This is a genomic window from Streptomyces sp. CA-249302, assembly GCF_050936785.1.
In the GTDB taxonomy this organism is placed as follows: Bacteria; Actinomycetota; Actinomycetes; order Streptomycetales; family Streptomycetaceae; genus Streptomyces.
This window is the reverse complement of the sequence record NZ_JBNJMG010000001.1, coordinates 5914046-6024209: the sequence shown is the minus strand read 5'-3', so window position 1 is coordinate 6024209 and position 110164 is coordinate 5914046. Positions and strand designations below refer to the sequence as shown.

Sequence of the window (110164 nt, the reverse complement as noted above, 5' to 3'; positions counted from 1 at the left end):
GGCGCCTCGGAGCGGGCCGAGTTGCAGGACCTCCTGCTGGGCGAGTTCGTCACCCGGCGAGTGGCGGCGAAGGACCCGGAGATCGAGGTCCGCGTGGTGCACGAGTCGATGGTGACGACCGACCCTCGCCGCCTGGAACGCGTCCTGTTCAACCTGCTCGCCAACGCCGCCCGGCACGGCAGCCCGCCGATCCAGGTCACGGTCGAGGGCCGCGTCATCCGCGTCCGCGACCACGGCCCCGGCTTCCCGTCCGACCTCCTCGCCGAGGGCCCCAGCCGCTTCCGCACGGGCAGCGCGGACCGCGCCGGCCACGGCCACGGCCTGGGCCTGACGATCGCGGCCGGCCAGGCCCGCATCCTGGGCGCCCGCCTGACCTTCCGCAACGTCCGCCCGGCAGGCGCCCCGGACCACGTACGGGCGGAGGGCGCGGTGGCGGTCCTGTGGCTCCCGGAACACGCGCCGACGAACACGGGCAGCTATCCGATGATGCCGTAGGGCTTGGAGATGTCGGTCGCTCCAGAGCCCCGCCCCCTCACACCCCCGCGACCAGCAGCTCCTCCCCTCTCGACGGCCTGAACCCGTCCGTCCGCCCCGCGAAGTACCGCTGCTCCAGCTCAGCCGCCGCCACATGCCGGGCCTCGCGGAATCCCGTCTCCCGGGCGAGGGCGAGCATCTGCTCCGGCCGGTGGAAGCTGAGGAAGGGTGTCCCGGCCGCCCGGGCCCCGTTCATCGCGGCCCGCAGCTGCTCCCGCTGCTCAGGCTCGACGTCCTCGATCGGCCGCATGAAGGTCGTGACCAGCGTCGAGCCCGGAGCCAGCGTGGCGACCAGCCGGAAGGTGGCGGTGATCGCCTCCTCCGTGAGGTACATCGTGACGCCGGTGGAGGCCACGACCGCGGGCCGCCCGGGGTCGAGTCCGGCCGCGAGCAGCTGCCCCCACCAGTCGCCCTCGAAGTCGACCGGCACGAGCCGCAGCCACTCGGGAACACCGAGCCCGAGCTCCACCAGCCGCTGCCGCTTCCAGGCCTGCGGACCCGGCTGGTCGACCTCGAAGACCCGCAGCCCGCGCGCGCCGACGTCCGCCCGGCGCTGCGCGAAGGTGTCAAGCCCGGCACCGAGAACGACGTACTGCTCCACCCCTTCCCCCACCCGCTCCACGACCAGGTCCTCGACGAACCGGGCCCGCGCCACGATGGACGCCCGGGTCCGCCGCGTGGCCTCGACGTCCATGTCGGGCCGCTCACGCCAGCCCTCCCCCGGGTCCGCGATCCGCAGCCCGACCTCGTCCGCCACGACATACGGCGGCGCGTCGGCCAGCAGGTGCAGCGCCCGCCACAACGCGACCCGCACGGCGGTGTGTTCAGCCGCGACCGTCATCCGAAGTCCTTCGAGAAGTCCAGTTCCTCGCTGCGCTCGGTCAGCGAGTACCAGTTGCCGTTGTCGTCGCGGAAGATCGCCTCGATGCCGTACGGCCGCTCCTGCGGCGACTGCAGGAACTCGACCCCGCGCGCCCGGAAGGTCTCGTAGTCACCGCGGCAGTCGTCCGTACGGAACGCCCCCGCCCCCAACACCCCTTTGCCGACCAGCTTCTTCAGCGCCTCCGCGGACTCGGGGTCGAGCCCGGGCCCGTCGAGACTCATCAGCGCCAGCTCGACGCCGACCTGCCCTTTGGCGCCGACGGTGATCCACTTCATGTCCCCCATGGCGACCTCGTCCCGCACCTCGAAGTCCAGCTTCTCGGTGAAGAAGGCCTTGGTGCGCTGCTGGTCGAAGGTCCATACGGTGGTGATGCCCAGCCCGAGGATCATGGCTCCGCTCTCCCTGACTCGTCGGTGGTGTCCTGTTCGTCACCGTAGGCAGGGCGGGACTCCGGGCGCTTCTTCAAAGTTGCGGTGGGGAAGCCGCCGGCCCAGAGCATCGCGTAACACCCGGGTATGAGGGAGGCGCCGCTGCCGACATGCTTGGTCCGGTACTCGCTCGGCGTGAGCCCGGTCCGCGCCTTGAACCGTGCCGAGAAGGTGCCGAGGCTGCTGAAGCCGACCAGGTTGCAGATCTCGGTGACGCTGAGGTCGGCGCTCCGGAGCATCTCCTCGGCGCGCTCGATCCGGCGATGCGTCAGATACTGCCCGGGCGTCTCGCCGTAAGCCTCCTTGAAGGCCCGCAGAAAGTGAAACCGCGAGTACCCGGCATGCGCGGCAACGGCGTCAAGGTCCAGCTCAGGATCGGCCCAGTCCCGATCCATGGCGTCCTTGGCGAGCCGCAACTGCCGCATTTTGTCCATGTGCCGATGGTGGCACGGGGGTCTGACAATGGCGTCGGGCGGCAACTCCGGCCTGGGCTGGCAAATCCAGCCGGGGCCGGCAAATCCAGCCCGTCCGGCGTTTGAGGACGAGGCCCTTCGGGCCGAAGGGGGGTCTGGGGGCGCAGCCCCCAGCAGCGGCCCGCACCCGAACACGACGAAGACCCCCGGGGCGGACACCTTCCGGGAGCCTTCAGCTCATCGACGGATCAGACGGCCTCGACGACCGGCGCCGGCACCGACTCCTCCTGGCCATGCTCAGGCGCAGCCGGCCCCGCCCCTCGCAGCGCGACCTCCTTCACGAACACCGCCGCCACCAGCGAGGCGACAGCCACCACCGCGCCCAGCAGGAAGGCCGAGTGCGTGCCCGCGGACACCGCGTGCTGGTACGCCTCCCGCGCCGCCGCCGGCAGCTTCGCCAGGCTCGCCGCGTCCAGCTGCGCCGACTTCTCGGTGATCTTCGAGCCCAGCGCCCCGGCCCGCTCGGACATGACGTCCTGGACCCGGTTGTTGAACAGCGCACCCATGATGGCGACACCGAAGGACGAGCCGAGCGTACGGAACAGGGTGGTCGAGGAGGACGCGACGCCCATGTCCTTCATCTCGACGCTGTTCTGCGCGACCAGCATCGTGATCTGCATCAGGCAGCCCATGCCCAGACCGACGACCGCCATGAACACCCCGGACATGAACCGCGAGGTCCCCGTGTCCATGGTCGACATCAGGTACAGACCGACGATCATCAGGACGCTGCCGGCGATCGGGAACACCTTGTACTTGCCGGTGTTGGTGGTCACCCGCCCGGCCACCATCGAGGTGACCAGCATCGCGCCGAGCATCGGCAGGAGCAGCAGCCCGGAGTTGGTCGCGGACGCGCCCTGCACCGACTGCTGGTACAGCGGCAGGAACAGCGTGGCGCCGAACATCACGAATCCGGTGATGAAGCCGATGATCGACATCAGCGTGAAGTTGCGGCTGCGGAAGATGTGCAGCGGTACGACCGGCTCCGCGGCCTTGGTCTGCCAGAACACGAACCCGATCAGCGCGGCCACGCCGATGCCGATCAGCTCCATGATCCGCGCGGACGTCCAGGCGTACTCCGAACCGCCCCAGGTGGTGACCAGCACGATCGAGGTGATGCCGACGGTCAGCAGCACGACGCCGAGGTAGTCGATGCCGGCCTTGGACCGCTTCTTCGGCAGGTGCAGTACGGCGCTGATCAGACCGAGCGCCACGACGCCGAGCGGCAGGTTGATGTAGAAGGCCCAGCGCCAGCCCCAGTTGTCGGTGATGGTGCCGCCGACCAGCGGTCCGCCGATCATCGCGATGGCCATGACGCCGGCCATCATGCCCTGGTACTTGCCCCGCTCACGCGGCGGGATCAGGTCACCGATGATCGCCATGACGCCGACCATCAGACCGCCGGCACCGAGGCCCTGGACGGCCCGGAAGCCGATCAGTTCGCCCATGTTCTGGGCCATGCCGCTGAGCGCGGAGCCGATCAGGAAGATCACGATCGAGGTCATGAACGTGGTCTTGCGCCCGAACATGTCGCCGAGCTTGCCCCAGACCGGCGTTGCCGCCGCGGTGGCCAGCGTGTACGCCGTCACCACCCAGGACAGGTGCTCGAGGCCGCCGAGGTCGCCGACGATCGTCGGCATCGCCGTACCCACGATCATGTTGTCGAGCATCGCGAGCATCATGGTGATCATGAGCGCGAGCAGCACGACCCGTACGCTCTTCGGCTGCTTCTCCGGCTTCCCGTCCGGTAGTTCGTCCGGCTTGGTCTCGACCGTCTGTGTGTCCGCCATCGTTTCCACTCCCCAAGGAACTTCCTGGAACTGCTGGGAACTGCCTGGTACTTCCCCCCGGCCGACCACTTACTTGCCGCCCGGCTAGTTGACTACACTGAGGAAGGTAGACCCGTAACTAGCCGGGCGTCAAGTAAGTTTTCTAGTCGGGCGGCAAGTAAGTTCGCAGGGGGCGTGAGGAGCGCGAGAATGGGCGGCACGATGGACGGCACCAAGCGGCAGCGCCGCGGAAACACTCGCCAGCGCATCCAGGACGTGGCGCTCGAGCTCTTCGCCGAGCAGGGTTACGAGAAGACCTCGCTGCGGGAGATCGCCGAGAGCCTGGACGTCACCAAGGCTGCGCTCTACTACCACTTCAAGACCAAGGAAGAGATCCTCGTCAGCATCTTCGAGGACCTCTCCCAGCCGATCGAGGAACTGATCGAGTGGGGCAAGGGCCAGCCGCACACCCTGGAGACCAAGCAGGAGATCATCCGCCGCTACAACGAGGTGCTCCGCGAGGCGCTCCCGCTCTTCCGCTTCATGCAGGAGAACCAGGGGACGGTGAAGGAACTGCGCATCGGCGAGATGTTCCGCAACCGCATGATGGGCATGCGCGACATCCTCATCGACCCGAAGGCCCCCCTGGTCGACCAGGTCCGCTGTGTCAGCGCGGTCTTCACGATGCACGCCGGGATGTTCGCGCTCAACGACCTGCCGGGCACCGACGAGGAGAAGCGGGAGGCGGTCCTGGAGGTCGCGACGGCCCTCGTGACACAGGCGCACGAGGGCATGACGGCGTCGTAACTCCGCAGTACCTCTTAGAGGCTGAGGCCCTTGGCGCGCAGGAAGGAGACGGGGTCGATCGCCGAACCGTAGTTGGCGGTCGTACGGATCTCGAAGTGCAGGTGCGGGCCGCTGGAGTTGCCGGTGTTGCCGGACAGCGCGATGTGCTGTCCGGTGGTGACGACCTGGCCGACCTTGACGTCGATGCGGGACAGGTGCGCGTACTGCGAGTACGTCCCGTTGGCGTGCTTGATGACGATCGCGTTGCCGTACGCGGACCCGTCGCCGGCGCCGTTGCCGCCGGCCTTGACGACGGTCCCGCCGTGCGCGGCCACGACCTCGGTGCCGCTGGCGACGGCGAAGTCCTGCCCGCTGTGGGTGGACTGCCACATGCTGCCGGCCTGCGCGAAGCTCGCGGAGAGCGTGTACTTCGCCACCGGGTGGACCCAGGAGGCGGCCTTCTTGGCAGCGGCCTTCTTGGCGGCCGCCTTCTTCGCGCTCGCGGCCTTCGCCTTGGCGGCCGCGGCGCTCTTGGCGGCCTGTGCGGCCTTGGCCTGTGCGGCGGCCTGCGCCTGGACCGCGCTCGCGGCGCTGGAGGCGGCGGTGGCATCGGCGGCGACCGCGACTCCGGCTCCCAGCACGACCGACACGCCGAGTCCGGCGGCCAGGACGGCCGCGCGGGTGCGGAGCGGGGACGTACGGGAAGAGCGGGGCGTGACACGCGAAGACATCGGAACCTCGGGGGGACGGGGACAGAAAAACCACCCGGCGCACGGACGGCGGCCGGATGGGGCATCCCTTGGTAACCCCGAGACCCGTAAACCCCCAAAACCCCCATCTACGACTACAACTAGTACTTCACCACAAAACTTCCCACCAAAAGCCCCTGCCCCTTCGGCCCGAACGGCCCACTACCCGGCCTAGTAGGGCCGGATCCCGCTGTGCGGCATGTCACCGGCGACCCCGGCGAATCCCGCACCCCATGTGACGCACATCTCTGGCCACTTACCCGCCAGTAACCCTACGGTTCCCCTCGCGCCACCCTCGCCCCTGAACATGCACCAGACAACGACATACGGACGTGAGAGGACCCCCACCCATGAGAAGCCGACGCCCCTGGGCGCGCCGCACCGCCGTCATCGCAGTCTCGGCCGCCTCCCTGGCAGCCCTGGCGGCCCCCGCCGAAGCGGCGACGACCGCCTCCGGGGACGTCGACTACGCGACCTGGCAGCAGGACTGCCAGACGGTGATGGACCAGGCGCTGCCGTACCTGAAGCAGCGGATCGCCTCCGCCCAGCCGGGCAGGAAGCAGGCGATCGTCTTCGACATCGACAACACCACGCTGGAGACCGACTTCGGCTTCAGCTTCCCGCAGCCGGCCAACAAGCCGGTCCTGAACGTCGCCAGATACGCCCAGGAACACGGCGTCTCCCTCTTCTTCGTCACGGCCCGCCCCGGGATCATCTACCTCCCCACCGAGTACAACCTCGAGCACGACGGCTACCAGGTCTCCGGCCTCTACGTCCGCGGCCTCTTCGACCTCTTCAAGGACGTCGCCGCCTACAAGACCGCCCAGCGCGTCGACATCGAGAACAAGGGTTACGACATCATCGCGAACATCGGCAACAGCGCGACGGACCTGTCGGGCGGCCACGCCGACAAGACGTTCAAACTCCCGGACTACGACGGTCAGTTGTCGTAGGCACCGGTTAGGCTCCATCCGACGGCGTGAGTCACGGGGGTGGCGGATGGAGCCTGCGGTACTGGGCGGCAAACTGGCGTCGAGCCTGGTCGGCCCGCTGGTGAGGAAGCTGTTCGTGGCGGACGGGCCGGGGGCGGGGCTGGTCGACAAGCCGGTCCGGCTGAAGGACCTGGTCTCTTTCCGGGGCGAGAAGCGCGTCCTGGGCGAACAGGAGGTCCGCAAGCTCGCCGAGCACCTGGTCTCCCAGGCCGTCGACTCCCCCGGCGAGCCGCCCTTCCCCGCCGACGAGCAGACCGCCGTCACCGACGCCCTCGCCCGCCGCCTGCTCGCCCTCGGCGACCTCGACATGGACGACGTCCAGGCCGTACGCCTGGGCCACCGCGAGCTGGCCCGGCAGTTGCAGTACCTCTCCCCCGCGGCCGACGGCCTGTCCGGCGACGCCCTCTACTTCCTCGGGAGCGCCACCGAGTGGGCCTGCCTCCAGATCCTGGAGTTCTTCACCCGCCGCTCCACCTTCGTGGCCCGCACGCTCGTGGAACAGTCCCGGGCACAGGCCGAACTCATCACCAAGGTCGACGAGTTGCTGGCCCGCACACCACGCCCGGACGCCCGGGACACCGCCTTCGAGCGCGGCTATCTCTCCTACGTCGCCCAGAAGCACGGCAAGCTCACGATCTACGGCATCGACCTCGGCAACTCCCCGGACCGCTGGCCTCTGGACGCGGCCTACCTCAGCCTGGACGTGATCGGCCGCGGCGAGGACCCGGCCTTCGGCCCACCGTCCGCCGCGCCCGTCTCCACCCCCGCGGACCAGGCCCTGGTCGGCCACGACCGCGTACTCCTCCGCGGAACGGCAGGCTCCGGCAAAACCACCCTCATCCAATGGCTCGCGGTCTCGGCGGCGACCGGCCCCACCGACCGCATGGCCTACCTCACCGGCCGCGTCCCCTTCGTCCTCCCCCTCCGCACCCTCACCCGCCACGGCGAACGCCTCCCGGCCCCGGCGCACTTCCTCACGGCCGTCGGCTGCCCCCTGTCCGGCACCCAGCCGGACGGCTGGGAGAACCGCGTCCTGGCGGGCGGCCGGGCGCTCGTCCTGGTCGACGGCCTGGACGAGGTCCCCGAACCGGAGCGCGAACGCGCCCGCACCTGGTTGCGCGACCTGATCGAGGCGTACCCCGGCAACCGCTGGCTGGTCACGTCCCGCCCCTCCGCGGTCCGCGAGGACTGGCTCGCCGCGGACGGCTTCACCGAGCTGGGCCTGTCCTCGATGAGCCCGGCGGACGTGGCGTCCTTCATCCGCCGCTGGCACGGGGCGGCCACCACGGGCACGCAGGAGGAGGACGAACAGCTGAAGGTGTACGAGTCCCAACTCCTCGACGCCGTCCGCACCAAGCCCGACCTGGGCCGCCTCGCCACCAACCCCCTGATGTGCGGCCTGATCTGCGCGCTGCACCGCGACCGGCGGGGGTATCTCCCATACGGCCGCAAGGAGCTGTACGACTCCGCCCTGTCGATGCTGCTGGTCCGCCGGGACCGGGAGCGGGACATGACGGGCCCGGAGCTGAGCGAGGAGCCTCAACTGCAGCTGTTGCAGCGCCTGGCTTACTGGCTGATCCGCAACGGCCGTACCGAGCTGGACCGTTCGCGGGCGGAGAGCATCATCAGGGAGGTGCTGCCGGCGGTGCCGGCGGCGCAGGTCCTCGGGGATGCGGAAGCGGTGCTACGCCATTTCCTGATCCGCACAGGCCTGCTGCTCTCACCCGCCCCGGAGACGATCCACTTCGTACACCGAACGTTCCAGGACTACCTGGGCGCGCGGGCCGCGGTAGAGTCCGGCGACTTCGGCCTGCTGGTGGCGCAGGCGTGGGACGACCAGTGGGCGGACGTGATCCGGATGGCGGTGGCACAGGCCCGGCCGCGGGAACGGGCGGAGCTGCTGGACCTGTTGACGGACACCTCGAACAAGCGCGCCCGCTTGATGGCTTTGGCTTGCCTGGAGCACGCGACGGAACTGGATCCGGCGGTACGACGGCGGGTGGAGGAGTCGGCCACGCCCCTGCTGCCGCCCCGGACGGCGAAGGAGGCCACGGAGCTGGCGGAGGAGGTCGGGCCTCTGCTCCTGGAGCTGTTGCCGGGCCCGGAGGGACTCTCGGACGAAGAGGCGGAGGCGGTTACGGCGACGGCGGCGCTGGTGGGGACGGATGCGGCGGTGCCGGTGCTGGCGCGGTTTCGGGGGCATGCGGCGGAGCGGGTCCGCATCAATCTGGCGCGAGCCTGGGAGCGTTTCGACGCGAAGACGTACGCCGACGAGGTGCTGGCCCATGTCGACACCAGCGACTTCTTCGTCTTCCTCACCTCGGCCGAGCACCTGTCCGCCCTGCCACGACTCGGCCAACAGGAGCGTCTCGGCATCACAGGCGACCACACGCTCGCGGATCTTCTGAGAGCGGTCCCCGATAACGTGAAGCAGCTGGGCATCTACGAGAACAACCTGGTGAGCGACCTGCGTCCGCTGACCGCCCTGCGCTCACTCCAGCATCTGGTCCTGGGTCGCGGCTCGCGCGTGCGCGATATCGCTCCCTTGGCCGATACGGGCGTGGTTGATCTGAACTTGCACGACCTGCGCGAGGTGTCCGGCCTGGACCGCCTGGACACACTGGAGAGCCTCACCCTCGCGACCCCGCTGCCGGGAGGCGGACTGGCCGCACTTCCCCAAGGCGCGCCGCTGATCCATATCAGTCTGGGCAGAGAAGCCGTCCGGGACACAGGACTGCGCGGCCTGAGCCATTGGCCGACGCTGCGCAGCTTCCATCTCTGGGAGGACATCGACACCCCGCTTGGCACCAAGGACTGGTCGGAGGTCGCCAAGCTCCCTCACCTTTCGCGACTGGGCATGGGAGCGGTCCTCATTCCCAGCCTTGAGCAAGCGCCGCAACTACCCACAGTCGAGTCCTTGGAAATCATGAGCTTCCGGGAGAACGTGGATCTCACGCCGCTCGCCCGCTGCTGTCCGCAGGTGCGCACGGTCAGCATTCACCTGACCCAGCCGTCTGTGCCTGCGAGCACGGCCCCTTTCGCAGCCCTCTTCCCCGACGCCGAAGTCACCCTCAAGCCTTTCCGCCCCTACTTTTTCTGACCAAGCGAAAGGGACCGGCGCCCAAAGGCACCGGCCCCTCTCATCGGCTAACCCCGAAGGGCTACGCCTCCTTGCTCAGGTTGGGCCCAGCCCCACCCGCGGCCTGCTCGATCGGCGGGACGTCGGGCAGCGCCGACTTCTCCTCGCCCCGGAAGGTGAAGGTCTGTGTCTCGCCCTCGCCCTCCGTGTCGACGACCACGATGTGACCGGGACGCAGCTCGCCGAAGAGGATCTTCTCCGACAGGGTGTCCTCGATCTCCCGCTGGATCGTGCGGCGCAGCGGCCGCGCGCCCAGGACGGGGTCGTAACCCTTCTTGGACAGCAGCTCCTTGGCGGACTGGGAGAGCTCGATGCCCATGTCCCGGTCCTTGAGGCGCTCGTCCACCTTGCCGACCATGAGGTCGACGATCGCGAGGATGTCGTCCTGGGTCAGCTGCGGGAAGACGACGACGTCGTCGACGCGGTTGAGGAACTCGGGGCGGAAGTGCTGCTTGAGCTCGTCCGAGACCTTGTTCTTCATCCGCTCGTAGTTGGACTTCGTGTCACCCGAGGCCGCGAAGCCGAGGTTGAAGCCCTTGGAGATGTCCCGGGTGCCGAGGTTGGTCGTCATGATGATGACCGTGTTCTTGAAGTCCACGACCCGGCCCTGGGAGTCGGTCAGGCGACCGTCCTCCAGGATCTGCAGCAGCGAGTTGAAGATGTCCGGGTGGGCCTTCTCGACCTCGTCGAAGAGGACCACGGAGAACGGCTTGCGCCGCACCTTCTCGGTCAGCTGGCCGCCCTCTTCGTAGCCCACGTAGCCGGGGGGCGAACCGAAGAGACGCGAGACGGTGTGCTTCTCGCTGAACTCCGACATGTCGAGGGAGATCAGCGCGTCCTCGTCGCCGAAGAGGAACTCGGCGAGCGCCTTGGAGAGTTCCGTCTTACCGACGCCGGACGGGCCGGCGAAGATGAACGAACCACCGGGGCGCTTCGGGTCCTTGAGGCCCGCACGCGTACGACGGATCGCCTTCGAGAGCGCCTTGACGGCGTCCTTCTGACCGATGACCCGCTTATGGAGCTCGTCCTCCATGCGGAGCAGGCGGGAGGACTCCTCCTCCGTGAGCTTGAAGACCGGGATGCCGGTGGCGGTCGCGAGGACCTCGGCGATCAGCTCGCCGTCGACCTCGGCGACGACGTCCATGTCGCCGGCCTTCCACTCCTTCTCCCGCTTGGCCTTGGCGGCCAGGAGCTGCTTCTCCTTGTCGCGGAGGGAGGCGGCCTTCTCGAAGTCCTGCGAGTCGATCGCGGACTCCTTGTCGCGGCGCACGCCCGCGATCTTCTCGTCGAACTCGCGGAGGTCCGGCGGAGCCGTCATCCGGCGGATGCGCATCCGGGAACCGGCCTCGTCGATCAGGTCGATCGCCTTGTCCGGGAGGAAGCGGTCCGAGATGTAACGGTCGGCCAGGGTCGCGGCCTGGACGAGGGCCTCGTCCGTGATCGAGACGCGGTGGTGGGCCTCGTACCGGTCGCGCAGACCCTTGAGGATCTCGATGGTGTGCGGGAGCGAGGGCTCGGCGACCTGGATGGGCTGGAAGCGGCGCTCGAGGGCCGCGTCCTTCTCCAGGTGCTTGCGGTACTCGTCCAGCGTGGTCGCACCGATGGTCTGGAGCTCACCGCGGGCCAGCATCGGCTTCAGGATCGAAGCGGCGTCGATGGCGCCCTCGGCGGCACCCGCACCGACCAGCGTGTGCAGCTCGTCGATGAACAGGATGATGTCGCCGCGGGTGCGGATCTCCTTGAGGACCTTCTTCAGGCGCTCCTCGAAGTCACCGCGGTAGCGGGAGCCGGCGACCAGAGCGCCGAGGTCGAGGGTGTAGAGGTGCTTGTCCTTGAGGGTCTCGGGCACCTCGCCCTTGACGATGGCCTGGGCGAGGCCCTCGACGACGGCGGTCTTGCCGACGCCGGGCTCACCGATCAGGACCGGGTTGTTCTTGGTACGGCGGGACAGCACCTGCATGACCCGCTCGATCTCCTTCTCGCGCCCGATGACCGGGTCGAGCTTGGACTCACGAGCGGCCTGGGTGAGGTTCCGGCCGAACTGGTCGAGGACCAGGGACGTCGAGGGGGTGCCCTCGGCAGGGCCGCCGGCGGTGGCGGTCTCCTTGCCCTGGTAGCCGGAGAGCAGCTGGATGACCTGCTGCCGCACCCGGTTGAGATCGGCGCCCAGCTTCACGAGGACCTGGGCGGCGACGCCCTCGCCCTCGCGGATCAGGCCGAGCAGGATGTGCTCGGTGCCGATGTAGTTGTGGCCGAGCTGAAGGGCCTCGCGGAGCGACAGCTCCAGGACCTTCTTGGCACGGGGGGTGAAGGGGATGTGCCCGGACGGGGCCTGCTGGCCCTGGCCGATGATCTCCTCCACCTGCTGGCGGACCGCCTCGAGCGAAATCCCGAGGCTCTCAAGGGCCTTGGCGGCGACACCCTCACCCTCGTGGATCAGGCCCAGGAGGATGTGCTCGGTGCCGATGTAGTTGTGGTTGAGCATCCGGGCTTCTTCCTGAGCCAGGACGACAACCCGCCGCGCGCGGTCGGTGAACCTCTCGAACATCGTTAATCGCTCCTCAGAGCGGTCAGGCAGTGGGGGAACTTCCCCTCCCTGTCCTTCCGCAGCTTAGTCCCGCAAGCGGGGACCGCTCATTCCAACTGCCGACACCGTCCTTGGCCTCCTGACCCCGAACGCCGACATCTGCTCCAACCCGATGGTGCGAGACGATGTTCCCGCAGGCCAGACAGTTACCCCCACCATCAGTACGCCGATGGCGAACGTGAGACCCACTGTCCTGCGTGTCGCCCCCTCCCACTAGGGATGTCTTACCCGCTGGGACTGACACTCCATGCCGCGCGCACCGGTTCGCTCCGCTATGGGCGAACAACCTTGCGCCTCCCCGCACCCCCGCACGCCCCCTCGTTCGACACTCTGCGCATTCGCCAGAACACCCAGCGTAACTCGCAGGCGCTTCTGACGGTTGCACTTGGCATGGTTGGCAGCCACCCCCCGGTCACCCCCGTACTCCCGGCGGACCGCACCATGGTCCCGCTCCCCCGCCGGCCGCTCGATGCGGGCGTCCGGCCCGACGATCACGTCCGCCGGTGGTACGAGAACGAACTGGGCTGGGCGACGGTGCCCGCGGCACGGGAAAACCCCGGCGAGAAGCGGGGAAACCCCGGGGAGGACACGGGATTTCCGGTACGACTGCGGATCGGCGACCGTTTCGACGTCCTGGACGTCCCGGCCGAGGCGGGCCGTGCGGGCCTGCGCCATCTCCTGCCGGGCTCTCCGGTGGCCCTCCAGGGCGAGCGGATGCGGCTGCTGGTGGCCGCGGGCAGCGCGGAGGAGCTGCCGGGGCTGCTGGACTGGCTGGAGTGGGGGGTGCCGGCGCTCGATCTGACGGCGCTCGGCGAGGGCACGCTCATGGACGCGCCGCCGCCCCCGGGGCGCCCGGACGCCGCGCAGGGGGCCGCCGTATGGCTGCGGCCCCCCGAGCCGGGGTGCGAGGTCGAGGCCTCGCTGCCGACGATGTCGGCCGTGGGGGGCGTCGGTGGCGCCCCCGATCTCGTACGACTCGTGGACACGGTGGCAACGCAGTGCCACCGGTTGCGGCTGCGGCGCAAAGGCGCGCAGCCGCCGGCCTTTCCACTGGCCAGCGATCAGGCGTTGGCCTTCTCGTAAGCCTCGCGAATGGACGCGGGGACACGGCCGCGGTCGTTGACCTCGAAACCGTTCTCCTTCGCCCACGCGCGGATCTGCGCGGTGTCCTGGCTGCCACCGGAAGCGGCACGCGCCTTTCCGCGACCGCCCGAAGCGCGGCCTCCGGTACGACGGCCACCCTTCACGTAAGCATCGAGAAGGCCGCGAAGCTTGTCCGCATTGGCGGTCGTGAGATCGATCTCGTACGTCTTGCCGTCCAACGCGAACGTAACCGTCTCGTCCGCCTCGCCGCCGTCGAGGTCGTCGACAAGAAGGACCTGAACCTTCTGTGCCACCGGATTTCCTTTCATCGATAACTTGCGGGCCTGGGGTCTGCGGCGTCCGCCGTTTCGCCGTCCCCTGTTATATGCAGTACTGCAGTACGTCGGAAAGCAAACCGCTTTTGCCGGAAAAACACAAACCCCCGGCAGAGACCGACTGCCCGCCTCCGGTCCGGAAACATGCGCGTTTCGGACATAGGGAGCCTGGGCATGGGTCGCGGAATACGCTGCGATGATCGGCGATCACAGATGCAGAAGCATCCGGCTGTTGCCCAAGGTGTTCGGTTTCACCCGTTCGAGACCGAGGAACTCCGCGACGCCCTCGTCATAGGAACGCAGTAGCTCCGCGTAGACATCTGTGTCGACGGGCGTCTCACCGATCTCGACGAAGCCGTGCTTGCCGAAGAAGTCCACTTCGAAGGTCAGGCAGAAAACGCGACGAACTCCCAGCCAGCGCGCGGTGTGCAGCAACTTCTCCAGAACCTGATGGCCGACACCGGCGCCCTTCAGGCCGGGCTTCACCGCGAGAGTGCGGACTTCCGCCAGGTCTTCCCACATCACGTGCAGGGCGCCGCAGCCGACGACCTCGGCGTTGTCGTCGCGTTCGGCGACCCAGAACTCCTGGATGTCCTCGTAAAGCGTGACCGTCGCTTTGTCGAGCAGGATGCGCTCGCGGACGTAGGTGTCAAGGAGTCGGCGCACCGCCGGGACATCGCCGGTACGGGCCCGCCGGACGGTGATGGCTTTAGCGCTGACTTCGGGGCCTTCGGGGCTCTGCACTGACATGAGCGGACGCTATCGCCCGCCGCCGTCCGGTGCGGAGCCGGGGTTCTCCTCGCCATCCGCGGGCGCGGATGTTTCCGCCGTCTCTTCCGGTCCTTGGACGATCCGTACGGCGTCCCGCAGGGCGTGTCGCTGTTCCTCGCTCATCATCCCGAAGAACGCGACGAGAGCGGCCGCCGGGTTGTCACTCTGGGACCAGGCGTCGTTCATCAGGGCGGCGGCGTAGGCGGCCCTGGTGGAGACCGCCTCATATCGATAGGCCCGGCCTTCCGCCTCACGGCGCACCCAGCCCTTCTGATGGAGATTGTCCAAAACGGTCATCACCGTGGTGTACGCGATGGACCGTTCCTGCTGAAGGTCTTCCAGGACTTCTCGAACGGTCACCGGGCGGTTCCACTTCCACACCCGCGTCATGACCGCGTCTTCGAGTTCTCCCAATGGGCGAGGCACAGCTCAGCACAATAGTGGGAGAACTCGCCATTGGCGTGCCGGACGTGCACTTTCACCGGCAAACGACAACAAAAAGGGCGTACGGCCCGGAAAACGGGAGCCGTACGCCGGTGTCGGCGGCGGGCGCGGTCAGGCGTCGGTCTTGGCGGGGCCCTGCCGGGCGCCCTCCACGCGCGCGAGGGCGGCGTCGACGGCCGCGTCCTCCTTGGCCTTGTTGGCCCCGCCCTGGGTCTTCACGATCACCCTGATCACGCCGATGAAGAACACGGCCATGACGACCGGGGGCACGAGCGCGGAGACGTAGTCCATGGATCCAGGTTAGCCACGCCCCGAAAGGGGGCCGATGGCGGGGTTGGGCGTGTTCGGCCCCCATGGCATCCCGGTTCAGCCCGCGGCGAGTTCCTGGGGCGGGTTCGGCGCCGGCGGCGGGGCCGGCTTGCGGCGCGGGAAGACCTCGCCGGGGGTGGGGATGGGGCGGCTCGGCTTGGGAGCGTCGGGGGCCGGCTTGGGGGCCGCCGGCTTCTCGGCGGGCTTCCGCTCGGGCTTGTCGGCGGGATCCGCGTTCGCTGCGGCGGCGGGGCCCGCGCCGGGACGGCCCGAGAGGCCGCCGGGGAGGGCCGTGAGGCGCGTGCGGGAGGCGGGGACGGCCGGGGCGTCCCGGCGGGCCGTTCCGCGCGCGAGACGGGCGCGTACGTCCTGTTCGGCCAGGATCTGGCAGCGGTCCAGGAGTGCCGCGGCGACCGGGTTGCCGCGCAGCGCCCGAAGGGCGGCGAGGTCGTCGGGGCCGGGGCGGTAGGCGGCGCCCAGCGCCTCCTCCAGGAGCGTGAGGTAGCCGGCGGCGGTGCCGGGCAGGGCGGCGCGGTAGCGGGCGAGGTCGGCCACCAGGAAGGCACGCAGCCTCGCGCCCTCGCGCATCGCCTCGTCGAGGGAGTCTGCGAGGCGGAGGCAGTCCTGGACGTCCTCGGCGGAGGCGGGGCTCGGGTGCAGGGCGAGGGCGAGAGCGCGGCGGAGCACACGCAGCTCCTCCGCACCGAACGCCATGCCGCCGCGGGATCCGTATGGCGTGGGCATGCGGCGACGGTACGCGCTAATCAGACAAACTCGACATAGGAGGGCGGTGTGGCGCAACCGAGCCACCCGGTTGCGCCCCCACGGTCACCCGGGCGGTCACATGCGGGACACGTTCCGCTCGTACACCAGGCGCAGTCCGACCAGCGTCAGCCACGGCTCGTGCTCGTCGATGACCGAGGACTCGCCCAGGACCATCGGCGCGAGGCCACCGGTCGCGATCACCGTGACGTCGTCGGGGTCCTCCGCGAGCTCCCGCGCCATCCGGCTCACGACCCCGTCGACCTGGCCGGCGAAGCCGTAGATGATGCCGGACTGCATCGCCTCGACGGTGTTCTTGCCGATCACGCTCCGGGGCCGCGCCACCTCGATCTTCCGCAGCTGGGCGCCCCGGACGCCGAGCGCCTCGACGGAGATCTCGATACCGGGGGCGATGACGCCGCCGATGTACTCCCCACGCGCGGAGACGGCGTCGAAGGTGGTCGCCGTACCGAAGTCCACGACGATCGCCGGTCCCCCGTAGAGCTCGACGGCCGCCACCGCGTTGATGATGCGGTCGGCGCCGACCTCCTTGGGGTTGTCGGTCAGGATCGGCACACCGGTCTTCACGCCGGGCTCCACGAGCACCGCGGGCACGTCGCCGTAGTAGCGCCGGGTCACCTCGCGCAGCTCGTGCAGCACGGAGGGGACGGTGGCGCAGATGGCGATGCCGTCGATGCCGTCGCCCAGTTCGTCGCCGAGCAGCGGGTGCATGCCCATCAGGCCCTGCAGCAGCACGGCCAGCTCGTCGGCGGTGCGGCGCGCGTCCGTGGAGATGCGCCAGTGCTCGACGATGTCCTCCCCGTCGAAGAGGCCAAGGACGGTGTGCGTGTTCCCTACGTCGATCGTCAGCAGCATGGGGGTTACCTACTCCGCCGCTCGCAGGTCGAGACCGATGTCGAGGATCGGCGCGGAGTGGGTGAGGGCGCCCACGGCCAGGTAGTCGACGCCGGTGTCGGCGTACACGCGCGCGTTGTCGAGCGTGAGCCGGCCCGAGGCCTCCAGGGCGGCCCGGCCGTGCACCACCGCGACGGCCTCTTCGCACTCGCCGGGCGTGAAGTTGTCGAGCAGGATCAGGTCGGCACCTGCGTCCACGACCTCGCGCAGCTGGTGCAGGGTGTCGACCTCGACCTCGATCGGTACGTCCGGGAATGCCTCCCGTACGGCCTTGAAGGCCTGCGCGACGCCGCCCGCGGCCACCACGTGGTTGTCCTTGACGAGGGCCGCGTCGGAGAGCGACATGCGGTGGTTGACGCCGCCGCCGCAGCGCACCGCGTACTTCTCCATGGAGCGCAGCCCCGGGGTCGTCTTGCGGGTGTCCCGCACCTTGGCCTTGGTGCCGTCCAGTGCGTCCGCCCACGCGCGCGTGGCGGTCGCGATGCCGGACAGGCGGCACAGGAGGTTGAGCGCGCTGCGCTCGGCGGTGAGCAGGTCACGCGTGCGCGTGGTGACCGACAGGAGCTTCTGTCCGGCCTCGACCCGGTCGCCGTCCTCGACGTGCCGCTCGACCTCGAACTCGTCCTCGCAGACCACGGAGATCACTGCTTCGGCGACCCTGAGGCCGGCCACCACGCCCGCCTCGCGCGCGGTGAAGTCGGCGGTGGCGACGGCCTCTTCGGGGATGGTCGCGACCGTGGTCACGTCCACGCCGTGGTCGAGGTCCTCCTGGATGGCGACATTGGCGATGTCCTCGACCTCAAGGGGGTCGAGTCCGGCGTCGGCCAGGAGTTGCGCGAGCGCGGGGTCGAGCCCGCACTCCAGGTATTCGGCGTCGGTTTCCGCGCCGCAGGCGCAGCCGTCGCCGCAGCCGCCGTTCGACGCGAGGGGGAGGTCGGGGGTGCTCACTTCTGTCACTGCTCCTGGAGGGGCTGCCGGGTCGGGGGGAAGTCTGCGGTATCGGTGGTGTGTACGGCGAGGGTGCGGTCCGGATTCAGCCGTACGACGATGTGGCGGCGCCATGCCGCGTCGTCGCGGTCGGCATGGTCCTCGCGCCAGTGGCAGCCCCGGGTCTCCTCGCGCAGCCGGGCGGCGGCGACCAGGACGCGGGCCACGCACAGGAGGTTGGTGGACTCCCAGGTGTCGACGCCGGGCTCGGCGGTCTTGCCGTTCTCGGCGAGGGCGTCGCGGGCCTCGGCGTGCAGCTGCTGGAGCTGGTCGGCGGCCTGGGAGAGCGATTCGGCGGAGCGCAGGACGCCCGCGCCGTTCGTCATGATCCGCTGGATCGCGAACCGGGCCTCGGGCGCCAGCAGCGGGTGCGCGGGCGTCTCGGGGTGCTCGACGGGGGCGGGCACGCGCGCGTGGAGGCCGTTCGCCTGCCGGACCGCCGCGATGTCGGCGGAGATGCGCTCGGCGTAGACCAGGCCCTCGAGGAGGGAGTTGGAGGCCAACCGGTTCGCGCCGTGCACGCCGGTGCAGGCCACCTCACCGCACGCGTACAGGCCCGGGACGGTCGTACGGCCCCGGGAGTCCGTGCGCACGCCCCCGGAGGCGAAGTGGGCGGCCGGCGCGATCGGGATGGGCTCGGTGACCGGGTCGATGCCGTTGGCGCGGCAGGCGGCGAGGATCGTCGGGAAGCGGTGCTCCCACATGTCGGCGCCGAAGTGCCGGCCGTCGAGGAACATGTGCTCGGCGTCCTGCTCCTGCATGCGGCGCACGATGCCCTTGGCGACGATGTCCCGGGGCGCGAGCTCGGCCAGTTCGTGCCGGCCGACCATGAAGCGCACGCCGTCGGCGTCGACGAGGTGGGCGCCCTCGCCGCGGACCGCCTCGGAGACGAGGGGCTGCTGGCCCTCGGCGTCGGCGCCGAGGAACAGCACGGTCGGGTGGAACTGCACGAACTCCAGGTCGCTCACCTCGGCGCCCGCTCGCAGGGCGAGTGCCACGCCGTCGCCGGTCGACACCGACGGGTTGGTGGTCGCGGAGAACACCTGGCCCATGCCACCGGTCGCGAGGACGACCGCGGGGGCGTGCACGGCGCCCACGCCGTCGTGCTGGCCCTCGCCCATGACGTGCAGCGAGACGCCCGCCGTACGGCCGTCGGCGTCGGTCAGCAGGTCGAGGACGAGCGCGTTCTCGATCGTACGGAGGCCACGCGCGCGTACGGCTTCCACAAGTGCCCGGGAGACCTCCGCGCCGGTCGCGTCACCGCCCGCGTGCACGATCCGGCGGCGGTGGTGGCCGCCCTCGCGGGTGAGCTCCAGGCCGCCTTCCTCGGACTCGTCGAAGTGCGTGCCGGTCTCGATGAGGCGGCGTACGGCGTCCGGGCCCTCGGTGACGAGGATCCGTACGGCCTCCTCGTCGCACAGGCCCACGCCGGCCACCAGGGTGTCGTCCAGGTGCTGTTCGGGGGTGTCGCCGTCGCCGAGGGCCGCGGCGATACCGCCCTGCGCCCAGCGGGTGGAGCCGTCGTCGAGGCGGGCCTTGGTGACGACGACCGTCCTCAGGCCGGCGGCCTCGCAGCGCAGGGCCGCGGTGAGGCCGGCGACGCCGGAGCCGACGACCACCACGTCCGCGGCGATGGACCACCCGGGGGCGGGCGCGTGCAGTCGTATGCCTGTGCTGGTCACGAGGCGGCTCCGAGGTTTCCGAAGGTGAGTGGAAGGTTGTCGATCAGCCGGGTCGTCCCGACCCGGGCGGCGACGGCGAGGACGGCCTCGCCGGTGAAGTCGTCCTCGATCTCGGTGAAGTCGGACGGGTCGACGAGCGCGAGGTAGTCCAGTTCGAGCGGCGGGGACAGCCGCGCGGCCTCGTCGAGGACCATGCGGGACGCGGCGCGTACGGCCGAGGGGGCGCCGTAGGAGGTGCGTCGCGAGGTGTCCGCGTCGGCGGAGGCGGTGGACGACGGGAGGGACTTGGCGACGGCGTGCGCGTCGGCCGCGGCGCGCGACTCCCCCAGGGCGCTGAGCGCCTCGGCACGCGCGTGCGTGGCGGGCACCTCGCGCGCCCGCGCGCGCAACGCCTCCTGCGCCGCGTGCCGGTCGCGGCCCGCGAACAGCGCGTGCGAGAGGGAGAGCGCCGTGCGCCGCTCCTCGGGCGAGAGGTAGCGGTTGCGGCTGGAGAGGGCGAGGCCGTCCTCCTCGCGCACGGTGGGCACGCCGACGATCTCCACGCCGAAGTTCAGGTCGCGCACCATGCGGCGGATCAGGGCGAGCTGCTGGGCGTCCTTCTGGCCGTACAGGGCGACATCGGGGCGGGTGAGGTGCAGCAGCTTGGCGACGACGGTGAGCATGCCGTCGAAGTGCCCGGGGCGCGCGGCGCCCTCCAGGCGCTCCCCCATCGGGCCCGCGCCGATGCGCACCTGGGGTTCGCCGCCCGGGTAGACCTCGTCGACGGAGGGCGCGAACACGGCGTCGGCGCCGGCCTCTTCGGCGATCTTGAGGTCGGCGTCCAGGGTGCGCGGGTAGCGGTCGAGGTCCTCGCCCTTGCCGAACTGGAGGGGGTTCACGAAGACGGTGACGACGACCTCGCCGTCCGGTCCGGCGATCTCGCGGGCGGTGCGGACCAGGGTGGCGTGGCCCTCGTGCAGGGCGCCCATGGTCATCACGACGGCGCGGCGGCCGGTACGCGTGCGTGCGTGGAGTTCGTCGGCGGTGCGCAGCAGGGTGGTGGTCATCGGGCGTCTCCCTCGGCGCCGTTGGTCCCGGTGGCGAGGACCCCGAGGAGGTCCTCGGCGAGTTCCGGCTTGAGCAGCCCGTGGGCGAGCGCGCGGTCGGCGGTGGCGCGGGCCATCGCCAGGTACCCGGCGACGGTCTGCGGGGCGTGCTTGCGCAGCTCCGCGACGTGCGCGGCGACCGTGCCCGCGTCCCCGCGCGCGACCGGGCCGGTCAGGGCCGCGTCACCGGAGCGCAGGGCGTTGTCGAGGGCGGCGCCGAGGAGCGGGCCGAGCATCCGGTCGGGCGCCTCCACGCCGGCCTCGCGCAGCAGCTCCATGGACTGCGCGACCAGCGTGACCAGGTGGTTCGCACCCAGCGCGAGCGCCGCGTGGTAGAGCGGGCGCCGCTCCTCGGCGATCCATTCCGGTTCGCCGCCCATCTCGATGACGAGGGCCTCGGCGGCCATCCGCAGTTCGTCGGGGGCGGTGACCCCGAAGGAGCAGCCGGCGAGGCGCTGGACGTCCACGGGCGTGCCCGTGAAAGTCATCGCCGGGTGCAGGGCCAGCGGCAGCGCGCCCGCGCGCAGGGCGGGGTCCAGGACCTTCGCGCCGTACCGCCCGGAGGTGTGCACGAGCAGCTGGCCCGGTCGCACGGCCCCGGTCTCGGCGAGGCCCTCGACCAGGCCGGGCAGGGTGTCGTCCGGGACGGTCAGCAGGACCAGGTCGGCGCGCTGGAGGACTTCGGCGGGCGGGACGAGGGGGACATCGGGGAGAAGCTGCGCGGCGCGCTTCCGGGAGGCGTCGGAGACCCCGGAGACGGCCACCGGGCGATGTCCGGCGAGCTGGAGGGACGCGGCGAGTGCGGGGCCCACGCGACCGGCGCCGACGACACCGACGGTGAGCCGCGCGGGGCGGTCCTTGGGGTCTGGCAGTTGGCTTGTACTCACGCGACGGCGGCCTTCCCGTTCCAGTCCGCTCCGGGTACCGGACGATTTCTCGTCATGTTAACGCGATCCATCCTGAGGGCGTCCGGTTGTCCACAGGCTGTGGGTTATCGCACGCCGTCCGCACACCGACCGCAGGCAGGGAAACCGGCGGGAAAGCCTGTGGAAATCCGGGTGCCCGCCCGGACCCGCGCCAGGCATGATCCGGGCCATGGGCGATACGGCGGAGCAGGGCGAACGGACAGTCGAACACGTACCGGACGAGGAGCGGCGCAAGCGACGCCGTGAACGGCGCATCCGCGCGCACCGGAGCGCGGAGCGCGTGTTCGAGCGCCCCGGGTTCCTGGAAACGCTCCGGGAGCGCCTGGCACTGCTGGACGGCGTCGGCGACGTGTACGACCTCGACGAGACGTCGGACATCTATGGCAACGGCGTGGTGGAGGCCCTGGAGACGAAGGTCGCCGGGCTGCTCGGCCACGAGGCCGCCGCGTTCTTCCCGAGCGGCACCATGGCCCAGCAGGTCGCACTGCGCTGCTGGGCCGGCCGCACCGGCAACCCGGTCGTTGCCCTGCACCCGCTGGCCCACCCCGTGCTGCATGAGCGGGATGCGTTCAGCCAGGTCAGCGGGCTGCGCCCGGTAAGGGTCACCGGCGCGCCGCGGCAGCCGACCGCCGACGAGGTGCGCGGCCTCGACGAACCTTTCGGGGCGCTCATGCTCGAACTGCCGCTCAGGGACGCCGGTTTCGTGCTGCCGTCCTGGGAGGAGCTCACCGAGGTCGTGGAGGCGGCGCACGAGCGCGACGCGGTGGTGCACTTCGACGGCGCGCGCCTGTGGGAGTCCACCGTCCACTTCGGCCGCCCCCTGGACGAGATCGCGGGCCTCGCGGACAGCGTGTACGTGTCGTTCTACAAGTCCGTCGGCGGCTACGGCGGCGCCGCGCTCGCCGGCCCGCAGACGCTGATCGACGAGGCGAAGGCCTGGCGGCACCGGTACGGCGGCCAGATCTTCCAGCAGTTCCCGACGGTGCTGTCGGCCCTCGCCGGCCTGGAGCGCGAGCTGCCGCGGCTTCCCGAGTACGTGACCCACGCGCGCGTGATCGCCGAAGCGATGCGCGAGGGGTTCGCCGCGGCCGGGGTGCCGTGGGCGCGCATCCATCCGGAGCGGCCGCACACGCACGACTTCCAGGTCTGGCTGCCGTACGACGTCGACGTCGTCTCGGAGGCGGCGATCCGGCAGGGCGAGGAGACCGGGACACTCGTGTTCGGTCACGCCTGGGAGGAGAAGGGCCCGGGCCTCGCGTACACCGAGGTGTACGTCCGGGCCCAGGCCCTGGAGTGGACCGCCGACGACGTGAAGGCGGCGGTCGCGGAGTTCGTGGCCCGCCTCAGCCCCTGAAGGGCCGTCGCGCCCTGAAGGGCCCTCGCGTCAGTCGGCGGAGCGCGGCCGCAGGTGCAGCCGGCGGCTGAGCGCCAGCCGTATCCGCCCGTGGGCCGGGTGTCCGGCGACGACCGCGCGGAACTGCCGGTGGTCGCGCCACTCGCGCGCCACCTGCCAGTCGTGCGCGCCGGGCGCGGGCGGGGCGGGCTCGCCCAGTTGCCGGGCACGGTAGGTGTCGAGGAGGTACTGCTGCGTGATGCTCATGGCGGTTCGCCTTCTCGCGACGTATCGGGACGTGGAGACAAGGGTTCGTGGGCTCCGCGGCTGCCCCGGTGATCCCAGGTTGCGCCGGTACGGCGGGGAAGTCGCGTCGATTGACGGGCGCCGTCAATCGAGGGGGGCGTTGTCAGTGGCGGGGTGCACCATGAGGTCATGAGCGTGCGCATCGACATCGCGGGGCTGCGGCCGGAGGGAGTGGCCGTCGTCCCCTCACCCCTGGGCGAGCTCGGCATGGCGCTGCACGCGCTGTCCGAGCCGGGACACCACCCCGGGCTGCAGGCCTGGGTGACGGGTGTCACCGCCCGGCTCGACCCCCACCTGGCGGACCGCATGTGCGAGGCGGACTTCCTGTGGCGGACGACGTTCTCGGACCTCTTCCTGCCGTACGCGGGCATCCCGGGCGGCGCCACCCTCCCCGGGGCCACGCTGGGCGAGGAGCTGGACCTGCTGGACAAGCTGACGGACGAACAGTTCGTGGACGCGGCACTGGAGTTCACCTGCGCCATGCCGTCCTACGGCGTGGGTCCCGGCACGCTCGCCGACCCCGAGCAGCGCCGCCGCGCTCTGGAACTGGCCGCCGCGCGCGGCCCGCAGCAGGAGCGGTTCAGTGGGCTGCTGCTGACGGATCCGCCGCGGATCCGGGCCTGGCTGCGGCAGTTCCTCCAGGACTGCGACGAGGCGTTCTTCGCGGAGACCTGGTCCCGGCTGCGCCACCAGCTCACGGCGGACGCCCGCCACAAGACCGACCTCCTGCGCCACAAGGGCCTGGCCGAGGCGCTGGCCGCGGTGTCCCCGGCGATCACGCTCGACGAGACCGCCGGGCGGATCACGGTCGACAAGCTGACCTCGGGCCGTACGGCCACCGCGGACGGCACCCTCCTGCTCGTACCCACCAGCCTGGGCTGGCCGCACCTGTCCGTCCTGGCCGGTGCTGCACTACCCGGTCGGCTCCCCGGAGCTCGCGGCGCCGCCCTCCGTCGACCAGCTCGCGCTGCGGATGACCGCCCTGTCCCACCCGGTGCGCATGCGGATCTGCCGCTATCTGGCCCGCAGCGCCTACACCACGAGCGAGCTGGCGCAGGCGCACGGCATGACGGCCCCGGAGATATCCCGGCACCTGGGCGTCCTGAAGAAGGCGGGCCTGATCACCACGCGCCGCCGCGGCCGGTACGTCCAGCACCAGCTGGACATAGCCGTGGTGGCCCGGCTGGGCAGCGACTTCCTGGAGGGCATCCTGCGCTGAGCGGGGGCCTGTTCCGAGCCGATCTGCAGTGGCCTCAGTCGAAGCGGATGTGCTTGACGCCCACCCGCGCCTGCCTCAGTCGCGTCCGCAGCGCGCCCTCGTTGTTCGGCCGCAGCGTGAGGCCGGCCAGGACGGCGATGCGGTCCGCCGTCTTCGGCACGGTCGAGTGGTCGGTCCACAGGTGCTCGGCGAACTCCGGCTCCTGCAGCCGCTCCAGGCAGTGGTCGAGCTGCTGCACGGCCCAGGTCTCGCGCCCCAGACCGGCGTTCTTCCCGGCGACGTACTGGAGGAGGTGTCCGAAGCCGCGCTCGCGCAGCCGCCGGAGGACGGTCTCGCGCTGGGCGAGGAGCGTGAAGTGCCGTACGTCGTGGCCCAGTTCGCGCAGCCGTCCGACGGTCTCCTCGAAGTAGCCGGAGTCCGTGACCGTCATGGGCACGATCACGGCTCCTTCGCGCTTGGTGAGGGCCAGGTCGAGCACCTCGACCACGCCCTGCCGCCACGCGGTCAGGTCCTGGAAGTCCCCGCGCAGTTCGGGCGGGAGCGTCCGGCGCAGACCGAAGCCGGCGTGCTCGGGGTCGCAGATGACACTGCCCCGCAGGCGCCGCTGGATCTCGTGTGCGGTCTGTGTCTTGCCGCCCCCGAAAGGGCCGTTGATCCACAGGAGCATGCGCAGACCCTAGTGGTCACCGGTTACACGGGGGTCACGCCCCCGTGGATCAGCCGTGCCCGCCCGCGCGGACCAGCCCGGTCTCGTACGCCAGGACCACCACCTGCACCCGGTCCCGCAGCCCCAACTTGGTGAGGATGCGGCCGACATGGGTCTTCACCGTCGCCTCGGACAGCACGAGACGGGCCGCGATCTCGCCGTTGGACAGACCCTGCGCGACGAGGATCATGACCTCGCGCTCGCGTTCGGTGAGCCGCTCCAGCTCCTTGTGCTGGGGCTCCTTGCCGGCGCTGGGCAGCATCGGCGCGAACCGGTCGAGGAGGCGGCGCGTGGTCGACGGGGCCACCACCGCGTCGCCGCTGTGCACCGAGCGGATGGCGGTCAGGAGTTCACCGGGTGGCACGTCCTTGAGCATGAAACCGGAGGCGCCCGCCTTCAGCCCGGAGAAGGCGTACTCGTCGAGGTCGAAGGTGGTCAGGATCAGCACCTTCGGCGGGTTCGGCTCCTGGCAGATGCGGCGGGTGGTCTCCACGCCGTCCAGCTTGGGCATGCGCACATCCATCAGGACGACGTCGACGGCCGTCGCACGCAGCACCTGAAGGGCCTCGACACCGTCCCCCGCCTCCGCGACGACCTCCATGTCCGGCTGCGCGGCGAGCACCATCCGGAACCCGGTGCGCAGCAGCACCTGATCGTCGACGAGCATCACGCGGATCGTCATCGGGCCTCTTCCATCTCCGTCTACAAGGTGTCTGTCAAGGGTTGTCGCAGGTGCCGAGGTTGTTACAGGTGTCAACAGGGGGCGTGCGTCGGCGTCAATGCGCCGGTTTGAGCGGGAGCAGCGCACTGATGCGGAATCCTCCGCCGGGGCGCGGACCCGCGTCCAGGGTGCCGCCGACCATACCGACCCGCTCGCGCATCCCGATCAGGCCGTGCCCCTGGCCGTCGATGCCGCCCTCCTCGTACAGCTCGTGCGGCGCGCCCTTGCCGTCGTCCTCGACCAGCAGGCCGAGCCCGTCGTCGAAGTACACCAGCCGCACGCTCGCGCCCGTGTTGGGTCCGCCGTGCTTGCGGGTGTTGGTGAGCGCCTCCTGCACGATCCGGTACGCGGTGAGCTCGACGCCGCTGGGCAGCGGGCGCGGGGTGCCCTCCACCTTGAAGTCGACGGGCAGGCCGGAGGTGCGGCACTGCTCGATCAGGTCGTCGATCTGCTCGACGTCCGGCTGCGGGACGTACTCGCCGACCTCCTTGTGCTCGCCGGTGCGCAGCACGCCCAGCAGGCGGCGCATCTCGGCGAGGGCCTGACGGCCGGTCGAGGAGATCGTCTCCAGGGCCTTCTTCGCCTGGTCGGGGGCGGTGTCGAGGACATAGGCGGCACCGTCGGCCTGCACCACCATCACCGACACGTTGTGCGCGACCACGTCGTGCAACTCGCGTGCGATCCGGGCGCGTTCGGCCGCGACCGCGACCTTCGCCTGCGCCTCGCGCTCCTTCTCGAGGCGGGCGTTGCGCTCCTCCAGCTGCGCGAAGTAGGCGCGGCGGGTGCGGATGGAGTCGCCGAGCACCCAGGCGAGCGCGAACGGGACCGTCAGGAAGATCACCTGTGCGACGTTGCCCGGCGTACTGGTGTCCGCGCTCCACCAGCGCAGCTGCGCCACCGGCGCCGCGCACAGGCCGACGCCCAGCGCCAGCCTGGACGCCCAGCGGGCGCCGGTCGCGGCCACCGTGTAGACGATCACCAGCATCGCGAAGTCGGCAGCCGTCGTCTTGACGTCCAGCACCACCTGCGCCAGGCCGAGCGCCATCGCCAGGAGGAGCATCTTCTCCGGCATACGGCGGCGCAGCGCGATCACCAGGCTCAGCAGAAGGGCGATCGGAACGATCAGGGCCGGCGAGTCGGTGCCCTGGGCCTCCTGGCTGCGGACGGACATCCCGCCCGCGAGCGAGATCCCGAACAGGAAGACGGCCCAGAAGGAGTCGACCCCTGTCGGGTGTCTGCGGAGGAAGTCATAGAGGCGCTGCACGTAACCCAGAGTAGGGAAGCGGGATGCGTGCAGGGGTCAACCGGAGGGCCGATCCGCACCCCGCGCGCATACTCCGCAAGGTGGAGGCTGCGTTCCTCTGTGCGCTTAGCCTGGGCCGGTGACGGGTGAGACGACGGGCGGGTGGCAGGGCCGGTGACAAGAGACACAGGACGCGAGCGGCGGAGCCGGTGACAGGGGACACAGGTCGCGAGTGGCAGGGCTGGCGGACGGCGACGGAGGCCGCGCTGTACGGGCCGGACGGCTTCTACCGCCGTCCCGAGGGACCGGCCGGGCACTTCCGTACGTCCGTACACGCCTCCCCGCTCTTCGCCGAGGCCGTGGCCCGGCTGCTGTGCCGGGTCGACGAAGCCCTGGACCGACCCGCCCGCCTCGACTTCGTCGACATGGCGGCGGGCCGCGGCGAGCTGGTCACCGGCGTACTGGCCGCTCTGCCCGCGGAAGTCACCGCACGCGTGCGTGCGTACGCCGTCGACCTCGCCGACTGCCCCGAGGGCCTCGACCCCGACATCGACTGGCTCACCGAGCCGCCGCCCGGCATCACCGGTCTGCTGTTCGCCAACGAATGGCTCGACAACGTCCCCGTCGACATCGCCGAGGTGGACTCCGAGGGCGTACCGCGCCTGGTACTCGTACGCAGCGACGGAACCGAACGACTCGGGGACCCCGTCGGCGGCGCGGAGTCGGACTGGCTGGCACGGTGGTGGCCACTGCCGGACGAGGAGGGACTGCGGGCCGAGATCGGATTCCCGCGGGACGAGGCCTGGGCGAACGCGGTCTCCACCGTCGAGCGCGGACTCGCGGTCGCCGTGGACTACGCGCACGCCATGGACTCACGCCCCCTGTTCGGCACGCTCACGGGATTCCGCGCGGGGCTCGAGACGACGCCTGTGCCGGACGGGTCGTGCGACATCACGGCACATGTGGCGCTGGATGCTTGCGGGGCACGAGGGGGCGCGCAAGCAGAGGCGGGCGCGGGCGCAAGTGTGGGGGCGTGCGCGGCGCGCTCTGCGGCGCATACGGAATCTTGTGGGCGCGTTCTGAGACAGCGCGACGCTCTGCGCGCCTTGGGCGTCGCAGGCGCACGCCCCCCGCTCACGCTCGCGACCACACACCCCGCCGCCTACGTACGCGCCCTCGCCGACGCCGGCGAAGCCGCCGAACTCACCGCACCCGGCGGCCTGGGCGACTTCGGCTGGCTCCTCCAGCCGGTTGGAATTCCGGACCCACTGGAGACCTGAGGACGCCGCGCCGCTCCCCGCGGCGCCGGCTCCGGCCGCCCCGCGCCCTAATACTTGTCCATCGCCCTACTTGTCGATGTCCCCGACCACGAAGAACAGCGACCCCAGGATCGCCACCATGTCGGCGACCAGCGTCCCCGGCAGCAGTTCCACGAGGGCCTGGATGTTGTTGTACGAGGCAGAGCGCAGCTTCAGGCGGTACGGGGTCTTCTCGCCCTTGCTGACGAGGTAGTAGCCGTTGATGCCGAGCGGGTTCTCGGTCCAGGCGTAGGTGTGGCCCTCGGGTGCCTTGAGGACCTTGGGGAGGCGCTGGTTGATCGGCCCGGGCGGCAGGTCGGCGAGCCGGTCGAGGCAGGCGTCGGCGAGGTCGAGGGAGTTGTGCGTCTGCTCCAGGAGGCACTCGAAGCGGGCGAGACAGTCGCCCTCCTGCCGGGTGACGACCTTGAGGGTGTCCTGGAGCTCCCCGTAGGCGAGGTACGGCTCGTCCCGGCGCAGGTCGAAGTCGACGCCCGAGGCGCGCGCGATGGGCCCGCTCACGCCGTAGGCGTGCACCGTCTCCGGCGCGAGCGCGCCCACGCCCCGGGTGCGCCCCCGGAAGATCTCGTTGCCGAGCACCAGGTCGTCGAAGCGGTCCATACGGGAGCGCAGGGCCGCGACGGAGGCACGCGCGCGTGAGGTCCAGCCGGCGGGGAGGTCCTCCTTGAGGCCGCCGACGCGGTTGAACATGTAGTGCATGCGCCCGCCGGAGATCTCCTCCATGACGTGCTGGAGTTCCTCGCGCTCCGTGAAGGCGTAGAAGATCGGCGTGATCCCGCCCAGCTCCAGCGGGTACGAGCCGAGGAACATCAGGTGGTTGAGCACCCGGTTCAGCTCAGCGAGCAGCGTCCGCGTCCAGACCGCGCGGGTGGGGACCTCCATGCCGAGCATGCGCTCGACGGCGAGGACCACGCCCAGTTCGTTCGAGAAGGCCGACAGCCAGTCGTGGCGGTTGGCGAGCATGATGATCTGGCGGTAGTCGCGCGCCTCGAAGAGCTTCTCCGCGCCGCGGTGCATGTACCCGATCACCGGCTCCGCGTGCACGATGCGCTCGCCGTCCAGCACCAGGCGCAGCCTGAGTACGCCGTGCGTGGACGGATGCTGCGGCCCGATGTTGAGCACCATGTCGGTGCTCTCCGCGGCGCCGCCGATACCGACCATGGTCTCCGTCGTGGGACTCATGGACACAGTCTCTCCTACGTACGCTGGCCGTATGGAAACGGGGAGCGCGCGGGACACGGGCACGACGGGGGACGAGGCGGCGGAACCGGTGTGGACCGGGCTGCCGCCGGGGCTGCTGCGGATGCGGCGGCTGTTGCTGGTGGTGTGGCTGGGGCTGATCGCCCTCGCCCTGGCGTTGCTGCTCACTCTGCTCGCCGGGCCCGGCTGGGCGGCGTTCGCGCTGCTGCCGCTCGCGGTCATGGCGTGGGGCTGGGTGGTGCTGGGCCGCAACTGGCGGTCCTGGCGGTACGCCGAGCGCGCCGACGACCTGCTGATCAGCCGGGGCGTGCTGTGGCGCGAGGAGACCGTGGTGCCGTACGGGCGCATGCAGCTGGTCGAGGTGACCTCCGGGCCCGTCGAGCGGCACTTCGGGCTGGCCAGTGTGCAGCTGCACACCGCGGCCGCGGCGACCGACGCCACCATTCCGGGCCTCGACCCGGCCGAGGCGGAACGGCTGCGCGACCGGCTCACCGAGCTCGGCGAGGCCCGATCGGCGGGCCTGTGACGGCGCCGGGCGTCGACGACGCCGTACGCGCGAAGGAACCCGTCACCGAGCGCCGGCTGCACCCCGTGACGCCGCTGCGGCGGGCGTGGGCGCCGGTCGCGGTGCTCATCGGGTGGGGGGTGCACGATCCCGACCAGGCGCAGCGGCAGTTGGCGCGGCTGACGGAGACCACGCTGCTGATCGCGCTCGCCGTGCTCGTCCCGGCCGCCGCCCTGTACGGCTTCCTCACCTGGTGGTTCACGCACTTCGCGGTGACGGACTCCGAACTGCGCATCCGTACCGGGCTGTTGTTCCGCCGTACCGCGCACATCCGGCTGGAGCGCATCCAGGCGATCGATGTCACCCAGCCGCTCCTCGCGCGCGTGGCGGGCGTCGCCAAGCTCAAACTCGATGTCGTAGGCACCGACAAGAAGGACGAGCTGGCCTTCCTGGGGGAGCGCGAGGCGCGTGCGCTGCGCGCGGAACTACTCGCGCGCGCCGCCGGGTTCGCGCCCGAGACGGCGCACGAAGTCGGTGAAGCACCGGCGCGCGAGCTGCTGCGCACGCCCCCGCTGCATCTCGCGATCTCCCTCCTGCTGACGGGCGCCACCTGGGCCTCCCTGGTCGCCGCGCTCGTCGTACCGCCCGTCCTCTGGCTCGCCACCCACAGTGTGTGGACGGTCCTCGCGACCGGTGTGCCTTTGCTGGGCGCGGCGGCCACGAGCAGCGTGGGGCGCTTCGTCGGGGAGTACGACTGGACGGTGGGCGAGTCGCCGGACGGGCTGCGCATCGACCACGGGCTGCTGGACCGTACGCACGAGACGGTGCCGCCGGGGCGGGTGCAGACCGTGCGGATCGTGGAGCCGTTGCTGTGGCGGCGGCGCGGGTGGGTGCGGGTGGAGCTGGACGTGGCCGGTTCGTCCAACTCGGTGCTCGTACCGGTCGCTCCGCGCGAGCTCGCGGAGGCCGTCGTCGCGCGCGTGCTGCCCGGGGTGAGCGTGCCGACGGCCGCGGCGCTGTCGCGCCCGCCGCGGCGGGCCGGGCGGTGCGTACCGGTCTGGTGGCGTGGTCACGGGCTCGCGGTCACGGACACCGTGTTCGCGGCGCGGCACGGGCTGCTGAAGCGGAGCCTGGCGCTGGTGCCGCACGCCAAGGTGCAGAGCGTGCGGCTGGCTCAGGGGCCCTGGGAGCGCCTGTGGCGGCTTGCCGACGTCCATGTGGACACGGGGGCCAACAAGACCGTCACGGCCCGTCTGAGGGACGCCGAGGAGGCGGCGGAGCTGCTGCGGGGGCAGGCCGAGCGGTCGCGGACCGGACGGCGGGACGCGCTGCCGGACCGGTGGATGGCGTCGTAGGGCGAGTTGACGGCGTCGTAGAGCCGACAACCGCCCGCTGCCACCCGGAGTCAGGAAACCGCGCTCCGCAGCCCCTGCAGATTGATCTGTTCCGTCTCGTCGTGAGCCGTCAGGTCGATGACCTGGCCCACGCCTCGGGCCTGCTCGTCGGCCGGCTTGAACTCGGACTCCGCCTCCGCCTTGTGCACGGCGAGGGCCTCCTGGCCGACCACGTCGGCGAGGTCCTCGTTCTGGACGGCGTCCAGGGTCGCCGGAGTCGGCTCGTTCTTGTTGCCGAAGAAGTCGAAGCCGCCCTCGACCGCGGGGCGCCGCACGGGAGCGGCCGGTACGACGGCCACCGCGGTCGGCGCGACGAAGTGTCCCGAGGGCTGCTGCACGGGCTGGGCCGAGCGGGCCGGAGTGGAGGCGGCCGCGTGCTCATGCTCGTCGACCGCCTCGGGCTGCCCCTGCGCCTCGTCCTCCTGCACCACGGCCTCCGTGGCACCGTTCGCGGCCGCGGCGGGAGCGGTTCCCGTGGCAGGGGCGGTCGCCTGGCTCGCCGCGGCACCGTTCTGCGCCGTCATGGACACGCCTTTGCGGCCACCGTCACGCTTTGACGGACCGTCACCCTTGCGCGACCCACCGCCCTTCGGGGAGCCGTCGTCCTCGGGGAAAGCGCCGTCCTCAGAAGCGCCCTCGGCCTCGACGCCGGTCTCAACCTCGGCATCGGCGTCGGCGTCGGCGTCGGCGTCGACATCACCCTCAGCCTCAGCCTCGACGTCGACCTCGTCCCCGGCCTCAACCTCAAGCTCGCCGTCGTCCTCAAGCTCGTCGTCGTCCTCGAAGTCACCCTCGGCCCCGAGTTCACCCTCGCCCTCGGCCTCAGGCTCGTCCTCCGCGCCGGTCTCCGCCACAACCCGGTCGGCGTCCTTCGGAGAACCGTCACCGTCCTCGTCGAACTTCTTCAGCGCCGCACTGGCCCGCAGGAACAGCTTCGAGCCCTCGGGCGAGAAGACCGCGGGAGCCTCCGACTGCTCGTCGGTGTCCGTGTCCGCCGCGTCCGCCTTGTCCGCCGCGTCCGCCTCGTCCACCGAGGCAGCCACAGCCTCGGTCTCCTCCGCGGATTCCGTCTCGTCGGCCGGCACGGGCGGCAGCGCCGGCGTCGGGGACGCGGCCTCTATCTCCAGCAGCCGACGGCCCTCCAGGGCGCTCGCGCGCTCGGTCTCCGCGGTGGCGTACCGGCGCAGCAGGGCCGCGTGCTCGTTGCGCAGGCCCGCCAGTTCGGCGCGCTTGGCCCGCAGCCGCTGCTCCAGCTTGGTGCGCAGCTCGCGCGACTCCTCGAGGTCGGTCTCCAGCTCGGCGACCCGCTCCTCGTGCCGCCACTCGTCGCTCGCACGCGCGCGCGTGAGGTCGGCGACCTGCTTGCCGGCCTGCGCGTCCCAGCGGCGCATCACGGCCGCCCCGACGACCGCCGTCGCCGCGGCGAACGCGGCGATGACGCGGAGCGCGGCCGACTGCGTGAACACCCAGGGGCCGAAGGCGCAGACGAGGGAGACGCCAGCGATCGCCGACGGGGGCAGCAGCCTGTGCAAGGGCGGGGAATGGCGGTGACGTCCACGTGGCATGGCCAGAAACTTACCGCGCGTAGGCGACTGTTGGCTCCCCGCCCCGTAAAAACACAGCCATACCGAAACGTTCACAGCGCATCAGGAATTGTTCCGCACCGAATTCGGCAAGATCGTCAACTTCCGGAACACCGGTCACCGGTCGCTCAGCCGCCCGCTGATCCACTGCAGTGTCCCGGGAATCTCCCGCCGCCAGGTGTTGAAGTTGTGGCCGCCGCTATCCAGGATGATCGACGAGATCCGGGTCAGCTTGGTGGCCTCCACACGCCCTATGAACTTCAGCGTGGCCTTGTAGTTGGATTCCCCGATCCTGCTGCTGGTGACGAGCAGTGAAGTGTTCGGCGCGGGCCGGTGCTTGAGGCACCACCACAGGTCCGCGCGATTGCGCAGCCCCTTGTCGCCGCGGAAGAGATCACCCGTGGTGGGGTCGATCGGCGCCTTGTAGTACGGCGAAAGGCCGGCACCGGCGGCGTACACCCCGGGGTGGTGCATGGCGAGCTTCAGCGCGCAGTAGCCGCCCGTCGAGTCACCGATGATCCCCCAACTGCCCGGCTTTCTGCCGACCCTGTAGTGCGCGAGTACGGCGTTGGGCAGGTCCTTGGCGAAGAACGTCTCCGTCTGTGGGCCGCCGGGGATGTCCACGCACTCGGTATCGCGCGGCGGCGCCACCGTGGGCCGCAGCATGACCAGGATCATCGGCTGCATACGGCCGCTCTTGGCGAGGGCCTGGGCCGTGGCCGGGTAGTGCAGTTTGTCCACGAGCGCCTCGGCGGTGCCCGGATATCCGGTGAGGACGACGGCAGCGGGGAACGTACGCGTGCGGTACTGGGGCTGGAAGTACTCCGGCGGCAGGTACACGTACGCGGGTGTGGCGATGTGGGTCGTACGGCCCACGATGTCGACCTTCTGGACCTGCCCGCCGATCTGCGGCGGGGAACCGGGGGAACCGCCCGCTCCACGCACGCGTGCCGTGTCGACGACCTGGAGCGGGCCGCCGGAGCCGCCGAGCGCGGTGTGGTTGACGACCACGCCCTGGTCCTTCTCCCGACCCAAGAGGTCGGCCCAGCTGGCGTAGAACCCGAAGGCCTGGTTGGCGGCGAGGCCCAGCGACGCGAAGAGGGCCAACTGGGTGCCGAGGAGCAGGCCCACGCGGCCGCTGACGGCCCGCCAGTTCCGCCGCGCCAGCCGCGGCCACAGCCAGACCGTGCCGACGAACAGCAGTACGGCGAACACCACTGCCAGCCAGAGCACATTGTTGCTCGTAAGACCCATGACCTGCTTCCTGCCTGCGGATTCACCCGTCTCCCCCGCACCTTCGCGAGGGCTTGTCCGGGACTTTCCCGGGCCTTTGAAACGGCTTTGAGAAGCGGAGTGAACCTCTCCTGCCGTGACACCGTCCTAGAGGGCGCAATGTCGCCGGATGCCCGAATCGGTACCGGATCCAAGGTCTCTCGCAGAACTACGGGATGCGATGTCTGTCAGGACAGATGAGGAAATGTCGGGTGGGGTTCCCTCCCGATCACGCACAGCGCGGAGCGTGCTGCACGGTCCGCGCCCCGAGGCCGTCCCCGTCCTCGTCGCCAGAGCCTGCGCTCTTGTAGGCGTCCTGGACATCGCCGCGGGCGTCTTCCCCCGCTTCAGGCACAGCCGTATGCACACCCTCGCCGAGGTGCTGCCCGGCGCGCTCGGTCCGTTCGCGGCCGCGCTCGCGCTCAGCACCGGCGTGCTGTTGCTGCTGCTCGCGCACGGCCTGAAGCGCGGCAAACGCCGGGCGTGGCGCGCCGCCGTCGCGCTGCTGCCGGCGGGCGCCGTGGCGCAGTTCACGTACCGGCACTCCCTGCTCGGCGTGATCATCTCGCTGGCGCTGCTGGCACCGCTGCTGCGCCACCGCGCGCAGTTCAACGCGCTGCCCGACCCGCGCAGCCGGTGGCGCGCGCTCGCCAACTTCGTCCTCATGGGCGCCGGTTCCCTCGTCCTCGGGCTGATCATCGTCAGCGTCCACCCGAAACGCATGGTCGGCGACCCGAGCCTGGCCGATCGCATTACGCACGTGCTGTACGGCCTGTTCGGCTTCGAGGGCCCGGTCGACTACCAGGGCGACACCTCCTGGACCGTCGGCTTCTCGCTGGGCGCCCTGGGCCTGCTCACGGCCGTGACGACGATCTACCTCGCCTTCCGGCCCGAACACCCGGCGGCGCGGCTGACCGAGGCGGACGAGGCGCACCTGCGGGCCCTCCTTGAGAAGCACGGCGGCCGCGACTCGCTGGGCCACTTCGCGCTGCGCCGCGACAAGGCGGTCGTCTTCTCGCCCAGCGGCAAGGCTGCGGTGACGTACCGCGTCGTCTCCGGCGTGATGCTCGCCAGCGGTGACCCCATCGGTGACGTGGAGGCCTGGCCGGGCGCCATCGAGCGCTTCATGGACGAGGCACGCGCGCACTCCTGGACGCCCGCTGTCATGGGCTGCTCGGAGACTGGCGGCGAGGTGTGGACCCGCGAGACCGGCCTCGACGCCCTCGAACTGGGCGACGAGGCGGTGGTGGACGTAGCGGATTTCTCCCTGGCCGGCCGCGCGATGCGCAACGTGCGCCAGATGGTCAAGCGCATCGAGCGCGCCGGTTACGAAACCCGGGTACGACGTGTACGTGACCTCGGCGACGCCGAGCTGGAGCGGATCCGGCAGGCCGCCGAGGACTGGCGCGGCACCGACACCGAGCGCGGCTTCTCCATGGCGCTCGGCCGGATCGGCGACGTCTCCGACGGCGACTGCCTCATCGCCACCGCCCACAAGGCGGACGAGCACCCGGGCGAGTTCGGCGACCTGAAGGCGATCCTGCACTTCGTCCCCTGGGGCACGGACGGCGCCTCGCTGGACCTGATGCGCCGGGACCGTTCGGCGGATCCGGGGATGAACGAGCTCCTCATCGTCGCCGCCCTCCAGGCGGCCCCGAAGTTCGGCATCACGCGCGTGTCGCTCAACTTCGCGATGTTCCGCTCGGCACTCGCGCGGGGCGAGAAGATCGGCGCGGGCCCGGTGCTGCGCGCCTGGCGCGGCCTGTTGGTCTTCCTCTCCCGCTGGTTCCAGATCGAGTCCCTGTACAAGTTCAACGCGAAGTTCCGCCCGCGCTGGGAGCCCCGCTTCGTGGTCTACCGCGCCTCCGCCGACCTGCCGCGCATCGGCTTCGCCGCCATGCAGGCGGAGGGCTTCGTGAACCTCGCCCTGCCCCTCCCGCGCTTCCTGCGCCGCCGCAGGTCCGCCCCGCGCACCTGCGCCCACGCCGTCGCGGAGCGCGACGTACGAGCGGCCTGACCGACACCCGGCGCATCCCGTGACCGACACCTGAGAGACCGGCTACCACGCAGTACAGGCCCGGACGGAAGCCCCACCCCTCCAGCCCGAGGGGCCTCCGTCCGGGCCGCGGCGGCCTTGGGGCCGGTCCGGGGCCTAGGCTGAACGTATGAGCAAGCAGAGCGGACGTGGGCGCGTCTCGGGCCTTCCGGAATGGGACCGGTGCGCGGTCATGGGAGTCGTGAACGTCACTCCCGATTCCTTCTCCGACGGTGGCCGCTTCTTCGACACCACGGCCGCCGTCAAGCACGGCCTGGAGCTGGTCGCCGAGGGCGCGGACCTGGTCGACGTCGGCGGTGAGTCCACCCGCCCGGGCGCCACCCGCGTGGACGAGGCCGAGGAGCTCAAGCGGGTCGTCCCCGTCGTCCAGGGCCTCGCCTCGGAAGGCGTCGCCGTCTCCGTCGACACCATGCGCGCCTCCGTCGCCGAGCGCGCCCTCGCCGCCGGCGCCGCCCTCGTCAACGACGTCAGCGGCGGCCTCGCCGACCCCGCGATGATCCCGATGGTGGCCGGGACGGGCGCCCCCTTCGTCGTGATGCACTGGCGCGGCTTCCTGGAGGGCGGCAACGTCAAGGGCGTGTACGACGACGTGGTCGCCGAAGTCGTCGACGAACTGCACGCGCGCGTGGAGGCCGTCCTGGCCGGCGGCGTCACCCCGGACCGCATCGTCGTCGACCCCGGCCTCGGCTTCTCCAAGGACGCCGAGCACGACCTCGTCCTGCTGGCCCACCTCGACCGCCTGCTCGGCCTCGGCCACCCCCTCCTCGTCGCCGCCTCCCGCAAGCGGTTCCTGGGGCGCGTCCTCGCCGGCCCGGAGGGCGCGCCACCGCCCGCGCGCGAGCGCGACGCCGCCACGGCCGCCGTCTCCGCACTCGCGGCGCACGCCGGCGCGTGGGCGGTGCGCGTGCACGAGGTGCGCGCGACGGCGGACGCGGTACGGGTCGCCCGCGCCATGGAGGAGGCGCGCGCCGCGGGGAACGCGCCGGGCACTGACGGCAAGCGCGCGGCGCACGACTCCCACCTCACGCCGGGCGCACACGCACCGAGCCCGGCGCACTCCACACCGCACACGCCCGGCTCAGAAGGAGCCCGGTGAGCGCCCCCCACACCGACGTCGAGCAGGTGGAGGCCGCCAACACCGCCTTCTACGAGGCGATGGAGCGCGGCGACTTCGAGGACCTGTCCGCGCTCTGGCTGACCCCGGCCGACCTAGGCGTCGACGAGGAGTACCACGACCCGGCCGACGCCGGCGTGGTCTCCTGCGTGCACCCCGGCTGGCCCGTGCTGACCGGCCGCGGCGAGGTCCTCAGGTCGTACGCCCTGATCATGGCGAACACCGACTACATCCAGTTCTTCCTCACCGACGTGCACGTCTCCGTCACCGGCGACACCGCCCTGGTGACCTGCACCGAGAACATCCTCAGCGGCGGACCCGCCCCCGAGGGCGGCGAGGAACTCGGCCCGCTCGTCGGCCAGCTGGTGGTCGCCACCAACGTGTTCCGCCGTACCCCGGCCGGCTGGAAGCTCTGGTCCCACCACGCCTCCCCGGTTCTGGCCGAAAACGACGAGGCCGAGGACGAGGACACCCCCTCCTGACGGGGTAGGCACCCACCCGGACCAAGAAGTGGTTGGAATCACGACCACCTGGGTAGGGGCGGCTACCAACCCATGAGCCACCGGGTTCCCCAGGGGAAACACGCGATGAAACCTCCCGGCCCCGGTCCGGGCCCGTGCCCCCGTGGCCCGGCCCTGTCAGTGCCCGCAGGTAGATTCGTTCGAGGCCGGTGTGCCGCCCGCACGCGGTACGTACCGGCCGTCACCGACGATTGCAGGAGTGATTCGCGTGGATCGTGTCGCGCTGCGCGGCCTCAAGGCCCGCGGGCACCACGGTGTGTTCCCCAAGGAGCGCGAGGAGGGTCAGACCTTCATCGTGGACCTCGTCCTCGGCCTGGACACCCGACCGGCCGCGGCCGACGACGACCTGGCGAAGACCGTGCACTACGGCATCGTGGCGGAGGAGGTCGTGGCGGTCGTCGAGGGCCGGCCCGTCGACCTCATCGAGACGCTCGCCGAGCGCATCGCCCAGGCCTGTCTCAAGCACGACGGGGTCCAGGAGGTCGAGGTCTGCGTCCACAAACCGGACGCACCGATCACGGTCCCCTTCGACGACGTGACCGTCACCATCACCCGGAGCCGAGTATGACCGCGTCCTTCACGCAGGGTCCCGTCGACCCGACCGTCCAGCCGGTGCCCGCCTCCGTCGTCGAGCAGGTCGACGCCGCCGACACGACCCTCCAGAACCCGAAACGGGCCGTGATCTCCCTCGGCGCCAACCTCGGTAACCGCCTGGAGACCCTCCAGGGCGCCATCGACGCGCTGGAGGACACCCCGGGCGTCCGGATCAAGGCCGTCTCCCCGGTGTACGAGACGGAGCCGTGGGGCGTCGAGCCCGGCAGCCAGCCGTCGTACTTCAACGCGGTGGTGCTGCTGAAGACCACCCTGCCCCCGTCCTCGCTCCTGGAGCGGGCGCACGCGGTCGAGGAGGCGTTCCACCGCGTCCGGGACGAGCGCTGGGGCGCGCGCACCCTGGACGTCGACATCGTCGCGTACGCCGACGTCGTCTCCGACGACCCGCAGCTCACCCTCCCCCACCCGCGCGCGCACGAGCGTGCCTTCGTGCTGGTCCCCTGGCACGACCTGGAGCCCGAGGCCTCGCTGCCCGGCCGCGGCCAGGTCGCCGACCTCCTCGACGCCGTCACCCGCGAGGGCGTGACCTCCCGCAAGGACCTGGAACTCCACCTGCCCGAGTAGTCGTTAAGGTCATGGCGAAAGGCCACGAGGACCGACTGCCCACTGCCCGTGGCACGCGGTCCGCGGAATCCGGGGGAGCTGAAGGGACACCGTGAGAGAGCTGCGTATCAGGGTGCTGGTCGGCGTGTTCGTCGTGGCCGGAGTCCTGTCCTGGGCGGGCGCCCGCCTCTGGAACTCGATCGGGACCCTCCCCAGCGTCCCCCTGGCCGCCCCCATCGTGCTCGCGCTGATCGCCGTGGTGCTGGTGGCGACGGCGCTCTCGCTGCGCGCCCGCTTCAAAGCCCAGCGCGAGCGCCGCCCCGAGGCAAAGGGCGTCGACCCCCTGATGGCGGCCCGCGCGGTCGTCTTCGGCCAGGCCAGCGCCCTGGTCGCCGCCCTGGTCGCCGGCATGTACGGCGGCACGGGCGCCTTCCTGCTGGAGCTCCTGGACATCCCGGCCCGCCGCGACCAGGCCATCTACGCCGGCTTCTCGGTCGTGGCGGGCATCGCCGTCATAGCGGCGGCCATCTTCCTGGAGCGCGTCTGCAAGCTCCCGGAGGACGACGAACACAACAACGGCGCGACGTCCCCGGCGTGAGCGTGAACCCGTGGCCCGTCAGCGCGCCATGATGAGGCTCATCGCCTCATTGCGGGTGGCGGAGTCGCGCAGCTGGCCGCGGACCGCCGACGTTATGGTCTTGGCTCCCGGCTTCCGGACACCCCGCATGGACATGCACATGTGCTCGCACTCGACCACGACGATCACTCCGCGGGGCTCCAGGATCTTCATCAGGGAGTCGGCGATCTGTGTGGTGAGTCGTTCCTGCACCTGGGGCCGGCGGGCGTAGACGTCCACCAGCCGGGCCAGCTTGGACAGGCCGGTGATCTTGCCGTCGACCGACGGGATGTAGCCGACGTGGGCGACTCCGACGAACGGCACGAGGTGGTGCTCGCACGAGCTCAGCACCTCGATGTCCTTCACCAGCACCATCTCGTCGTGCCCCAGGTCGAACGTGGTCGTCAGCACGTCCTCGGGCTTCTGCCACAGCCCCGCGAAGATCTCCTTGTACGCCCGCGCCACCCGCGCCGGCGTCTCCCTGAGGCCCTCCCGGTCCGGGTCCTCGCCGACCGCGATCAGAAGTTCGCGCACGGCGTTCTCGGCGCGCTTCTCGTCGAACTCGCCGATCTGGCCCTCGCCGTCCAGCGTCACGGGGTCGGTCATCTGGTGCCTCGTTCCTGTGCGGGTCACTCATATGAGCCACGCGCCTCTTCTGCGGGCATGGCTGAAAATGCCGTGTCCCCCAGGTTAAAACCTGGGGGACACGGCATTCATTCCGGGCCTGGTGAGTGAGACGCGGGCCGGGAGCGTCAGCTCTCGGGGCGCTCCTCGGGGGCCGTCTCGGTCGCCGGAGCGTGCTCCGTCGCCGTCGCCTTGGCGGTGGTGATGGCCGGCGTCGCGCCGTTCGCCCCGTTCGTCAGTGCGAGCTCCTTCGGGGAGAGCACCGGCGGGCGGGTGGACGGCGTACGGCGGGAGGAGCCGGTCCAGGCGGGCCTGGCCGGGCGCTTGACGATGGCGGAGAAGATCTCGGCGATCTCCTCCTTGCCCAGCGTCTCCTTCTCCAGCAGCTGGAGGACGAGGTTGTCGAGGACGTCGCGGTTCTCGACCAGGATCTCCCAGGCCTCGTTGTGCGCGTTCTCGATGAGCTTCTTGACTTCCTCGTCCACCAGCGCGGCGACCTCTTCCGAGTAGTCGCGCTGGTGAGCCATCTCACGTCCGAGGAACGGCTCGGTGTTGTCGCCGCCGAACTTGATGGCGCCGAGACGCTCGGTCATGCCGTACTGCGTGACCATCGCGCGGGCCGTTGCGGTGGCCTTCTCGATGTCGTTCGCGGCGCCCGTGGTCGGGTCGTGGAAGACCAGTTCCTCGGCCGCCCGGCCGCCCAGCATGTAGGCGAGCTGGTCGAGCATCTCGTTGCGGGTGGTCGAGTACTTGTCCTCGTCCGGGAGCACCATCGTGTAGCCGAGGGCACGGCCGCGCGACAGGATCGTGATCTTGTGGACCGGGTCGGAGTTCGGGGAAGCCGCCGCGACCAGGGCGTGGCCGCCCTCGTGGTACGCGGTGATCTTCTTCTCCTTGTCCGACATGATCCGGGTCCGCTTCTGCGGGCCCGCGACCACGCGGTCGATCGCCTCGTCCAGGCTGAGGTTGTCGATCAGCTTCTTGTCGCTGCGGGCGGTGAGCAGGGCGGCCTCGTTGAGGACGTTGCTCAGGTCCGCGCCGGTGAAGCCGGGCGTACGGCGGGCGACGGCGGCGAGGTCGACGTCCGGGGCGACCGGCTTGCCCTTCTGGTGGACCTTGAGGATCTCCAGACGGCCCTGGAGGTCCGGCGGGTCGACCGCGATCTGGCGGTCGAAACGACCGGGACGCAGCAGCGCCGGGTCGAGGATGTCGGGCCGGTTCGTCGCGGCGATGAGAATCACACCGCCCTTGACGTCGAAGCCGTCCATCTCGACGAGCAGCTGGTTCAGCGTCTGCTCACGCTCGTCGTGACCACCGCCGAGGCCGGCGCCGCGATGGCGGCCGACCGCGTCGATCTCGTCGACGAAGACGATCGCCGGGGCGTTCGCCTTGGCCTGCTCGAACAGGTCACGGACTCGCGAGGCACCGACACCGACGAACATCTCGACGAAGTCGGAACCGGAGATCGAGTAGAAGGGGACCCCCGCCTCGCCGGCCACGGCACGCGCGAGCAGCGTCTTGCCGGTACCGGGGCGGCCGTAGAGCAGCACGCCCTTGGGGATCTTGGCGCCGACCGCCTGGAACTTGGCCGGCTCCTGGAGGAACTCCTTGATCTCGTGGAGTTCCTCGACGGCCTCGTCGCAGCCCGCGACGTCGGAGAAGGTCGTCTTGGGCGTGTCCTTGGTGATGAGCTTCGCCTTGGACTTGCCGAAGTTCATGACCCGGGAGCCGCCACCCTGCATCTGATTCATCAGGAACAGGAAGACGACCACGATCAGGACGAAGGGGAGCAGGGAGAGCAGGATGCCGAGGAACGGGTTCTGCTTCGACGGCGAAACGGTGTAGCCGTCGGGGATCTGCTTGTCCTGGTACTTGGTCTGCAGCGTGTTGGCGATGGTCACGCCCTGGTCGCCGATGTAGCTCGCCTGGATCTTCGAGCTGCCCTCGACCTTTTCGCCGTCCTTGAGCTGGACCTTGATGGTCTGCTCGTCACCGGTGGTCAGCTTGGCTGATTCCACCTTGTTGTCGTTGATCGCTGCCACGACCTGGCCGGTGTCCACCGTCTTGTAGCCGCCGGACGAGCCGACGACCTGCATCAACACGACCACGGCAAGGACGGCCAGCACGATCCACATGACCGGCCCACGGAAGTATCGCTTCACGTCCATCCATACGGAGCGGTGTCGCCCCGTCCCTCCTGCCATAGTGAGTTTGATAAGACAGTTCTTCTGACGGTACCCCAGCATTGTGGCCCGAAGCCGCACGGACCGAGTGCCGGACCCGTCTGCATGCTCCAACGGCGCGAAACCCGCCGGGGTTCCCGATCGTCCTACAAAGACGGCTCTGTTGGCCCTAAGGCCGTCTCAGCCGCCGTAGACATGGGGCGCGAGCGTACCGACGAACGGGAGGTTGCGGTACTTCTCGGCGTAGTCGAGGCCGTAGCCGACGACGAACTCGTTCGGGATGTCGAAGCCGACCCACTCCACGTCGATGGCGACCTTGGCGGCGTCCGGCTTGCGCAGCAGGGTGCAGATCTTCAGGGACTCGGGCTCGCGCGAGCCGAGGTTGTTGATCAGCCACGACAGGGTCAGGCCCGAGTCGATGATGTCCTCGACGATCAGGACGTGCTTGCCCTTGATGTCGGTGTCGAGGTCCTTGAGGATCCGCACCACACCGGAGGACTGGGTGCCCGCGCCGTACGAGGACACGGCCATCCAGTCCATGGTGACGGGGGTGGACAGCGCCCGGGCGAGGTCCGCCATGACCATCACCGCGCCCTTGAGGACGCCGACGATGAGCAGGTCCTTGCCCGCGTACTCCGCGTCGATCTTCGCGGCGAGCTCCACGAGCTTCGCGTCGATCTCTTCCTTGGTGATGAGTACCGACTTGAGGTCGGCACCCATGTCTTTCGCGTCCACCCAGATCACTTTCGGTCGTCCCACCGGCCGCCCAGCACCCCCCAAAGGGGGGCAAGGTTTCAGCCTTGCCGAATCACCAGTCTGCCACCCTGGCGCTGGGCGACGACTTTGCCCGGGAGATTGATGGCCCCCTGGCCGCGCCAGCCGGTGATCAGCCGGTCGACTTCCTCGATGTGGCGGGCGAAGAGCGACCCGGCGGGCGCCCCGGCCTCGATGGCGGCCCGGCGCAGGACGCGGCGGCGCACGGCGGGCGGCAGGGCGTAGAGCTTGGCGCACTCCAGGAGGCCGGTGGCGTCGCGTACGGCGGTCTCGGCCTGGCTGGCCCAGGCGTCGAGGGCGTCGGCGTCGTCCCGGGAGAGCTGGGCGGTGCGGGCGAGTGCTTCCACGACGCCCTTGCCGAGCGCCTTCTCCAGGGCGGGCAGGCCTTCGTGGCGCAGCCGGGACCTGGTGTAGGCCGGGTCGGCGTTGTGCGGGTCGTCCCAGACCGGGAGCGACTGGACCATGCAGGCCTTGCGGGCGGTCTGCCGGTCGAGCTGGAGGAAGGGGCGGCGGTAACGGCCGTCGGCCCCCGAGACCGCGGCCATTCCGGACAGGGAGCGGATGCCGGAGCCACGGGCGAGGCCGAGCAGGACGGTTTCGGCCTGGTCGTCGCGGGTGTGGCCGAGCAGGATCGCGGCGGCGCCGTGGCGGGCGGCGGCGGCGTCCAGGGCGGCGTAGCGGGCGTCCCGGGCGGCGGCCTCGGGGCCGCCCTCGCGGCCGACGGTCACGGCGACGGAGTCCACCGGGTCGAGCCCCAGCTCGCGCAGCCGCAGGGCGACTTCCTCGGCGCGCAGATCGGAGCCGGGCTGAAGGCCGTGGTCGACGGTGATGCCGCCGGCCCGGATGCCCAGTTTGGGGGCCTCGAAGGCGAGGGCGGAGGCGAGGGCCATGGAGTCGGCGCCGCCGGAGCACGCCACGAGCACGAGCGGCGAGGGCGGGCGCTCGTGCGGGGTGCCGGGGGCGGGGACGGTCGGGCGGCCGGCTTCGCCGGTACCGCTGTCGTGTGCCGTGCGGCTCTCGCCGCGCGCGCGGCCGGCCGTGGCGCTGTACGCGGGCGTACGGCCGGTTTCGTTGAGGATGTCGTGCAGGACGCGGCGGACCGCCAGGCGTATCGCCGCGACCGCAGGATGGGGACCCATGTCCGGTTCCCTTCATGAAGTTTTCGGGGGTGAGCCCGAGGTCGGTCACTCAGAGTGTGTAGATGGTGACAGAACCGGGCCGTTCCCCGAGCATCGCACGCCTACCCATGGCTCACGGTCCCTCGGACGGGTGATTGGAGGGGCGTTCGCCTGCCGTCGGCCGGATTCCTTTCACGACGTCCCTACGGCGTTCACGACTCCGTCTTGCGGTGCACCCGCGCGACCCAGTCCGCCGGTTTGGCGATCTCCGACTTGGTCGGGAGGGTGTTCGGGGACGTCCACACACGGTTGAAGCCGTCCATGCCGACCTGGTCGACGACGGCCCGGACGAACCGTTCGCCGTCCCGGTACTGCCTGAGTTTGGCATCCAGACCCAGCAGCTTGCGCAGGGCCATGTCCAGCCGGGAGGCGCCCTTGGCCCGCCGCTGCTGGAACTTCTCGCGGATCTCGGAGACGGACGGCACGACGGCCGGACCCACCCCGTCCATGACGAAGTCGGCGTGGCCCTCCAGGAGGGACATCACGGCGGTGAGGCGGCCGAGGATCTCGCGCTGGGCCGGGGTCTGCACGATCTCGACGAAGGACCGCCCGCCGTCGTCCTCCTCGGCCTCGGGGCGTCCGCCCGCGAGGGACTGGGCCGCCTCGCGGATGCGCTCCAGGACCGTCATGGGGTCGACGTCGGTCTCCCCCAAGAAAGACTGGATTTCGCCCTCGAGGTGGTCACGCAGCCACGGCACGGCGCTGAACTGCGTGCGGTGCGTCTCCTCGTGCAGGCACACCCAGAGGCGGAAGTCGTGGGGCTGTACGTCGAGTTCGCGCTCCACGTGCACGATGTTCGGGGCGACCAGGAGCAGTCGGCCGCCGCCACTCGGTGAATCAGGGGGGCCGCCCGCGGGAAGTTCGCGGGTGGCCGGGGCGAAGGTCTCGTACTGGCCGAGGACGCGGGAGGCCAGGAACGACAGCAGCATGCCCAGTTCGACGCCGGTGACCTTGCCGCCGACCGCGCCCATGACCGCGCCGCCGGGGGTGTTGCCGCGCCGCTCCTGCATCTTGTCGAGGAGCGGCTTGAGGATCTCCCGGAACCCGGCGACGTTGGCCCGGACCCAGCCGGGGCGGTCGACGACCAGAATCGGGGTGTCGTGGGTTTCCTCCGTGCCCATCCGGGTGAAGCCCCGGACGTGCTCCTCGGAGGCCTTGGCATGCCGGCGCAGTTCCGCGACGACCTCCCGGGCCTCGTCGCGGCTCACCTCGGGGCCCGGCCGCACGAGCCGGGTCGCGGTCGCCACCGCGAGATTCCAGTCGACCATCTCGGCACCACCGATGCTCGTCATGCGTCAACGGTACGTGAGCGTTCCCACTTGGGGCAGGCCGCGGAGCCCGGCCGCACCGGGTACGACGTCAACTGCAGCCGCAGGCCGCCAGCGCCGTGGCCGTCCGGTCGAGCGCCGCCTGGGCCGCCTCCGGGCTGCTGGTGTCCGACGCGAGGAAGGCGAACGCCAGCAGGCGCCCGTCCTGGTCCACCACCGTGCCGGCCAGGGTGTTCACGCCGGTCAGGGTGCCCGTCTTCGCTCGTACGACTCCTGCGGCCCCGTCGGCGTAACGGCTGGTCAGCGTGCCCGTGAACCCGGCCACCGGGAGGCCCGTCAGCACGGCGCGCAGCTCGGGGTGGGACGGTGCGCCCGCCTTGACCAGCAGGGCCGTCAGCAGGTCCGCCGTGAGCCTGTCGTCGCGGTTCAGACCGCTGCCGTCGTTGAACCGGGCGCCCTTGAGCGGGAGTTCGAGCTTCTTCAGCTGGGCGGCGATCGCGCTCGCGCCGCCGTCGAAGCTCGCGCGGACGCCGGTCGCCACCGCGGTCTGGCGGGCCAGGGCCTCCGCGATGTCGTTGTCGGAGTTGGTCAGCATGCGCTCGACCAGGGCCGAGAGCGGCGGCGAGGAGACCGAGGCGAGGGGCTCCGCGCGGGCGGTCGCCTTGGAGGGGCCGGGTGACGTGGTCTTGATGCCCTTGGCCGAAAGGAACTCCCTGAACTGACGGGCCGCGTCGGCCGCCGGGTCCGTCACGCGGTAGGCCGTACCGCTCGTGGAGTCGTCCGTACGGCCCTCGTCTGCCGTCAGGGCGCTGACGGGCGCGAGGTTGGTGTTCTTGCCGATGGGGTGCAGTTCGGGGCCGGAGTACAGGGTCGTGTCGTAGGAGAGCGTCACCTCGCTCACCGAGCGCTTCTTGAGGGCGGCCGCGGTGCTGTCGGCCAGGTCCCGCAGGCTCGCCCAGCCCTCCGCGTCCTTGTGGGCCGTGAGGGTCGGATCGCCGCCGCCGACCAGGACGAGCTCCTTGGTGTCGGGCTCCAGGACCGTGCGGGTGGTGAGACGGTGGTCGGCGCCCATGGCGGACAGGGCGGCGACCGCGGTGGCGATCTTCGTCGTCGAGGCCGGGGTGAGCGCGTCGTCGGCTCCGGAGCCGTACAGGCGCTTGCCGGTGGTCAGGTCGACGACCACGCCGGCGTGGTGCGTGCCCAGCGCGGCCTCGCCGAGGAGTGGGCCCAGGACGTCGGCGAGGGCCGGCCCGACCGGCGCCGACTTCACGGTGCTCCCGGCCCCGCCGAGGCCGACCAGGACGGAGGCGGCGCTCGGCGCGGGCCGGGGCGCCCCCGCCGCCGTACCGGACGAACCGGATTTATCAGAATTACGGCCGTGATCTGTGCCACCCGGTCGGCTCAGGGCGACTGCTCGGTCCGACTCGGCCGTACGCTGACCGGTGGAGTCCCAGGGGCCGACGGCGGTGGCCACGGTGGCGGCCAGCGCCAGACCGGCGGTGGCGGCGCCCGCGGTGTACTGCCAGGTCCGGACGGGCTCCGGCCAGGCGATCCGGCTCGGGCGCACGCGCGCGAGCGGCGGTTTCGCCGCGGCCACGGCTCGTGCGAGGCGCGGTCGCGCGGCGTTCGCGGTCCGTTCGAGACGTGGGCGCACGGCGTTCGCGGCCCGTTCGAGCTGCGGGCGTACGGTCCCGGCGGCCTTTGCCAGACGCGGTCGTACGGCGTTCGCGGCCCGCGCCACATGCGGCCTCGCGGCCCGCCAAGGCCTCAGCTCAGGCACGACCACCAGCCCCTTTCGCGATCACACACCTGCGTGAGGGACACTTAACCACCAGAACTATGTGCTGATCATGGAGGAGCCACCGGTGGAGTTCGACGTCACGATCGAGATCCCGAAGGGTTCGCGGAACAAGTACGAGGTGGACCACGAGACCGGTCGGATCCGCCTGGACCGTCGACTCTTCACCTCGACCGCCTACCCGACCGACTACGGCTTCGTCGAGAACACCCTCGGCGAGGACGGTGACCCGCTGGACGCGCTGGTCATCCTGGACGAGCCGACCTTCCCGGGCTGCCTCATCAAGTGCCGTGCGATCGGCATGTTCCGGATGACGGACGAGGCCGGCGGCGACGACAAGCTGCTGTGCGTGCCGGCGACGGACCCGCGGGTGGAGCACCTGCGTGACATCCACCACGTGTCGGAGTTCGACCGCCTGGAGATCCAGCACTTCTTCGAGGTCTACAAGGACCTGGAGCCCGGCAAGTCCGTCGAGGGCGCCAACTGGGTCGGTCGCGTCGACGCCGAGATCGAGATCGAGCGGTCCTACAAGCGCTTCAAGGAGTCCGGCGGCCACTGAGGCCTCCGGCGGGTGAACGGGCCGTACGCGCACGTGTGCGGCCCATTCGCATGCCCGCGCATACTGAGGCTGCTGGAGGCGTCGTAGAGGGAGCGCTGCGCAAGTGATGGAAGCGGAGGACCGCACACCGCAGTCGGACGAGGCCCGGATGGCCTTCACACCGCCGGCCGGCGTCGAGGTCGAGGGCAGCGAGTCCGAGATCACTTCCGAGTTCGCGCTCCCCCGGGGGCTCGACCCGTCACCGGCCCCTCCGGCCGAGACGGAGGGTTCCGCGTTCAGCACGCCGAACACCTACAGCGCCCGGCACGCCCCGGCCGCGTTCACGCCGGCGACCGGCGTACCGGTGGTCAGCCTCACCAAGGACGTGCCCTGGCAGGACCGGATGCGCACGATGCTGCGGATGCCGGTGGCCGACCGGCCCGCGCCGGAAGCGGGGCCGAAGGCGGAGGAGGGCGGTCCGGCCGTCCCGCGCGTGCTCGACCTGACCCTGCGGATCGGCGAGTTGCTGCTCGCGGGCGGTGAGGGCGCGGAGGACGTGGAGGCCGCAATGTTCGCGGTCTGCCGGTCGTACGGCCTGGACCGCTGTGAGCCGAACGTCACCTTCACGCTGCTGTCGATCTCGTACCAGCCGTCCCTCGTGGACGACCCGGTGACGGCGTCCCGGACCGTGCGGCGCCGCGCCACGGACTACACGCGCCTGGCGGCCGTGTACCGGCTGGTGGACGACCTCAGCGACCCGGAGACGCACATCTCGCTGGAGGAGGCCTACGGGCGGCTCGCGGAGATGCGACGGAACCGGCACCCGTACCCCACCTGGGTGCTCACCGGCGCCAGCGGGCTGCTCGCGGGCGCGGCCTCCGTGCTCGTCGGCGGTGACGTGGTCGTGTTCTTCGCGGCCATGCTGGGCGCGATGCTCGGCGACCGGTTGGCGTGGCTGTGCGCGGGGCGGGGGCTGCCGGAGTTCTACCAGTTCACGGTGGCCGCGATGCCGCCGGCCGCGATCGGGGTCGCGCTGACCGTGGCCCACGTGGACGTGAAGGCGGCCGCGGTGATCACCGGTGGGCTGTTCGCGCTGCTGCCGGGGCGGGCGCTGGTGGCGGGCGTGCAGGACGGGCTGACCGGGTTCTACATCACCGCGTCGGCGCGACTGCTCGAGGTCGTGTACCTCTTCGTCGGGATCGTCGTGGGTGTGCTCGTCGTCCTGTACTTCGGGGTGTACCTGGGGGCCAAGCTCAATCCGGACGCGGCGGTGACGATCGCGGACCGGCCGGGGTGGCAGATCGGCGCGTCGATGCTGCTGTCGCTGACCTTCGCGGTGCTGCTCCAGCAGGAACGGTCCACCGTGCTGTGGGTGACGCTCAACGGGGGCGTCGCGTGGTGTGTGTACGGCGCGCTGCACTATCGCGGTGGGCTGTCGCCGGTTGCCTCCACGGCCGTCGCGGCCGGGCTGGTGGGGCTGTTCGGGCAGTTGCTGTCCCGGTACCGGTTCGCTTCCGCGCTGCCTTACACGACCGCGGCGATCGGGCCCCTGCTGCCGGGTTCTTCGACGTACTTCGGGCTGCTGTCGATCGCTCAGAACGACGTCGACAAAGGGCTGGTGTCGCTGGCCACGGCCGCGTCACTGGCCATGGCCATCGCCATCGGGGTCAATCTGGGGTCGGAGATCTCGCGCTTGTTCCTGCGGATCGGCTCCGCGGACAAGCGCCGGGCTGCGAAACGGACCAGGGGGTTCTGAGCGGGCTCAGTAACCCTGGTTATAGGGGTGCCGGCCGTTCGGCTGAGCGCCGCCGTACTGCTGCTGCGGATACTGGGGCTGGGCGTACTGCTGGTTGGGGTCGTACGGCTGCTGCTGCGGCGGGTACTGGGTGTACGGCTGCTCGTCCGTGGACGGGATGCGGCGGAGCTGGGTCGTCGCGTCGTCCATCAGCGGCGGGGTCTGGTGCCGGCCCGGGGTCGGGGGCTGCTGGGCCGCCGCCTTCTTGTTCTTTCCGCGGGCCCTCAGGAACTCGATGATGATCGGGATCACCGAGACGAAGACGATCAGGATCAGGATCGCCTCGATGTTCTTGTTGACGAACTCGATCTTGCCGAGCCAGGAGCCGAGCAGGGTGACGCCGGCGCCCCAGAGGACGCCGCCGACGACGTTGAAGGTCAGGAACGAGCGGTACTTCATGCCGCTGACGCCGGCGATGATCGGCGTGAACGTGCGGACCACCGGCACGAAGCGGGCCAGGACCAGGGACTTCGGGCCGTACTTCTCGAAGAACTCGTGGGCCTTGACCACGTTCTCCTGCTTGAAGAGGCGGGAGTCCGGGCGGTTGAAGAGGGACGGGCCGACCTTCTTGCCGAACATGTAGCCCGCCTGGTCGCCGAGGATCGCGGCGACGCAGATCAGGGCGATCGCGCCCCAGAGGGGGAAGTCCAGCTGGTTCGAGGTGATCAGCAGGCCGCAGGTGAACAGCAGCGAGTCACCCGGCAGGAAGAACCCGATCAGCAGGCCCGACTCCGCGAAGACGATCAGGAGCAGGCCCCAGATGCCGAACGTGTCGAGCAGATGGTTCGGATCCAGCCAGCTCGGGCCTAGGGCAATCGTCGTCACGTTTCCGGGCTCCCTGAGGGGGTGGAGGAAGGCACGGCGTCCTTCTACGGGCGCACAAAGCTATCAACGCAATGTGTCCGCCCCAGGTTCCACCGGTGTCTCCAGGATGCACTGTGCGCCGACTGGGACAAAGCTGTGAGGTCATGGGAATCGATGAGTACGGCGGCGGGCAGGGCCCCCGGCCGGATGTGTTGGTCGTCACCACGAACGACGTTCCCGGGCACCGGGTGCAGGAGGTGCTGGGCGAGGTCTTCGGGCTGACCGTGCGGTCCCGGCATCTGGGCAGCCAGATCGGGGCCGGGCTGAAGTCGATGATCGGCGGTGAGCTCAAGGGGCTCACCAAGACGCTCGTGCAGACCCGGAACCAGGCCATGGAACGCCTCGTCGAGCAGGCACGCGCGCGTGGCGCGAACGCGGTGCTGATGTTCCGCTTCGACGTGACGGAGGCGGCCGACGTCGGCACCGAGGTGTGCGCTTACGGGACCGCGGTGGTCCTGGCCCGGGAGTGAGCCCCCGGGCCGGGAGGGCCAGGAGGGTTACGAGGGTTACGAGGGTTACGAGGTGTGCCGGGCCGCGTTCGCCGTGATCGCGTCCCTGAGGTGCTCGGCCAGACCGGGGTGCATGGAGTCGTAGAACGCCTTGAAGCGTTCGTCGGCGACGTACATCCCGGCGAGGCCCAGGTGCATCTCGTACGAGCACTCGTAGAACCACCTGTGGATGTGCAGGCGGTGTTCCTCGGCCAGGTCCATCGCGGCCTCGCCGGTCGGCGGGTCGCCGGCGGCCACCAGGGCGGCGTACCGCTCGCTCCAGGCGTCGACCTCGGCCTGAAGCCGTTTCCAGTCGTCCTTGGTGTAGCGGGCGGCCCGGCGCTGCGACTCGACGTACTCCGCCGTGCCGCCCCAGCGCGCCTCCGCCTCCTCGGCGTACTGCTCGGGGTCCTTGCCGCCGAAGACCTCGAACCGCTCCTCGGGTGTCAGGTTGATGCCCATGCTGCGTGCCTCCATGGCGTGCTCCACGGCCTCGGCCATCTTCTGCAGCTTCTCGATCCGGGCGGTCAGCAGCTCGTGCTGGCGGCGCAGCTGCGCGCGCGGGTCCGCCTCCGGGTCGTCGAGCAGGGCCGCGACCTCGTCGAGCGGGAAGCCGAGCTCCCGGTAGAACAGGATCTGCTGCAGCCGGTCGAGGTCGGCCTCGCCGTAGCGCCGGTGGCCCGCGTGGCTGCGCTCGCCGGGGACGAGCAGGCCGATGTCGTCGTAGTGGTGCAGCGTGCGCACCGTGACGCCGGCGAAGCCCGCGACCTGTCCCACGGAGTAGCCGACCTGTCCTGCCGAGTGGCTCACGCTTCCGCTCCCTTCTGGTACGCACTCCACGGTGGGTCCTCACGTCACGTGAGGTGCAAGTCCGTATCCCTGGGTGACCGCTCCGGATGTTCGGTCCGTTTTATCCGCTTATCGTGAGCCCGTGGCCCCCGACACCGCGCAGCAGGCGCCGACCGCCCCGGCGGCCCCCGCGCGCGCGTTGCTGCCGTTGATCCTCCCCGCTCTGGTCGTGGGCGTGGTCGCGAGCCTGCTGTTCCTCGGGGTGAGCGAGGCGGCGGAGGCCCTTCAGCACGTGCTGTGGGGGAATCTCCCCGACGCCCTCGGGGTCGGCCGGTACTCCGTCCTGTGGATGCTCGTGATGCTGACCGCGACCGGCGTGGCGGTCGGCCTGGTGGTGTGGAAGGTGCCGGGGCATGCGGGGCCGGATCCGGCGACCCTGGGGCTCGCGGCGGCCCCGATGCCGCCCGTGGTGCTGCCGGGGCTGGTGCTGGCGGCCGCGCTGATGTTGGCCGGCGGGCCGAGTCTGGGCCCGGAGAACCCGATCATCGCGGTGAACGTGGGGCTCGCCTTCTGGCTCGGGAGGCGGCTCACGCCCCGGATGCCGGGCGGGCTGTGGGCGGCGCTGGCGGAGGCGGCGACGATCGGGGCGCTGTTCGGGACGCCGGTGGCGGCCGCGCTGGTGATCTCGGAGGCGCTGGCCGGACGGCGGCTCAAGGGGCTGCTGTGGGACAACGTGTTCGGGCCGCTGGTGGCGGCCGGGGCCGGCGCCCTGACGACCACCCTGGTGGCGCATCCGACCTTCGACCTGGATCTGCCCCCGTTCGGCGGGCACCCCGGCTGGGGCGACCTGCTGGCCGCGCTGGTGATCGCCCCGCTGGCGGCCGCGCTCGGCCTGTGCGCCGTCTACGCCTTCCCGTACGTCCATGGCCTGTTCCGGCGTCTGGGGCACCCCATGGTGGCTCTCCCGGTCGGCGGGCTCGTGCTGGGGCTCCTGGGGGCGCTGGGCGGGCATCTGACGCTCTTCAAGGGGCTCGACGAGGTCGCGGAGCTGGCGCGGGATCCCGAGGGCTGGTCGGCGGGCGAGTTCGTGGGGATGGCGGTGGTGAAGCTGGCCGCGCTGCTGGTGGCCGCGTCCTGCGGCTTCCGGGGTGGCCGGATCTTCCCGGCGGTGTTCGTGGGCGCCGCCTTCGGGCTGGGCGCGCACGCTCTCGTACCGGCCGTCCACCCGGCCCTCGGCGTCGCCACGGGCGTCCTGGGCATGCTCCTCGCCATCACCCGGCAGGCCTGGATCAGCCTGTTCACGGCCGCGGTGCTGGTGTCCTCGCCGACGATCCTGGCGCTGCTGTGCCTCGCCTCGCTGCCCGCCTGGCTGCTGGTGACCGGGCGCCTTCAGATGCAGTTGCGCGAGGACGGAACTCCGCTCCGCTGACATCCGTTCTTCAGACGACACAAGGAGACACGTCCATGCCGCTCCACAAAGGTCCCGAGAAGCCCGACGAGCGCCCGATCTCGGTCAACCCCTTCTTCGGGGAGGCCAATCCGGTCGGCGGCATGACCCAGGCGCCACCCAAGCACCACCTCCCCGACTCTCCCCTGCCCCCGATGACGGCGTATCAGCTGGTGCACGACGAGCTGATGCTGGACGGCAACTCCCGGCTGAACCTGGCCACGTTCGTCACCACCTGGATGGAGCCGCAGGCCGGCGTCCTGATGGCGGAGTGCCGGGACAAGAACATGATCGACAAGGACGAGTACCCGCGCACCGCCGAGCTGGAGCGGCGCTGCGTGGCGATGCTCGCCGATCTGTGGAACGCGCCGGATCCGGCGGCGGCCGTGGGCTGTTCGACGACCGGGTCGAGCGAGGCATGCATGCTCGCCGGGATGGCCCTCAAGCGCCGCTGGAGCAAGCGGAACCAGAAGCCGGGCGCCCGCCCGAACCTCGTGATGGGGGTCAACGTCCAGGTCTGCTGGGACAAGTTCTGCAACTTCTGGGAGGTCGAACCCCGGCTGGTGCCCATGGAGGGCGACCGCTTCCACCTCGACCCGCAGGCCGCCGCCGAGCTGTGCGACGAGAACACCATCGGGGTCGTCGGCATCCTCGGCTCCACCTTCGACGGCTCGTACGAGCCCATCGCCGACCTGTGCGCGGCCCTCGACGCCCTCCAAGCGCGCACCGGCCTGGACATCCCGGTGCACGTCGACGGCGCCTCCGGCGGCATGATCGCGCCCTTCCTCGACCAGGACCTGGTGTGGGACTTCCGCCTCCCGCGCGTGGCGTCGATCAACACCTCGGGGCACAAGTACGGGCTGGTCTACCCGGGCGTCGGCTGGGCCCTGTGGCGCGACAAGGAGGCGCTGCCGGAGGAACTCGTCTTCCGGGTCAACTACCTGGGCGGCGACATGCCGACCTTCGCGCTCAACTTCTCCCGCCCCGGCGCCCAGGTGGTAGCGCAGTACTACACGTTCCTGCGGCTGGGCCGCGAGGGATACCGGGCCGTGCAGCAGACCACCCGGGACGTGGCCCGGAGCATCGCCGGACGCGTCGAGGCGCTCGGCGACTTCAGGCTCCTCACCAAGGGCGACGAACTGCCCGTGTTCGCCTTCACCACGGCGCCGGGCGTCGAGTCGTACGACGTCTTCGACGTGTCCCGGCGGATGCGCGAGAAGGGCTGGCTGGTGCCCGCGTACACCTTCCCGCCCAACCGGGAGGACCTGTCCGTCCTGAGGGTGGTGTGCCGCAACGGCTTCTCGGAGGATCTCGCGGACCTGTTCGTGGAAGACCTGAGCCTGCTGCTCCCGGAGCTGCGCCGACAGCCGCACCCGCTGACCGGGGACAAGGGGGCGGCCACCGGCTTCCATCACTGACGGGTCAGCGGCCCGGGCGGGCGAACCTCCGTACGGCCGGCGGGAAGAACACCGCGAGCAGGCCGAGCCAGTCCGGCATGGAGTCGGGGGTCGCGAAGGCGTTGGACAGAAAGCCGACCGGCCAGACCAGGATCTGCACGGCCTGCACCAGCTCCGGCTTCCCGGCGACCAGGGCCAGCTGGATGCCGATCCACAGCATGGCGAACCGGAACAGCAGCAACAGGCCCATCGCGGCCAGGAATTCGGCCGGGGAGCCGTGCACCGTGCCGCGGGCGACCGTGAGGTCGAGCCCGTCCAGTGCGGGTTTGCCGCCGTAGTTCTTGCGTGCTCCGTCGACCGTGATCGCCGCGTCAGCCACTGCCGCTCCCTCACGATCGGGATACTGATCAAACTTGATTAGCCGACATCCCCGGGTGCCGCTCCCCCGTGGCGTACGGGTTCTCCTGGCCCTCCACGAGGACCCCGACGAACGGCTCGCCCTCCCCGCGAAGGTGTACGCCCCGCCCTCGACCCGGCCGATGAGCCCCTGGGTCCACTCGGCCTCGGCGTCGGCCGTGTGGATCCAGAGGTTCATGATCTCGCCGATGTGGCCCAGCTGTTCGGGGCCGTCCTCGGGGACGTAGTCCGCGAGGACGGCCGCGCGCCACTCCTCGATGCGGCGGATCCGCTCCTTCAGGAGGGAGACCACCTCGGCGCGCGGCAGGTCGACCATGCAGCCGATGGCGGCCGACTTCACGTCCATTTTCTGGTCGTAGGAGGTCAGCGACTCCCTGACCAGCCGGAAGTACTCCTCGGTGCCCGCGCCGGTGATCTCGTACTCCGTGCGCGGCGGGCCGCCGGCCGTGGACGGCGCGATCTCGTGCGCGTGCAGCAGCCCTTGCTTCGCCATCTGCTTGAGCGCGTGGTAGATCGAGCCGGGCTTGGCGTTGGACCACTCGTGCGCGCCCCAGTACTCCAGGTCGTTGCGCACCTGGTAGCCGTGGGCCCGCCCGTGCTGGCGGACCGCGCCGAGCACGAGGAGACGGATCGCTGACATGGGGCCAGCGTATGGCCCTTGACGTCAGCCCCAGGTCGTGCCCTGCTCTTTGGCGACCAGCTCGAAGGCGGTGGCGCCGTCCAGGGACTCCCGGATGATGTCGGCGTGGCCGGCGTGCCGGGCCGTCTCGCGGATCAGGTGCAGACAGACCCAGCGGACGGAGACGCGGCCCTCCGGCGGGAACCAGGGCTGGTCCGGGAGCGGGAAGGTGTCGTCGAGGCTCGGCACCGAGCGGATGTACGCCTCGGTCTCGGCGGCGACCTTCTCCCAGTACGCGAGCTGGGACTCGACGCTCTCGCCGTCGACGAGCTGGAAGGTCTCGTGCCAGTTGGTCTGGTCCCGCTCGATCGCCGGCGGTTCCTGCTTGGCGCGGGCGATCCAGCTCTGCTCGACCTCGGCGACGTGCTTGAGCAGCCCGGAGAGGGACAGCTCACTGGCGCTGGGCCTGCTCGCCGCCTGCTCCTCGGTCAGCCCGAGCAGCGCCCTGCGGATGCCGCCGCGCTGCTCCTCGATGAACGCGAGCAGTGCTCCGCGCTCGTCGCCCTGCGCCTCCGCGGGAACGTGAGTGACCATGACCGCCGCCTTTCATCGGGACCGGGGGCTTTCCCCCGACACCGACGAAGCTACGGGCCATTGAGGTCAGATTCTGTCCTCAATGGCCCGGCTACGACGACGTAATCAAGAAGCTAGAACGGGAAGCCGCTGCGCCCGTGCTGTACCGAGATCCACTTCTGGGTGGTGAAGCACTCGACCGTGCCCTCGCCGTTCAGGCGGCCGATGCCCGAGTTCTTCTCGCCGCCGAAGGGGACGAGGGGCTCGTCGTGGACGGTGCCGTCGTTGACGTGGAACATGCCCGTGTCGATCTGCTTGGCGAAGGCGACGCCGCGCTCGACGTCGCCCGTGTGGACGGCGCCGCTCAGGCCGTACGGCGTGTCGTTGACGATGCGGACCGCCTCGTCCTCGCCGTCGAAGGGGATCAGGAAGGCGACCGGGCCGAAGACCTCCTGGCGCAGCAGGGCGGAGTCGGCGGGGACGTCGGTGAGGACGGACGGCTCGATGAGGTTGTCGTTGGTCGCGCCGCGCAGCAGGGCGGTGGCGCCCTCGGTGACGGCCTGGTCGACGACGCCCGAAATGGCCTCCGCCTGCGAGGAGTTGATGACCGGGCCGATGACCGTGGTCGGGTCGCTCGGATCGCCCACCTTGAGCGTCTTCACCTTGGCGACGAACTTCTCGGTGAACTCGTCGGCGATCGAGCGGTCGACGAGGACGCGGTTGGCGGCCATGCAGACCTGGCCCTGGTGGACGTACCGGCTGAAGACCGCCGCGTCGACCGCGTAGTCGATGTCCGCGTCGTCGAGGACCACGATGGCGCTGTTGCCTCCGAGTTCGAGGACCGAGCGCTTGAAGTTCGCGGCGCAGACCGTGGCGACGTGGCGGCCGACCTTGTCGGAGCCGGTGAAGGAGATGACCTTGGGGACCGGGTGCTCGATGAAGGCGTCGCCGATCTCGGCTATGTCGGTGATGACGACGTTCAGGAGGCCGCCGGGCAGGCCCGCGTCCTCGAAGAGCTTCGCGACCAGGGAGCCGCCGGTGATCGGGGTGTTCTGGTGGGGCTTCAGGACGACGCCGTTGCCGAGCGCGAGGGCCGGGGCGACCGACTTGATCGACAGCAGGAAGGGGAAGTTGAAGGGGCTGATCACGCCGACCACGCCGACCGGGACGCGGTAGAGGCGGTTCTCCTTGCCGTCCACCGGCGAGGGGATGATCTTGCCCTCGGGGCGCAGCGCCCACTGGATCGACTCGCGCAGGAACTCCTTGGCGAGGTGCAGTTCGAAGCCGGCCTTCAGATAGGTGCCGCCGAGCTCGGCGATGATCACCTCGGTGATCTCCTGCTCGCGCTCCTCTATCAGGCGCAGCGCCTTCTCCAGGACGGCGCGGCGGGCGTAGGGGTTCGTCTTCGCCCACTGCTTCTGGGCCTTCGCGGCCGCCTGGTAGGCGTCGTCGACCTCGTCGACCGTGGCTATCGTGATCGACGCCAGCTTCTCGCCGTCGTACGGGTTGAAGTCGATGATGTCCCAGGAGCCTGTGCCCGGGCGCCACTCACCGTCGATGTACTGCTGGGCCAGGTCGGTGAAGTACGACGACATGTGATCCCCAAATCACTAGCAGACACACGATCGACATCGATCGAGTCACGGTCTGATCACACGTCATCGTACTTGCGACGTCTGTGAGTTGGGGACTCTGAGCGAACTTATGGGGAGAACCCTAGGAGAGTTGGAGGAGACCTCGTAGAAGATCGCGGCTCTCGTCCGGACCGGGGCTGTCCTGCTGGAGTTCCTTGAGCGCCTTCTCGTACTGGGTGACGTCCTCGCGCTTGTCCAGGTAGAGGGCGCTGGTGAGCTGCTCCAGGTAGACGACGTCGGTCAGGTCGGACTCGGTGAAGGAGAGGATCGTGAAGGCGCCGCTCTCGCCCGAGTGACCGCCGAAGCCGAACGGCATGATCTGGAGCCGCACGTTCGGATGCGTGGAGACCTCGATCAGGTGCTGGAGCTGACCGCGCATCACCTCGCGGTCGCCGTACGGGCGGCGCAGCGCGGCCTCGTCGAGGACGATGTGGAAGTCGGGGGCGTTCTCGGAGACGAGGTACTTCTGGCGCTCCAGACGGACCGCCACCCTCTTCTCGATCTCGGCGGTGCTCGCGCCCTTCATGCCGCGTTTGACGACCGCACGTGCATACGCCTCGGTCTGCAGCAGCCCGTGCACGAACTGCACCTCGTACGCCCGGATCAGCGACGCCGCGCCCTCCAGGCCCACATAGGTGGGGAACCAGCTCGGCAGGACGTCCGAGTAACTGTGCCACCAACCGGCCACGTTGGCCTCCCGGGCGAGGGAGAGGAGCGAGGTCCGCTCCACCTCGTCGGTGATGCCGTACAGCGTCAACAGGTCCTCGACGTCCCGCGTCTTGAAGCTCACCCGGCCGAGCTCCATCCGGCTGATCTTCGACTCGGACGCGCGGATCGAGTACCCCGCGGCCTCGCGCGTGATGCCACGAGCCTCACGCAGCCGCCTGAGTTGCGAGCCGAGCAGCATCCGCCGCACCACCGATCCGGGCTCTCCCACGCTCACGTTCGTCAGCCTCCCCAACGCCTTCAGGGGCCGAAGTCTGCCACTAAAACACTCCGAGCAGTACTCGTCCGATTACAGAGAAGGAAAGAACCCAAAGATTCTGCACAGGAACCGGGAAGGAGTTGGCAAGTAGGGAGAGGGAAGTTGGCGGAAAAAATGACCAACAAACGGTACGGGAGCCTCCATATCGGTCACGTGCACGTGCATCTGCACCTTGCATCTGCACCCCACATCCGAAACCATGGTCCCGCGCAACCGCTGCATCGCAACGACCGCGAATTCCCGGGAGTGCCTCGCATGGGGACGAATGGATCGACCATGCTCGAGCCGTTACGGCAGGGCCTTCCGCCGCTGGATCCCGCGGCCGTGTCCAACGCCGCGTCGTGTGCTCTGCCCGCCCGCTACGAAGCGGTGCGCGAGGCGAGACTCTTCACCCGCAGAACACTGGACCAGTGGGACATGGGCGACCGCTTCGACGACATATGTCTGGTGGTCTCCGAACTCGTCACCAACGCCCTGCGGCACGCGCTGCCGGCCGGTGCCGTCTGCACGGTCGAGCAGACCCCGTCCGTACGGCTGCACCTGATGCGCTGGACCGAGCGGCTGGTGTGCGCGGTGCGCGACCCCAGCCAGGAGAGCCCGGTCGAGCGCGAGACCGAGGACTTCTCGGCGGAGTCGGGCCGCGGCCTGTTCCTGGTCGACTCCTTCGCCGACGGCTGGGGCTGGCACCCGCTCGCGGGCACCCTCGGCGGCAAGGTGGTCTGGGCGCTGTTCCGGCTGCCGAACCCGCAGGCCGGGGCCGCGGACAGCACCGAGTGAGGCACCGCGGCGTTTTTCCGCGCCGCGTTTCTACGCGCGTTACGTCACCGGCCCCGGAGCGGACCGTCAGCCGCCCACGAGGTGGTCGAACTCGCCGTCCTTGACGCCCGCGAGCATCGCCACGATCTCCGCGCGCGTGTAGACCAGCGCGGGGCCGTCGGGGAAGCGGGAGTTGCGTACGGCCACGTCACCGCCGGGCAGCCGGGCGAACTCCACGCAGGAACCCTGCGAGTTGCTGTGCCGGCTCTTCTGCCAGGCCACCCCGTTCAGCTCCGTGGCTGCCATGCCGTTGTACACGTCGTGGTCCACAGGTCGCTCCCGTGTGGTGCGGTGGCCTTGGGGCCATTGATGCAGTGGTCAACTGATCCGGATCATAGCCCTGTTCACGTGCATCTGCATGAGCAGATGCACGTGCACGGGGGGTGGTCCCTCGGTTACAGCTCCGACGGCCTTGACGACCCCTTTACCGGAGTCGATCCAGCGTCTGCCCCAATGCCCGCAGGACATGCGAGCGCCAGCCGCCGTCCATGATCTTCCGGGCCATCAGCTGTGCCGGGTCATCGGGGTCGAATCCCTCGTGCACTAGGAAGAGACGCGTACCGCGCCCCTCATGTTCCAGCGTCCACGTGATGGTCCAGTCCGCGGGACGGGCCGGATCGGCGTCGGCCCAGCGGACGGAGAGCATCCGCTCGATGTCGTAGGCGAGGACCTGCACGTCCACGGCGCCGGAGAAGTCGGTGTTGGGCCTGGGTACGGAGGTCAGCCGATAGCGGTGACCGACTTCCAGACGGAAGTCCTCGGACCCCTGCATCTGCCACTGCACGAGCAGCTCGGGCTCAGTGAGGGCGCGCCAGACCTTGGCGGGCGAGTGCGGGAGGAACTGGTCGACGCGGATGACGGTGAGGTCGTCGGCGGGCTCGCCGGCCGGTTCACCGGTGGGTTCGGGGCTCGGTTCGGTGCTCATGGCGCGTCATCGCCGGGCATACGGTCGAGCAGCTCGCCGAGGCCCTTCATTCGCTCGCGCCAGAACCGCTCGTACGGATGGAGCCAGTCCTGCACCTCGGCAAGCGGGGCCGCCTCCAGGCGGTAGATGCGCTGTCGGCCGGAGCGCTCCTCGGAGACCAGGCCGGCGTCCCGGAGCACCTTGAGGTGTTCGGAGAGGCTGGGGCGGCGCATGTCGAAGTGGTCGGCCAGGGCCTGCACGGGCTGCGGGCCGCCGTCGCGCAGCAGCCGCAGCACCTCGCGGCGGGTGGTGTTGGCGAGCGCGGCGAAGACACGGTCCTCGACGGCCTCGCGGGCCCCGGCTCCGGTCATGCGGGCCTTCCTACTGGTGTGCCTCCGTGAGCAGCATCAGACCGTTGCCGTCGGGGTCCGCGAAGGAGGCCATCCGGCCCCACGGAAACCCGCCGGGCCCCTCCACCGCGACGCCCGCCTCCGCGAGCCGCGCACAGTCCGCGTCGACATCGGTCGTCACGAACATGATCCCTCGCGCCGATCCGGCCACGAAATCGCCCATCCCCGGACCGGAGAGCGTGAAGACGGTCTGCGCGCCCTTGGGGGCCACCTGGAGCCAGCGGCCCTGCGGAAGATCCAGGTCGGCGGTGACCTCGAAGCCGAGGAGGTCCCGGTAGAAGCGCAGGGCTCGGTCCTGGTCGGAGACGGGGAGGGTGACGAAGGAGGCGTGGGTGATGTTCATGGGCACGACGATAGGTAGGAGATTCCCTACATGTCAAACGTAGGGAATCTCCTACCTATGGCGTTGACGGGTCGACTCAGCGACTGGAGTACGGCAGCAGGGCCATCTCCCGCGCGTTCTTGATCGCTCGGGCCAGCAGGCGCTGCTGCTGAGCCGTGACGCGGGTGACGCGGCGGCTGCGGATCTTGCCGCGGTCGGAGATGAACTTCCGCAGGAGATCGGTGTCCTTGTAGTCGATGTAGGTCACGTCGGCCGCATCCAGCGGATTGGGCCGGCTCTTCGCGGACTTGCGGTCGTTCTTGCGAGCCATGCGGGCCATGGGGTTCAGACCTCCAGGAGGGTGTCGAAGGCGGGCGGCAGCCGCTTCCAGGCGTCGCGCCCGGCGGCGTACTCGGCGTCGGTCAACAGGCAGGACTCCAGCAGGTGTTCGAGTCCGGCGCGGTCGAGGCCGGGCGAGGTGAAGACGAGGTGCTGGCAGCGGTCGCCGTGCGCGGGATGCCAGTCCAGCGCGGCGGCGGCCCGGCGCACGGGCGGGACCAGGTCCCAGGCCGCGTCGGGCAGGGACGCGAGCCACGGTCCGGCGCCCTCCACGCAGAGCGCCCCACCGGCCGCGTCCCAGTGCAGCAGCGTGTCGGTCTTGTCGGCGAGCCAGAACCGGCCCCGGCTGCGCGCGGCCGCACAGGTCAGCTCCTCCAGCGCCGCGTACAGCCGCTCCGGGTGGAACGGACGGTCCCGATGCCATACGAGGGTGCCGACGCCGTGGGCATCGGCCTCGACGGGGAGCAGGGCACAGGCGGGGTGCTGGGCGGCGGCGGCCGACTCGACGTCGAAGCCGGCCAGGGCGGCTCGGGCCAGCGGGGAGGCCGGCGGGAAGACCGACGGGGAGGCGGGCCGGTGAGGCTGTCGTCGGGTCGGTGCAATTGCGGATGCAGGTGCGGATGCGCCCGCCTCAGGGTGGTCGGCCGGCACCGGGACCTGGCGGGCCGTCGGGTGCAGTTGGGCGAGGAGTTCACGGTCCTCCTCGTCGGCCTCCGGCGAGTCGGTCACGGCGAGGACGGGGGCGTACTCCAGTTGGCGGGCGAAGGTGTCGGCGACCGTGCGCTGGTCGGTGGCGGCCGCGGCCAGGCCGCGCTCGGCGAGGTCGTCGCCGTTGCCGAGACAGGGCAGGACCAGGGCCGGGTCGACGGCGGTGATCACGCCGGTGACGGTGAGGCCGCCGACCGCCACCACCTCCGTCATCGCCTTGGGCTCGACGGAGTCCCAGAGTTCGACGATCGCGAGCCGGGTCGTGCCGGCCGCGGCGAGGCGGCGCAGCTCGGGGACCAGGTCCTCGCGCAGGGCGCAGCACGCGCAGTCGTTGACCAGGGGCGTCTCGCCGGCGGACAGGACGCCGGTCGCGTCGCGGACCGTGCGGACGACCGTGCCCGCCGCGGCGGTTGCCAGGTCGTGGTGGAGTACGACGCTGCCCGGCACCTCGGCCAGCAGGTGGGCGACCGTCGCCCTGCGGGCATCGGCGTGCAGCCCGGCGACGATCACCACCGACAGGCTCACGCCCCGCCCCGCTTCCCGTACCGGCGCTCGAAGCGCTCGACACGGCCGGCCGTGTCCAGGACGCGGGCGGTGCCTGTGTAGAAGGGGTGGCTGACGTTCGAGATCTCGACGTCGACGACCGGGTAGGTGTTGCCGTCCTCCCACTCGATCGTCTTCTCGCTCGTCATCGTCGAGCGGGTGAGGAAGGCGTGCCTCGCGGCGCGGTCGCGGAAGACGACGGGGCCGTAGGACGGGTGGATTCCCTTGCGCATGGCGGCGGTTCAGCGCTCCTCTCGGAAGTCGACGTGGCGGCCGGCGACCGGGTCGTACTTGCGGAGCGTCATGCGGTCCGGGTCGTTGCGGCGGTTCTTGCGGGTCACGTAGGTGTAGCCGGTGCCGGCCGTCGACCGGAGCCTGACGACCGGGCGGAGTTCGTTGCGAGCCATGCTGGTACCTTACTGAAAATGAATTCCATTAGCGACAGGGCTTCAGGAATCGACTCAGGAGAGGTACGTCACCCAATGTCCGCGCACTGCATGCTGACCGGGGCGCAGCCCGGCTTCGGCAACCGCATCTCCCACTCCCACCGGCGGACTTCGCGCCGCTTCGACCCGAACATCCAGAGCAAGCGGTACTGGCTGCCCAGTGAGGGGCGGCATGTGCGGCTGCGGCTGAGCGCGAAGGGGATCAAGACCGTCGACGCGATCGGCGTCGAGGCCGCCGTGGCGCGGATCCGGGCGCGGGGGGTGCGGGTCTGATGGCGAAGAAGAGCAAGATCGCGAAGAACGAGAAGCGGCAGGAGGTCGTCGCGCGGTACGCGGAGCGGCGCGCCGAGCTGAAGGAGATCATCCGGCGGCCGACGTCGTCGGAGCCGGAACGGCTGGCCGCGCAGCGGGAGTTGCGCCGCCAGCCGCGCGACGCGAGCGCCACGCGGGTACGGAACCGGGATCAGGTGGACGGGCGGCCGCGGGGGTATTTCCGGGCGTTCGGGCTGTCGCGGGTGGGGGTTCGGGAGCAGGCGCATGCGGGGTTCCTGCCGGGGGTGCGCAAGTCGTCCTGGTAAGGGGAGGGGGCCGGCGGGCGTGAGTCGGCCTGGGGTGCGCGAGTCCTCCAGGTAAGCCTCACAGGTGCTTCCCATGGGCGGGACGGGTGGGGCTGGTAGCTTGCTGCGGTCGCCCGGGCCGTGCGGTCCGGCGTTCCGGTCTCGGCCCGCTACAGCTTGGGAGCTTCCAGTGACTTCGGCGACCTTCACGCGTCCCGCCCGCACGGTGTCGCGCCGGCAGCTGCGGATCGCGGCCGCCGCCGCGGGGCTGACCGGTGCGCTCGTGCTGACCGGGTGCAGCGGCGGCGGCTCCGACGACGACTCCTCCGCGAGCCCGAGCGCCTCGGCGACCGCCACCGCGGACACCGGCGGCAGCAGCGGCGAGGCGACGGCCGCGTCCGACGGCCTCCAGGGCAACTGGCTCGCCACGACCGGCGGCAAGGCCGTGGCCCTGGTGGTCACCGGCAAGCAGGCCGGCCTCTTCTCGACCGGCGGCTCGGTGTGCAGCGGCACCGCGGGCAAGGAGGCCGGGATGCAGATGGTCCACCTCACCTGCACGGACGGCAGCAAGGACCGGGCGACCGGGATGGTCGACTCCGTCAACAGCAAGTCGATGACGGTCACTTGGTCGGGGAGTCTCGGCAAGGAGACGTTCACCAAGTCGGAGGGCGGGAAGCTGCCGACGGGCCTGCCCACGGCCAGTCTCGGGCAGTAGCCGTTTCGCCGGTTGACGGATCCGTACGTGATGATCAAGGGACTCGATCCGCGGCGTCACGCCCCGAAGCACCCAAGGACCCCCATGCGCGCCACCCACGTCACCGTCGCCGCCCTCGCCGCGGCCCTGCTCCTGACCGCCTGCGACGACAACGGCGGTGACGACGGCGCCGCGAAGAAGACCGGCGACGCGTGCACGCTGGACTCGGTCGGCGTGGACGTCACCGCGAGCGCCGCGCCGGCTGCCGGGGACACCGGGAACGTGACCGTCACGATCACCAACCGCGGCACGAAATGCACGATCAAGGGCTTCCCGGCGGTCGACCTCTACGCCGGCAACGTCTCCACGACCGTCCCGACCGACAAGGCCGCGACGCCCGGGAAGCTGACGCTCGCCAAGGACGCGACGGCCTCCTTCACGATCACCTACACCCGCGGCGAGACGGGCGGCAAGAAGAGCCTTCCGGTGAAGACCGCGAAGTTCGCCCTGCCCGACTCCACCGACGTCCAGAGCTTCAAGTGGTCGTACGGCGAGGTCGCGGTCAAGGGCGACGGGAACGAGCCGAACGCCTCGGTCACGCCGTTCACGCAGGCGGGCGACTGACGAGCGGTTCACGGGGGCGGGCGACTGACGAGCCGCTTTACGGCAGTCGGCGGCCGACGACCCGCTTCACCGCGGCCCGCGAGTGACCGGGCCACCCCTCACGGCAGCCGTGGCCGGGTGCCCACCTGGGCCCGGTCCGCTGCATCGGCGCCCTCCGTCCAGCCCGCCTCGTCGGTCACGCCGCGCAGGCGGGTCGTGGTCGTGCTCGGGAACAGGTGGTCCGTCTGTGCCGTGACCGCGACCTCGCGGGAGGCCAGCACCGGGAGCAGGTCGTCGGTCACCTGGGTCTCGGCGGCGGCCCTGAGGCGGGTGCCTATCCGGTGGGCGTAGGCCGCGAGGAAGGACTGCCGGAAGGTCTTGGTACGGCCCCGTCCGCCGGCCCGCTGCGCCGCCTCCGCCTTCGTCATCGCGCGCGTGGCCTGCACGAGCAGCGAGGTGTGGAGCAGTTCGACGGCCTCCAGGTCGGCCTCGAAACCGACGACCGTCGAGAAGCAGAGCTGCTCGTTCCACACCGTCCGGCAGTGGTTGGCGGTGGCGACCGCGTCCAGCAGCACCGCCTTGGCCTGCTCGTACGGCGGCTCGACACCGATGCGGCAGGCGCCCGGGGCGTCCTTCGCGGGCGCCCGGGCCGCGAGCAGCGCCTCGTCGATGCTGTGCCGGGCCGACAGCTCCTGCGCCTTGGCGGTGAGCGCCTCCGCCTCCTCCGGGAAGCCGGTCGCCTCGGCCTTGGCGAGCAGCGCGCGGATACGGGTGAGCATGCGGGACTCGGACGGGGTCGCGAAGTGCCGGGTGGGCTCGTCCAGCGGTTCCAGCGTGGGCAGGCGGAGCAGCAGGCGGTACAGCTCCAGGACCGCGGTGGCGTGCGAGAAGCGGTCGGTGCGGGGCGGCTTGCCGGCCGCGGCTGCTTCGGCGGCCTCGGCCGCGAGGTCGTCCAGCTGTCCGGTCCAGCGGGGGCCGCGCGGGCGGTCGTCCTGCTGCTGTGCGCGGATCAGGGTGGACGCGAGGACCAGATGTACGTCGTCCAGCTCGCGGCGCACGATGCGGATCACGTCGGCGGGCTGCCAGCCGCGGGACCAGGCCGAGGCCACGAACTCCCGTCCCCTGCGGTCGAGTTCGCCGTCCGCGTCGGGGTCTGCGGCCAGCATGGAGGCGCCGGTGTCCAGGGCGGAGTCGGACTCGGCGTACAGGGCGGCCTCGAAGGCTCGCTCGACGGTGTTGGGCGTACTGCTGCTCACACCTCGATCGTGCCATGGGCGACTGACAGCGGGGCGCGGCGCTCGGGCCGGCCGGGGGGTGCGGGAGGTCGGTCGGAGGGGTGCGGGGCGTGGGGGTCGGCGTACCGGGGTTTCGCTCGCCCGCGCTTGCGGGGTGCCGCTTTCTTTGGGTCGGGTGCCGCCCCAGCGGCACGACTGCCCGCAGCTGCGCGGGTCTGAGGGTGCGGCTGCGGGTCAGCGGCTACGTCCGGCTGCCGGTCAGCGGGCTGCGTCCGGCTGCGATCAGTGTCGTCGCCCGGTCGGCCGCCTCGGCCGCCGGGCACTGGACGTCCGGGATGACGCCGGTGCCCTCCCAGTTGGTGCCGGAGATCGGGTTGATCGCCCGGGCCACCGGGATGGTGGCCTCCAGGTTGGGGTGGACGGTCCAGCCCTCGCGGGGGTGGGCGCCGCCGCGGGTCGGTTCGCCGACCACTGTCGCGCGGCCCAGTTGCTGGAGGTCGTAGGCCAGTTCCTCGGCGGCGGAGAAGGTGCTGGACCCGGTGAGGACGTAGAGGGGCTTGGTACCGCCGTAGCGGGCGCCGGGGACGTGCGGCTGGGTCCAGTACTGGTCGTAACGGTCGCCCACGCGCGCGTACAGGGTGTTCAGGTGGGTGCGCTCGTCCAGGAGGTGGCTGCAGACGAAGGAGACGGTGTCCGGGTCGCCGCCGACGTTGGACCTGAGGTCCAGGACCAGGGCGTCGGCGCGGGCGACCAGGGTGAGCGCCGCGGTGAGCGGCTCGGCCGACCAGTCGAGCGGGAAGAGGAGCGGGGCGAGTTCGAGGAGCGCGGTGCCGCCGTCGAGGAGTTGCACGCGCGGGACGCCGCCCAGGGAGGTGTCGAACTTGCGGCGCATCGCGGCCGCGGCGGCCTCGCCCCTGCCCTGCGGCACCCGGTCCGGGTGGTGGACGAGGCGCAGGTGCGGGTCGCCGTTCACCGACCGCAGGTCCGCGCTGACCAGGCCGCCGAGTTCCTCGGCGGTCCCGACGTCGTACGTCCCCTCGGCCAGCCGTCGGCGCAGCAGGGCCGCCAGTTGTTCGGCGACCTCCGGGAAGACGTAGTGCTCGGTGAGCAGCCGGGCCGTCTCGTCCACGATCGCCGGAACGTCCATGACGGGGACGGGAGTTGACGCGGAGGCTTCGGTGGGACCCGTACCGGACGGCGTCGTGGTTGTGGTCATGGCAGCCGAGTCAACCACCGTCCACCCGGGCTCCGCACGGCGTTTCCCGGGACTCGTCTCACTCCCCGAAACTCGCTCGCTCCGCTCCCCCGCGGTTTCGAGCATGGCCCCATGGTGGACTTGTCTTCGTACGCGGCCTTCCTCGTCGCCGCCTTCGCTCTCTGTGTCACTCCCGGCCCCGACATGATGTTCATCGTGGCGATGGGCGGCCGGGGCGGGCCACGGACCGGTGTGCTGGCGGCGGCCGGGGTGGCCTGCGCGATGTTCGTGCACACGGTGGCCGCCGCGCTCGGCCTGTCGGCGCTGTTCCTGTCGTTGCCGGCCCTGTACCACGCGCTGCGCTGGGCGGGCGCGGCCTATCTGCTCTACCTGGCGGTGAAGGCCTTCCGGGACCGCGGGGAGCCGGCCGGGGAGGGCGGGGCGGCGGAGCCCGGGCGGCGACGGGCCTTCTGGCAGGGGGCCGTGACCAATCTGCTCAACCCCAAGGTGATCCTCTTCAACGTGGCCTTCCTGCCGCAGTTCGTGGACCCGGACCTGGGCCATGTCCGCGAGCAGTTCCTGGTCCTCGGGCTGACGATCACGGTCATGGGGTTCGTGGTGGACGGCTCGGTGGGGCTGCTGTCCGGGAAGCTCTCCGCCCTGTTGCGGCGCAGTCGGCGGGTGGCGCGGGGGCTGAACATCTTCACCGGCACGGTCTTCACGGGGCTGGCGATCCGACTGTCAACTCAAGGTTGACACCCTTTCGCTGTCAACCTACGGTTGACACATGTCGACGAACCCGAACCCCACCACGTCATCCGTGCGTCTCGACGACCTCATCGCGGCCATCAAGAAGGTCCACTCCGAGCCCCTCGACCAGCTCCAGGACGCGGTGATCGCCGCGGACCACCTCGGCGAGGTGGCCGACCACCTGATCGGCCACTTCGTCGACCAGGCCCGCCGCTCGGGCGCCTCCTGGACCGACATCGGCCAGAGCATGGGCGTCACCCGGCAGGCCGCGCAGAAGCGGTTCGTACCGAAGGAGTCGACCGATCTCGACCCCAACCAGGGCTTCGGCCGGTACACCCTGCGCGCCCGCAACGTGGTGATGACCTCGCACAACGAGGCCAAGGCCGCCCCGCACACCGAGGTGGTGCCCGCCCATCTGGTCCTCGGCCTGCTCGCCGAACCGGACGGCCTGGCCGCCAAGGCGATCGTCGCCCAGGGCATCTCCCTGGACGCGGTCCGGGCGGCGGCGCAGGCCGCGCTGCCGCCCGCCGCCGAGGAAGGCCCGGAACTGGTGCCGTACTCCTCGGACGCGAAGAAGGTCCTGGAGCTCACCTTCCGGGAAGCCCTGCGCCTGGGCCACAACTACATCGGCACCGAGCACATCCTGCTGGCCCTGCTGGAGTTCGAGCACGGCAGCGGGGTCCTGGCCGGCCTCGGGATCGAGAAGGAGCCGGTGGAGTCCGAGCTGGCCAGGCTGCTGGAGGGCTATCTCCAGGCCCCGCCGGCCTGAGCCCGGGCCTCACTGTCAGACCCTCCTGCCACACTCGCAACCATGACCGACCGCTGGGCACTCGCTCCGGCCGAGGACGGTGGCGTGGAGCTCGCCCCCCTCGGTCCTGACGGGCTGCCCGCCGGGCCGGTGCGGCGGGAGCGGGACCTGGCCGAGGCAGTGCGGGGGCGGCCCGAGGTCGGCCGGTGGGTGTGGCGGTCCACGGCCGAGGTGTATCCGCGCCTGCTCGCCGCGGGGGTTCGAGTGGAGCGGTGTTACGACATCGAGGACGCCGAGACCCTGCTCCTCGGCCACGAGGGGCGGTACGGCGAACCCCACTCGGCGGCGGCCGCCCTGGCCCGGCTGCGCGGCGGCCCGGTACCGGCCGACCCGCCCCAGCGCTCGGCCGAACCAGGATTACAGTCCTCCCTCTTCGAGCCCCGCACCATCCCTCTGCCGCTGTCCGACCTCGTGGAGGTGTACGCCGAGCAGCAGCGCCGGCACGACGCGACCGCCCACCCCGACCGCATGCGGCTGCTGACCGCGGCCGAGTCGGCGGGGATGCTGGTGGCGGCGGAGATGAACGGCGCCGGGCTGCCGTGGAGCGCCGAGGTGCACCGGCAGGTGCTGCACGAACTGCTCGGCGAGCGGTACGCGGGCGGTGGCGAGCCCCGCCGCCTGGCCGAGCTGGCCGACGAGGTGTCCGCGGCCTTCGGACGCCGGGTGCGGCCCGACCTCCCGGCCGACGTCGTCAAGGCCTTCGCGCAGTCCGGGATCAAGGTGCGCTCCACCCGGCGCTGGGAGATCGAGTCCGTCGACCATCCGGCCGTGAAGCCGCTGATCGAGTACAAGAAGCTGTACCGGATCTGGGTCGCCCACGGCTGGTCCTGGCTCCAGGACTGGGTGCGGGAGGGGCGGTTCCGGCCCGAGTTCCATGCGGGCGGGACCGTCACGGGCCGATGGGTCACCAACGGCGGGGGCGCGCTCCAGATCCCCAAGGTGATCCGGCGGGCCGTCGTCGCCGACCCCGGCTGGCGGCTGGTCGTCGCCGACGCCGACCAGATGGAGCCGCGCGTCCTGGCGGCCATCTCCCGCGACCCCGGTCTGATGGAGGTGGCCGGACGCGAGACCGACCTCTACCAGTCCGTCTCCGACCGGGCCTTCTCCGGCGACCGGGCCCAGGCCAAACTCGCCGTGCTGGGCGCGGTCTACGGCCAGACCTCCGGCGACGGCCTCAAGAACCTCGCCGCACTCAGACGCCGCTTCCCCAGGGCGGTGGCCTACGTCGACGACGCGGCGCGCGCGGGCGAGGAGGGGCGGCTCGTACGGACCTGGCTGGGCCGGACCTGCCCACCCGCGGCCGGGGCGCACGGCGACACCGGAGACGAGGCGGGCATACCGCAGGACGAACCGGCCGAACAGCCCGCCGAGCAGGGCTGGATGCCCGGTTACGCCTCCACCAACGCCCGCGCCCGCGGCCGCTTCGCCCGCAACTTCGTGGTCCAGGGCAGCGCGGCCGACTGGGCCCTGCTGCTGCTCGCCGCCCTGCGCCAGTCCTGCGCGGACATGGCGGCCGAGCTGGTCTTCTTCCAGCACGACGAGGTGATCGTGCACTGTCCGGAGGAGGAGGCGGCCAGGGTCGTGGAAGCGATCCGGGAGGCGGCGGAGCTGGCGGGGCGGCTGACGTTCGGTCAGACGCCGGTGCGGTTTCCGTTCACGACGGCGGTGGTGGAGTGCTATGCGGACGCCAAGTGACGCACCAGGGGCCGCTGTTCACCGTACGACCGCCTCGGCGAGCAGCTCGCGCAGCTCCGTCACCACCGCCTGCTCGTCCGTGCCGTCGAGGGCTTCGAGGGCCGTGCGCCATTGTGCGCACGCCTCCTCGGGGCGGCCGCGTTCGCGCAGCAGGAGTCCCTGCTGGTGGCGGGCGAGGCCGCCGGTGTAGTGGTCGGCGCGGGCGTCGGCGCGGCGCAGCAGCTCGGCGCACTCGCGGTCGGCGTGTCCGGTACGGCCCAGCAGGCGCAGGGCGCGGACCAGGCCGAGGCGGGTCCGGGACTCGCCGTGCCAGTCGCCGTGGCCGCCGAGGACGCTCAGGCTCTCCTCGAAGTGCGGGACGGCGGCGGCCGGTTCGCCGAGGGTCAGGTGGGCATAGCCGATGTTGCAGTGCGCGGTGTGCCGGACGATGACGGCGCCGATCGCCGTGCCGATGGCGAGCGAGCGGCGGTGCTGCTCGATGGCGGCGCGCGGGTCGGTGTGCTCGTAGAGGTTGCCGAGGTGGCTGTGGGTCACGGCCTCGCCGTGCGGGTCGTTCAACTGCCGTGAGTACTCCAGGCTCTGGCGCAGGGCGCGCCCCGACTCCTCGTGGCGACCGAGGCCTTCGAGCAGCAGGCCCCGGTTGTTGAGGCAGCGGCGCGTCCAGGAGACCCGGCCGAGGCGGCGCCAGATGGTCAGGGCCTCGTCGTTGAGAGCGAGGGCCTCGCTCTGGCGGCCGGTCAGGAAGTGCAGGCCGGCGAGGTCGCCCAGCGCGTACGCCTCCGCGGCCGCGTCGCCGAGGCGGCGCGCCACCCGGAGGGCGGCCCGGCCGAGCGTCTCCATCTCGGCGACGCGGCCGCTGCGCCGGACGTACGGGAAGAGGAGACGGATCAGGACGGAGACGCGCGCGGCGCGGCCGGCGTCGGGGTCGTCGGCGTGTCGCTGCGCGAGTGTCACGACGTTCTCCAGCTCCATGTCGCCCCAGGCGAAGGCCTGTTCGGCGGACTCGAAGAAGGGGAGGGCGGCGACCTCCGCCTGGTGGTCCGGGGGCTGGGCGGCGGTGGGGCGACGGCGGTCGTCCTGGTCGAGGCCGGGTTCGACGATCGCGGTGAGGGCGCGTTCGGCGACGGCGGCGTACCAGCGGAGGGCGGTGTCGGAGGGGGTGGTGAGGGCCGGGAGGCCGGCGGGGGGCGGGTTGGTGGCCGTCGTATCCGCGCTGGGGTCTGTGTTGCTGTCCGTGTCGGTGTCCGCGTCGGCGAGTTCGTGGGTGAAGTCGCGGACCAGGTCGTGGGGGGCGTAGCGGCCGTATGCCGTTTCCTCCAGGAGGGCCACGTCGACGAGGCGGTCCAGGGCGGCTTCGGCGCGGTGCGCGTCGGTGCCGGTGAGGCGGGCGAGGAGGGGGGCGCTGTAGACGGGCAGGTCGAGGGCGCCGATGCCGCGCAGGAGGAGGGCGGCGTCGCGGTCGGCCGGGCGGTCCGAGGCGGCGAGGGCCTCGTGGGCGACGGCGAGGGAGCGGCGGACGCTCAGGTCGTCGTACTCCAGGTGGTGCAGGCGGCCTTCGGTGGCGGTCAGTTGGCGGGCCAGGACGTCCGGGGTGAGGGCGTGGCGGGCGGCCAGGCGGGCGGCGACGATGCGGAGGGCGAGGGGGAGGCGGCCGGTGAGCTCCACCAGGGGGTGGGCCGCGTCGAGGCCGTCGCCGTGTCGGCCGGAGAGGGAACGGAGCAGGGTGGCGCTCTCCTCGGCCGACAGGGGGGTGAGGGGGAAGCGGCGGGCGCCGTCGAGGGCGGTGAGCGGGGAGCGGCTGGTGACGATGACGGCGCAGCCGGCGCCGGCGGGGAGAAGGGGGCGGACCTGGGCGGCGGTGGCCGCGTCGTCGAGGAGCAGGAGGGTGCGGGTGGGGGCCAGCAGGGAGCGGAGCAACGCGGTTGCCGCGTCGGGGTGTTCGGGGATGTCGCGGGGGTCCGTGCCCAGGTCGCGGAGGAGGGCGGTGAGGGCCTGGGTGGGAGTGAGGGGGGTCATGCCGGGGGTCGCTCCGTGGAGGTTCACGTAGAGCTGGCCGTCGGGGAAACGTTCCCTCAGTTGGTGGGCGGCGTGTAGGGCGAGGGCGGTCTTGCCTACGCCGGCCATGCCGCTGATGACGGTGACGGCGTGGGTTCGGCGGGTGAGGAGGGTGCGCTGGAGGGCGTGCAGTTCGGGGGTGCGGGCGGTGAAGTGGATGGGGGGTGGGGGGAGTTGGGCGGGTGCGGGTGTGTGGGGGGTGGGGTTTTGTTTCCCACCCGCACCACCCGTGCGGCTTTCGTCGTCGAGTGCGGGTGGCCCCTGTGGGGCGGAAGCGCCGTCGGCGGCCGCCGGTGCATGGTGGTCGCCTTCCGCCGCCACCGGTGCATGGCGGTTGCCTTCCGCCGCCACCGGTGCATGGCGGCCGCCTCCGGCCGCTACCGGTGACTGCGCCACCGGTGACTGACGGAGGATCTCCACGTGCGTTTCCCGTATCGACCGGCCCGGTTCTATGCCCAGTTCGTCCAGGAGGCGGATGCGTAGGTCACGGTGGACGCTCAGGGCCTGGGGTTGGCGGCCGGTGCGGTGGAGGGCCAGCATCAGTTGGCGGTGGTAGGACTCGCGCAGGGGGTGTTCGGCGGCCAGGGCCGAGAGTTCCGGGACGAGGGTGTCCAGGCGGGGGCCGCCCAGGGCGAGTTCGGCGTCGTAACGCCACTCCAGGAGGAGGAGTCGGGCCTCCTCGTAGCGCTGGGCGTAGGCGTAGCCGGCGGCGTCGGTCAGGAGGCCGCTCAGTGGGGTGCCGCGCCACAGGGCGAGCGCCGCGGCGCACTCGCGGACGACCCGTTCCCAGTTGCGGGCGCCGTGCGCGCCGCGGGCCGCCGCGAGGTGGCGTTCGAAGACGTGGACGTCCAACTCGCCCGGTTCGACGCGGAGTACGTAACCGGGTGGCACCGCGCGCAGCCGTTCGGGGTCGTCGAGCAGACGGCGCAGCCGGGCCACGTGGTTGTGCAGCGAGGCGTGCGCGGAGGCGGGCGGGGCGCCGCCCCACAGCACGTCCTTGATGGCCTCGACGGAGACGACCCGGCCGGCTTCGAGCAGCAGCGCGACGAGCAGGGCGCGCACCTTGGGACTGCCGATGACCCGGACGCCGACCTCGTCGAGGGCACCGCCGGTGCTCAACTCACCCGCGTCGCCCCGGACGTCGTAAAGAACCGGCGGTCCCAGCAGTCCGAACCGCACCGACCGCGGACCGCGCCCCATGACCGAACCCACCCGTTCTTGGCGGAATTCCGCCCTCCGTACGGCGGTTTCCCGCCAGCCCTTCCCTGCCCGGTGCCCGCCGGAATCCGCTACGGTTCCAGCCTCCGCGCCGCCGCCCTGCGACAGGTTCAGGCCAGTCGGCCGTCGGTGCCGGGCGGAAGCTCTGGCCACATGTTAGCGATCCGTTGGCGCGACCTGATGTGATCACTTCACGGAACCGGCCCGGGGGTGCGCGCGTACGACGCGTTGCTCGGGGGAGTGACGCCGCCGAGGCCGGATCCGGGGACGCGAGAGGGTCCCGGCCGGCGGAGGTGACCGGCCGGGATCCTCGTCCCTTCACTTCAGAAGAGGGACCGGCCTCAGAGCGGGACCAGCCTCAGATGACGGGCGGGCGTCCCAGCCGCGACAGTCGCCACACCGTCCGCCACCGCATGGGCCGCCGTTCGCCGGCGGGTTCCCGGACTCCTTCGACGAAGCCGCCGAACCAGGCCCTCAGCCCGGCCCGCGAGCGCGTGCGCAGCAGCGTGAGCAGTGTCCAGATGCCCAGGTGGACGGGGATGAGCGGCAGCGGCAGTCGGCGGCGGGCCAGCCACACCCTGTTCCGGGCGTTCACGCGGTAGTAGATGGCGTGGCGGGCCGGGGAGGTCTTCGGGTGCTGGAGGAGGAGTTCGGGGGCGTAGCGGATCTTCCAGCCGGCGTCGGCGGCCCGCCAGGCCAGGTCGATCTCCTCGTGGGCGAAGAAGAACTCGGCCGGCCAGTCCCCGATCTCGTCGAGCATGGTCGTACGGAAGGCGTGGCCGCCCCCGAGGAACCCGGTGACGTACCCGCCGCGCAGCGGATCGGAGGCGCCGAGCCTCGGCACGTGCCGCTGCTGGGTCTCGCCGTGCTCGTCCGCGATCCGGAAGCCGACGATGCCGAGGCGGGGGTCGGCCGCGAACAACTCCCCCACGCGGCGCAGCACATCGGCGTCCACGAGGAGGCCGTCGTCGTCCAGTTCGACGACGATGTCGACGTCGCCGAACTCCCGCAGCCGGGCGAGCGCCTGGTTCCGGCCGCCGGGACAGCCGAGGTTCTCGTCGATTTCGAGGAGGGTGACCTCGCCGGGCAGGGCGAGCCGGGCGGCGAAGTCGGGGAGCGGGCAGCCGTTGCCGACGACGACGACCCGGGCGGGTGCGAGGTCCTGCTTGGCGACGGACTCCAGCAGGGCGTCGACCTCGGCGGGCCGGTTCCCCATGGTCACCACGGCGACGGCAATCCTCGGCGCGTTCGACTCCCCCATGCCCTCACCTCATCCGGCCGCCGGAAACATCGGCCGTGATGCTAGCCGTTCACGGTAAGGACTTGTTGAGTACGCCGTTTCGTATGCCGAGTCTTGGTCGATCCGTATGCCGGGTCCTGGGTCGACCAGGCGCGGTCACGCGCCGCCGCGCCGATTCTCCTTGCGCCGTACGAACTTCAGGCCTGACCAGTCCTCCCCCAGCGCGGCGACCTTCACGTCGACCACGCCGAGCGGGAGGAAGAGGTCACGCAGGTCGTTCTCGGCGATGTCGCTGACATGCCCGGCGGCCTTGCGGGGCCAGGCGATCCAGAGCATGGCGTCGTCGGCGAGGCCGGCCACGAGGGCGGGCGCTTCGGCGGCCAGGTCGGCGTGCTCGCGGTAGAAGGCGACGGTGACGTCCGCGTCGCGGGGGCCGCCGGGGGTGAGGGTGACGCCGTCGGGGAGACCGGGGATGCCGAAGGGCTCCGGGGCATGCCGGAGGCCGACGCGGTGGCCCGCCTTGATGCCGATCTTCTTGGCGAGGGGCGTACCGGAGTAGCCGCTTCCACGACCGGCGTTCAACGGCCCTCCCGGCCCGTCCGCCTGCGGGCCCTGGCCTCCGTGAGCTCCGGGACGATCATGAACACGGCCGTGAGTGAGCTTCCCAGCACCAGGACATCACCCCATGACTGCCCGTTCCACCGGTGCGAAGCGACGGCGGCTCCGCCGAAGCCGACCACCGTCAGCCCGAACCTGACCAACCGACGTCCCCACGGGGACCGCAACCGCCCATCCGCCATGCCAACTCAGTACCACAGAAGGGGCGACCGTGTTCTCCGGCGGGCTCAGGAGTGCGGCATCGGGAAGGTGTTGAGCTCCTCCTCGCGCAGCGGGGTCCGCCGTCGGCCCAGCCGGACCGCGGTGTCCTGCATACGGCGGCGGCCGAGCGGCAGATAGGCGGCGGGGGCGACCCCGGCCGTCCCCGGCACGACGACCCGCAGCACCCGCATCCCGGCCGCGGCCGCCTCCGGGGTGGTGAGGTCCACGGTCACGACGTCGTAGCCGGCGGCGGCGACCCGGCCGACCAGAACGGCCGCGTCGTACCGCGGGCGGTGCGCCGGGCCGGTCCAGGAGCCCTCGGGCAGGTCCCAGGCCCAGGGGGCCACGCGGTCGGCGGCCCGGCGGTCCAGATAGAGCTGCTGCTGGCAGATCTGCTCGACGGCGTCCGAGCCGTCGGCACGGTAGTCGTCCAGGTAACGGCGGTCACCGCGCCAGGGTTTGAGCGGCGAGGGCCGGCCGGGGGTGGCGAGGCGGGTCGCCGGGTCGTCCAGGACCCGGCAGGTGATCTGGAGGGTGTGCGCCTCGGCGAGCGCCTTGGCCGCGGCCTCCTCCTCGTCCGCGCGGGCGGCACAGCCGTAGGTGAGCCAGCCCTCGGCCGTGCCGCGCACCCCGGCGGCGATCACCGGGACGCCGAACTCGTTGTCGATACGGACCAGTCGGGTCTCGAAGGCGTGCTCGGCGCCGTCTCCCAGGGCGCTCAGCCGGTCCGTCGGCCGGAGGGCGGGCAGCGCCTCGGCGTTGGCCCACCACACGGCGACGGCGTCCCGTTCGATGACCTCTTCGAGGCCGGAGAGCAGCGCGAAGTCCGCGGTGGGGCCGGCCGCGATGCCGCCGATCACGGGGAAGGCGTAGAAGGGTTCCGGGTACGGCCGGGGCATGTGTGCCCAAGCCGTGTAGACCATGAACGCGGGTACCCAGACCGGTTCGCCGTCGACGGCGCTGCGGCCCTCGACCCAGTGGGCGGGCGAGTCGGGCCGGAAGGGCCGGAACGGGAAGCCCGCGGTGGCGTACTGGCGGTCCGAGTGGAGCACCAGGGTCCGTGGGTCGAGGGCGCGCAGTCCGCGCCGGGTGAGCTGTTCGTACGAGCCGTGGACGGGGCGTGCGGGCGGGCAGGTTCCGCAGAAGCGTTCCACGGCCTCGCCCTCGGCGGACCGTACGGCCTGCTCCGGGCCTTCCCAGGAGGTGCCGAAGGACTGCCGGTCGGTCTGCCACGGCAGGCGGTCGGTGAAGTCCCGCAGCTCGGACACGGCCAGGTGCAGCCGGGGCGGGGTGCCGCCGTAGCCCGCGAACACCTGGGTCCCGGCGACGATGGCGGACAACGGGCCGGAGCCCGGCTCCGGACGGTGGGTTCCGTCCGGAGCGGGCTTCGGGTGCTGGCTGGTCTGCATTACGCGGCGTACGCCGAGACACAGGTGTTGGGCGCGAACGCCGAGACACAGGTGTTCGGGGCGTACACCGGAGCACAGGTGTTGGGCGCGAAGGCCGCGACGCAGGTGTTCGGGGCGTACGCCGGGGCGCACGTGTTGGGTGTGAACGCCGCGACGCAGGTGTTCGGGGCGAAGGCCGCGACGCAGGTGTTGGGGGTGATGCGCTCGCTCATGTGGAGCTCCTCTCGGTGATGGTGTCCCGCCCGGGAAGGGGACGGGACGGCCGGCGCGACCCGTTGTCGCGTCGGCGGCTCCGCTCGGCGGACGCCGTGCGGAAGTTCTCGGGGTGCGGGGCCCGGCCGCGGGCCGTGCGCAGGATCAGGGCGCAGCCGAGGCCGGCCCCGACGCCCGCCGCCGCGCACAGGGTCCAGAGGGCGCCCGGACCGGCGTGGTCGAGCACCCAGGTGCCGCCGGCCGGCCCGATGAACGCGGCGGCGGACCAGGCGGTCCCGTACGCGCCCTGGTAGCGGCCGCGCCGGTGGACCGGGGCGAGTTCGGCGGATACGGCGCCTGCCAGCGGGGCGTAGAGCATCTCGCCGGCCGTCCAGACGACCACCGTGCCGACGAGCGCCGGCGTGTCCGTGGCCAGGCCGGTGAGTCCGAAGCCGACGCCCACGAGGACGCCTCCGGCGAGCAGCACGGCGGCCCGTGAGCGGCCGGCGGCCAGCTTCGTGACGGGCAGTTGCAGCAGGACGACGAGCAGCGCGTTCAGCGCCATCAGCAGGCTGAAGGTGGCCGCGCTGTGGCCGTGCCCGGTGACCACGACGGGCAGGGCCGCGGACTTCTGCTCGTAGACGGCGGCGAAGACCAGCGTGAGCAGGACGAACAACAGGAACGGGGCGTCCTTGCGCAGCGGCACCGGAGAACCGGCCGGCGCGGAGTGCCGCCGGGCGCGGTCCGCCGGGGGCGGGAGTTCGGGCCGTGTCTCGGGGACCTTCGCCAGTACGACCGCCCCGCACAGCAGGGTGGTCGCGGCGTCGGCGAGGAAGAGGAGGGTGTAGCCGTGCTCCACCATCAGACCGGCGAGGACTGCGGAGACCGCGGTGCCGGTGTTGACGGCCCAGTAGTTGTAGGCGAAGGCACGCGGCCGGTCCGCGGACGGGACCAGGTCGGCGAGCGAGGCCTGGGCGGCCGGCCGCACCGAGGCGGCCCCGAGTCCCACGGCGAACGCCGCCGCACTCACGGTTCCCCGGTCCGTGCCGAGCCCGAGCAGGACCATGCTCGCGGCGGTGAGACAGTGCCCGGCGAACATCGTCCGCCGCCGCCCGATGCGGTCGGCGAGGATTCCGCCGGCCGCGGAGCCCGCGATGGCTCCGGCGCCGAGCAGCGAGACCACGAAGCCCGCGTACGACACGGAGTAGCCGCGGGCGTCGGTCAGCGACAGGGCGAGGATCGGGCCCGTGAAGGCGCCGAGCCAGTTGACGAGGATGCTCGTCCAGATCCACCAGTACGCGCCGGGCAGGCCCAGCGGGCCGGCGGGCGGGCGGCCGGACGCGGTCGGCGTCGTTGATTCGCCCACGCCTTCCTCCGTATTCGATGTCGGGAACCGGTCAGGCGGGCGCCGGATGGAAGGCCGACTGCCGGATGTCCGAGAGCAGTTCGGCCTGGCGCAGGACCCGCGGGTCGGGGTGGGCGCCGGAGGTGACGGCGGCCGCGAACGCGCGGACCGTGGCCAGGACCTGGTCGGCGGGTTCCAGTTCGCGCCGCTCGGTGCCGGAGCGCCGCTCCAGGGTGATCACCGGCCGGTGGTCGGCAGGCGGGGTGAAGGCCCGGTCGACCGTGAGGCGGCCCTCGCTCCCCCACACCTCGTAGCGCGAGCCGTAGGCGTGGTCGATGCCGAACGTGAGCTGGACGCCGACCCCGTCGGGCGCGCTCAGCAGCGCCGAGCCCGCGGTGTCCACGGACCGGCCGGGCGGGGTGTGGAGCACGGCGTCCAGGACGCGCAGTCCGTCGCCGAGGAGGTGCAGCGCGGCCCGGACCGGGTACACCCCGGTGTCCAGCAGGGCGCCGCCGCCGAGGTCCGCACTGTGCCGGATGTCCTGATCGGGCAGCCGGGGGACGGCGAACTCGGCCCGGAACGCGCGGACTTCGCCGATCAGGCCGTCGTCGATCCAGCCGCGTACCGTCTCGTGCTGGGGATGGTGGACGAACATGACGTTCTCCATCAGGACCAGGCCGGAGGCCCGGGCCAGGGCCAGCAGTTCGGCGGTGGTCCGCGGGTCGGTGCTGAGCGGCTTCTCGGCGAGCACGTGCTTGCCGGCCCGCAGCGCGGCCTCCGTCCACCGCGCGTGCAGCGCGGCGGGCACCGGCACGTACACCGCGTCGACGTCGTCCCGTTCGAGGAGGGCGGCATAGCCGTGCACGGCCCGGGCCCCGTACCGCTGCGCGAGCCTGCGGGCCCGGTCCGTGTCACGGCTCGCGACGGCCGCGATCTCGACCTCCGCCGTGGCCGCCATGGCGGGCAGCACCCGGCGGCGGGCGATGTCCGCGCAGCCCAGCACGCCGATCCGAAGGGGAGCCATCAGGTGTGCGTCCGCATCGCGTTCAGGCAGGCCAGCAGGGTGCGGCCCTGCACGTTGACGTAGCGGCCGTGCCGGACCAGCGTGGTCAGCTGGGCCGGGGTGACCCAGCGATAGCCGGGCGGCGGGTCGAGCGGCGCCTCGTCCTCGTCGGCCTCGACGACCAGATAGCGGCTCTCGGCGTTGAGGAACCGTCCGCCCTCCTCCGCGTGCACGGCCTCGTAGCGGATCCGGTCCGGGCGCGCGCCCAGCACCAGGTCGAGGAAGGGAGGCCGGCCCGCCTCGCCCAGGTGGGCGTGGTTGCCGGGCGTGTACTGGACGGTGGGGCCCAGTTCGACGGTGTCCAGGAAGCCGCCCTCGACCCGGGCGTGCGCCAGCACGTGCGGCACCCCGTCGATGTCACGGGTCAGGAAGGCGGTGACGCCGAGGCCGACCGGCTGGAACAGCGGCTGGCTCCAGCCGCTGACCTCGCGGCTGCCCGCCTGCACCCGGACCGCCACGACGTCGAAGTAGCGGCCCTCCACATGGCTGATGGCCTTGTCGTCGCGCCGCCAGTCGGGCAGCCCGGCCAGCGGTGCGCGGACGGCGCTCACGTCGTGCCGGGAGCGCTCGGCGGTGAACCAGGACAGCAGATCCGTGTCGGAGTGCAGGGCGCCGCCCGTCTCGTCCGGGAAGGGCGCGCAGGCCAGTACGGTGCGCGAGTCCATGTTGACCACGTTGTCCCGGTGCAGCAGCGCGCCGATCTGACCGAGGGTCAGCCAGCAGAAGTCGTCGTGCTCGGGGACGTCGTCCACAGCCTCGACGATCATGTTGCGGTTCCTCTTGTGCAGGAACCAGGAGCCGTGTTCGGACTGGAGCACGTCGGCGAGGACCCGGCCGCGGCGCGGGTCGGTGAAGTACTCGAGGTACTTCACGTCGGCGCCCTTGTGCACCTTGGTGTAGTTGCTGCGGGTGGCCTGCACGGTCGGGGACAGCTGGAGCAGGTTGGGGTTGCCGGGCTCCATCTTGGCCTGCATCAGGCAGTGCAGGACGCCGTCGAACTCCTTGACGAGGATGCCGAGGATGCCGACCTCGGGCTGGTTGATGATGGGCTGGTGCCAGTCGCGCACGGCGCCCTCGCCGGTGGTGACGTGCAGTCCCTGGACGGAGAAGAAGCGCCCGCTGCGGTGCGCCAGGTCTCCGGTGTCCTGCCGGAAGGACCAGCCGTCGAGCTCGTCGAACGGGATCCGGTCGACCTCGAAGTGGTGGGCGAGGCGGCGCCGTTCGAGCCAGCCCGCGAAGTCCTCGGTGCGCAGCCGGGCGCCCGTCGTGGCGGCCGCGGAGCGGGCGATGCGGGACGGCAGCGCCAGGTCCTCGCGGGGCTTGAGGGCCAGGCCCAGGGTGAGGGTGCTCATGAGTTGGCCGCCACGAACTCGCGGACGGAGGCGATGACGTAGTCGAGCATCTCGTCGGTCAGGCCCGGGTAGACGCCGACCCAGAAGGTCTGCTCGGTGACGATGTCGCTGTTGGTCAGGTCGCCGACGACACGGTGGTCGGTACCGATGTAGGCGGGATGCCGGGTGAGGTTGCCCGCGAACAGACGCCGGGTACCGATCTTCCGGTCCTCCAGGAAGTCCACCAACGCGGCCCGGCTGAACGGCGCCTCCGGATCGACCGTGATCACGAAACCGAACCAGCTGGGGTCACTGTTCGGGGTGGCCTCGGGCAGCAGCAGATGCGGGACGCCGTCCAGGCCCTCGCGCAGCCGCCGCCAGTTGCTCTTGCGGGCGGCGATGAAACCGTCCAGCTTCGCCAGCTGGGTCAGGCCCAGCGCCGCCTGCAGATCGGTCGCCTTCAGGTTGTAACCGACGTGCGAGAAAATGTACTTGTGGTCATAGCCGGCCGGCAGGGTGCCCATCTGGTAGTCGAACCGCTTCAGGCACTTGTTGGACTCACCCGGCTCGCACCAGCAGTCCCGGCCCCAGTCACGCAACGACTCCACGATCCGGGCCAGCGCCAGGTTCTGGGTGAGCACGACGCCGCCCTCGCCCATCGTGAGGTGGTGCGCCGGGTAGAAGCTGACCGTGGTGAAGTCACCGAAGGTGCCGGTGAGTTGACCGTTGTAGGTGGCTCCGACCGCGTCGCAGTTGTCCTCGATGAGGAACAGCTCGTGCTCCACGGCCAGTTGGGCGATCTCGGCGACCTCGAAGGGGTTGCCCAGCGCGTGCGCGATGATGATCGCCCGGGTCTTCGGGCCGATGGCCGCCGCCACCCGCGCCGCCGTCGTGTTGTACGTGCCCAGCTCGACGTCGACGAAGACGGGCACCAGACCGTTCTGCAGAATCGGGTTGACCGTCGTCGGGAACCCGGCCGCCACCGTGATCACCTCATCACCCGGCCGCAGCCGACGGTCCTCCAGCAGATGCGAAGTCAGCGCGGTCGTGGCGAGCAGGTTCGCCGAGGAACCGGAATTCGTCAGATGCGCCTTGCGCCGCTTCATCCGACGCGCGAAGGCCGACTCGAACTTCCGGGAACTGCGCCCCGCCGCGATCCGCATCTCCAGCGCCGCCTCCACCAACGCCACCCGGTCCTCCTCGTCCAACACCGCCCCCGACGGCCAGATCTCGGTGGTGCCGGGTATGAATCCGTTGTCCGCGAGGGTGTCGCGGTGGTACTTGCGGACCTCGTCCAGGACCAGTTCCTTGTGGACGCTCATCGTCGCCTTCCCTGCCTGTTGTCGCTGATGGGGTTCACACGGCTGCGAGCAGGTCTCGCAGCGATTCGTCCAGTTCGCGCCGGGGCCGCCAGCCGAGCAGGCGTCCGGCGAGCGCGATGTCGGTCTGCTGCCACTCGGAGGCGGCGCGGGTCCCGTCCGGGGCCTCCAGCTCCACGAGCCGCACCGGGAGTCCGCTGAGGGCGACCATCCGGTCCACCAGCCCGCGCACCGGAACGGCCTCGCCCCGGCCGATGTTGACGATCCGTCCGGCCGCCGTACTCCGGTCGGCGCCGGCGGCCGCCACGACCGCTTCGGCCACGTCGCGTACGTCGACGAAGTCGCGCCGGGCGCGCAGCGGGGACAGCCGCAGTTCGGCCGCGGGGCCCTTCCGGCCGGCCTGCCGGGCCAGTTCGGCGGCCACCTTGCCGAGCAGGCTCTCGGGCGGCGCCCCGGGCCCGCACGCGTTGGCCACCCGGACGACGACCGCGTCCAGCCCTTCCCGTGCGGCGCCGAGCACCCACCGGGTGCCGCTCAGCTTGGTACGGCCGTAGGTGCCGGCGGGGGCGGGCTCGCGGTCCTCGGTGAGCGGGACGCCGGCCGGGGCCGGGCCGTACTCGTGCACACTGCCCAGCTGGACCAGCCTGGTGGGTCCGGGCAGGGCCGCGACCAGGCGGCGTACGAACGCGTCGTTGAGTTCGTACATCCGGCGCTCGTCGGCCTGCCACACGGTGCCCGCGGCGTTCACCACCACGTCGGGCCGGTGTGCCGCGAGGAAGGCGGCCAGGTCGGGTGTCGTGGCGGCCGAGAGGTCGATCGCGGCCCCGGGCGGCGCGCTCCGCGACACCCTCAGCACCCGGTCGCCCGCGGCCTCGAAGGCGTCGGCGATGTGGCGCCCCAGGAATCCGGTGGCGCCGAGGACCATGACGTGGCGGCCGGTCACGCCCGCCCGGCCTTGTCCTTGCCGGCCTTCCACCACTGCGGGTTGTCGCGGTACCAGGCGACGGTGTCGGCCAGGCCCCGCTCGAAGGGGATGCGCGGCGCGTAACCGAGCTCGGTGCGGATCTTGGTCTCGTCGAGCGAGTAGCGCCGGTCGTGTCCCAGGCGGTCGGTGACCTGGCGGACGGCGGACCAGTCGGCTCCGCACAGCTCCAGGAGCCGTTCGGTGATGTCGCGGTTGGTCTGTTCGTTGCCGCCGCCGACGTTGTAGATCTCGCCGGCCCGGCCCCGGGTGAGCACGAGCTGGATGGCCCGGCAGTGGTCGTCCACGTGCAGCCACTCGCGCACGTTGGAGCCGTCGCCGTAGAGCGGCAGCTGCCTGCCCTCCAGGAGGTTGGTGACGAAGAGCGGGATGAGCTTCTCGGGGTGCTGGTGGGGCCCGTAGTTGTTGGAGCAGCGGGTGATCGACAGGTCGACGCCATGGGTGCGCCAGTAGGAGCGGGCGATCAGGTCGGAGGCCGCTTTGGAGGCCGCGTACGGGGAGTTGGGCAGCAGCGGCCACTCCTCGGTCCACGAGCCCTCGTCGATCGTCCCGTACACCTCGTCGGTGGAGACGTGCACCGTCCGCGGGACGCCGGTGCGCAGGCAGGCCTCCAGGAGTGCCTGGGTGCCGCCCACGTTGGTGCGGACGAAGTCGGCGGCGAACTCCAGGGACCGGTCGACGTGCGACTCGGCCGCGAAGTGCACCACGGCGTCGTGCCCGGGCAGCAGGTCGAGGAGGAGGGGCAGGTCGCAGACGCTGCCCTCGACGAAGTCCAGCCGCGGGTGGTGGAGCGGGAGGTTGTCGCGGTTGCCCGCGTAGCTCAGCTTGTCCAGGACGGTGACGCGGGCGTCCGCGAACCCCTCGTACTCGTCGTATCCGCCGTCCAGGAGCGTGCGCGTGTAGTGCGAGCCGATGAAGCCGGCACCGCCGGTGACCAGGATCCTCATGCCGCGACCTCGATGGTGGTGTGGTCGCCGACGACCAGCCGGTGGTGCGGGGTCCGCCCGTCGGCGGGGCCGATGATGGCCATGCGGCCGATGAGCGAGCCGTGCAGACCGCGCACCTCGGTGACGGTCGCGCCGTCGAGGGCGATGGAGAAGCTCAGGTGGGTGCGGCGCAGCACGCAGTCGCGGCCGATGGAGGTGTCCGGGCCGATGTGGCTGTGCTCGACCAGGGTGCCGGCGCCGATGATCGCCGGTCCGACGATGTGCGAGCCGACCACCCGGGCGCCCTCCTCCACGACGACCGGTCCGATCAGGACGCTGGCCTCGTCGACCTGGCCGCGCACGGAGTGCGTCAGGCCGTCCAGGAGCTTGCGGTTGCAGTCCAGTACGTCGTCGGCGCGGCCGGTGTCCTTCCAGTAGCCGTCGTAGGTGCTGGCGGTGACCTGGTCGCCCCGGGTGACCAGCCACTGGACGGCGTCGGTGATCTCCAGCTCGCCGCGGGCGCTGGGGCTGATGGCGGCCACCGCCTCGTGGATGGCGGGCGTGAAGAAGTAGACGCCGACGAGGGCGAGGTCGCTGCGCGGGTGCTCCGGCTTCTCCACGAGCCGTTCCACGCGGCCGTCCTGGCCGAGTTCGGCGACACCGAAAGCGCGCGGATCGGCCACCTTGTGCACGACGATCTGGGCCGCGGGCCGTTTCTCGGCGAATTCCCGGGCGACGGCCTCGACGCCGTCCGGCAGCATGTTGTCGCCGAGATACATGACGAAGTCGTCGTCACCCAGGAACTCCCGGGCCAGCGAGACGCAGTGGGCCAGGCCCAGCGGTTCCTCCTGCTGGATGTACGTGATGCGCAGACCGAGCCTGCGGCCGTCGCCGATGACCGCGCTGATCTGCGCCGCACGGTCTCCGACGATGATCCCGACTTCGGTGACGCCCAGGCTCCGGACGTTCTCCAGGACGTGTTCGAGAACCGGCTTGTTGGCTATCGGGATGAGTTGCTTCGGCATGGAATAGCTGAAGGGCCGCAGACGGGTCCCCGACCCGCCCGACAACACCAGGGCTTTCATGGCAGATTCTTCCTCTCGCCCCGGTTCCGGGGACGTTGCCGAAAATCTTCGGAAAATCGGAAAAAGGGAAAGCTCTCAGTCGGTGCCGCGGAAGATGTGCCGGTCGGGGACGTCGTGCTCCTCGCCCGCGAGCAGCGCCGGGCGCTCGGTACCGGGTTCGGCCGGCGGGTGCTCGTCCTTGTCCAGCACCGGCAGACCGGGCGTCATCCGCGCGCCCCCTGCGCGGTCCACAGCACGCTCACGGTCAGCTCCGCGATGCGCCAGCCGTCGGGGGTGCGCTCGGCGCGTACGTCGTAGTGGGCGCCGCCGGTGAACAGCGGGGCGGAGTCGTCGAGCGGGATGTGCACGGCGTGGAGGTTGGCGTGGGCCGTGGCGCGGTCGCCCTCGACGGCGACGGCGCAGTTGGTGGCGTAGTGCTGGTTGCCCGCGAAGAGCGCCTTGGGGGCGGCCAGGAACTCGGGCAGTCCGGTGATGCCCGTGTGGCTGCCGTTGGGGAGGTTCAGCCGCGCCCGCTCGGTGAGCAGCGTGCGGTACCAGGCCTCGGTCAGCGGGCCGGGGTCGTCGAGTCCGTGGACGAACCGGTCGACCAGGGCGGTCAGTTCGGCCCGGTCCTCCAGCGCGCCCAGCCGCTCCTCGAGCGCGGCGATCCGGGCGCCCGACACGGCGTCCGCGGCCGGCGGCGGGGCGGTCACGGGAGTCGGGGTCAGCGAAGCCATGGGGTCTCCTTGTCAGGTCTGCTGGGTACGTCTGCCGGAACTTCTGCCGGCTCTTCTGGCGGCTCTGCTGCTGGCTCTGCTGCCGGCTCTTCTGCTAGGCCTTCTCGGCGCGGGCGGCCGCGGGTGCGCGGAGGGCGGGTGGGGCCGCGTCGTGGGCCAGGAGGCATTCCTCCAGGAAGCCCAGGACCCGCAGGTGGTAGGTGCGGGCCGCCCAGCCGAGGCTGATGTTGTGGCCGGCGTCGGGCAGTTGATCGACTGTCACCTTCGGCGCGGCCAGCGGGCGGCGCAGCTCGGCGAGGGCGTCCTCGTCGAAGCGCCACCAGCGCTCCTGCTCGGCGAAGGTGAACCGGACCGGGATCCGGATCCGGGCGGCGAGCGACGGGTACGCACGCGGCCAGGCCGCTGCCTCCCGCACCTCGGCGGCGGGGACGGCCGACACCAGCGCGCGGCCGAGCCGGAAGGCGTCCGGCGGATACAGCCGCAGGGCGCCCCAGTGCCGCCGCCAGTCGCCGTGCCCGGCGAGCCCGGGCAGCTGGTCGGAGGTGACGGCGAGCCGGGTGCCGATCCCGGAGACGTCCACCCCGAGCAGCCCGCCGCCGTCCTCGTGGGCGGCGGTGGCCAGCGCCAGCTTGCCGCCGTTGGAGTGGCCGACGACGAAGAACCCGGCACCGACGGGATGTGCGGCGGCGAAGGAGGCCAGCGCGGCGTGCAGGACGCGCGCCTGCTCGGCCAGTGGCAGCCCCTCCGGCAGCCGGTCCGCCGACAGGCCGTAGCCGGGGCGGTCCACGGAGAGCACGGTGTAGCCGAGCCCGGCCCCGGTGGCCAGCAGCGACAGCCCCGCGCAGGCCCGGCTGTCGAAGTAGCCGGCCCGCATGCCGCTGCCGTGCACGGCGACCACCACGGCGCGCGGCGGATGCCCGGCCGGCTCGGCGAGCAGCCCGGAGAGCCGGACGCCGTCGGCGTCGAGGACGATGTCGCGAACGGTCGGGGCAGTGGGGGCGGCGACGGCGGAGGGCCCGCTCACAGCACCGGAGTGCCGTCCGGACCGGGTCCGTCGGCCCAGGCGAGGTGGAATCCCCACTCCCGGATCCGCCAGCCCCGGGGCGTGCGGACGGCCTCGCCCTCGCCGTGGCCGCCGATCGTGAACAGCGCGCCGATCCGGTCCGGCGCACCCGGCGCGGGGTGGTGCACGTGCGTGGCGTGCATGTGGCAGCGCACCCGGGCCCGGTCGCCGTCCAGCCGGACCTCGTGGTTCGAGCTCAGGTGGATGGTGCGGTCGAAGCGCAGCTTGGCCCGGTGGTGGAACTCGGCGACGCCCTCGACGCCCTCGTGGACGCCGATGGGGAAGTGCAGCAGCACGTCGTCGGTGAAGACGGTGGCCGGCCAGCTCCCGTCGAAGCCGTCCTCGTCCTGGGTGTCCAGCAGGACCGTGTAACGGCCGACCAGTTCACTGATCTCGGCGCGGTCGCGCAGGTCGCGCACCTCGCGGCGCAGGGCCGCGAGCTCGTCGGCCAGGGCGCGCACGGCGGCCGGGTCCGGCACGGCCGGGGCGGGGACGGTGTGGTGCGATGCCACGGTCGTCACGTCGTTCACTCCTCACTCGGTTTCACGACCGCCGCGCGGCCGCGGGGTCGGCCCGCCAGCTGCGGGCGACCCGGTGGCCCGGCACCTGCCAGGGGGCGGTCGGGCAGTGCGTCGGCTCCTCCTCGCCGGTGGCGCCGCAGGAGCGGGCCATCAACACCAGGGCGAGCGCGGCGAGTTCCTCGTCGGTGGGCTTGCCGCGCTCGACGCGGATGGCGTCGGCCGGTTCGGTGGCGGGGCTGGTCACGGGCGGTGTCCTCACGGTGGTCACTGCGGGGGGTTGCCGTGCTTGCGCGACGGCAGGTCGGCGTGTTTGGCGCGGAGCATCTCCAGCGACCGGATCAGCACCGAGCGGGTCTCGCGCGGGTCGATGACGTCGTCGACGAGTCCGCGTTCGGCGGCGTAATAGGGGTGCATCAGCTCGGACTTGTACTCGGCGATGCGCTCCGCCCGTACCGCCTCCGGGTCCTCGGCCGCGTTGATCTCCCGCCGGAAGACGACGTTCGCGGCGCCCTCGGCGCCCATCACCGCGATCTCGTTGGTGGGCCAGGCCAGGGACAGGTCGGCGCCGATGGAGCGGGAGTCCATGACGATGTACGCGCCGCCGTACGCCTTGCGCAGCACCAGGGAGATCCGCGGGACGGTCGCGTTGCAGTACGCGAAGAGCAGCTTGGCCCCGCGCCGGATGATGCCGTTGTGCTCCTGGTCCACGCCCGGCAGGAATCCGGGCACGTCGACCAGGGTGACCAGCGGGATGTTGAACGCGTCGCAGAACTGCACGAACCGGGCGGCCTTCTCGGACGCCTCGATGTCCAGCACGCCGGCCATGCTGGCGGGCTGGTTGGCGACGATGCCGGCCACCTGGCCGTCGAACCGGGTCAGCGCGCAGACGATGTTGGTCGCCCAGGCCGGGTGGACCTCGAAGTACTCGCCGTCGTCGACGATCTCCTCGATCACCGCGCGGATGTCGTACGCCTGTCCCGGCTCGGTCGGCACCAGGTCCAGGAGCCGGTCGTTGAGCCGGTCCGCGGGGTCGCCGGAGCGCTCGACGGGCGCCAGTTCACGGTTGTTGGAGGGCAGCAGCGACAGCAGGTAGCGCACGTCGTCGAGGCAGTGCTCCTCGTCGTCGTAGGCGAAGTGGGCCACGCCCGAGGTGCCGGCGTGCACGTCGGCGCCGCCCAGCCCGTTCTGGGTGATCTCCTCGCCGGTGACGGCCTTGACGACGTCCGGCCCGGTGATGAACATCTGCGAGGTCTCGCGGACCATGAAGACGAAGTCGGTGAGGGCGGGCGAGTAGGCCGCGCCGCCGGCGCACGGGCCGAGCATCACCGAGATCTGCGGGATGACGCCGGAGGCCTTGGTGTTGCGCCGGAAGATGCCGCCGTAACCGGCGAGCGCGGTGACGCCCTCCTGGATGCGGGCGCCGGCGCCGTCGTTGAGCGACACCAGGGGCGCGCCGGCCGCCTCGGCCAGGTCCATGATCTTGTGGATCTTCTGGGCGTGCGCCTCGCCGAGTGCTCCGCCGAACACCCGGAAGTCATGGGCGTAGACGAAGACCGTGCGGCCGTGGACGGTGCCCCAGCCGGTGACGACGCCGTCGCCGTAGGGCTTCCTGTCCTCCAGGCCGAAGCCGGTCGCCCGGTGCCGGCGCAGCGGCTCCACCTCGTTGAACGACCCCTTGTCCAGCAGCAGCGCGATCCGCTCGTGGGCGGTCAACTTGCCCTTGGCGTGCTGGGTTTCGGTGGCGGCGGGGCTCGGGCCGTCCTGCGCGGCGCGCTTGCGGTCGGTCAGTTCGTCTATGCGGTTCCGTATGGTCTCGGTCGCGTCGGGCATGCGGTCCTCCACGGGGTTCAGACAGGGATGGCTGCGGGCGCCGCGGCCGGCGCCAGGCGCAGCCCGGCGGCGGTGCCGGTCACCTGGACGTCGGCGCCGGGGGCGGTACGGCGGATCGACCCGGCCAGCACGGGTCCGGGGCCGGCCTCCACGAACCGCCCGGCGCCCAGGGCCACCAGCCGCCGCACGGTGTCCGTCCACCGCACGGGTGCGGTGAGTTGATCGCGCAGGGCCACGACGGCCCCGGCCGCGTCGGTCACCGGCCGGGCGGTGACGCTGGAGACGACGGGCAGGTCCGGGTCGTGGAACTCGGTCTCCAGGAGCGCCTCGGCGAACTCCGCCGTGAACCCGCCGAGGAGGCCGGAGTGGAACGGCCCGCCGACGGGCAGCCGCTCCGTGCGCGTCGCGCCGGCCGCCCCGGCGGTCCGCGCCAGCCGGTGCACGCCGGCCACCTCGCCGGACACCACGGTGTGCCCGGGGCCGTTCTCACAGGCGATCTCCACGCGCCGGCCGGCCGCCGTGGACTCGGCGCACAGGCGTTCCACCGTGGCCGCGTCGAGTCCCTCGACCACGGCCATGGCGCCCGGCACCCGGTCGTCGGCGGTGGCCACGAGCTCGGCGTGCAGCCGCACCAGCAACAGCGCGTCGACCCAGTCCAGGACGCCCGCGGCCACCAGGGCGGTGTACTCCCCCAGGCCGTGCCCCGCGACGAGGTCGGGCCGCACCCCTTCGGCGCCCAGCACCTCCAGGGCCGCGAGGCCGGTCACGAAGGCCGCCGGATGGGCGACCGCCGGATCGGCGAAGTGGTGGGCGGGGCCCTCCCGGCACAGCCGGGTCAGCGGGATGCCGAGCAGGTCGTCGGCCGCGCGGTAGTACGTCGCGGCCAGGCCGGGCCGGTGCGCGAGCAGGGACTCCGCCAGGCCCACGCGGTAGGGGCCCAGGCCGGAGAAGACGAAGGCGGTACAGGTCATACGAGTACGTCCTTTCCGTTCATCCGGGCGCGTCCTCTCCGTCACTCGCGAGGCGGGCCGGACTCGTGAGGCGGGCCGGGAGGACCGCCGCGGAGGTGGCCGGAGCACCCGCGCCCAGGTCCACCCGCACCGACTGCGGGGCGTCCTGCGTCAGCCAGGCGTCCGAGGCGTCCAGCCAGCGCTCCGGCACACAGCGCACCCGGGCCTCGGCGGGCGCGCTGCTGTGTACGGCGGCCGCGGCCGCGTGGGTCGGGAAACAGGGCAGGTCGAGCACCGTCCACCCGGCCGGGTGCAGTTCGGCGCGCAGGCCCAGGTAGTCGGCGGCAAGGCTGCGGCTCAGGCCCGTCCCGAGACCCTTGAGGTAGGCCTCCTTGCGGGTCCAGAGCCGCCCGAACAGGCCCGGCCGGTCGGCGGCGTGGGCCGCGGCGAGTTCGGCGCGTTCGCCCGGGTGCAGCGCCTGCGCGCAGACCTCGACCCGCTCCTGGCCCGGCAGCTTCTCCACGTCCACGCCGACGGGCACGGCGGCCACGCCGACCAGGGCCACGCCGGAGCTGTGGGAGAGCGAGAAGTGCAGGGGGTACGGGGCGTCCGTCATGACCGGGCGGCCGTGCGGTTCCCCGCAGCCGGGGCACGGTTCGCACCCGAACCGCACCTCCTCGGGGCGCCGTCCGGTGTAGCGGCCCAGCAGGCGACGCAGCGCGATGTGGGCGCTCGCGTAGAGCAGCCCGTCGGCCGGGCGCAGGAAGGCCTCGGCCTTCGACCGCTCCGTGTCGTCGAGCCCGGACAGGTCGAGGGCACTCACGTCACCACCGGCGGGACTGCGGATCAGCCACAGGTCGAGCCGGCCGGACGAGACGGTGAACACCGGCGACGGCAGTGCCGTGCCGTGGGGCGCCGGTGGGGCGACCGGCGCCGTCATACCGGTATCGCAGACCGGTGATGGGCGCCGTCCGGGCCGAGTTGTCCCGCCAGGCAGTCGATCAGCTCGGCCGCGCTGTTGGCCCGCAGCAGCCGCTGCAGGTCGATGGAGACGCGCAGGGCCGCCTCCAGTCGGTACTGGAGCTCGAGCCCGGCGATCGACCCGATGCCGAGGCTGTACATGGTGCGGCCGGTGGCGTCGACGCGTTCCGCCGCGATGCCGAGGAGCCGGCCGATCTCTTCGCGGATGTACCGGTCGAGGGTCCGCCACCGCTCCTCGGCGGTGAGCGCCGCGAGGCTGGCGGGGTCGGGCGGCTCGGCGGTTGTCGCTTCGGTGGTCATCTGGAGTCCTTGGAGTGAGGGGCCGACCGCGCGGCTCAGCCGAGGAGGGTGCCGCCGGTGGCGTCCACGAAGGACCCCGTGACCCAACGGGCGTCATCGGAAGCCAGGAAGGCCACGACATCCGCGATGTCCTCCGGCTCACCGACCCGGCCCAACGCCGACAACCGCGCCATCTGCTCAACCACCTCAGGCATCCCGAACACCGGGTTGTCATTACGCGTGATGCCCGGCGCGACACTGTTGACCGTGATCCCGCGGGGGCCGAGGTACTTCGCGAAGTGCAGGGCGAGCTGGTCGAGTGCGCCCTTGCTCATCGCGTACGCGATCTCGTCCGGGTTCGCCACCCGCGTCAGCCCCGACGTGATGTTGATGATCCGGCCACCATCACGCATATGCCGCAACGCCCGCTGGACCAGGAAGAACGGCGCCTTCGCATTCACCGCCATGATCCGGTCGAACGCCTCCGGCGTGGTGTCCTCCGGCTTCACCCCGCCCATCACCCCGGCGTTGTTCACCAGAATGTCCAGCGCAGGCGAACCGGTGCGCTCCCGCAGCCCCTCCTCCAACTCCAGGAACAACTCATGCACATCACCCGCCACACCCAGCTCGGCCCGCACCGCGAACGCACGGCCGCCATCCCGCTCGATCTCCTCGACGACCTCCCGCGCCGCCTCCTTGCCACTGCCGTAATGGACCGCGACCAACGCACCCTCCCGAGCCAGCCGCACAGCCGACGCCCGGCCCATCCCCCGACTCGAACCCGTCACCAACACCGTCTTGCCCGTGAGTCCGTCCATGTCCTTCTTCCGGTTCTTCGGAGTCGCGATCGCGGTTACGGACGCCGGCTCGCCGAACCAGCGCCGCAGTGCGCCGGTGGCTTCCGATGCCGAGGTCCCGGCCCAGGCCACATAGCCGTCGGGCCGTACGAGCAGGGCGTCGGTGTCCTCGGGACCGCCGTCCGCGAGGCGCACCAGCTCCGCCCAGGGCGCGGCGGCGGCGCGCAGCGCGGTGTCGCCGGGCGGCAGCACCAGCAAGCCCTGTCCGGAGCGCAGCAGTTCGGTGGTGCCGACAGGGCTGCCGTCGACGGTGACCTCGCGGGGCGGCAGCCGATGCCCGCGGTCCGTGCCGTAAGCGATGTCGAGGCCGGAGATCATGCCGGCCAGCCGGGTGCGCACGTTCTCCAGCGGGATCAGCTCGGCCAGCACCTCGCGCAGGGCGTTCACCTCGGTGCCGCCGAGCAGCAGCCGGGCCTGGGCGGCGATGTTGCCGAGGACCCGGGCGCCGACCGGGTGCCGTTCGGCGTGGTAGCTGTCCAGCAGGTCCTCGGAGGCCCGCCCGGTGACCTGGGCGGCCAGCTTCCAGCCCAGGTTGACGGCGTCCTGGAGCCCCAGGTTGAGGGCCTGGCCGCCGATCGGCATCTGCCGGTGGGCGGCGTCGCCGGCCAGCAGCAGGGGTCCGCGCCGGTAGGCGGTGGCCTGCCGCGACGCGTCGCCGAAGGAGTTCACCCACAGCGGTGTGCCGGCGCCGATGTCCTCGCCCGTGACCCGCTGCCACGCGTCCACGACATCGGTGAACTCCGGTTGCCCGGGGCGCGGTCGGGCGCCGAACTCGTGCACCATCACCCGGGTCACGCCGTCGGGACGCCGGGCGGCGATGGCGAGTCCGGCCGGCAGCCGCTCGAACCGCCGGTTGGGTACGTCGATGCCCGCCACGTCGGCGCGCAGCAGCTCGCGTGCGGCGTCGGTGCCGGGGAAGTCGAAGCCGCCCAGCCGGCGCACGGCACTGTCCTCGCCGTCGCAGCCCACCAGGTGGGCGGCCCGGAAGAGCGCCGTCCGCCCGTCCGGGCCGAGCACCTCGGCCTCGACGCCTTTGTCGGTGACCGTCACTCCGGTGAGCCGGTGGCCGCGCCGGACGTCGGCGCCGAGGCGGGCGGCCCACTCCCCGAGCAGTTCCTCGAGGCGGGTCTGCGGGACCTTCCACTGGCCGGGATACGGGCTGGGCAAGGTCAAGTCGAGCGCGAGTCCGCCGAAGTGGCCGCGCGGCTCGGCCGGGATCTCGCCCAGCGGGTCCAGCAGGCCGCGGCCGTCGAGGATCTCCATGGTGCGGGCGTGCAGGGTGGACGCCCGGGACTCCGTGGTCGGCGCGTCGAGCTGCTCCAGGACCACGACGTCCGCGCCGCCGAGCCGCAGCTCACCGGCGAGCATCAGCCCGACCGGACCCGCGCCGACCACGACCACCTGGGTGGTGATGCAGTCCTGAGCCATGGTCAGGCCCTGGCTTCCGCGTAGTCCTTGGCGTGGCCGAGGGTGGCGCGGCTGTTGGTGCTCAGGGCGTCCCGTACGAAGGTCTTCGCGTCCTCGACGGTGGCGTCCGCACCCAGGATCTTCGCGATGTTCGCGGTGTTGATGGTCACGGTGTGCTGCGAGGACGCGGCCACACCGTCGGCGGTGTCGGCGAACGTCCAGTAGCCGGTGTGCAGGGTCATCAGCGCGGGCAGCGTGACCTGCTTGTAGGCGATCTTCTGATGCGGGAAGGTCACCCGGTACGACTTCGTGGTGTGCGTCGAACCGTCCTTCGCACGGGTGTCCATCTCCAGCGACTGCAGCCCCGGGGTGTCCTCCTGAAGCCGCACCGTCGCCACGTGCGGCAGCCGCTCGGACCACCGGCCGGCCTCGTTGATGAAGTCGTAGACGTCCTTGGCCGAGCCCGCGACGTGCACGGTGTCCTCGAAGGAGAAGGTCACATCCTCCGCCGCGTGCGCGAGTTCGACGTTCTGCTTCAAAGCCGCCAGCTCCGAGCGGGAGTTGCGGTCGACGGCCTCCTCGATCCAGGCCAGCCCCTCGGGGTCGTCGCCGATGGCACGGTAGTCGTGCAGCAGCCGCACCCGGGACTCGCCCGGTGAGAGCGGCTCGATGATCCAGGTGCCGCCCATCGCCGCCACCGGCGGCGTGCTGACCTCCTGACGGAAGGTGATCCGCAGCCCCTCGGGGTCCAGGGTGCGGCGCGAGGTCCAGTTCTTGGCCTCGCCGTTGGCGGTCGCCCAGATACGGATACGCTCGCTGTCGCCGTCCTGTTCGACCTGGTCGACGTAGATGGTCGGCGGGAAGATCCGCGGCCAGTTGCGGACCTCGGCGATCAGCCGGTAGACGGCCCCGGCCGGCGCCGAGGCAGTGATCGCGTGCTCGACCTCACGGATGGTCATCGTGAACTCTCCTCAGAAACAAGGGACTTGGGACAGCCGTAGGCTCAGAAGTTGCCGAGACCGCCGCAGACGTTCAGGGCCTGCGCGGTGATGGAAGCGGCGGTGTCCGAGGCCAGGTAGCCGACCAGGCCGGCCACCTCCTCCGGCGTCGAATAGCGGCCGAGCGGGATCTTCGCCTGGAACTTCGCGAGGATCTGCTCCTCGGTGCTGTCGTAGGCGGCCGCGTAGCCCTGGCGGACGCGCTGGGCCATGGGCGTCTCGACGTATCCGGGGCAGACCGCGTTGACGGTGATGCCGGTCGGGGCGAGCTCGTTGCCCAGCGCCTTGGTGAAACCGACGACACCGTGCTTGGACGCCGAGTAGGGCGCGCCCAGCACCACACCCTGCTTGCCCGCCGTGGAGGCGATGTTGATGATCCGGCCGCGGCTCTTGTGGCGCATGCCGCCGGTGTTGAGGACTTCCCGGGTCACGCGGAAGACGCTGTTGAGGTTGGTGTCGATGACGTCGTGCCACAGCTCGGCGGGGATGTCGGCGGTGACGCCGCCGCCGCTGCGGCCCGCGTTGTTGACCAGCACGTCGACGGTGCCGAAGCGGTCGACGGCGGCCCGTACGAAGGCCAGGACGCTGTCGTCGGAGCGCACGTCGAGGGTGGTGCCGTCGACGTCCAGGCCTTCGCCCTGGAGCTGCTTGACGGTCTCGGCGACGTTCTCGGCGTCGCGTGCGCCGATGAACACCTGGTGGCCCTGGCCGGCCAGCAGCCGGGCGGCGGCGAGGCCGATCCCGCTGGTGGCGCCGGTGACGAGGGCGACCCGCTTGTCCTGCTGCGACATGGGTGACTTCTCCAAAGGCTGGTGAGGACGTGAGGACTTGAGGGCGCGCGGAAAGGGCGCGGCCGCCGTGCGGGGGACCACGGCGGCCGCGCGGGGAGGGGCCGGAGCCCGGGGGTCAGGGGGCGACGAGGGTTTCGAGCTGGGTGTTGATGGCGGTGACCAGGGAGCGTGGGGTGCGGTTGTCGGTGAAGACGTCGTCGTCCAGCGCTATGCCGTACTCGCGCTCTATCCGGCCGCCGGTCTCCAGCAGGGCCAGCGACTCGTAGCCCAGCTCCTCGAACTCCGTGTCGAGGATGTCGCCGTCGAGGTCCACGCCCTCCTCGGCACCGGCGCCCTCCAGGAGAATGCGCTTGAGGTCCTCGATGGTGAAGGTCCGCTCGGACATGGGTGTGCCTTCCTTGTCTCGCGCCGAGGGGCGCGCCGATGTGCTGCATGACGAGTGCCCGCCGCCGGGTGGCGACGGGCACTTCGGGTAGGGGCGGCCGGGCTGCGGTCAGTCGACCTCGCGGACCACCACGGCGGAGTTGTAGCCGCCGTATCCGCGGGCGAGGACGAGTGCCGTGCGGACCGACGCGGCCCGCGGCTGTCCGACGACCAGGTCGATGTCGTAGCCCGGCGCGCACTCCACGTTGGTGGTGGGCGGGATGATGCCCTCGCGGATGGCGAGCACCGCGGAGACCACGTCGACCGGGGCGGCGCCGGAGTAGAGCCGGCCGATCATCGTCTTCGGCGCGGTGACCGGGACGCCACCGGGGCCGAAGACCGCGGTGATCGCGTCGGCCTCGGCGCGGTCCAGGTCGGGTGTGCCGGCGCCGTCGGCGAAGACGACGTCCACGTCCGCGGCCGTCACGCGGGCGTCGGCCAGCGCCACCTCGACGGCGCGGCGCAGCCCGGGCTCACGGCCGCTGCCCGGCTTGGGGTCGAACGTGGCGCCGTAACCCGCGATCTCGCCGTAGAGCGTGCGGGCACCGCGCTCGCGGGCGGTGTGCTCGTCCTCCAGGATGAGCAGCGCCCCGCCCTCGCCCGGCACATAGCCGTTGGCGTCCGCGTCGAACGGCAGGTAGGCGCGCTCGGGGTCGGTCCGGGTGGAGAGGCGGCCGCCGGCGATCTGCGCGACCCAGCCCCAGGGGCAGATCGAGGCGTCGAAGCCGCCGGAGAAGATCAGCTTGCTGCCCTTGCGGATCTGCCTCCGCGCCTGGGCGATCGCGTCGAGGCCGCCCGCGTGGTCGCTGACGACGACCCCGCTGGGGCCGCGCATCCCGTTGCGGATGGAGATCTGGCCGCTGTTGACGGCGTAGAACCAGGCGAAGGACTGGTACGCGCTGACGTACTGGCTGCCCTGGCTCCACAGCTTCTTCAGCTCGTTCTGGCCGAACTCGAAGCCGCCGGAGGTCGACGCGGTGACCACGCCCATGTCGAACTCGGGGATGTCCCCGGGCCGCACGTCGGCGTCCTCGAAGGCGCAGTCCGCGGCGACCAGCGCGAGCCGGGTCATCCGGTCGGTCTGCGGGAGCAGCCTGCTGGGCAGGTGGTCCGCGGCCTCGAAGCCGTCGATCTCCCCGGCCAGTCGGGCCGGGTAGGAGGAGGCGTCGAAGCGGGTGACGGGACCGATCGCGTTCTTGCCGACGCGGGTCGCGGCCCAGAAGTCGTCCACGCCGAGGCCGTTGGCGGTGGCGACGCCGATGCCGGTGATCACTGCCCTGGCGGTCATGCCGCGCTCCTTTCCGGACGGGCCAGCACCATCGCGCTCTGGAACCCGCCGAAGCCGCTGCCGACCGTCAGCACCGCGTCGGTGCGGTGCTCGCGCGCGGTGACCGGGACGTAGTCGAGGTCGCACTCCGGGTCGGGGGTGTGCAGGTTCGCGGTGGGCGGCACCACGTTGTTCTCCATCGCCAGCACCGACGCGGCGATCTCGATCGAGCCGATCGCGCCGAGCGAGTGCCCGACCATCGACTTGATGGAGCTGACCGGCGTGCGGTGGGCGTGGTCGCCGAGGCTGAGCTTGAACGCCGCCGTCTCGTGGCGGTCGTTCTGCTTGGTGCCGGAGCCGTGGGCGTTGATGTAGTCGATGGACTCGGGGTTCATCCGCGCCTCGGCCAGCGCCACCCGGATCGCCTCGGCCATCTCCCGGCCGTCGGGCCGCAGCCCCGTCATGTGGAAGGCGTTGCAGCGGGAGGCGTACCCGGCGATCTCGGCGTAGATGTGGGCCCCGCGCCTGGTCGCGCTCTCCAGTTCCTCCAGTACGAAGACGGCGGCGCCCTCGCCGAGGACGAACCCGTTGCGGGTGCCGTCGAAGGGGCGGGAGGCGTGCTCGGGATCGTCGTTGCGCGGGGTGGTCGCCTTGATCGCGTCGAAGCACGCCATGGTGATCGGCGAGATCGGGGCGTCGGTGGCGCCGGCGATCATGACGTCGGTGCTGCCCTCGCGGATCAGCTCCACGGCGTGGCCGACGGAGTCGAGACCGGAGGTGCAGCCGGTGGAGACCACCGTGGCCGGGCCCTCGGCGCCGACCGCCCAGGCCACCTCGGCCGAGAAGGAGCTGGGCACGAAGTAGTTGTAGAGGTGTGGGGGCGCGTAGGTGTGGTCGACCAGGTCGAGCCGGCCGTCGTCGCTGACGACCCGGTACTCCTCGTCGAGTCCGGTGGTCGCGCCGACGGCGCTGCCGATGGTGACGCCCGTGCGGTGCGGGTCGAAGCCGGCCAGGGCCAGCCCGCTGTCGGCCAGCGCCTCGCGGGCGGCGACGACCCCGAACTGGGCCGCCCGGTCCATCCGGCGTATCTCCTGCGCGGTCAGTCCGTGCAGTTCGGGGTCGAAGTCGGCCTCCGCCGCCACCTGCGAGCGGAACGAGGAGGGGTCGAAGAAGGTGATGCCACGGGTCGCCGTGCGCCCCTCGCTCAGCAGGCTCCAGAAGTTCTTGGCACCGATGCCGCCCGGCGCCAGCACGCCGACCCCGGTGATGACAACGCGACGGCTCACTGGAGGTGGCCTCCCTTCGTGTCGGGCGTCGGCGGCGTCACTGGGCGGCCGACCAGTTGTAGAAGCGGGTGGCCATCGCGTCCTTCGGGGACTGCCAGGTGACCGGGTCGTAGGCCTCGATGAACGGCTTGAGGTCCTGGCTGATCCCGACGAACCGGGGATCGGTCTTGGCCTCCTCGATCAGCTCGCCGCCGTTGTCCGTGTCGAAGTCCTGGAGGTGGAAGTACAGGCCGTTGTACGCGAACAGCTGGCGGCGGCGGGTGCCCATGCGGTGGGGCATGTCCGTCCGGTCGAACTCGGCGAACAGGCGGCCGACTTCGGCGCTGGACGCCAGGTCCATGCGCGCCACGATGAGGGTGCTGTGCATGTCTTCTCTCTTCCGTTCTCGGGTCAGCGGCCCGCGTCGGGGCGGTAGAGGCGGATGAAGTCCGCCACGCCGGTGCTGATGAGCTGTTCGGTCTCGTACTCGGCGAGCGGCACGGCGCCGTGGAAGGAGCGCGCGACCACCCCGCCGGCGACGAGCTGGATGAAGCGGCCCGCGGCGCAGTCGGCGTCGGCGATGTCGAGCAGTCCGCGGTCGGCGACGCGCTGGAGGCGGCGGGCCAGTTCCCGCTGGGCCTGCCGGGGCCCGGCGGTCTGCCACATCTCCAGCAGACCGGCCGGCAGCCGGGCCGACTCGGCCTGCAGATGGCGCACGATGGCGAAGTGCTCGGGGAACGTGGCCAGCGGCGTCAGCCAGGCCCGGCCGAGTGCGACCAGGTCCTGCTCCAGGTCGGTGATCTCGGCCAGGTGGCTCTCCGCGATGACCGTCAGGGCGGCCGACAGCGAGGCTGCGCTGTCCAGCAGGACGGACAGCAGCAGCTGGTCCTTGTCCTTGAAGTAGTGCCCCACCAGCTCGGTTTCGAGGCCGGCCGTCTCGGCGACGGCCTCCAGGGTGCTGTGGGTCCAGCCGTCGCGGGCGAAGACGGCGCGGGCCGCCTCCACCAGTGCGCGCCGGTCCTCCGCGGGACCGGCCTGCGCGCGTACGAGGGTTGCTTCGGGCGTGGGCATGCGGTGCTCCTTCGTCAGAACGGGCGGGTCACGCGACGGCCGCGGACCGGGACCGGTGTTCGCGGGCGAGCCGCTCCAGGACCGGGACGATCTCGGCCGGGCCCGGCGTGCCGAGCGCCTCCTCGTACAGGTCGGCGGCGCCGTCCTGGAACGACGGCTCGGTGAGGACCCGGAGGATCTGCTTCTTCAGCTCGTCCATGGTGGTCGTCTCCCGGTCCACCAGGACGCCCGCGCCGCGCTCGGCGACGTACCGGGCGTTGTCCAGGAAGTCCCCGAAGTGCTTGGGGATGACGATCTGCGGGACCTTGTGCGCGGCCGCGGCCGCGTAGGTGCCGCCGCCCCCGTGGTGGATGATCGCCGAGCAGGTCGGCAGCAGCTCGCCGAGCGGGATGTAGTCGACCGTACGGACGTTGGCGGGCACCGTGCCGGCCTTGTCGAGCTGTACGGAGTTGAAGGTCGCGACGACCTCGACGTCGAGGTCGCCGAGCGTCTCCAGGAGCGCGGCGATCGAGACGCCGTGGTTCTCCTGGAAGAAGGTGCGCCCGCTGGCGCCCAGGGTGAGGCAGATCCGGGGGCGCTCGGGCGGGGTGCTCAGCCAGTCGGGTACGACGGCCGGACCGGCGTAGGGGACCCGGCGCAGGTTGATGGTGCGCAGGCCGGTCGCCTCGGTCGCCGACAGCCGGGGCGGCATGAGGTCGACGGTCCACTGCCCGGTCAGCAGCTCCTCGTCGAACTCCTGCCCGAGCCGGTCGAGCGTCGGCTGCATCACCTGTCGTACGAGGTCCTCGTCGACGCCCGAGGCCGGGTCGGCCAGCGCGTCGAGGAACCGGCGGCGCAGCCAGCCCATGCGGTCCAGGCCCCACAGCACCCGGGCGTGCGCGGCCCCGCAGGCGCGGGCCGCCAGCGGCGAGGCCAGCACCAGCGGGTCCCACAGCACCAGGTCGGGCTGCCAGGCGCGGGCGTGGGCGATCAGGTCGTCGGCGAAGGCCTGGCCGCCCGCGCCGACCGGCTCCTGGGAGTAGTAGAGGGTGAAGGCCGCGAGGACGAAGTTGCGGATGTGGCCGCGCTTGTCGGCGTCGTCGGTGCCCAGGGCGAGGGCCTCGGTGATCCGCTCCAGCCGCTCGTCCTGGCCGGTGGCCTGGACTGCGGCGGGGATGTTCACGTTCTCGCCGGCCGGTACGGCGGTCAGCCCGGCCGCGTTGATGTGCTCGACCATGCTGGGGTGGCTCGCCACCCGCACCTCGTGCCCGGCGTTGTGCAGGGCCCAGGCGAGGGGCACGTTCGGGGTGAGGTGGGTGGGTGCGGGCATCGTCGTGATCAGGACGCGCATCGATCGGTCTCCGTGGGTGAGGGGGGTTCAGACCCGGTAGGGGCGACTCAGCCGGGCGTCGTGGAGCGAGGCCGCCCACCACTTGAGCTGGTCGAGCATGACCTTGGCCGCCCCGCTGCACCCGGGGCCGTCCTTGGGCAGTCCGTCGGAACCGAACTGGTCCCATACGTCCATGAAGCTGACCGAGTCCCGCAGGGTGACCGCGTGCAGTTCGGCGAAGACCGGGTGGAGCTGCTCGATGGCGCGCAGGCCGCCGGACCGGCCGCCGTAGGACACGAAGCCGATCGGCTTGGCGCGCCACTCGGCGACGTGCCAGTCGATGGCGCTCTTGAGGACGGCCGGGTAGGCGCGGTTGTACTCGGGGGTCACGACGACGAAGGCGTCGGCGGCGGCCAGTCGCGGGGTGACGGAGGACAGCTGCCGCTCCGCCTCCTCGTTCGGCGGCCGGGTGATCATGACGGGCAGTTCGGCCGTGACCAGGTCGACCACGTCGACCTCGAAGTCGCCGTACTGCTCGGCCTCGCGGACGAACCACTGGGCGACCAGGGGACCGGACCTGCTGTCGTTGCCGCAGGTGGTGAGCACCGCGAGGCGCAAGGGCCGGGTGGACATGGGCGGACACCTTTCGGGTAGGGCGGGAACGGTCAGGAGGCGAGCAGGGGCTCGGTGAAGCGCAGCGCGGCGGGCTCGAAGCGGAGTGCTCCGTGGCCGGCGGCGACGCGGACGTCGCGCCAGACCCGGTTCAGCGGCTGTGTCTCGCGCTGGCCCCGGGTGCCGGCCTCGGCGAACACCCGCTCGACCGCGCCGGCCAGCAGGTCCACCGCGAGGGCGCTGTCCAGGGAGGCGCGCCGCAGCCGGTCCTCGTCGTGCAGGCCCAGGTCGGCGTTCTCGGCCACCCGGGTGAGCAGCAGGGTCGCCGCCTCGACCTCGCCGGCCGCCCGGGCGAAGCCGGTCCGGGCGCTGTCGCGGGCCGGCAGCGCGGCGGCGGCGAGCTTCAGGGCGCCGCGGGCAGCGCCGAGGACGGGCGAACCGAAGGTCAGCCCGTTCACGGCGAACAGCGGCACGGTGTGGAATGGCTCGCGGGACACCGCCGGACGGCCGAGGAACATCTCGTCGCGGGGGAAGGACCGGTGGTCCGGGACGAAGACCTCGTCCAGGGTCAGCGAGTGGCTCCCGGTGGCCCGCATGCCGATCGTGAACCACGACTCGGTGATGCCGTAGTCGGGACGGGGTACGGCGAAGAAGCGCGCGCCGTTCCCGTCGTCGGCCAGCAGCAGCGCCCAGTCGGAGAACTCGATCCCGCTGACGTAGGGCCAGTCGCCCGACAGGACCCAGCCGCCGTCCACCGCCCGCACGCTGCCCTGGGAGACGAAGCCGACGACCACGAGGGTGTCGGCTCCCTTCGCCCAGACCTCGGCCTGGCCGGCCGCGGGCAGATAGCCGGAGATGCGGGCGCCCTGCGCCATCAGCGAGGCGACCCAGCCGGCGGAGGCGCAGCCCTCGGCGACCGTGGCCACCGACTCCATGAGCTCGGTGAAGCCCACGGGTGCGCCGCCGAGGTGCTCGGGCACGAAACGGCGGGCGAACCCGGCGGTGATCAGGGTCTCGACCACCTCGTCGGAGAGCCTGCGGTCGGTGTCGGCCGTGGCCGCGTGGCGGGCCGCGACCTCGGCGGCGGTCTCGGCCGCGGACAACAGGCCGGTCAGATCGGGCATCGGGCCATTACCTCCGGAGTTCGGATGCGGAAGAGCGGGGTGCGCCGGTCCGCGGCAGGCGGCGCGGGCGCAGTCCGGTGAGCGCGACCAGCAGCCCGAAGGCCGAGAGCACAGCGACGAACCGCAGGGCCGCGCCGCCCGAGGAGCGCTCCGAGAGGACCGCGACCGAGGAGACGGCCACGGCGGCGCCCGTCTGGACCGCCGCCTGGAACACACCGCCGGCCATCGGCCGCAGCTCGGCCGGCACTTCGGACGCGGCTTGCATGTTCAGCGGCGCGAAGGCGAGCACGAAACCCGCCCCGACCAGCAGCAGCGTGGGCAGCACATCGACGGCGTACGACTGCGGCGGGTGCTGCCGGGGATAGACCAGGTAGCCGAGGAACGCGAGGAACGCGCCGGCCGCGATCAGCGGCGGCCCGCCGAACCGGCGTACCAGCCGCCCCGACCAGAGCGAGGTCAGCGCCAGCGGCAGGCTCGCGGGCAGCAGCGCGAGGGCGGTCACCAGCGGCGACCAGCCCTGCCGTACCTGCAACTGGAAGGTGGCGACGAACAGCAGCCCCAGATAGGACCCGTTGAAGGCCGCACCGCCGAGCGCGGACCTGATGAGCGGACCGCTGGTGACCGCGGCCGCCTTGACCAGCGGGCGCGGCGCGCGCCGTTCGACGGCCACGAACGCGGCCGCCAGCACCGCCAGGGCGGTCAGCGCGATGCCGGTCCGGAGCGCCGAGCCCGCCGAGACGATGGCGCAGACGAGCGCGGCCGACGCGCCCGCGAGGGTCGTCGCCCCCGCCGCGTCGAAGCGTCGCGGGCCTACGGCGGCCGGACCCGAGGGGCCGGCCGGGATCAGCCGGAGGCAGCAGGCGAACAGCACCAGGACGGCCGGGGCCGGGAACGCCAGCGTCCAGCGCCAGCTCACCGAGGTGAGGACGCCGGACAGCACGAGGCCCGCGGTGAATCCGCAGGCCCCGAAGAAGGAGTAGACGGACACGGCCTTCTGGCGGGCCGGGCCCTCCTCGAAGGCGGTGCTGATGATCGCCAGCCCGGTGGGCGCGGTGAGCGCCACGCAGAAGCCCTTGACGAAGCGGGTCGCCGCCAGCAGTTCGGGGCCGCCGGCCAGGGCCCCGACCACGGACGCGACCGCGAACAGGAGCAGCCCGGCCAGATAGACCCGGCGCCGGCCGAGCAGTTCGACCAGCCGGGTGCCGAACAGCATCAGACCGCCGAAGCCGAGGGCGAAGGCGGTCATCGTCCACTGCACGGCCGTGGGTGTGAGATGCAGGTCGGCCGCGATCGAGGGCATGGCCACGACCAGGGTCGACACCTCTAGCGCGTCGATGAGCATGTTGCCGGCCAGCACGAACAGCAGACCCTGCCGGCGGGCGTCGGTCGCGGTGGTCATCCCGGGCTCAGCCGAGGAGGGTGCCGCCGGTGGCGTCCACGAAGGACCCGGTCACCCAACGGGCGTCGTCGGAAGCCAGGAAAGCCACGACGTCCGCGATGTCCTCCGGCTCGCCCACCCGGCCCAACGCCGACAACCGCGCCATCTGCTCAACCACCTCAGGCATCCCGAACACCGGGTTGTCATTACGCGTGATGCCCGGCGCGACACTGTTGACCGTGATCCCCCGCGGGCCCAGATGCTTCGCGAAATGCAGCGCCAACTGATCCAGAGCGCCCTTGCTCATCGCGTACGCGATCTCGTCCGGGTTCGCCACCCGCGTCAGCCCCGACGTGATGTTGATGATCCGGCCACCATCACGCATATGCCGCAACGCCCGCTGCACCAGGAAGAACGGCGCCTTCGCATTCACCGCCATGATCCGGTCGAACGCCTCCGGCGTGGTGTCCTCCGGCTTCACCCCGCCCATCACCCCGGCGTTGTTCACCAGAATGTCCAGCGCAGGCGAACCGGTGCGCTCCCGCAGCCCCTCCTCCAACTCCAGGAACAACTCATGCACATCACCCGCCACACCCAACTCGGCCCGCACTGCGAACGCACGGCCGCCATCCCGCTCGATCTCCTCGACGACCTCCCGCGCCGCCTCCTTACCACTGCCGTAATGAACCGCGACCAGCGCGCCCTCCCGCGCCAACCGCACAGCCGACGCCCGGCCCATCCCCCGACTCGAACCCGTCACCAACACCGTCTTGCCCGTGAGTCCGTCCATGTCCTTCTTCCAGATCGTGGGTGGGGTGTCCGGGCCACCGGCCCGGCTCAGCGCCCGCGTTCGGCGTACCGCCCGGCGTGGGCCAGCACGGCCCGGCTGCTTGCGCCGATCGCCTCGCGGACGTGTGCGCGGGCGTCGGCGACGGTCGCGTCCGGGCCGAGGACCGCGGTGATGTTCGCGGTGTTCAGCACGACGGTGTGCCGGGCGGACACGAGCACGCCGGTCGTGTCGTCCGCGGGTGTCTCGAACGTCCAGGAGCCCGTGTGCAGGCTCAGCAGTGCGGGCAGGGTGACCTGCCGGTGGAGGATCCTGCGGTGCGGGAGGCAGACCCGGTGGGCGACGGCACGGTGGACCGAGCCGTCCGGGGCCCGCGTCACCGTCTCCAGCCGCTGTAGCCCGGGCTTGTCCTCGTCGAGCCGGACCTCCGTGACGCCCGGCAGGCGTTCGGCCCACAGCGGGGCCTCGTTGACGAAGTCGTAGACGTCCTCGGCCGGGCCCGCGATCCGCGCGGTGTCCTCGAAGGAGAAGGTGAACTCCTCGGCCAGGTACGCCTCTTCGACGCTCTTCTTCAGTTCCGCCAGTTCGGTACGGGAGTTGCGGTCGACGGCGCTGTCGATCCGCTCGAACTCCCCCGGGTCGTCGTCGACGAGACTGAACGCGTGCAGCAGCCGCACCCTCGACTCGGCCGGGGACAGCGGTTCGACGACCCAGCCGCCGTCCATCGAGGCGAGGGGCGGGCCGAATCCGGTGGGCCGGAAGGTGATCCGCAGCCGCTCCGGGTCGAGGGTGCGCAGCGCCGTCCAGTGTTCGAACGACGCGTCGGCGGTGGTGCCCCAGATGCGGAGAAGCTCCCGCCCGCCACTCTCCGGGACCTGCTCGGCGTGGACGATCCGTGGGTAGATCCGCGGCCAGTTGTCCACCTCGGCGATGAGGCGGTAGACGGTGGCGGCGGGAGCGGAGACGGCGATCTCGTGCTCGACCTCACGCAGGAGGGACTGCGGCATACGGGAAACTCCTCGGGTTCCGGTGACCTGGCAGCGCCCCGTCAGGGGCGCGGGGAACTGCGCGACCAGCCACCGCCGCCCCGCAGACGACCTACTACCCACTGCGGCACTTCCAGCGGAGCGTCAGCGCGCCGGGCCGAACCAGCGCTCCAGGGCCATCGGCAGGTCGCCGTGGCTGCCGGGTGCCGCCCAGGCGACGTAGCCGTCGGGGCGGATCAGTACGGCCGAGGTGCCGGCCAGGGCGCTGGTGTCGGCGACGGCGTGCGGCTCGGCGGTCACCGTGTCGACGCGGTCGGCCCAGCCGGTGGCCCGGCGCCGGAGCGTCGCGTTGTCCGCCAGGTCGAGCAGGACGCCGCGGCCGTCGTGCAGCAGCTCGGTGCTGCCGGCCTTGAAGCCGTCGCCGACCAGCTCCAGGTGCGGCATCCGGCGGCCGAGCAGCGGATGCCGCCCGCCGCCGACGTCGTAACCGATCTCCAGGCCGCTGACCATCGCGGCGAGGTGCTTGCTGACGTCGTCGTACTTGATCAGCTCGTTCAGTACGTCGCGCAGCGGCTGCACCTCGGCGCCGCTGAGGAACAGCAGGCCCTGGGCCTGGGTGTTCATCAGCAGCCGCTTGCCGACCGGGTGGCGCTCGTCGTGGTAGGTGTCCAGGAGGGCCTCGGGGGCCCGGCCGCGGATCACCGCCGCGAGCTTCCAGCCGAGGTTGACCGCGTCCTGGATGCTGGTGTTCATCCCCTGGCCGCCGGCGGGCAGATGGATGTGCGCGGCGTCCCCGGCGAGGAAGACCCGGCCGCGGCGGTACTCGGTGGCCTGCCGGGTGGCGTCCCCGAAGGAGCTCACCCAGACCGCCTCGCCGTGCGAGATGTCCTGCCCGGTGACCCGCTTCCAGCCCTCGGCCACCTCGTGGTAACCGGGCGGGCTGGTACGGCGCTTCGGCGGGACGCCCCGCTCGCAGAGGATCAGCCGGGTGACGTCACCGGGCAGCGGGCCGACCATGACCATGCCGCCGGGGTACGTCGTTCCGATCATGGACGGTTCGAGCTTCAGCCCCTTGACGTCGGCGAGGAACATCTCCAGGGTCGCCGCGGTGCCGGGGAAGTCGAAGCCGGCCGACTTGCGGACCAGGCTGCGGCCGCCGTCGCAGCCGACGAGGTAGCGGGCGCGCAGCGTCTCGGTGCCGTCGGGGCCCTTGACCTCGACCTCCACGGAGTCGGGGCCGTTGGTGAGTCCGACGAGTTCGTGACCGCGGCGCAGATCCGCGCCGAGCTCCTGCACCCAGGCTTCGAGCACCGCCTCGGTCTGCGACTGGGGCACGCTCTTGGCCGCCTGGTGGGCGCCCTCCAGGACGCCGAAGTCGACCGGCAGCCCGCCGAAGTGGCCCACGTTGCTGGTGGTGATGTCGCCGAACCGGGACAGCAGGCCCCGCTGGTCGAAGACCTCCATCGTGCGGGCGGTGAAGCCCAGCCCGCGCGACTCCCCGGTACGTTCCGGGAGGCGTTCCACGACGATGGTGTCGACCCCGGCGAGCCGCAGCTCACCGGCGAGCATCAGGCCGGCCGGGCCGGCTCCCACGACGATGACATCAGCGTCCATCGGTGTTGTCTCCAAGCGGTTCGTCGGAAGGTCCCGAGTCCGGCACGGTGGCCTTGCTCGGGGACGGAGGAGTGCGCACACCGGCCCGGCCCGCCGCGTCGAGGTCCTCGCGCAGCCGGTCGGCCGGGTAGCTCCAGCTGAGCAGCGGACCGGTCATCGCCGTGGTGACCAGGGCCATGACCAGGAGCATCGCGTAGAGCTGGACGTCGAGCAGACCTTGTTCCAGGCCCACCGAGAGGATGACGATCTCGGTCAGGCCACGGGTGTTGACCAGGGACGCCACGACCGCCGAGCCCCGGGGCGGGATGCCGGACAGCCGGGCCGCCGCGTATCCGCCGCCGATCTTGCCGACGACGGAGATCGCCAGGATCACGCCGAGCACGCCGAGTTGGCCGAGGCGCAGCCCGGTCAGGTCGACGGTGAGCCCGGTGACCGCGAAGAACACCGGCAGCATCAGCTGGACGGCCGGGTCCAGGCGCTCCCTGAGACGTTCGAGGAAGGCCTCGGAGCGGGGCATCACCGCGCCGAACAGGAACGCCCCGAAGATGTAGTGGATCTGCATCCACTCGGCGGCCCAGGCCGAGGCGAACAGGCCGATCAGCAGGTACGGCAGCGGCTCGGCGGTGTCGGCGAGGCGGCGCAGCAGCGGCCGTACCAGACGGAACATCACCAGCACGTACACCGGGGCGAGCAGCAGCCGCCAGGACTCGTGGCCGGAGGCGGAGGCGAGGGCCACCGCGACGGCCAGCAGGGCGTAGGCGACGACGTCGATCACGGCGGCCGCGGCGAGGGCGATCCCGCCGATCAGCGTGTGCTGCATACCGCGGTCGGTGAGGATGCGGGCGAGCACGGGGAAGGCGGTGGCCGACACCGACACCCCGAAGAAGAGCACGAAGGGCAGCGTGCCGACGTCGGCGTACCGGGGAGCGAGCCAGAGCGCGAAGCCGCAGCCGAGCACGAGCGGCAGCAGCGTGGCGCCCGCCGCGACCCCGGTGACGACGCGGCCCCGGCCCTGGATGAGGCGGTGGTCCAGCTCCATGCCGACCACGAACATGAACAGGACCAGGCCCACGGCGGCCAGGGTCTTCAGCGGTGTGATGACCGACGTGGGGAAGACCGCGTCGCCGGCCAGGTGGCCGAGCAGGGTCGGCCCGAGGGCGATGCCCGCCGCGATCTCACCGATCACCCTCGGCTGGCCCATGAATACGGCCGCCGCCCCGAGGAAGCGGGCGGCGGCCAGGATGATGACGATGTCGAGGAACAACAGATCTATGGGTGGCACGAGACTCCTTAAGTCGTCCTCCTGCGCCCTCAGTCGAAGATCTGGGCGATGTGTTCGGGCGCTGTCGTACGGCCCCACTTCTGGGCGAGTTCGACGAGTTCCGGAGTCGCCTCGAAGCACTTGTCGTCCCGGTTGCCCCGGTCGAAGGGCTCGGGCAGACAGGGCGAGGTCGCGATCCAGGCGAAGACCCGGTCCGCGGCCTCGGCCGGGTCGAGCGTTCCGGCCTCGACGGCCTGGCAGAGCTCCCGGGTGAAGGTGAGGAGCTCGTGGATGTCCTGGCCGACGGGGTCGGGCAGGCCCGGGTGGCGCCGCTTCTCGAGATCGCGGAAGACCTGGTCGTCACGGCTGTCCAGGAACCGCCGGTAGGCCTGCTC

At 71.4% G+C, this 110164-nt stretch carries 110 protein-coding genes and 3 pseudogenes (2 of these 113 cut by a window edge); 29 read left to right on the top strand and 84 right to left on the bottom strand.

Translation table 11 applies throughout. The annotated features are described in order from the left end of the window. Nucleotides 1-495, top strand: the 3' end of a protein-coding gene (gene cseC / locus ACQEWB_RS27175) for a two-component system sensor histidine kinase CseC (RefSeq protein WP_432835370.1). Its footprint begins 843 nt before the window's first position; only the last 495 of its 1338 coding nucleotides appear in the window; the start codon falls outside the window, past its left edge; the stop codon is at nt 493-495. 37 nt (nt 496-532) lie between these two features. Here the strand turns inward: cseC and ACQEWB_RS27170 are convergent, their stop codons facing one another. The 4 genes from ACQEWB_RS27170 to ACQEWB_RS27155 form a co-directional block, all read right to left on the bottom strand. Beyond that, nucleotides 533-1375 (bottom strand): class I SAM-dependent methyltransferase, encoded by an 843-nt coding sequence (locus tag ACQEWB_RS27170; protein ID WP_432835368.1) that lies wholly within the window; start codon nt 1373-1375, stop codon nt 533-535. Continuing rightward, entirely contained in the window at nt 1372-1806 is a 435-nt protein-coding gene (locus tag ACQEWB_RS27165) for a VOC family protein (RefSeq protein WP_432835366.1), read from the bottom strand. The genes ACQEWB_RS27170 and ACQEWB_RS27165 overlap by 4 nt, the downstream gene beginning before the upstream one ends. After that, nucleotides 1803-2270 (bottom strand): helix-turn-helix transcriptional regulator, encoded by a 468-nt coding sequence (locus tag ACQEWB_RS27160; protein ID WP_432844039.1) that lies wholly within the window; start codon nt 2268-2270, stop codon nt 1803-1805. Before ACQEWB_RS27160 ends, ACQEWB_RS27165 begins: the two co-directional genes overlap by 4 nt. A 236-nt stretch (nt 2271-2506) precedes the next feature. Continuing rightward, nucleotides 2507-4108, bottom strand: a complete 1602-nt coding sequence (locus ACQEWB_RS27155; protein ID WP_432835364.1) for an MDR family MFS transporter — start codon at nt 4106-4108, stop codon at nt 2507-2509. Between the two features lie 189 nt (nt 4109-4297). Here ACQEWB_RS27155 and ACQEWB_RS27150 point away from each other — a divergent pair, with 189 nt between their 5' ends. Further along, nucleotides 4298-4894 carry a TetR/AcrR family transcriptional regulator gene (locus ACQEWB_RS27150; RefSeq protein ID WP_432835362.1) on the top strand — a complete coding sequence of 199 codons (597 nt, stop codon included), beginning with the start codon at nt 4298-4300 and terminating at the stop codon, nt 4892-4894. Nucleotides 4895-4908: 14 nt separating this feature from the next. On the opposite strand, the gene ACQEWB_RS27145 is transcribed toward ACQEWB_RS27150, so the two are convergent. Continuing rightward, nucleotides 4909-5604, bottom strand: coding sequence for a M23 family metallopeptidase (locus ACQEWB_RS27145; RefSeq protein ID WP_432835360.1), 696 nt, complete (start codon nt 5602-5604; stop codon nt 4909-4911). A gap of 368 nt (nt 5605-5972) precedes the next feature. Here ACQEWB_RS27145 and ACQEWB_RS27140 point away from each other — a divergent pair, with 368 nt between their 5' ends. Both ACQEWB_RS27140 and ACQEWB_RS27135 read left to right on the top strand, forming a co-directional pair. Then, entirely contained in the window at nt 5973-6575 is a 603-nt protein-coding gene (locus ACQEWB_RS27140; RefSeq protein ID WP_432835358.1) for an HAD family acid phosphatase, read from the top strand. A gap of 46 nt (nt 6576-6621) precedes the next feature. Further along, complete coding sequence (locus ACQEWB_RS27135; protein ID WP_432835356.1) at nt 6622-9714, top strand: NACHT domain-containing protein; 3093 nt, start codon at nt 6622-6624, stop codon at nt 9712-9714. Nucleotides 9715-9775: 61 nt separating this feature from the next. On the opposite strand, the gene ACQEWB_RS27130 is transcribed toward ACQEWB_RS27135, so the two are convergent. Then, entirely contained in the window at nt 9776-12301 is a 2526-nt protein-coding gene (locus tag ACQEWB_RS27130) for an ATP-dependent Clp protease ATP-binding subunit (RefSeq protein ID WP_432835354.1), read from the bottom strand. A 429-nt stretch (nt 12302-12730) separates the two neighbouring features. On the opposite strand from ACQEWB_RS27130, the gene ACQEWB_RS27125 reads away from it, so the two are divergent. Further along, nucleotides 12731-13423 (top strand): SCO3374 family protein, encoded by a 693-nt coding sequence (locus ACQEWB_RS27125; RefSeq protein WP_432835352.1) that lies wholly within the window; start codon nt 12731-12733, stop codon nt 13421-13423. Here ACQEWB_RS27125 and ACQEWB_RS27120 read toward each other — a convergent pair. The 10 genes from ACQEWB_RS27120 to ACQEWB_RS27075 all read right to left on the bottom strand — a co-directional run bounded on the left by ACQEWB_RS27120 (nt 13402) and on the right by ACQEWB_RS27075 (nt 21600). Beyond that, nucleotides 13402-13737: a histone-like nucleoid-structuring protein Lsr2 gene (locus tag ACQEWB_RS27120; protein ID WP_432835350.1), complete on the bottom strand. Its 336-nt coding sequence runs from the start codon at nt 13735-13737 to the stop codon at nt 13402-13404. The genes ACQEWB_RS27125 and ACQEWB_RS27120 overlap by 22 nt on opposite strands. Nucleotides 13738-13965: 228 nt before the next feature. Then, entirely contained in the window at nt 13966-14508 is a 543-nt protein-coding gene (locus tag ACQEWB_RS27115; protein WP_432835348.1) for an amino-acid N-acetyltransferase, read from the bottom strand. Nucleotides 14509-14517: 9 nt separating this feature from the next. Continuing rightward, nucleotides 14518-14919, bottom strand: coding sequence for a BlaI/MecI/CopY family transcriptional regulator (locus ACQEWB_RS27110; protein WP_432835346.1), 402 nt, complete (start codon nt 14917-14919; stop codon nt 14518-14520). Between the two features lie 165 nt (nt 14920-15084). After that, nucleotides 15085-15264, bottom strand: coding sequence for a hypothetical protein (locus ACQEWB_RS27105; RefSeq protein ID WP_432835344.1), 180 nt, complete (start codon nt 15262-15264; stop codon nt 15085-15087). 75 nt (nt 15265-15339) lie between these two features. Continuing rightward, entirely contained in the window at nt 15340-15996 is a 657-nt protein-coding gene (locus ACQEWB_RS27100; RefSeq protein WP_432844037.1) for a hypothetical protein, read from the bottom strand. 126 nt (nt 15997-16122) lie between these two features. Further along, nucleotides 16123-16920 (bottom strand): type III pantothenate kinase, encoded by a 798-nt coding sequence (locus ACQEWB_RS27095; protein ID WP_432835342.1) that lies wholly within the window; start codon nt 16918-16920, stop codon nt 16123-16125. A 9-nt stretch (nt 16921-16929) separates the two neighbouring features. Then, nucleotides 16930-17907, bottom strand: a complete 978-nt coding sequence (gene nadC, locus ACQEWB_RS27090; protein WP_432835340.1) for a carboxylating nicotinate-nucleotide diphosphorylase — start codon at nt 17905-17907, stop codon at nt 16930-16932. 5 nt (nt 17908-17912) lie between these two features. Next, nucleotides 17913-19628: an L-aspartate oxidase gene (locus ACQEWB_RS27085; protein ID WP_432835338.1), complete on the bottom strand. Its 1716-nt coding sequence runs from the start codon at nt 19626-19628 to the stop codon at nt 17913-17915. Continuing rightward, nucleotides 19625-20674 (bottom strand): pantoate--beta-alanine ligase, encoded by a 1050-nt coding sequence (gene panC, locus ACQEWB_RS27080; protein WP_432835336.1) that lies wholly within the window; start codon nt 20672-20674, stop codon nt 19625-19627. Before panC ends, ACQEWB_RS27085 begins: the two co-directional genes overlap by 4 nt. Further along, the gene (locus ACQEWB_RS27075) at nt 20671-21600 is read right to left on the bottom strand and encodes a Rossmann-like and DUF2520 domain-containing protein (RefSeq protein WP_432835334.1); all 930 of its coding nucleotides are present in this window, start codon (nt 21598-21600) and stop codon (nt 20671-20673) included. The genes panC and ACQEWB_RS27075 overlap by 4 nt, the downstream gene beginning before the upstream one ends. Before the next feature lie 208 nt (nt 21601-21808). Between ACQEWB_RS27075 and ACQEWB_RS27070 the strand changes: the two genes are divergently transcribed. Beyond that, nucleotides 21809-22993 carry a threonine aldolase family protein gene (locus ACQEWB_RS27070; protein ID WP_432835332.1) on the top strand — a complete coding sequence of 395 codons (1185 nt, stop codon included), beginning with the start codon at nt 21809-21811 and terminating at the stop codon, nt 22991-22993. Nucleotides 22994-23023: 30 nt separating this feature from the next. Here ACQEWB_RS27070 and ACQEWB_RS27065 read toward each other — a convergent pair whose 3' ends face one another. Next, nucleotides 23024-23239 (bottom strand): hypothetical protein, encoded by a 216-nt coding sequence (locus ACQEWB_RS27065; RefSeq protein WP_432835330.1) that lies wholly within the window; start codon nt 23237-23239, stop codon nt 23024-23026. A gap of 168 nt (nt 23240-23407) precedes the next feature. On the opposite strand from ACQEWB_RS27065, the pseudogene ACQEWB_RS27060 reads away from it, so the two are divergent. After that, nucleotides 23408-24497, top strand: a pseudogene (locus ACQEWB_RS27060) (DUF5937 family protein). A gap of 34 nt (nt 24498-24531) precedes the next feature. Here ACQEWB_RS27060 and ACQEWB_RS27055 read toward each other — a convergent pair. The 3 genes from ACQEWB_RS27055 to ACQEWB_RS27045 form a co-directional block, all read right to left on the bottom strand. Then, nucleotides 24532-25164: an AAA family ATPase gene (locus tag ACQEWB_RS27055; protein WP_432835327.1), complete on the bottom strand. Its 633-nt coding sequence runs from the start codon at nt 25162-25164 to the stop codon at nt 24532-24534. A 49-nt stretch (nt 25165-25213) separates the two neighbouring features. Further along, nucleotides 25214-25885, bottom strand: a complete 672-nt coding sequence (locus ACQEWB_RS27050; protein ID WP_432835325.1) for a response regulator — start codon at nt 25883-25885, stop codon at nt 25214-25216. Nucleotides 25886-25979: 94 nt separating this feature from the next. Beyond that, a complete protein-coding gene (locus ACQEWB_RS27045) occupies nt 25980-27188 on the bottom strand; it encodes a sensor histidine kinase (protein WP_432835323.1) in 1209 nt (402 codons plus the stop codon). Between the two features lie 188 nt (nt 27189-27376). Here ACQEWB_RS27045 and ACQEWB_RS27040 point away from each other — a divergent pair, with 188 nt between their 5' ends. Further along, nucleotides 27377-28447: an SAM-dependent methyltransferase gene (locus ACQEWB_RS27040; RefSeq protein WP_432835321.1), complete on the top strand. Its 1071-nt coding sequence runs from the start codon at nt 27377-27379 to the stop codon at nt 28445-28447. Nucleotides 28448-28513: 66 nt separating this feature from the next. On the opposite strand, the gene ACQEWB_RS27035 is transcribed toward ACQEWB_RS27040, so the two are convergent. Next, the gene (locus tag ACQEWB_RS27035) at nt 28514-29665 is read right to left on the bottom strand and encodes an NADH-quinone oxidoreductase subunit D (protein ID WP_432835319.1); all 1152 of its coding nucleotides are present in this window, start codon (nt 29663-29665) and stop codon (nt 28514-28516) included. 31 nt (nt 29666-29696) lie between these two features. On the opposite strand from ACQEWB_RS27035, the gene ACQEWB_RS27030 reads away from it, so the two are divergent. Together ACQEWB_RS27030 and ACQEWB_RS27025 are read left to right on the top strand one after the other, a co-directional pair. Further along, nucleotides 29697-30209, top strand: a complete 513-nt coding sequence (locus ACQEWB_RS27030; protein WP_432835317.1) for a PH domain-containing protein — start codon at nt 29697-29699, stop codon at nt 30207-30209. After that, the gene (locus ACQEWB_RS27025; protein WP_432835315.1) at nt 30206-31543 is read left to right on the top strand and encodes a PH domain-containing protein; all 1338 of its coding nucleotides are present in this window, start codon (nt 30206-30208) and stop codon (nt 31541-31543) included. Before ACQEWB_RS27030 ends, ACQEWB_RS27025 begins: the two co-directional genes overlap by 4 nt. A 50-nt stretch (nt 31544-31593) precedes the next feature. On the opposite strand, the gene ACQEWB_RS27020 is transcribed toward ACQEWB_RS27025, so the two are convergent. Together ACQEWB_RS27020 and ACQEWB_RS27015 are read right to left on the bottom strand one after the other, a co-directional pair. Beyond that, nucleotides 31594-33147, bottom strand: a complete 1554-nt coding sequence (locus ACQEWB_RS27020; RefSeq protein WP_432835313.1) for a hypothetical protein — start codon at nt 33145-33147, stop codon at nt 31594-31596. A gap of 135 nt (nt 33148-33282) precedes the next feature. Beyond that, a complete protein-coding gene (locus ACQEWB_RS27015) occupies nt 33283-34419 on the bottom strand; it encodes an alpha/beta hydrolase (protein ID WP_432835311.1) in 1137 nt (378 codons plus the stop codon). Nucleotides 34420-34642: 223 nt separating this feature from the next. Here ACQEWB_RS27015 and ACQEWB_RS27010 point away from each other — a divergent pair, with 223 nt between their 5' ends. The 6 genes from ACQEWB_RS27010 to ACQEWB_RS26985 all read left to right on the top strand — a co-directional run bounded on the left by ACQEWB_RS27010 (nt 34643) and on the right by ACQEWB_RS26985 (nt 39881). After that, the gene (locus ACQEWB_RS27010) at nt 34643-36454 is read left to right on the top strand and encodes a phosphatidylglycerol lysyltransferase domain-containing protein (RefSeq protein WP_432835309.1); all 1812 of its coding nucleotides are present in this window, start codon (nt 34643-34645) and stop codon (nt 36452-36454) included. 148 nt (nt 36455-36602) lie between these two features. Beyond that, the gene (folP, locus tag ACQEWB_RS27005) at nt 36603-37589 is read left to right on the top strand and encodes a dihydropteroate synthase (protein WP_432835307.1); all 987 of its coding nucleotides are present in this window, start codon (nt 36603-36605) and stop codon (nt 37587-37589) included. Then, complete coding sequence (locus ACQEWB_RS27000; protein WP_432835305.1) at nt 37586-38089, top strand: nuclear transport factor 2 family protein; 504 nt, start codon at nt 37586-37588, stop codon at nt 38087-38089. The genes folP and ACQEWB_RS27000 overlap by 4 nt, the downstream gene beginning before the upstream one ends. A gap of 247 nt (nt 38090-38336) precedes the next feature. Further along, nucleotides 38337-38696 (top strand): dihydroneopterin aldolase, encoded by a 360-nt coding sequence (gene folB / locus ACQEWB_RS26995; RefSeq protein ID WP_432835303.1) that lies wholly within the window; start codon nt 38337-38339, stop codon nt 38694-38696. Next, nucleotides 38693-39304, top strand: a complete 612-nt coding sequence (gene folK / locus ACQEWB_RS26990) for a 2-amino-4-hydroxy-6-hydroxymethyldihydropteridine diphosphokinase (RefSeq protein ID WP_432835301.1) — start codon at nt 38693-38695, stop codon at nt 39302-39304. Before folB ends, folK begins: the two co-directional genes overlap by 4 nt. A gap of 91 nt (nt 39305-39395) precedes the next feature. Then, a complete protein-coding gene (locus ACQEWB_RS26985; RefSeq protein WP_432835299.1) occupies nt 39396-39881 on the top strand; it encodes a DUF3180 domain-containing protein in 486 nt (161 codons plus the stop codon). Nucleotides 39882-39899: 18 nt separating this feature from the next. Here ACQEWB_RS26985 and folE read toward each other — a convergent pair whose 3' ends face one another. The 6 genes from folE to dacB all read right to left on the bottom strand — a co-directional run bounded on the left by folE (nt 39900) and on the right by dacB (nt 47712). Beyond that, nucleotides 39900-40505 (bottom strand): GTP cyclohydrolase I FolE, encoded by a 606-nt coding sequence (gene folE / locus ACQEWB_RS26980; RefSeq protein WP_432835297.1) that lies wholly within the window; start codon nt 40503-40505, stop codon nt 39900-39902. 146 nt (nt 40506-40651) lie between these two features. Continuing rightward, nucleotides 40652-42691, bottom strand: a complete 2040-nt coding sequence (ftsH, locus tag ACQEWB_RS26975; protein WP_432835295.1) for an ATP-dependent zinc metalloprotease FtsH — start codon at nt 42689-42691, stop codon at nt 40652-40654. 195 nt (nt 42692-42886) lie between these two features. Continuing rightward, entirely contained in the window at nt 42887-43426 is a 540-nt protein-coding gene (gene hpt, locus ACQEWB_RS26970) for a hypoxanthine phosphoribosyltransferase (protein ID WP_432844035.1), read from the bottom strand. Nucleotides 43427-43500: 74 nt separating this feature from the next. Continuing rightward, nucleotides 43501-44619, bottom strand: coding sequence for a tRNA lysidine(34) synthetase TilS (tilS, locus tag ACQEWB_RS26965; RefSeq protein ID WP_432835293.1), 1119 nt, complete (start codon nt 44617-44619; stop codon nt 43501-43503). 191 nt (nt 44620-44810) lie between these two features. Beyond that, entirely contained in the window at nt 44811-45950 is a 1140-nt protein-coding gene (locus ACQEWB_RS26960) for a zinc-dependent metalloprotease (RefSeq protein WP_432835291.1), read from the bottom strand. A gap of 67 nt (nt 45951-46017) precedes the next feature. After that, nucleotides 46018-47712 (bottom strand): D-alanyl-D-alanine carboxypeptidase/D-alanyl-D-alanine endopeptidase, encoded by a 1695-nt coding sequence (gene dacB / locus ACQEWB_RS26955; protein ID WP_432835289.1) that lies wholly within the window; start codon nt 47710-47712, stop codon nt 46018-46020. Between the two features lie 79 nt (nt 47713-47791). Between dacB and ACQEWB_RS26950 the strand changes: the two genes are divergently transcribed. After that, nucleotides 47792-48283 carry an inorganic diphosphatase gene (locus ACQEWB_RS26950; protein WP_030942583.1) on the top strand — a complete coding sequence of 164 codons (492 nt, stop codon included), beginning with the start codon at nt 47792-47794 and terminating at the stop codon, nt 48281-48283. A gap of 103 nt (nt 48284-48386) precedes the next feature. Then, entirely contained in the window at nt 48387-50018 is a 1632-nt protein-coding gene (locus tag ACQEWB_RS26945) for a threonine/serine ThrE exporter family protein (protein WP_432835286.1), read from the top strand. A gap of 6 nt (nt 50019-50024) precedes the next feature. Here the strand turns inward: ACQEWB_RS26945 and ACQEWB_RS26940 are convergent, their stop codons facing one another. Next, nucleotides 50025-50882 carry a DedA family protein gene (locus ACQEWB_RS26940; protein WP_432835284.1) on the bottom strand — a complete coding sequence of 286 codons (858 nt, stop codon included), beginning with the start codon at nt 50880-50882 and terminating at the stop codon, nt 50025-50027. Nucleotides 50883-51025: 143 nt separating this feature from the next. Between ACQEWB_RS26940 and ACQEWB_RS26935 the strand changes: the two genes are divergently transcribed. Then, on the top strand, nt 51026-51391 hold the full coding sequence (locus ACQEWB_RS26935; protein WP_432835282.1) for a YbjQ family protein: 366 nt from the start codon (nt 51026-51028) through the stop codon (nt 51389-51391). Between the two features lie 45 nt (nt 51392-51436). On the opposite strand, the gene ACQEWB_RS26930 is transcribed toward ACQEWB_RS26935, so the two are convergent. Continuing rightward, a complete protein-coding gene (locus ACQEWB_RS26930; protein WP_432835280.1) occupies nt 51437-52219 on the bottom strand; it encodes a MerR family transcriptional regulator in 783 nt (260 codons plus the stop codon). A 121-nt stretch (nt 52220-52340) separates the two neighbouring features. On the opposite strand from ACQEWB_RS26930, the gene ACQEWB_RS26925 reads away from it, so the two are divergent. Both ACQEWB_RS26925 and ACQEWB_RS26920 read left to right on the top strand, forming a co-directional pair. Continuing rightward, nucleotides 52341-53627, top strand: coding sequence for an ion channel protein (locus ACQEWB_RS26925; protein WP_432835278.1), 1287 nt, complete (start codon nt 52341-52343; stop codon nt 53625-53627). A gap of 35 nt (nt 53628-53662) precedes the next feature. Continuing rightward, entirely contained in the window at nt 53663-55063 is a 1401-nt protein-coding gene (locus ACQEWB_RS26920) for a glutamate decarboxylase (RefSeq protein ID WP_432835276.1), read from the top strand. A gap of 4 nt (nt 55064-55067) precedes the next feature. Here ACQEWB_RS26920 and ACQEWB_RS26915 read toward each other — a convergent pair whose 3' ends face one another. The 5 genes and pseudogenes from ACQEWB_RS26915 to ACQEWB_RS26895 all read right to left on the bottom strand — a co-directional run bounded on the left by ACQEWB_RS26915 (nt 55068) and on the right by ACQEWB_RS26895 (nt 59192). After that, complete coding sequence (locus ACQEWB_RS26915) at nt 55068-55421, bottom strand: hypothetical protein (protein ID WP_432835274.1); 354 nt, start codon at nt 55419-55421, stop codon at nt 55068-55070. Nucleotides 55422-55449: 28 nt separating this feature from the next. Next, a pseudogene (locus ACQEWB_RS26910) lies at nt 55450-56099 on the bottom strand (PadR family transcriptional regulator). Nucleotides 56100-56123: 24 nt separating this feature from the next. After that, nucleotides 56124-56672: a DinB family protein gene (locus ACQEWB_RS26905; protein WP_432835272.1), complete on the bottom strand. Its 549-nt coding sequence runs from the start codon at nt 56670-56672 to the stop codon at nt 56124-56126. 113 nt (nt 56673-56785) lie between these two features. Further along, complete coding sequence (locus ACQEWB_RS26900; protein ID WP_432835270.1) at nt 56786-58246, bottom strand: aldehyde dehydrogenase family protein; 1461 nt, start codon at nt 58244-58246, stop codon at nt 56786-56788. 121 nt (nt 58247-58367) lie between these two features. Then, nucleotides 58368-59192, bottom strand: coding sequence for a helix-turn-helix domain-containing protein (locus ACQEWB_RS26895; RefSeq protein WP_432844033.1), 825 nt, complete (start codon nt 59190-59192; stop codon nt 58368-58370). 333 nt (nt 59193-59525) lie between these two features. On the opposite strand from ACQEWB_RS26895, the gene ACQEWB_RS26890 reads away from it, so the two are divergent. Continuing rightward, entirely contained in the window at nt 59526-60047 is a 522-nt protein-coding gene (locus ACQEWB_RS26890) for an ATP-binding protein (protein ID WP_432835268.1), read from the top strand. A gap of 66 nt (nt 60048-60113) precedes the next feature. Here ACQEWB_RS26890 and ACQEWB_RS26885 read toward each other — a convergent pair whose 3' ends face one another. The 8 genes from ACQEWB_RS26885 to rpmG form a co-directional block, all read right to left on the bottom strand. Continuing rightward, nucleotides 60114-60332 carry a DUF397 domain-containing protein gene (locus tag ACQEWB_RS26885; RefSeq protein ID WP_432844031.1) on the bottom strand — a complete coding sequence of 73 codons (219 nt, stop codon included), beginning with the start codon at nt 60330-60332 and terminating at the stop codon, nt 60114-60116. A 178-nt stretch (nt 60333-60510) separates the two neighbouring features. Continuing rightward, entirely contained in the window at nt 60511-61011 is a 501-nt protein-coding gene (locus ACQEWB_RS26880; protein ID WP_432835266.1) for an SRPBCC family protein, read from the bottom strand. Further along, a complete protein-coding gene (locus ACQEWB_RS26875) occupies nt 61008-61361 on the bottom strand; it encodes an ArsR/SmtB family transcription factor (protein WP_432835264.1) in 354 nt (117 codons plus the stop codon). The genes ACQEWB_RS26880 and ACQEWB_RS26875 overlap by 4 nt, the downstream gene beginning before the upstream one ends. A gap of 10 nt (nt 61362-61371) precedes the next feature. Continuing rightward, complete coding sequence (locus ACQEWB_RS26870) at nt 61372-61743, bottom strand: VOC family protein (protein WP_432835262.1); 372 nt, start codon at nt 61741-61743, stop codon at nt 61372-61374. Between the two features lie 76 nt (nt 61744-61819). Next, a complete protein-coding gene (rpsR, locus tag ACQEWB_RS26865) occupies nt 61820-62053 on the bottom strand; it encodes a 30S ribosomal protein S18 (RefSeq protein ID WP_432844029.1) in 234 nt (77 codons plus the stop codon). A gap of 14 nt (nt 62054-62067) precedes the next feature. Beyond that, entirely contained in the window at nt 62068-63294 is a 1227-nt protein-coding gene (locus tag ACQEWB_RS26860; RefSeq protein WP_432835260.1) for a CobW family GTP-binding protein, read from the bottom strand. Continuing rightward, a complete protein-coding gene (locus tag ACQEWB_RS26855) occupies nt 63291-63545 on the bottom strand; it encodes a type B 50S ribosomal protein L31 (RefSeq protein WP_432835258.1) in 255 nt (84 codons plus the stop codon). Before ACQEWB_RS26855 ends, ACQEWB_RS26860 begins: the two co-directional genes overlap by 4 nt. A gap of 9 nt (nt 63546-63554) precedes the next feature. Next, a complete protein-coding gene (gene rpmG, locus ACQEWB_RS26850; protein ID WP_043502886.1) occupies nt 63555-63719 on the bottom strand; it encodes a 50S ribosomal protein L33 in 165 nt (54 codons plus the stop codon). A 75-nt stretch (nt 63720-63794) separates the two neighbouring features. On the opposite strand from rpmG, the gene rpmB reads away from it, so the two are divergent. The 4 genes from rpmB (at nt 63795) to ACQEWB_RS26830 (ending at nt 65633) form a co-directional block, all read left to right on the top strand. Then, nucleotides 63795-64031 (top strand): 50S ribosomal protein L28, encoded by a 237-nt coding sequence (gene rpmB / locus ACQEWB_RS26845; protein WP_432835255.1) that lies wholly within the window; start codon nt 63795-63797, stop codon nt 64029-64031. Continuing rightward, nucleotides 64031-64336, top strand: a complete 306-nt coding sequence (rpsN, locus tag ACQEWB_RS26840; RefSeq protein WP_432835253.1) for a 30S ribosomal protein S14 — start codon at nt 64031-64033, stop codon at nt 64334-64336. Before rpmB ends, rpsN begins: the two co-directional genes overlap by 1 nt. A 169-nt stretch (nt 64337-64505) precedes the next feature. Continuing rightward, nucleotides 64506-65030 (top strand): hypothetical protein, encoded by a 525-nt coding sequence (locus ACQEWB_RS26835; protein ID WP_432835251.1) that lies wholly within the window; start codon nt 64506-64508, stop codon nt 65028-65030. Nucleotides 65031-65114: 84 nt separating this feature from the next. Continuing rightward, nucleotides 65115-65633 (top strand): DUF4232 domain-containing protein, encoded by a 519-nt coding sequence (locus ACQEWB_RS26830; RefSeq protein WP_432835249.1) that lies wholly within the window; start codon nt 65115-65117, stop codon nt 65631-65633. 98 nt (nt 65634-65731) lie between these two features. On the opposite strand, the gene ACQEWB_RS26825 is transcribed toward ACQEWB_RS26830, so the two are convergent. Together ACQEWB_RS26825 and ACQEWB_RS26820 are read right to left on the bottom strand one after the other, a co-directional pair. Further along, entirely contained in the window at nt 65732-66868 is a 1137-nt protein-coding gene (locus tag ACQEWB_RS26825; RefSeq protein ID WP_432835247.1) for a DUF2786 domain-containing protein, read from the bottom strand. Between the two features lie 220 nt (nt 66869-67088). Further along, nucleotides 67089-68063 carry a S41 family peptidase gene (locus ACQEWB_RS26820; RefSeq protein WP_432835245.1) on the bottom strand — a complete coding sequence of 325 codons (975 nt, stop codon included), beginning with the start codon at nt 68061-68063 and terminating at the stop codon, nt 67089-67091. 111 nt (nt 68064-68174) lie between these two features. Between ACQEWB_RS26820 and ACQEWB_RS26815 the strand changes: the two genes are divergently transcribed. Genes ACQEWB_RS26815 through ACQEWB_RS26805 form a run of 3 tightly spaced genes read left to right on the top strand, consistent with a single transcriptional unit; the run spans nt 68175 to nt 71295 of the window. Beyond that, the gene (locus ACQEWB_RS26815) at nt 68175-68798 is read left to right on the top strand and encodes a LysE family translocator (protein WP_432835243.1); all 624 of its coding nucleotides are present in this window, start codon (nt 68175-68177) and stop codon (nt 68796-68798) included. Nucleotides 68799-68829: 31 nt separating this feature from the next. Next, nucleotides 68830-69561, top strand: a complete 732-nt coding sequence (locus tag ACQEWB_RS26810; RefSeq protein WP_432835241.1) for a Clp protease N-terminal domain-containing protein — start codon at nt 68830-68832, stop codon at nt 69559-69561. A 42-nt stretch (nt 69562-69603) separates the two neighbouring features. Next, on the top strand, nt 69604-71295 hold the full coding sequence (locus ACQEWB_RS26805) for a bifunctional 3'-5' exonuclease/DNA polymerase (protein WP_432835239.1): 1692 nt from the start codon (nt 69604-69606) through the stop codon (nt 71293-71295). Nucleotides 71296-71313: 18 nt separating this feature from the next. On the opposite strand, the gene ACQEWB_RS26800 is transcribed toward ACQEWB_RS26805, so the two are convergent. From ACQEWB_RS26800 to ACQEWB_RS26615, 38 genes and pseudogenes are all read right to left on the bottom strand, one after another. Continuing rightward, the gene (locus ACQEWB_RS26800; RefSeq protein WP_432835237.1) at nt 71314-74550 is read right to left on the bottom strand and encodes a BTAD domain-containing putative transcriptional regulator; all 3237 of its coding nucleotides are present in this window, start codon (nt 74548-74550) and stop codon (nt 71314-71316) included. Between the two features lie 376 nt (nt 74551-74926). Further along, a complete protein-coding gene (locus ACQEWB_RS26795) occupies nt 74927-75829 on the bottom strand; it encodes a glycosyltransferase family 2 protein (protein ID WP_432835235.1) in 903 nt (300 codons plus the stop codon). 135 nt (nt 75830-75964) lie between these two features. Beyond that, nucleotides 75965-76390, bottom strand: a complete 426-nt coding sequence (locus tag ACQEWB_RS26790) for a DUF3052 domain-containing protein (RefSeq protein ID WP_432835233.1) — start codon at nt 76388-76390, stop codon at nt 75965-75967. Nucleotides 76391-76653: 263 nt separating this feature from the next. After that, nucleotides 76654-78036 (bottom strand): YcaO-like family protein, encoded by a 1383-nt coding sequence (locus ACQEWB_RS26785; RefSeq protein ID WP_432835231.1) that lies wholly within the window; start codon nt 78034-78036, stop codon nt 76654-76656. Then, nucleotides 78036-78248 (bottom strand): hypothetical protein, encoded by a 213-nt coding sequence (locus ACQEWB_RS26780; protein ID WP_432835229.1) that lies wholly within the window; start codon nt 78246-78248, stop codon nt 78036-78038. Before ACQEWB_RS26780 ends, ACQEWB_RS26785 begins: the two co-directional genes overlap by 1 nt. Continuing rightward, a complete protein-coding gene (locus tag ACQEWB_RS26775) occupies nt 78245-79594 on the bottom strand; it encodes an MDR family MFS transporter (protein WP_432835227.1) in 1350 nt (449 codons plus the stop codon). The genes ACQEWB_RS26780 and ACQEWB_RS26775 overlap by 4 nt, the downstream gene beginning before the upstream one ends. Nucleotides 79595-79625: 31 nt before the next feature. Then, complete coding sequence (locus tag ACQEWB_RS26770) at nt 79626-80597, bottom strand: Gfo/Idh/MocA family protein (RefSeq protein ID WP_432835225.1); 972 nt, start codon at nt 80595-80597, stop codon at nt 79626-79628. Further along, the gene (locus tag ACQEWB_RS26765) at nt 80597-81988 is read right to left on the bottom strand and encodes an NDP-hexose 2,3-dehydratase family protein (protein WP_432835223.1); all 1392 of its coding nucleotides are present in this window, start codon (nt 81986-81988) and stop codon (nt 80597-80599) included. The genes ACQEWB_RS26770 and ACQEWB_RS26765 overlap by 1 nt, the downstream gene beginning before the upstream one ends. Further along, on the bottom strand, nt 81985-83289 hold the full coding sequence (gene rfbH / locus ACQEWB_RS26760; RefSeq protein WP_432835221.1) for a lipopolysaccharide biosynthesis protein RfbH: 1305 nt from the start codon (nt 83287-83289) through the stop codon (nt 81985-81987). Before rfbH ends, ACQEWB_RS26765 begins: the two co-directional genes overlap by 4 nt. Nucleotides 83290-83323: 34 nt before the next feature. Further along, complete coding sequence (locus ACQEWB_RS26755; RefSeq protein ID WP_432835219.1) at nt 83324-84229, bottom strand: NAD-dependent epimerase/dehydratase family protein; 906 nt, start codon at nt 84227-84229, stop codon at nt 83324-83326. Beyond that, the gene (gene rfbB / locus ACQEWB_RS26750) at nt 84226-85215 is read right to left on the bottom strand and encodes a dTDP-glucose 4,6-dehydratase (protein WP_432835217.1); all 990 of its coding nucleotides are present in this window, start codon (nt 85213-85215) and stop codon (nt 84226-84228) included. Before rfbB ends, ACQEWB_RS26755 begins: the two co-directional genes overlap by 4 nt. After that, nucleotides 85212-86279: a glucose-1-phosphate thymidylyltransferase gene (locus ACQEWB_RS26745; protein WP_432835215.1), complete on the bottom strand. Its 1068-nt coding sequence runs from the start codon at nt 86277-86279 to the stop codon at nt 85212-85214. The genes rfbB and ACQEWB_RS26745 overlap by 4 nt, the downstream gene beginning before the upstream one ends. Before the next feature lie 75 nt (nt 86280-86354). Next, entirely contained in the window at nt 86355-86486 is a 132-nt protein-coding gene (locus ACQEWB_RS26740) for a hypothetical protein (protein WP_432835213.1), read from the bottom strand. Then, the gene (locus tag ACQEWB_RS26735) at nt 86483-86995 is read right to left on the bottom strand and encodes a nuclear transport factor 2 family protein (RefSeq protein ID WP_432835211.1); all 513 of its coding nucleotides are present in this window, start codon (nt 86993-86995) and stop codon (nt 86483-86485) included. Before ACQEWB_RS26735 ends, ACQEWB_RS26740 begins: the two co-directional genes overlap by 4 nt. Before the next feature lie 94 nt (nt 86996-87089). After that, nucleotides 87090-88019, bottom strand: coding sequence for an alpha/beta hydrolase family protein (locus tag ACQEWB_RS26730; protein ID WP_432835209.1), 930 nt, complete (start codon nt 88017-88019; stop codon nt 87090-87092). After that, nucleotides 88016-88579, bottom strand: a complete 564-nt coding sequence (locus ACQEWB_RS26725) for a nuclear transport factor 2 family protein (RefSeq protein WP_432835207.1) — start codon at nt 88577-88579, stop codon at nt 88016-88018. Before ACQEWB_RS26725 ends, ACQEWB_RS26730 begins: the two co-directional genes overlap by 4 nt. A gap of 22 nt (nt 88580-88601) precedes the next feature. Beyond that, on the bottom strand, nt 88602-88823 hold the full coding sequence (locus ACQEWB_RS26720; protein WP_432835205.1) for an acyl-CoA carboxylase epsilon subunit: 222 nt from the start codon (nt 88821-88823) through the stop codon (nt 88602-88604). 20 nt (nt 88824-88843) lie between these two features. Then, nucleotides 88844-90409 (bottom strand): acyl-CoA carboxylase subunit beta, encoded by a 1566-nt coding sequence (locus tag ACQEWB_RS26715; protein ID WP_432835203.1) that lies wholly within the window; start codon nt 90407-90409, stop codon nt 88844-88846. Nucleotides 90410-90426: 17 nt separating this feature from the next. Then, nucleotides 90427-91380 (bottom strand): ACP S-malonyltransferase, encoded by a 954-nt coding sequence (locus ACQEWB_RS26710; protein ID WP_432835201.1) that lies wholly within the window; start codon nt 91378-91380, stop codon nt 90427-90429. A 19-nt stretch (nt 91381-91399) separates the two neighbouring features. After that, nucleotides 91400-92299, bottom strand: coding sequence for a 4'-phosphopantetheinyl transferase family protein (locus ACQEWB_RS26705; RefSeq protein ID WP_432835199.1), 900 nt, complete (start codon nt 92297-92299; stop codon nt 91400-91402). Then, nucleotides 92296-92640: an acyl carrier protein gene (locus tag ACQEWB_RS26700; protein ID WP_432835197.1), complete on the bottom strand. Its 345-nt coding sequence runs from the start codon at nt 92638-92640 to the stop codon at nt 92296-92298. Before ACQEWB_RS26700 ends, ACQEWB_RS26705 begins: the two co-directional genes overlap by 4 nt. Nucleotides 92641-92675: 35 nt before the next feature. Next, nucleotides 92676-94904, bottom strand: a complete 2229-nt coding sequence (locus ACQEWB_RS26695) for an SDR family oxidoreductase (protein ID WP_432835195.1) — start codon at nt 94902-94904, stop codon at nt 92676-92678. Between the two features lie 2 nt (nt 94905-94906). After that, the gene (locus ACQEWB_RS26690; RefSeq protein WP_432835193.1) at nt 94907-95842 is read right to left on the bottom strand and encodes an aromatase/cyclase; all 936 of its coding nucleotides are present in this window, start codon (nt 95840-95842) and stop codon (nt 94907-94909) included. Nucleotides 95843-95886: 44 nt separating this feature from the next. Next, nucleotides 95887-96672 carry a 3-oxoacyl-ACP reductase FabG gene (fabG, locus tag ACQEWB_RS26685; protein ID WP_432835191.1) on the bottom strand — a complete coding sequence of 262 codons (786 nt, stop codon included), beginning with the start codon at nt 96670-96672 and terminating at the stop codon, nt 95887-95889. Nucleotides 96673-96787: 115 nt separating this feature from the next. Beyond that, nucleotides 96788-97057, bottom strand: coding sequence for an acyl carrier protein (locus tag ACQEWB_RS26680; protein ID WP_432835189.1), 270 nt, complete (start codon nt 97055-97057; stop codon nt 96788-96790). Between the two features lie 108 nt (nt 97058-97165). Next, nucleotides 97166-98383, bottom strand: a complete 1218-nt coding sequence (locus ACQEWB_RS26675; RefSeq protein WP_432835187.1) for a ketosynthase chain-length factor — start codon at nt 98381-98383, stop codon at nt 97166-97168. Next, a complete protein-coding gene (locus ACQEWB_RS26670; RefSeq protein WP_432835185.1) occupies nt 98380-99648 on the bottom strand; it encodes a beta-ketoacyl-[acyl-carrier-protein] synthase family protein in 1269 nt (422 codons plus the stop codon). Before ACQEWB_RS26670 ends, ACQEWB_RS26675 begins: the two co-directional genes overlap by 4 nt. 37 nt (nt 99649-99685) lie before the next feature. Beyond that, nucleotides 99686-100015, bottom strand: coding sequence for a TcmI family type II polyketide cyclase (locus tag ACQEWB_RS26665; protein ID WP_432835183.1), 330 nt, complete (start codon nt 100013-100015; stop codon nt 99686-99688). Nucleotides 100016-100038: 23 nt separating this feature from the next. Beyond that, entirely contained in the window at nt 100039-100698 is a 660-nt protein-coding gene (locus ACQEWB_RS26660; RefSeq protein WP_432835181.1) for a TetR/AcrR family transcriptional regulator C-terminal domain-containing protein, read from the bottom strand. Between the two features lie 28 nt (nt 100699-100726). Further along, nucleotides 100727-102028 (bottom strand): activator-dependent family glycosyltransferase, encoded by a 1302-nt coding sequence (locus ACQEWB_RS26655; protein ID WP_432835179.1) that lies wholly within the window; start codon nt 102026-102028, stop codon nt 100727-100729. A 27-nt stretch (nt 102029-102055) separates the two neighbouring features. After that, the gene (locus tag ACQEWB_RS26650) at nt 102056-102640 is read right to left on the bottom strand and encodes an NADPH-dependent FMN reductase (RefSeq protein WP_432835177.1); all 585 of its coding nucleotides are present in this window, start codon (nt 102638-102640) and stop codon (nt 102056-102058) included. A gap of 32 nt (nt 102641-102672) precedes the next feature. Then, a complete protein-coding gene (locus ACQEWB_RS26645; protein ID WP_432835175.1) occupies nt 102673-103743 on the bottom strand; it encodes an acyl-CoA dehydrogenase family protein in 1071 nt (356 codons plus the stop codon). A gap of 7 nt (nt 103744-103750) precedes the next feature. Beyond that, the gene (locus ACQEWB_RS26640) at nt 103751-105142 is read right to left on the bottom strand and encodes an MFS transporter (RefSeq protein WP_432835173.1); all 1392 of its coding nucleotides are present in this window, start codon (nt 105140-105142) and stop codon (nt 103751-103753) included. A 7-nt stretch (nt 105143-105149) separates the two neighbouring features. Next, nucleotides 105150-105911 (bottom strand): annotated as a pseudogene (locus ACQEWB_RS26635) (SDR family oxidoreductase); the annotation flags it as partial. A 47-nt stretch (nt 105912-105958) separates the two neighbouring features. Continuing rightward, nucleotides 105959-106915: an aromatase/cyclase gene (locus ACQEWB_RS26630; protein ID WP_432835171.1), complete on the bottom strand. Its 957-nt coding sequence runs from the start codon at nt 106913-106915 to the stop codon at nt 105959-105961. Between the two features lie 123 nt (nt 106916-107038). After that, nucleotides 107039-108508, bottom strand: a complete 1470-nt coding sequence (locus tag ACQEWB_RS26625; protein WP_432835169.1) for an FAD-dependent monooxygenase — start codon at nt 108506-108508, stop codon at nt 107039-107041. Next, nucleotides 108498-109790 carry a cation:proton antiporter gene (locus tag ACQEWB_RS26620; protein WP_432835167.1) on the bottom strand — a complete coding sequence of 431 codons (1293 nt, stop codon included), beginning with the start codon at nt 109788-109790 and terminating at the stop codon, nt 108498-108500. Before ACQEWB_RS26620 ends, ACQEWB_RS26625 begins: the two co-directional genes overlap by 11 nt. Nucleotides 109791-109819: 29 nt before the next feature. Continuing rightward, nucleotides 109820-110164, bottom strand: partial view of an NAD(P)/FAD-dependent oxidoreductase gene (locus tag ACQEWB_RS26615; protein ID WP_432835165.1) — the final stretch only. The gene runs 1251 nt beyond the window's last position; 345 of the gene's 1596 nt are visible here — the last part of the coding sequence; its start codon lies off the right edge, out of view; it ends in the stop codon at nt 109820-109822.

What these genes read in the sequence shown, in the direction of transcription:
- ACQEWB_RS27170 (WP_432835368.1), bottom strand. Translation starts at nt 1,375, where the DNA reads ATGACGGTCGCGGCTGAACACACCGCCGTGCGGGTCGCGTTGTGGCGG.
- ACQEWB_RS27165 (WP_432835366.1), bottom strand. Translation starts at nt 1,806, where the DNA reads ATGATCCTCGGGCTGGGCATCACCACCGTATGGACCTTCGACCAGCAG.
- ACQEWB_RS27160 (WP_432844039.1), bottom strand. Translation starts at nt 2,270, where the DNA reads ATGCGGCAGTTGCGGCTCGCCAAGGACGCCATGGATCGGGACTGGGCC.
- ACQEWB_RS27155 (WP_432835364.1), bottom strand. Translation starts at nt 4,108, where the DNA reads ATGGCGGACACACAGACGGTCGAGACCAAGCCGGACGAACTACCGGAC.
- ACQEWB_RS27150 (WP_432835362.1), top strand. Translation starts at nt 4,298, where the DNA reads ATGGGCGGCACGATGGACGGCACCAAGCGGCAGCGCCGCGGAAACACT.
- ACQEWB_RS27145 (WP_432835360.1), bottom strand. Translation starts at nt 5,604, where the DNA reads ATGTCTTCGCGTGTCACGCCCCGCTCTTCCCGTACGTCCCCGCTCCGC.
- ACQEWB_RS27140 (WP_432835358.1), top strand. Translation starts at nt 5,973, where the DNA reads ATGAGAAGCCGACGCCCCTGGGCGCGCCGCACCGCCGTCATCGCAGTC.
- ACQEWB_RS27135 (WP_432835356.1), top strand. Translation starts at nt 6,622, where the DNA reads ATGGAGCCTGCGGTACTGGGCGGCAAACTGGCGTCGAGCCTGGTCGGC.
- ACQEWB_RS27130 (WP_432835354.1), bottom strand. Translation starts at nt 12,301, where the DNA reads ATGTTCGAGAGGTTCACCGACCGCGCGCGGCGGGTTGTCGTCCTGGCT.
- ACQEWB_RS27125 (WP_432835352.1), top strand. Translation starts at nt 12,731, where the DNA reads ATGGTTGGCAGCCACCCCCCGGTCACCCCCGTACTCCCGGCGGACCGC.
- ACQEWB_RS27115 (WP_432835348.1), bottom strand. Translation starts at nt 14,508, where the DNA reads ATGTCAGTGCAGAGCCCCGAAGGCCCCGAAGTCAGCGCTAAAGCCATC.
- ACQEWB_RS27110 (WP_432835346.1), bottom strand. Translation starts at nt 14,919, where the DNA reads ATGACGCGGGTGTGGAAGTGGAACCGCCCGGTGACCGTTCGAGAAGTC.
- ACQEWB_RS27105 (WP_432835344.1), bottom strand. Translation starts at nt 15,264, where the DNA reads ATGGACTACGTCTCCGCGCTCGTGCCCCCGGTCGTCATGGCCGTGTTC.
- ACQEWB_RS27100 (WP_432844037.1), bottom strand. Translation starts at nt 15,996, where the DNA reads ATGGCGTTCGGTGCGGAGGAGCTGCGTGTGCTCCGCCGCGCTCTCGCC.
- ACQEWB_RS27095 (WP_432835342.1), bottom strand. Translation starts at nt 16,920, where the DNA reads ATGCTGCTGACGATCGACGTAGGGAACACGCACACCGTCCTTGGCCTC.
- panC (WP_432835336.1), bottom strand. Translation starts at nt 20,674, where the DNA reads ATGACCACCACCCTGCTGCGCACCGCCGACGAACTCCACGCACGCACG.
- ACQEWB_RS27070 (WP_432835332.1), top strand. Translation starts at nt 21,809, where the DNA reads ATGGGCGATACGGCGGAGCAGGGCGAACGGACAGTCGAACACGTACCG.
- ACQEWB_RS27065 (WP_432835330.1), bottom strand. Translation starts at nt 23,239, where the DNA reads ATGAGCATCACGCAGCAGTACCTCCTCGACACCTACCGTGCCCGGCAA.
- ACQEWB_RS27055 (WP_432835327.1), bottom strand. Translation starts at nt 25,164, where the DNA reads ATGCTCCTGTGGATCAACGGCCCTTTCGGGGGCGGCAAGACACAGACC.
- ACQEWB_RS27050 (WP_432835325.1), bottom strand. Translation starts at nt 25,885, where the DNA reads ATGACGATCCGCGTGATGCTCGTCGACGATCAGGTGCTGCTGCGCACC.
- ACQEWB_RS27035 (WP_432835319.1), bottom strand. Translation starts at nt 29,665, where the DNA reads ATGAGTCCCACGACGGAGACCATGGTCGGTATCGGCGGCGCCGCGGAG.
- ACQEWB_RS27030 (WP_432835317.1), top strand. Translation starts at nt 29,697, where the DNA reads ATGGAAACGGGGAGCGCGCGGGACACGGGCACGACGGGGGACGAGGCG.
- ACQEWB_RS27020 (WP_432835313.1), bottom strand. Translation starts at nt 33,147, where the DNA reads ATGCCACGTGGACGTCACCGCCATTCCCCGCCCTTGCACAGGCTGCTG.
- ACQEWB_RS27015 (WP_432835311.1), bottom strand. Translation starts at nt 34,419, where the DNA reads ATGGGTCTTACGAGCAACAATGTGCTCTGGCTGGCAGTGGTGTTCGCC.
- ACQEWB_RS27010 (WP_432835309.1), top strand. Translation starts at nt 34,643, where the DNA reads ATGTCGGGTGGGGTTCCCTCCCGATCACGCACAGCGCGGAGCGTGCTG.
- folP (WP_432835307.1), top strand. Translation starts at nt 36,603, where the DNA reads ATGAGCAAGCAGAGCGGACGTGGGCGCGTCTCGGGCCTTCCGGAATGG.
- folK (WP_432835301.1), top strand. Translation starts at nt 38,693, where the DNA reads ATGACCGCGTCCTTCACGCAGGGTCCCGTCGACCCGACCGTCCAGCCG.
- folE (WP_432835297.1), bottom strand. Translation starts at nt 40,505, where the DNA reads ATGACCGACCCCGTGACGCTGGACGGCGAGGGCCAGATCGGCGAGTTC.
- ftsH (WP_432835295.1), bottom strand. Translation starts at nt 42,691, where the DNA reads ATGGACGTGAAGCGATACTTCCGTGGGCCGGTCATGTGGATCGTGCTG.
- hpt (WP_432844035.1), bottom strand. Translation starts at nt 43,426, where the DNA reads ATGGGTGCCGACCTCAAGTCGGTACTCATCACCAAGGAAGAGATCGAC.
- tilS (WP_432835293.1), bottom strand. Translation starts at nt 44,619, where the DNA reads ATGGGTCCCCATCCTGCGGTCGCGGCGATACGCCTGGCGGTCCGCCGC.
- ACQEWB_RS26960 (WP_432835291.1), bottom strand. Translation starts at nt 45,950, where the DNA reads ATGACGAGCATCGGTGGTGCCGAGATGGTCGACTGGAATCTCGCGGTG.
- ACQEWB_RS26935 (WP_432835282.1), top strand. Translation starts at nt 51,026, where the DNA reads ATGGGAATCGATGAGTACGGCGGCGGGCAGGGCCCCCGGCCGGATGTG.
- ACQEWB_RS26920 (WP_432835276.1), top strand. Translation starts at nt 53,663, where the DNA reads ATGCCGCTCCACAAAGGTCCCGAGAAGCCCGACGAGCGCCCGATCTCG.
- ACQEWB_RS26905 (WP_432835272.1), bottom strand. Translation starts at nt 56,672, where the DNA reads ATGGTCACTCACGTTCCCGCGGAGGCGCAGGGCGACGAGCGCGGAGCA.
- ACQEWB_RS26900 (WP_432835270.1), bottom strand. Translation starts at nt 58,246, where the DNA reads ATGTCGTCGTACTTCACCGACCTGGCCCAGCAGTACATCGACGGTGAG.
- ACQEWB_RS26895 (WP_432844033.1), bottom strand. Translation starts at nt 59,192, where the DNA reads ATGCTGCTCGGCTCGCAACTCAGGCGGCTGCGTGAGGCTCGTGGCATC.
- ACQEWB_RS26890 (WP_432835268.1), top strand. Translation starts at nt 59,526, where the DNA reads ATGGGGACGAATGGATCGACCATGCTCGAGCCGTTACGGCAGGGCCTT.
- ACQEWB_RS26885 (WP_432844031.1), bottom strand. Translation starts at nt 60,332, where the DNA reads ATGGCAGCCACGGAGCTGAACGGGGTGGCCTGGCAGAAGAGCCGGCAC.
- ACQEWB_RS26880 (WP_432835266.1), bottom strand. Translation starts at nt 61,011, where the DNA reads ATGAGCACCGAACCGAGCCCCGAACCCACCGGTGAACCGGCCGGCGAG.
- ACQEWB_RS26875 (WP_432835264.1), bottom strand. Translation starts at nt 61,361, where the DNA reads ATGACCGGAGCCGGGGCCCGCGAGGCCGTCGAGGACCGTGTCTTCGCC.
- ACQEWB_RS26870 (WP_432835262.1), bottom strand. Translation starts at nt 61,743, where the DNA reads ATGAACATCACCCACGCCTCCTTCGTCACCCTCCCCGTCTCCGACCAG.
- rpsR (WP_432844029.1), bottom strand. Translation starts at nt 62,053, where the DNA reads ATGGCTCGCAAGAACGACCGCAAGTCCGCGAAGAGCCGGCCCAATCCG.
- ACQEWB_RS26855 (WP_432835258.1), bottom strand. Translation starts at nt 63,545, where the DNA reads ATGCGCAAGGGAATCCACCCGTCCTACGGCCCCGTCGTCTTCCGCGAC.
- rpmG (WP_043502886.1), bottom strand. Translation starts at nt 63,719, where the DNA reads ATGGCTCGCAACGAACTCCGCCCGGTCGTCAGGCTCCGGTCGACGGCC.
- rpmB (WP_432835255.1), top strand. Translation starts at nt 63,795, where the DNA reads ATGTCCGCGCACTGCATGCTGACCGGGGCGCAGCCCGGCTTCGGCAAC.
- rpsN (WP_432835253.1), top strand. Translation starts at nt 64,031, where the DNA reads ATGGCGAAGAAGAGCAAGATCGCGAAGAACGAGAAGCGGCAGGAGGTC.
- ACQEWB_RS26830 (WP_432835249.1), top strand. Translation starts at nt 65,115, where the DNA reads ATGCGCGCCACCCACGTCACCGTCGCCGCCCTCGCCGCGGCCCTGCTC.
- ACQEWB_RS26820 (WP_432835245.1), bottom strand. Translation starts at nt 68,063, where the DNA reads ATGACCACAACCACGACGCCGTCCGGTACGGGTCCCACCGAAGCCTCC.
- ACQEWB_RS26815 (WP_432835243.1), top strand. Translation starts at nt 68,175, where the DNA reads ATGGTGGACTTGTCTTCGTACGCGGCCTTCCTCGTCGCCGCCTTCGCT.
- ACQEWB_RS26810 (WP_432835241.1), top strand. Translation starts at nt 68,830, where the DNA reads ATGTCGACGAACCCGAACCCCACCACGTCATCCGTGCGTCTCGACGAC.
- ACQEWB_RS26805 (WP_432835239.1), top strand. Translation starts at nt 69,604, where the DNA reads ATGACCGACCGCTGGGCACTCGCTCCGGCCGAGGACGGTGGCGTGGAG.
- ACQEWB_RS26800 (WP_432835237.1), bottom strand. Translation starts at nt 74,550, where the DNA reads ATGGGGCGCGGTCCGCGGTCGGTGCGGTTCGGACTGCTGGGACCGCCG.
- ACQEWB_RS26795 (WP_432835235.1), bottom strand. Translation starts at nt 75,829, where the DNA reads ATGGGGGAGTCGAACGCGCCGAGGATTGCCGTCGCCGTGGTGACCATG.
- ACQEWB_RS26785 (WP_432835231.1), bottom strand. Translation starts at nt 78,036, where the DNA reads ATGCAGACCAGCCAGCACCCGAAGCCCGCTCCGGACGGAACCCACCGT.
- ACQEWB_RS26780 (WP_432835229.1), bottom strand. Translation starts at nt 78,248, where the DNA reads ATGAGCGAGCGCATCACCCCCAACACCTGCGTCGCGGCCTTCGCCCCG.
- ACQEWB_RS26770 (WP_432835225.1), bottom strand. Translation starts at nt 80,597, where the DNA reads ATGGCTCCCCTTCGGATCGGCGTGCTGGGCTGCGCGGACATCGCCCGC.
- ACQEWB_RS26765 (WP_432835223.1), bottom strand. Translation starts at nt 81,988, where the DNA reads ATGAGCACCCTCACCCTGGGCCTGGCCCTCAAGCCCCGCGAGGACCTG.
- rfbH (WP_432835221.1), bottom strand. Translation starts at nt 83,289, where the DNA reads ATGAGCGTCCACAAGGAACTGGTCCTGGACGAGGTCCGCAAGTACCAC.
- rfbB (WP_432835217.1), bottom strand. Translation starts at nt 85,215, where the DNA reads ATGAGGATCCTGGTCACCGGCGGTGCCGGCTTCATCGGCTCGCACTAC.
- ACQEWB_RS26745 (WP_432835215.1), bottom strand. Translation starts at nt 86,279, where the DNA reads ATGAAAGCCCTGGTGTTGTCGGGCGGGTCGGGGACCCGTCTGCGGCCC.
- ACQEWB_RS26740 (WP_432835213.1), bottom strand. Translation starts at nt 86,486, where the DNA reads ATGACGCCCGGTCTGCCGGTGCTGGACAAGGACGAGCACCCGCCGGCC.
- ACQEWB_RS26735 (WP_432835211.1), bottom strand. Translation starts at nt 86,995, where the DNA reads ATGGCTTCGCTGACCCCGACTCCCGTGACCGCCCCGCCGCCGGCCGCG.
- ACQEWB_RS26715 (WP_432835203.1), bottom strand. Translation starts at nt 90,409, where the DNA reads ATGCCCGACGCGACCGAGACCATACGGAACCGCATAGACGAACTGACC.
- ACQEWB_RS26710 (WP_432835201.1), bottom strand. Translation starts at nt 91,380, where the DNA reads ATGACCTGTACCGCCTTCGTCTTCTCCGGCCTGGGCCCCTACCGCGTG.
- ACQEWB_RS26705 (WP_432835199.1), bottom strand. Translation starts at nt 92,299, where the DNA reads ATGACGGCGCCGGTCGCCCCACCGGCGCCCCACGGCACGGCACTGCCG.
- ACQEWB_RS26700 (WP_432835197.1), bottom strand. Translation starts at nt 92,640, where the DNA reads ATGACCACCGAAGCGACAACCGCCGAGCCGCCCGACCCCGCCAGCCTC.
- ACQEWB_RS26695 (WP_432835195.1), bottom strand. Translation starts at nt 94,904, where the DNA reads ATGGCTCAGGACTGCATCACCACCCAGGTGGTCGTGGTCGGCGCGGGT.
- ACQEWB_RS26690 (WP_432835193.1), bottom strand. Translation starts at nt 95,842, where the DNA reads ATGACCATCCGTGAGGTCGAGCACGCGATCACTGCCTCGGCGCCGGCC.
- fabG (WP_432835191.1), bottom strand. Translation starts at nt 96,672, where the DNA reads ATGTCGCAGCAGGACAAGCGGGTCGCCCTCGTCACCGGCGCCACCAGC.
- ACQEWB_RS26680 (WP_432835189.1), bottom strand. Translation starts at nt 97,057, where the DNA reads ATGTCCGAGCGGACCTTCACCATCGAGGACCTCAAGCGCATTCTCCTG.
- ACQEWB_RS26675 (WP_432835187.1), bottom strand. Translation starts at nt 98,383, where the DNA reads ATGACCGCCAGGGCAGTGATCACCGGCATCGGCGTCGCCACCGCCAAC.
- ACQEWB_RS26665 (WP_432835183.1), bottom strand. Translation starts at nt 100,015, where the DNA reads ATGCACAGCACCCTCATCGTGGCGCGCATGGACCTGGCGTCCAGCGCC.
- ACQEWB_RS26660 (WP_432835181.1), bottom strand. Translation starts at nt 100,698, where the DNA reads ATGCCCACGCCCGAAGCAACCCTCGTACGCGCGCAGGCCGGTCCCGCG.
- ACQEWB_RS26655 (WP_432835179.1), bottom strand. Translation starts at nt 102,028, where the DNA reads ATGCGCGTCCTGATCACGACGATGCCCGCACCCACCCACCTCACCCCG.
- ACQEWB_RS26650 (WP_432835177.1), bottom strand. Translation starts at nt 102,640, where the DNA reads ATGTCCACCCGGCCCTTGCGCCTCGCGGTGCTCACCACCTGCGGCAAC.
- ACQEWB_RS26645 (WP_432835175.1), bottom strand. Translation starts at nt 103,743, where the DNA reads ATGCCCGATCTGACCGGCCTGTTGTCCGCGGCCGAGACCGCCGCCGAG.
- ACQEWB_RS26640 (WP_432835173.1), bottom strand. Translation starts at nt 105,142, where the DNA reads ATGACCACCGCGACCGACGCCCGCCGGCAGGGTCTGCTGTTCGTGCTG.
- ACQEWB_RS26630 (WP_432835171.1), bottom strand. Translation starts at nt 106,915, where the DNA reads ATGCCGCAGTCCCTCCTGCGTGAGGTCGAGCACGAGATCGCCGTCTCC.
- ACQEWB_RS26625 (WP_432835169.1), bottom strand. Translation starts at nt 108,508, where the DNA reads ATGGACGCTGATGTCATCGTCGTGGGAGCCGGCCCGGCCGGCCTGATG.